Origin of the sequence: Rhizobium esperanzae, from assembly GCF_014197615.1 — a bacterium.
GTDB lineage: Bacteria > Pseudomonadota > Alphaproteobacteria > Rhizobiales > Rhizobiaceae > Rhizobium > Rhizobium esperanzae_A.
On record NZ_JACIFY010000015.1, the window covers coordinates 1 to 111550 of the forward strand.

Consider the following 111550-nt stretch of genomic DNA (forward strand, 5'->3'; position numbering starts at 1 on the left):
TCTCGCAGTTGCGCTTCTCTTCGTTCGCCATGACCAGCTTACGGTGGGACTTCCACCCACAAGAGTGCGCCCATGCTGGGCGCACAATGCAAAAAAAGCCCGGCTCGAGAGCCGGGCTTTCCTGATTGACCGAAGTCAGATCAGATTAGAACGAACGCTGCAGGCGGAAGTAGCCCGTCGTGGAGTCGTCAGCATCTTCCGGATCGAGGTACTGAACCGAAGCCTTGGCGTAGAAGTTGTCGACGATCTGGTAATCAACCGTCAGACCGACCTTCCATGCATCGCCGTCAGCGAAGTCGCTGCCGCTAACGCCGTAGTTGCTGTAGTACTGAACACCAGGGGTGATCTTGAGCTTGTCGGTTGCCTTGATAGCGTATTCGGCAGCAACAGCCCATTCAGCGGCGTTGTAGTACGCGTTCGGGTTCGTGGAGTAGACAGCTGCGAGGCCGAGCGTGCCCGGACCGATGTCAACCGTACCCATTGCGCGAACAGCGCCTTCTTCGTTGTCGGTGTCGTAACCGGCAGTGATCTGGTAGCTGAAGGCACCAGCCTTGCCGCCGAGACCAACAGCAACACCCCAGTTGTTGGCGGTTTCGCCATCATAGAACGGGCTGTCTTCCAGTTCGTCGACGCTGATGCCAGCGTAGAAGTCGCCGGTTTCATACTGGTAACGGAGCGAGTTGTGCAGCGTAACCGGCGAGCCGATGTCGTCGGTTTCGCCAGAGAGACCATCGTCCCACCAGCTGTAGAACAGACCAGCGCGGAAGCCGGCGATGTCGAGGTAAGCGGAGTCGAGGGCGGCGCTCTGATCGCTAGCGTTGTCAGCATTGAACTGCATGACGATGACGCCGGTCAGCGGACCATACTCGGTGTCGCTCTTAGCCGTGAACTGAACCTGACCGCGGGTCTTGGCATCCCAATCCGAGTCGTTGCTGGCGGAGCCGTTGAGCGGCTGATCACCAATGTCGACCTGGAAACGGATGTAGCCTTCGATCTTGAGGCAGGTTTCGGTGCCCGGGATGTAGAAGTAGCCGGTGCCGTAAGCGTCGCAGACGCGAACATATTCAACCGGTTCCGGCTCGGCAGCAACGATAGCGTCAGCAGCGTGAGCACCGGAAACTACTGCGAGAGCAGCAGCGGAGCCGAGAAGCAGGCTCTTGATGTTCATAAATGACCTCCAATTCAAAGTTTCGATCGGGTTTGGGATCTTTCGCTGAGCAGCGTTCCCTGCCCCATCCCCGTGTTTCAAGAAGTGGACGATCAGCCGCCCTTGCTTCCGACGCTGAAAATACAAGACCGAAGCCGTCACGCAATCACCAACTTACTCGGATGGGTGATTTGAGACAGCCTTCCCGACATCCTGTTGCTGAAAGGACACAAGTCGGGCGACCGGCCTCGATTTCCTTTATGCTTTGTTAAGAAAACACTGATTTTGCCGCCGCTTAGCGGAGGCCAGCAAAGAATTGGACAGGCGTCTCGCAACACATTCGAGACACTTTTTTGACGAAGTCGGGCTCTTGCGGGGGATATCATCACTGCCGGAAGCGTAACCGGGCGATCACCGATCCGCTTTCGCCGGCTGCCGGGACTTGAAGGCAGGATGTGATTCCCGCAGGCGATTCTCTCGCTTCGACGCGGAAGAGATTCTTTTCATCGCGCGGCCATGAGGCATAGCCCGAATGGCACTCACGCGGCATAGCCCATTCAACGAAGACGATTCGCTGTCAGCGACGAAGAGCGGCACAGGTTGGAAAAATCGGGATGGCGGAGAAGATGGGATTCGAACCCACGATACGCTTTTGACGTATACTCCCTTAGCAGGGGAGCGCCTTCGACCACTCGGCCACCTCTCCGGTGCGGCCTAACTATGGTGACCGGTCTGTGAATGCAAGGGTTTTTTCAGTTTTCACCAGAAGAAATGCAACGGGGCGGCATTTCGGCAGGCCCGCGCAAACCGAGGGCATTTCCTGTCACGATCCGGGAATTTGATCGTGCTTCGTTCTCTTCGACGAGGAAGCCGGGCTTTCCGCCCGGCGCCTGGCAGGTTCGGCAAGCCCGGCACGGCATTGCCGCCGGCGGCAATGCGCTGCGTGTACCGGGTTTGAACTCAGCCGAGCAGGCTCTTGAGGTCGGCAGAGGGGTCGGCGAGAATCGCTCTGTCGGGGTTGATCCCCGATTCCAGCAGCTTCTTGCCGGTCACATAGGCCTTCGCGTCGTTGATCGCGTCGACGGCGATCAGCAGGCCTTGCCTGAAGTACCAGACCGAATGGGCGCCTTCGCGGGCGCCGGGGCGCAGCAGTGTTTCGTCATAACCGAGGTTGAAGCCGGCGATCTGCAGCTTGACATCATACTGGTCGGACCAGAACCACGGCTTCGGATCATATGGCGCGTTGCCGCCGGCGATCACGGCTGCCGCCGCTTCGGCCTGGTCGACGGCGTTCTGCACCGATTCGAGCCTGATGCGGCCACCCTGCCAGGGAAGGGCGGCGCAATCGCCAGCGGCAAAGATCGCCGGATCGGAAGTGCGGGCGAATTCATCGACGACGATGCCGTTGGCGACTTCGAGGCCAGCTTCCTTGGCAAGCTGATCGTTCGGCACGACGCCGATGCCGACGACGGCAAAGTCGATGTCGATCACCGATCCATCGGAAAGTGCGGCGCCGGTAACGCGACCATCCTTGCCGACCAGATGTTTGAGCCCCGTCTTTTCGCGGATCACCACGTCGTGGGTCTCATGGATGCCGCGCATGATATCGGCGGTTTCCTTCGCCGCGACGCGCTGCAGGATGCGGTCGGCCATCTCGATGACGGTGACCTCAAGGCCGCGGTGGCGGGCAACGGCCGCCGCCTCGAGACCGATATAACCGCCGCCGATGATGAGCACGCGGCGACCGGGGCGCATCTCGTCGGCGAGCAGATCGGCATCGCGCTTGTCGCGGGCGACATAGACGCCCTCGAGATCGCCGCCGATCGCCGCCGGCAGCCGGCGCGGGGTCGAGCCGGTGGCCAGAGCCAGCGTGCCGTAATCGAGAACGGAGCCGTCCTGCAGCAGAACCTGCTTGCTGTCCGGCTTGATCTGCTCGGCCCAGGTCGAAAGGCGAAGATCGACGTCATTGTCGACATACCATTGCTCGGCGCGAAACAGCAGGCGATCGAAGGCCATTTCGCCCAGCAGGTATTTCTTCGAAAGCGGCGGGCGCTGATAAGGAGCCACGTCTTCCGCACCGATAAGGGTGATCGGGCGCGTATCCTTCAACGCACGCAGCTTGGCCGCCAATGCAAAACCGGCCTGGCCCGCGCCGATGATCACCAGTCTATCCGTCACGATCTCACTCCCGAAACTGCGCCCGACAACTCCGTCCAGGCCTATCCCCTGCCTCAAACGCCGTCAACGGAAAGCGACTTTTCCATTCAGCCGATCTCGATCCAGCGGCGCTCATGGAAGGACTGTGCCATGGCATGCACCGACTTCTCTATCCTGAGACCGTCTTCAAATGTGACGATCGACGACGGCTCGCCGGAAATTGCCCGGATCAGCTCGCGGCATTCGATGATCTTCAGATCGTTGAAGCCGAGGCCGTGGCCGGGCGCCGGGATGAAGCGATCATAAGGCCGATGGGCCGGTGCCGCCAGTATCTTGCGGAAGCCCTGTTCGGAACCGCGCCCCTCGGCCTGATAGAGCTCGAATTCGTTCATGCGCTCCTGGTCATAGACGATCGAGCCCTTCGAGCCATAAATCTGCAGGGCGATGCGGCCCTTGCGGCCCCAGGCGGCGCGATTCGCCATCAATACGGCAGAGATGCCGCCGCCAAGCCGCATCAGCACATTGGCGCCATCGTGGTTTTCGACGGCACGGCGGCCACCCTCGCTAAGCGGGCGGTCGGCATAGGGCCTGACCATGTCTGTAATGACAGCCTCGACGTGGCCGAACAGATACCAGAGCAGCGACAGCGGATGCACGGCGAAATCGTCGAGCGCGCCATAACCGGCGGCAAGCTCGCTCTTCCAGTAAAAGAAGACATCGGGATCGGCCATGAAATCCTCGTCCATCTCGACGCGGATATGGTTGACCGTGCCGATGGCGCCTTCGCCAACAAGCGTTTTGATGTGCCGCATCACGGGATTCTGGATGTAGTTGTAACCGAGAGCGGCCACCTTGCCGGACCCCCTCGCCGTCTCCAGCATGCGCTCGGCATCGGCATAGGCCGGCGCCATCGGCTTTTCGCACCAGACATGTTTGCCGGCTTGAAGCGCTGCGATCGCCATTTCGGGGTGGAACTGATTGGGCGTGGTGACGGAAACGACGTCGACCTCCGGGTCGGCGATCAGCGCCCGCCAGTCGGCCGTCGCCTTCTCGAAGCCGAATTCACCGGCGCGCGCCTCCGCAAGCCCGGCATTGGCTTCGGCAAGATGCACCAGACGCGGACGCTCGACATCGCCGAACACAGTCTTTACCGCATTCCATGCCAGCGCATGGCACTTGCCCATATAGCCGGTGCCGATCAAACCGATGCCGAGTGGCTTCATTTTCGTCTCCTCCAGGAACTGCGGCCGGATTTTTGGAATATTTGGATCATTTTGACAAGAGACCCATAGGCGGGCATTTTCACGTTCTTCCCGGCAAGCTGTTTAAAAGCCTTGAATTACAGGCGATTAAAAACAATTAGGCGCACCGTTTGAAATCGTCTATGCTCGACAATATGGAATATTTGTTTCATCTCGTGAGCCGCAAGCATGGATAATGATCCCCAGAGGCAGGCGCGTGTGCCGCGCGATTTCGAAAGCCTGCGCAGCACCATCATCGAGCGCAAGGCGAACATGCCGAAGCGGCTGGCGCAGGTCGCCGCTTTCGCGCTCGGCAATCCCGACGAGATCGCCTTCGGCACGACGGCAAGCATTGCGGCTGCCTCCGACGTCCAGCCCTCGACGCTGGTGCGCCTGGCGCATCATCTGGGTTACGAAGGTTTCTCCGACCTGCAGAGCATTTTCCGCGAAAGGCTGCGCGACCGGACGCTGAGCTATGAAGAACGGCTCGTCACGCTGGAGCAGGCAAGCGGCGACGACGAGGACGCCAACCTGCTCTCCGGCTTCATTGCGGCGGCCAGCCAGTCGATCAACCGGCTGGCGGCAACGGTGCAGAGCGATACATTCACGAAAGCGGTCAATATTCTTGCCGGCGCCGAGACGATCTATCTGATCGCCAAACGGCGCTCCTACCCGCTGACGGCACACATGACCTACGCCTTTTCCAAGCTCAACATCCGCCATCAGATCGTCGCCTCGCCGAACGGCGTCGACCCGGAGATGGTGCAGTTCGCAACACCCAGGGACGCGGCGATCGCCGCGAGCTTTTCGCCCTACGCGGCCGACAGCCTCAGCCAAAGCCAGGAGCTTGCCGACCGCGGCGTCCCCGTCATCGCCATCACCGATTCGGCTTTCTCGCCGCTCGCCGCCTGCGCCACGCACTGGTTCGAAGTGGCAGAGGCCGATTTCGCCGGCTTCCGCTCGCTGTCGGCCTCGATGGCGCTGACCATGGCTCTGCCGGTCGCCATCGCCGAGCGGCGCAGAAAGCGTCAGCATTCAAAAGCTGGAAAAGCCAAAATGGAATAAACATTCCGAATTGACAAAATATCGGAACCGATGTTTCATTATTGAAAATTCGCAGGCACTGGAAGCCGCGCAAAATCTAGCGGGAGGACATCATGGTACAATCGAATCCGGGATCACAGCCGGAGCCGGCGCTTGATGTAATCACCATCGGCCGTTCCTCGGTCGATCTTTACGGTCAGCAGATCGGTTCGCGGCTGGAGGATATCGGCTCCTTTGCCAAATCCGTCGGCGGCTGCCCGGCCAATATCGCCATCGGCACGGCGCGACTCGGCCTCAAATCCGGTCTCATCACCCGCGTCGGCGACGAGCAGATGGGACGTTTCATCCGCGAGCAGTCGGCGCGCGAAGGCGTGGCGACGCAAGGCATTGTCACCGACAAGGAACGGCTGACGGCACTGGTGCTGCTGGCGGTCGAGGCCGAGGGCGTGTCGCCGATGATCTTCTACCGGTCGGATTGCGCCGACATGGCGCTCGATGAAGGCGATATCGACGAGGATTTCATCAAGTCGTCGCGCGCCGTTCTCGTTTCCGGCACGCATTTCTCGCGACCGAACACCGAGGCCGCGCAGCGCAAGGCGATCCGCCTCGCCAAGGCGAATGGCCGCAAGGTGATCTTCGACATCGACTACCGGCCGAATCTCTGGGGCCTTGCCGGCCATGCGGAAGGCTTCGAGCGCTACGTGAAGTCCGACCTGGTTTCCTCGAAGATGAAGGAGACGCTGCCGGATTGCGATCTCATCGTCGGTACCGAAGAGGAAATCCTGATTGCATCCGGCGCCGACGACGTGCTCGGCGCACTGAAGGAGATTCGCCGCCTGTCGCCGGCGACGATCGTGCTCAAGCGCGGCGCCATGGGCTGCATCGTCTATGACGGCCCGATCGCCGACGACCTCGAAGCCGGCATCATCGGCCAGGGTTTCCCGATCGAAGTCTTCAATGTGCTCGGCGCCGGCGATGCCTTCATGTCCGGGTTCCTGCGCGGCTTCCTGCGCGACGAGCCGCTGAAGACCTGCGCCACCTGGGCCAATGCCTGCGGCGCCTTTGCCGTCTCCCGCCTGCTCTGCTCGCCGGAATATCCGACCTGGGCGGAACTCGACTTCTTCCTGAAAAACGGCAGCAAGCATCGGGCATTGCGCAAGGACGAGGCGATCAATCATATCCATTGGGCATCGACGCGCCGCGGCGAAGTCCCGCTTCTGATGGCGCTGGCGATCGACCACCGTTCGCAACTCGTCAGCGTTGCCGATGAACTCGGCGTCGGCCACGACAAGATCGTCGCCTTCAAGCGCCTGGCGGTTGCCGCAGCGGCGCGGGTTTCGAACGGCCGCGACGGCTACGGCATGCTGATCGACGAACGTTTCGGCCGCGACGCCTTCTTCGATGCGGCAACGAAGAATTTCTCCTGGATCGGCCGGCCGGTAGAGCTGCCGGGCTCGAAGCCGCTGCGCTTCGAATTCAGCCAGGATATCGGCTCGCAGCTTGTGGAATGGCCGCTCGGCCATTGCATCAAGTGCCTGTGCTTCTATCATCCCGACGATCCCGCCGAATTGAAGAGGGAACAGCAGGAGAAGCTGCGCACGCTGTTCGAGGCGTCCCGCAAGGTCGGCCGCGAGCTGCTGGTCGAGATCATCGCCGGCAAGAACGGGCCGCTCACCGACGACACGATTGCGACGGCGCTGGAAGAGCTCTACGCGCTCGGCATCAAGCCGGACTGGTGGAAGCTCGAGCCGCAGGCATCGACGGAAGCCTGGAAGAAGATCGATGCGGTGATCGCCAAGAATGATCCATGGTGCCGCGGTATCGTGCTGCTCGGCCTCGAGGCGCCCGCCGACGAGCTGATCTCCTGCTTCGAGGCGACGCTGGCGGCGCCCTCCGTGAAAGGCTTTGCCGTCGGCCGGACGATCTTTGCCGACCCGGCGCGGGCCTGGCTTTCGGGGACAATGAACGACGAGGAGGCGATCGCCGACATGGCCGGCCGCTTCCGGCAATTGACGGAAGCCTGGCTGAAGACGCGTGGGCTTCAGTAGGTTATAGATTAGACCCCTCCCCAACCCCTCCCCACAAGGGGAGGGACTTAAGTTGAGGCATCGCTTTACGCCACAAACGAGCTGTCTTGCGGACGCAAGGTTGCGGTGAAATGCGGCGAGCCCCACGAGTGAGCCCCTCCCCTTGTGGGCAGGGGTTGGGGAGGGGAAACCAACGAGAGCGAAGATTGCGGGAGGCCCCGATGGGCAAGACGATACGGTTGACGATGGCGCAGGCTGTCGCGCATTTTCTCAAAAAGCAGATGACTGTTGTCGACGGCAAGAAAGTGCCGATCTTCGGCGGCGTCTGGGCGATCTTCGGTCATGGCAACGTCGCCGGTATCGGCGAAGCGCTCTATCAGGTGCGCGGGGAACTGACGACCTATCGCGCCCACAATGAACAGGGCATGGCGCATGCCGCCATCGCCTATGCCAAGGCGAATTTCCGCACACGCTTCATGGCCTGCACGACCTCGATCGGCCCCGGCGCGCTGAACATGGTGACGGCGGCCGGCGTGGCACACGTCAATCGCATTCCCGTTCTCTTCCTGCCGGGCGACGTCTTCGCCAACCGCGCGCCGGATCCGGTGCTGCAGCAGATCGAGGATTTCGGCGACGGCACGGTTTCCGCCAATGACGCCTTCCGTTCGGTTTCGCGCTATTTCGACCGCATCACCCGGCCCGAACAGATCATTTCGGCCCTGAAGCGCGCCATGCAGGTGCTGACCGATCCGCTGGATTGCGGCCCGGTGACCTTGTCGCTCTGCCAGGACGTCCAGGCCGAAGCCTATGATTATCCGGAAAGCCTGTTCGACGAAAAAGTCTGGGCGACCCGCCGGCCGCAGCCGGATGCAGACGAGCTGGCAAACGCCATCGCGCTGATCAAGGCATCTCAAAAGCCGGTGATCGTTGCCGGCGGCGGCGTGCTTTATTCGCAGGCGACGAAGGAGCTTGCCGCCTTTGCCGAAGCCCATGCCATCCCGGTCGTCGTCACCCAGGCCGGCAAGTCGTCGATTAACGAGACTCATCCGCTGGCGCTCGGCTCGGTCGGCGTCACCGGCACGTCGGCGGCGAATGCGATCGCCGAAGAGACGGATCTCGTCATCGCCGTCGGCACCCGCTGCCAGGATTTCACCACCGGCTCCTGGGCGCTGTTCAAGAACGACAGCCTGAAGATGATCGGCCTCAATATCGCCGCCTATGACGCGGTCAAGCATGACAGCTATCCCGTGATTGCCGATGCCCGCGAAGGGCTGAAGGCGCTTTCGGCAGGGCTTTCCGGCTGGAAGGCGCCGGCGGCGCTGACCGCAAAAGCCGCAGCCGAGAAAAAGATCTGGATGGAGGCCGCCGCCAAGGCGATGGCGTCTACCAATGCCGCCCTGCCCTCCGACGCACAAGTGATCGGCGCGGTCGCGCGCACGATCGGCGGCGACAATACGACGGTTCTTTGCGCTGCGGGCGGCCTTCCCGGCGAATTGCACAAGCTCTGGCCGGCAACGACGCCCGGCAGCTATCACATGGAATACGGCTTTTCCTGCATGGGCTACGAAATCGCCGGCGGGCTCGGCGCCAAGATGGCGCATCCCGAACGCGATGTCGTCGTCATGGTCGGCGACGGTTCCTACATGATGATGAATTCCGAGATCGCCACGTCGGTCATGCTTGGCCTCAAGCTCAACATCGTCATGCTCGACAATCGCGGCTATGGCTGCATCAACCGGTTGCAGATGGGAACCGGCGGTGCCAACTTCAACAATCTGCTCAAGGACTCCTATCACGAGGTGATGCCGGAGATCGATTTCCGCGCGCATGCCGAGGCCATGGGCGCGATCGCCGTCAAGGTCGGCTCGATCGCCGAGTTGGAGCAGGCGATCGTGGATTCGAAGAAGAACGACCGTACCTCGGTCTTCGTCATCGACACCGATCCGCTCATCACCACGGAAGCCGGCGGCCACTGGTGGGATGTCGCCGTGCCCGAGGTCAGCCCGCGCGGTGAGGTCAACGCGGCGCGCAAGGGCTACCTAGAAGCACGCGCCGCCCAGCGCATCGGCTAATCCGGTGCCATTTTTTTCGGGAAGAGCGTCCCGGCTCTTCCGCAATACTTTCAAGGAGAATGTGATGAAGGCCAAACTCGGCATGTCGCCCATCGCCTGGTGGAACGACGATCTTCCGGAACTTAGCGACGATGTGTCCCTCGAGGAATGCCTGCGGCAGTCGCGCAGCGCCGGTTTCACCGGCATGGAACAAGGCCGCCGTTTCCCCAGCAATCCCGAAGAGATGCTGCCTATCCTGCGCGCCGCCGACGTGACGCTGTGCGGTGGCTGGTTCTCCGGCACGCTCGTCAATGAGGAGCTTGCGGCCAACAAGGACCGCATCGCGCCGATGATCGAGCTGTTCAAGGCGGTCAATGCGCCCTGCATCGTCTATGGCGAAGTCGGCCGCTCCATCCAGGGCGATCGCTCCAAGCCGCTCGCCACCAAGCCGCGCCTTTCCGACGACGAGATGAAGGCCTATGGGCGCCGCGTCACCGAGTTCGGCGAATGGTGCGCCGAGCAGGGCATGCCGCTCTCCTATCACCATCATATGGCGGCCGTCGTCGAAACCGAGCCGGAACTCGACGCCTTCATGCGCTCTTCGGGTGCAGGCATTCCGCTGCTGCTCGATGCCGGACATCTCGCCTTTGCCGGCGGCGATGTGCTGCGCGCCATCGGGAACCACCACGCCCGCATCAATCACGTCCACGTCAAGGATATCCGTAAGTCCGTGGTCGACGGGCTCGACCGCAGCCGTCAGTCCTTCCTCGACGCGGTGGCGCTCGGCGCCTTCACGGTGCCGGGCGACGGCTCGCTCGATTTCGCCGCCATCGTCCAGCGGCTCGCCGATTACGGTTATGAAGGCTGGTTCGTCGTCGAGGCCGAACAGGATCCGCGCAAGGCGCCGCCGCAGAAAATGGCCGAGATCGGCCATGCGGAATTGATGCGCGTGATGACGGCGGCAGGCTATACCGTGGAAACGGAAGGCTTCCCGAAGGGGTAAACGAACAAAACCCCTCCCCAACCCCTCCTCACAAGGGGAAGGACTTAACTTGAGGCACCGCCCCGCACTAGACAGCGGCCACCCTGCAAGAAGGAACGCCGCAGTACGGGCGAGACAGCACGGCAGGTTAGCCCCTCCCCCCTTGTGGGGAGGGGTTGGGGAGGGGAATTTTCCAAGTAAAGAAGGAAAACACCAATGCCAAACCTCAAGGTGAAACCATCCGGCACGCATGGCCGTGTGACGCATGTGACCCCGGAGAATGCCGGCTGGACCTATGTCGGCTTCGATCTGCATCGGGTCAAACCCGGCGAGACGGTTTCGGGAGAGACCGGCGACCGGGAAGTCTGCCTCGTTTGGGTGACCGGCAAGGGCAAGGCATCGGCCGGATCCCGGGATTTCGGCACACTCGGCGAGCGCATGAACCCGTTCGACGGTGCGCCGCATGCGCTCTACATCCCGATGAGCTCGACTTGGTCGGTGACGGCGGAGACCGATCTCGAGCTCGCCGTCTGCTCGGCGCCCGGTGGCGGCACCTATGAGGCGAAGGCGATTCCGCCCGGCACGCATCCGCAGCTGACGCGCGGCAAGGGCACGAATGTGCGCTATGTCAACAATATCATGCCTGAGGACGACAGCTCGGCGCATTCGCTGCTGGTCGTCGAGGTGATCACCCCGGGCGGCCATACATCCTCCTATCCGCCGCACAAGCACGACCAGGACGACCTGCCGAACGAGAGCTTCCTGGAAGAGACCTATTATCACCGCCTCAACCCGCCGCAGGGCTTCGGTTTCCAGCGCGTCTACACCGACGATCGTTCGCTCGACGAGGCAATGGCGATCGAGGACGGCGACGTGACGCTGGTGCCGAAGGGCTACCACCCCTGTGCGGCCTGCCATGGCTACGATCTTTATTACCTCAACGTCATGGCCGGACCGAAGCGGATCTGGAAATTCCACAATGCCGCCGAGCACGAGTGGCTGATCAAGGCGTAACGGTCTCGTTCGATCGCTAAATAATCTGACAGCGCCAAGCCGCCGCTGATGGTTCACTGCCTCCATCCAAACACGGATGGAGGATCACCATGTACAGCTCGAAAATCACAATCCCGACCCGGACTATTCGCTCTTCGCGTCATATCGATTCCGGCCTGCTTCTTGCCGTCATCACGGCAGCGCGCTGGCTGGCGCGCAAGATGAACGAACGACGCAACTGCAATGCGCTGATGGAACTCTCCGACGCGCAGCTGAAGGATATCGGCCTTTCCAGGGGGCAGACAGAAAGCGACGTTCACGTCTATAGTCGCAGCTGAAATACAGGCATCAGTTGTGATATTATGCCCGGGCCGTCTCGTGGCGGCCTCTGACCCGGAACATACGATGTCGCAGTTTTCAACAGCACCGCTCCTGAAAACGAAGATGGTCACCATTCGTGATATCGTCTGCAACGGCGAGTGCCGCCATAAGAGCGACGAGGAATGCGCTCACAGGACAAGCCTCGTCTATCCCTATCGCGGCGTCTTCATGCGGCATGTCGGCCGCAATGACACGGTGGCCGAAGCCAATCAGGTGCTGTTCTTCAATGCCGGCCAAGGGTATCGCATCAGCCATCCGATCGAGGGCGGCGATGCCTGTATCGATCTGGCAATCGACGAAGCCATGCTCGAAGAGCTGGCGCCGAAAGAACAGGTGCAGCCGGGCCCGGCCTTTTCCTTCCGTCGCCAGCGTCGGCGAATCGATCCTCGTGCGCAGGCGCTGGTCGCGCTGCTGCGGCACGGCCTCAGCCGCAATGTCGCTGAAACACTGGAGGCGGAAACACTGGCGCTGACGCTGGTGCGCCGCTCGCTCGGCGAGCGCACATCGCATGCGGCAGGTGCCAGCGCCGGCCGGCAGAAACTCGTCGACAGGGCAAAGCTGGTGCTTGCCTCCGATCTCGCCCGGCGCTGGACGCTCGGGGAGATCGCCGCAGAAGTGGGCGTCTCGCCGGTTTATCTCACCCAGGTTTTCCAACAGGTCGAGGCCACGCCGCTCTACCGCTATCAGTTGCGGCTGCGGCTTGCCCGCGCCCTCGACCTGCTCGGCCAATATGAGGATCTGACGGCGCTCGGCCTCGATCTTGGCTTTTCCAGCCACAGCCATTTCAGCGCTTCGTTCAAACAGGCCTTCGGACAGAGCCCTGGCGAATTCCAGCGCGCGGCGCAATTGCGACGCCGGTGAGGTCGATCGCTAAAGATTTCGACAGCGGCAATGCGGCCTTCGATGATCTTATGAGCCTGTCCCGATCCCGGGACGATCAATCGGAGGATCATCCAATGAAGAAGACGACCTGCGCTGCCTGCGACTGTGAACTCGGTGCGGAAACCATCACCGTCAAGCTCGGCGGCAAGACCGTCGAAGTCTGCTGCCAGGAATGCGCCGAGGCGCTGAACGAGGCGGAGGCCGCAACCTCGGCCGCTCAGAGCGGCAAGCAATAGACGGCCATCGACAGAAGCCGCGCCAGCGAGGCGCGGCTTCCGCCCTCAAGCAGGCAGTAGCCCGTAACGCCAGCCGCGGCGTCTGGCGTTCTGCGACAGTACCAGCAAGGCAAGGACGACCATGCCGGCCTCGGCAAAGACCGGCACCATCCAGATCCCCTGCTCGCCGAACACGAAGGGTAGCAGGAAGGTGAGCGGCAGGGTGAGCAGATAGGGCCGCGACAGGCCAAAGATCGCCGCGCGCGGCGCATCGCCGATCGACTGGAAATAGGACGAGAGAATCAGCATCTGCCCGAAGAGGAAATAGGCGCCGATCGTCCAGGGCAGAATTCGCCTGACCTCGGCCGTTATGGCGGGGTCGGCGACGAAGACCGCGCCGAGACGACCGGCCATGAGTTCGACGGCGATCTCCACCAGCGTGCAATAGACGAGCGCTGCAAGCATGGCGATCTGGAGGCTGCGGCCGACGCGAAGCTTGAAGCCGGCGCCGTGATTGTTGCCGGCGATCGTCTGCAGGGCAATGCTGAGGCCGAGCAGCGGCAGATAGGTGAAGGTCATGATCCGGGTGATGATGCCATAGGCTGCCACCGTCGCGGTATGATCATGCGTGCTCCAGAGCGAGACGTTGATCAGAATGGCGGCCGATGCCAGCGATATGCCGATGAAGCCGAGGCTCATCGGCGCGCCGAAAACGACGATGCCGCGCCATTCGGCAAGGGCGGCTCCCCGGGACGGCCTGAGTGCCGCCGGCCGGCGCCGGCGGTAGACCAGCACCGCTGTCAGGCAGACGAATTGCGATGCGATGGAACCGGCCGCCGAGCCGAGCACACCCCAATGCATCGCGGCCATGAACAGCCAGTTGGCGAGGATGTTCAGCAGTGAGGCCGACAGCGTCACCAGCGTCATGAACCCGATCTTGCCTTCGCAGCGCAGTCCGTCGAGATGCAGCGACAGGAAGAAGCTCACCGGTGCAAAGGCGATCATCGCGCCCATGAACACCATCGCGCCATCGGCCACCGCGGCGTTGCCTGCAGCACCGGCATCGATGATCTGCCGGCCGACGGTCCAGTAGAGCATGTTGAGGGTCAGGGTGACGGCCAGCGCCAGCGTATGGGCGCCGGCAAACAGCCTGGCCGCGCCCTGGCGATCACCGGCGCCAAGCCGGCGGGCAAGGATGCTCGCCATGCCGTTCGAAACGAGCGACTGCAGGGCGATCAACAGCATCAGCCCTGGGAAAATCAGGCTGACGGCCGAAAGCGCATCGGGGCCGACATAGGCGCCGAGGAAATAGGCGTCGACGACGGTGAAGAGGCCGTTGACGGTGGTGATCGCGATGATCGGCGCCGCCGTTTTTATGAAGACGCCCGGCAGCCAGCCGGTGAGAAAGACGTTGCCTTTGGAAAGATCGGTCATGGAGAATCCGTGCGATATCGAGCGATGTCCGATCCGGCTTGAAATCATGCGGATACGGATTTTCGCGAAGAAATGGAAAAAATTAGAGATCGAGCACGAGATGCGGCACGCCGTTCGAGGTCTTCCTCGGCGACACGCCATCGGCGTCGATCTGCGCGCTCACACGCCGGCGAAAGGCCGAAAAGCTGTCGAAGGTGACGACATCCACCGGCTCGTCGAAATGAATGGTGATCCGCTGGAGATCGCCGCCCGGCAGGGCCGAAAGCGTGAGAATTTCACCGGTGAACGGCTGATTGAGATAACGGCCGCGAATATGGGCTCCGACGAAGAGCTGCGTCTTCGGGCCTGTATTCGGCTTTGCCGCAAGGGCCGCAAGCGTATTCCAGTCGCGCGCGCCGTACTGGCGGGCAATCAGTTCCAGGGCCCCACTGTGGGTCAGCGCGGTGCCGCGATCGTTCATCGCCTGGCGCAGGCGCTTGGCCTGGGCCTTCAATTCGTCAATGGCAGGATAGGTCGTCGTCATGGAGTAAAGCCTTCGCAAGGCATGCTCTTCGACTGTGGATGGGAGCTCGCATTGCCGTCAGTCAGCATGCACAAGAGGCCGTGACCATGATCGCGAGGGCTTCACCATGGATTTTCATCCGCGAGCGGCCGGTGCCTCGAACCGGCCTTTGTATGCGCGAACCTCGCCGACATGTCAAGAATGGCGCAGGTGCGGGGGATAATGAGCAGATTTGGGGCAAATCTGCACGAAATCGGTGCGATTTTCCTGCAAGCGTGAGCGAAGCGGTCAATCCTATCGATGTTGTTAAGCTGCCATCAGCATTCTTCAGCTAATGTCCTGTCGTGGAATAAGCGGAGGCTAAAAGGGCCTTTCAGATGCACCTCGACACAGAACACCCCAAGCCGGAACGCGCTTACAGGGAATTCAATCTCGATAGGCCGGGCAACATCATCTTCGTCGGCCACCATCTCAGCACCGGAACGCAGGTGCGCTGCCTGATCCGCACGATTACACTCGCCGGCGCACTGCTTGAAGTCAGCCCGAACCTGGATATGCCGAGCCATTTCTTCCTCGAAATCCTCGGCATCCATGACGAGATCGGCGCAACCATGGTCAAGCGCGAAGGCGAATTGGTGACGATCAGCTTCAACATGCTGCTCAATCCGGAATTCCTGCACCACGTGCTGCGACTGAGCTTCGAAACCTGAGGCCCTTTTCCATCCGTGAGTTGTCGGCGTGCAGCGCACCCGACAGGAAAAACGCGGGGCTGTTCAATCCGCGTTCCTCGGTTGCGAAGACCGCCTCAGGCAGCGAGATGCCGCTCGATCTCATCGACCGGCATATTGGTGTAGTCCTTTGCCAATTCCGCTGATATCGCCGCCTGCGTGTCGGCGCTGAGTACCGGGCGTATTGCGCCGAGCGCCTTCGGCGGCGCAACGAGGATAATACCGGGGGCGTCCTTTTCATGCGCCAGTTCGTCCAGCCTTTCCGCCACATGTTTCAGAAATTGGGCTTCGGCCTGATCGTGCCAATCCGTCTCTTCGACGGCGCTGCGGCTGAAGCCGTCGGCGGTATGGCTGCGGCCGGGTTTGTCGGCGCCGAGTTCGCGATCGGGCTCATTCGGCTGCGTCAGTGTTTCCAGCACCTTCAGGTTCATCAGCGTGGCATCGCCGGCATTCCGCATGATCAGAGCCTTGGCTCCGTTGCAGACCACCACCCATGATTTCCAAGGGATCTTGACGTCGGTCATATCAACTCCTCGCTGTCGTCGTTCGAAGCGCGCTGCTTCATCGATGAAGGCACAACGCCCGGCCATTGAAAGAGTTCGGGAAAATTGCGGCAAAATCGATCGGCCCGCGACCCGGCCGGCACTTTCTCTCTGTTCTCTGCAGCCGCGGTAGTTGTGCTTGCCGTGCTGCAGGCCCCTATCGCCACCGCCTTTCTCCGTGGTGCCATTCTGGGACTGGCGGCCTATGGCACATAAGACACCGGCCGCTCGTCACCAACCTTGTCGACATGGTCTGCGGCACCTTGCTGACGGCGCTGACCGCCGCCTGCGGATATCTCACCGCCAGAATCTCCGGCCGAAACGAGACTTCGGAATGAAGGACCGCGTCCCGATAATGAACATCGGGGCGTCCCGCTTGGGAACAAAGTTTGAACTCGTTAAAATTGTAATTTTATCATTGACGAATGTGCAAAACATTCATGTGACCTTGGTTGGGATTAATGTCCGCTTGATCGTGATCGAGACCGCCGCTCATCATCAAGACCTGCTTGCTTGTGATTAAAACCCCAAATGCGTCCTGACGGAGAATGTGAATGTCTATGCTCCGCGCCACACACCTTGCCACGGTCAAGTCCGCTGTCTACGACATGCGCTGGGAAGAATTCAGCGTCAAGCGCCCAGCCCGCATCGTCGCCGTGCGCCCGTGCCTCACCGGCGTCTCCATGCGAAGCTGCGAGATCATCGATATCTCGCAGGGCGGCGCCACGTTCATCGTGTCCACCACCGCCGGTCTGCCGAAACATTATTATCTCAACATTCTCGGCCTCGCCTATCGGATCGGCTGCGCCGAGGTCTACCGCCACAAGGAACGCATCGGGGTGCGGTTCATCAACATCATGGACCCAGAGGTTCTGCGCCGCGTCGTCCGCACCGACTTCCTCGTCGGTAATATGGAAGCGATCGCTGCCCGGCGCGCACCGATCTTCCGCGCGTAAACAGCGCGGCAACAGGCTGCCGCACAATTCCTTAAATCGGAGCCGGCGTCTTTGCGTCTGAAAGGACGCGCGGCGCCGTCGCTGCGGAAATAATCTTGCTTGCGTTGGTCGTGCCCGGGCCTATTGTTTCGCCAATTGTCACGATATCCGGGAAACCGCCGTCGCATGTCCGCCTTTTCGCGCTTCACCCCGCTTGCCAGCGCCCTGCCCTCCACAGTTCCCTTCGTCGGTCCCGAGGCCATCGAGCGCCAGCGCGGACTTGCCGTCTTGGCGCGCATCGGCGCCAATGAAAACGGCTTCGGGCCCGCCCCTTCGGTGTTTGCGGCGATGCGCGAAGAGGCCGGCAATATCTGGAAATACAATGACCCGGAGAATTTCGCGCTGAGGCAAGCACTTGGCGCTCATCTCGGTGTGGCCGCCGCCAATATTGCCATCGGCGGCGGTATCGACGAGCTGCTCGGCCAGATCGTCCGGCTGGTGATCGAGCCCGGCGCGCCCGTCGTCACCTCGCTCGGCGCCTATCCGACCTTCAACTTCCATGTCGCCGGTTTCGGCGGCCGCCTGGTGAGCGTCCCCTACGTCAACGACCGCGAGGATCTCGACGGCCTGCTCGATGCGGTCAAGCGGGAAAACGCGCCGCTGGTCTATTTCGCCAATCCCGACAATCCGATGGGAAGCTGGTGGGATGCCGAGAGGATCGTCGCTTTCGCCCGGGCGCTGCCCGAGACAACGCTGCTGGTGCTCGACGAGGCCTATAGCGAAACCGGGCCGGCGGGATCGCTGCCGTCGATCGCCTCGCTGATCGAGCTGCCGAACGTCGTTCGCACCCGCACCTTCTCCAAAGCCTACGGACTTGCCGGCGCACGCATCGGCTACGTGATCTCGACAGCAGGCACGGCGCAGGCCTTCGACAAGATCCGCAACCATTTCGGCATGAACCGGCTGGCGACGGCGGCAGCGCTCGCCGCTCTCAAGGACCAGGCCTATCTCGCCGAGGTGGTCGGGAAGATCCACGCGGCGCGGGAACGGATCGGCGGCATCGCCCGGGCGAACGGTCTTGAGCCCCTGCCCTCGGCGACGAATTTCGTGGCGATCGATGCCGGCCATGACGGCGTTTACGCGCGCGCGATCGTCGACGGGCTGATGGAACGCGGCGTCTTCATCCGCATGCCCGGTGTGGCGCCGCTCAATCGCTGCATCCGCGTCAGCGTCGGGCCGGAGGCGGATATGGCGCTTCTCGGGGACGCGCTGCCGCAGGTGCTGAAACAGATCGGCCGGTGAACGAAAAAACGAAAGAGCCGCGGCCGGTGGAGGATCCGGTCGCGGTTCTCTTCTCCCGGCGTTGGACGCATCCAAAGCGCCCCGCCAGTCCCCCTCTTTTCGAGGTTGTTGTTCTATCGATATTCTCAGTTGGAAACGGTCTCAGTGAACCGTCATCCATTCGCGGGCGGCGCGCAGCGCCGCGACGATCTGCATCTTGTCCATGGCGGCGGCCACGTCGGCGCGAAGCTCGGCGGCGCGGTCGTTGCCCTTGATTGCGGCGATGTTCAGCCATTTGTGAGCTGCGACCAGATCGACGTCGCAGCCGCGGCCGGTTGCATACATCAGACCCATTTCACAGAAGACATCGGCGCTGTTGTCGCCACCCATGGTGGCCGTTTCAGCATAGTGCATTTCAAAGCGTGCCATCGGTTTTATCCCTGTTAGCCTGTTTATGACTTACCCTGTTTTACCTCCGGGCCTTGCCGTCTATCGCGGCTTGCGGCCCTTGCGGTCCGGCGGGTTTGCCCCGCTCGTTTGATGGGTTCACTATGCCAAACGGCTTTCAAAAAACGCCTAAAATGCATGATTAATTTGCGACAAACAAAGTGCAAATGCTTGGTAAATTTGGATTTTTGTTAAACATCAGATGCCTTGCGAATTAAGGACTTTCGCGCGAATTTTACGAAAGATTCAGATTTGAAAATAAAGGGATCGTTCATCATGAAATCAGCAGGCGATATGGCTGCACGCTCGCCAGACGGCTTTTTTCTGCCGTTTCTCCCGGATTCAGAGAAGCCCCCACACATATTTACCTTTACGTTCGCGTCAGCTATTTTCGCCGCCATCAGGGGCATCATGGAGGAAAAGATGATCCGCAACTTCGTTCTCGCCGCAGCCATAACAGTGATCGCCGGTATCGCGCATGCCGAGGAGCCGATCGTCGGCAACTGGAAGACGGCCGCCGGCGATACGGCGGTGATCGCATCCTGCGGCGGCAGTTATTGCGTGACGCTGAAGACCGGCAAATATGCCGGCCGGAAGATCGGCACGCTTGCCGGAACCGACGGCAGCTATGCCGGCGAGATTACCGATCCGGCCGCCGAGAAGACCTATAGCGGCTCCGGCAAGATTTCCGGCAATTCGCTGCGGATGCAGGGCTGCGTGATGAAAGTCCTCTGCAAGTCGCAGACCTGGACGCGGCTCTGAAGCCAAAAATACGCCTCCGCAATACGCAGATCAAAGGCATGCCGACGCCGGCATGTCTCGAACTTCTTTGCGACCCTGCTCGTCGAAACAATCCAAATGGTCGCGAACGGGCTGGAATAGCCCACAGAAACACAGATGCCGCCCGTTCCCGAGCCGTTAGCCGGCTGACTTCCATGAACGGTGGATGAACCGGTATCTCAGCACTCATTCAGCCGGCCCGTGGCAAAACTCTTCTCACGATAGAGTTGCGTATCGGGGGCAAGGCAATGGACATGTATATTCTGGCAAGACGCTTCAGCATCATCACGCTGTTTGCGGCGATCTTCGCCTTCACCTTTTCGGCGGTCGTGGTGCACAATGGCGGCGGCCGTGCGCAGTCGCATTTCGGGGCGAGCTATACCTGCTTGGAGAGAAACGGCACATTCTGCACGCCATCGGTGCAGTGACTGCATCCGACACCGAAGAGGAAAATAATCGGATTCTGCCGGCGCGCGTCGTTTGCTTGTCAAAAACAACTCTCTATAATGCGTCATGAACAAACGAATCTCCCCTTTACCGCCCCTCGACATATCCTCACCACCCCCTTTTCAGCCGCAGAGCTTTGATGATCCGGCCGAGGCGGTGGAAGCGCTGACGGCGCTTTATGAGCGCAATACGGCTTTCCTGATCAAGAGCTTTACCGAGCTTGCGCAAGGTGCTCCGATCTCCTCGCGCTACCGTGCTTTCTATCCGCAGGTCAGCATCGAGACGACAAGCTTCGGCCACGTCGATTCGCGCCTTTCCTACGGCCATGTCACGGCACCGGGCATCTATACGACGACAGTCACCCGGCCGAAGCTCTTCAAGCATTACTTGAAAGAGCAGCTGGCGCTCCTGGTGAAGAGCCACAATGTTCCGGTCATCGTCTCGGAATCGACGACGCCGATCCCCCTGCACTTCGCCTTCGGCGAGGGTGCGCATGTGGAAGCGTCCACCAACGCCTTCATCGACATTCCGATGCGCGATATCTTCGATACGCCCGATCTCAACACCACCGACGACGAGATCGCCAATGGCGAATATATCCCGCCGCCGGGCGAGCCCTCGCCGCTGGCGCCGTTCACCGCGCAGCGCATCGATTATTCGCTCGCCCGCCTGTCGCATTATACGGCGACACATGCCGAGCATTTCCAGAATTTCGTGCTGTTTACGAACTACCAGTTCTATATCGACGAATTCTGCAGCTGGGCGCGCAAGCTGATGGCGGAGGGCGGCGACGGTTACACCGCCTTCGTCGAGCCCGGCAATATCGTCACCCTGCCCGGCTCGAGCGCGCCGGAAACGGATGCGACACTTGCCCGTCTGCCGCAGATGCCGGCCTACCATTTGAAGAAGAAGGGCCATGCCGGGATCACTATGATCAATATCGGCGTCGGCCCCTCCAACGCCAAGACGATCACCGACCACGTCGCCGTGCTGCGCCCGCATGCCTGGCTGATGCTCGGCCACTGCGCTGGCCTTCGCAACAGCCAGCGGCTCGGCGATTATGTTCTCGCCCATGCCTATATGCGCGAAGACCACGTTCTCGACGACGACCTGCCGGTCTGGGTGCCGATTCCCGCGCTCGCCGAAGTGCAGGTGGCCCTGGAAGCGGCCGTCGCCGAAATCACCGGTTACGAGGGTTTCGAGCTGAAGCGCATCATGCGCACCGGCACCGTCGGCACGATCGACAATCGCAACTGGGAACTGCGCGACCAGCGCGGGCCGGTGAAGCGGCTTTCCCAGGCGCGCGCGATCGCGCTCGACATGGAATCGGCAACGATCGCCGCCAACGGCTTCCGCTTCCGCGTGCCCTACGGCACCCTGCTCTGCGTCTCCGACAAGCCGCTGCACGGCGAGTTGAAGCTGCCGGGCATGGCGACGGCCTTCTATCGCACGCAGGTCAACCAGCATCTGCAGATCGGCATCCGCGCCGTGCAGAAGCTCGCTGCCATGCCGAAGGAAGCACTGCATTCGCGCAAGCTGCGCAGCTTCTTCGAGACGGCCTTCCAATAAGCCGTTTCCTTACCTGCCGGTCACGACAGGTGCCGCGCTCTGCGCGAGCATCTGCGGCCTGCCGGCGGCAATGTTCAGCCCTGCAATCAGCAGGGTGAAGGCGACAAAGACGAAGGCGGTGCGCAGCAAAACCTTCCATCCGTCGCTTTCTTCGAAATCCGGCTGACGCTTCTCATGACGGCGGGCCCAGATCTGGTTTGCCAGCGCGATTTCAAGAATACTCATTGCTATTCTCCTCGACAGGTTTCGACGAAGCCTTGTCGAGTGCTGCCGTGCGATTTCGACAGGTGATCAGCACAAAAGATTTTTCCCGACGCTGTCGAAATGCGCGAGGATCGTTCGTCCAAGGGTATGGAAAACGGCAAAGGAGGCTGCCCGCGATGAAATATCTCTGCCAGGTCTGGTTCGATGGCGCGATACTCGACGCCATGACCAAAGAGGAAAAGGCCGAACTCGATACGAACTCCCTGAATTATGACAAGGATCTCGTCGACAGCGGACATATGATCGTCGCCCAGGCGCTGCAGCCGCCGAAATCGGCAGTGACGGTCCGGGTGCGGAGCGGCGAGATGTCGGTGACGGACGGTCCCTTTGCCGAGACGAAGGAGGCGCTCGGCGGTTTTATCCTGATCGAGGCCAAGGACCTCAATGAGGCGATCCGCGTTGCCGCCGGCATCCCGCTTGCCAAACTCGGCGCGATCGAGGTGCGGCCTGTCCACGAATTCGGCGCTAAATGAGGAGAGACCGATGAAATTTCTATGCCAGATCTGGTTCGACACGGAAAAGAGCAAGCTGGTCCCTCAGAGCGAATGGGATGCGCTCACTGAGGAGTGTATCGTCAGCGACAATCGCTGGCGCGAGAGCGGTCACCTTCTGGTGGCGCTCGCTCTGCATGATCCGTCAACGGCGATCACCGTCCGCCTGCGCAATGGCGAAGCCTCTGCGACCGATGGCCCCTTTGCCGAAATCAAAGAGCACCTCGGCGGTTTTGTGCTTGTAGAAGCCGAGACTATCGAGGAGGCGGAGACGATCGTGTCGAGTTTTCCGATCCTCAAATATTCCTCGATCGAAGTGCGCCCGACTTACGCCATCCAGGATGGGAAATAGCCATGCGCTACCTCTGCCTGATTTATAACAGCGCCGACACAGACGGGACGCTGGCGCCTGACGAAACCGACGAACTCATCAAGGCGCATTTCGCCTTCGATGAGGAACTGCGCCGCGAAGGCATCATGATCCATGCCGATGCGCTGGAGATGCCTGACCAGGCGACAGTGCTGCGCGTTCGCAACAACACGCTGTCGGCCACCGATGGTCCCTATGTCGAGACGAAGGAGCATCTGGCCGGCTTCTACGTAATCGAGGCGCCCGACATGACCAAGGCAAAGGAGATCGCCGCGCGGATCCCTTCGGTGCGTTTCGGCGCCGTCGAACTCAGGCCGGTCAGGATGCTGACCTTGCCGGATTGAGGTATGCCCTTGGAACGCGTCATCGACGAAATCTACCGAACGCAGTCGCGCCGGGTGCTGGCAACATTGATCCGCCTGCTCGGCGATTTCGACCGGGCTGAGGAAGCGCTCCACGATGCTTTTGCCGCCGCCGCCCGGACATGGCCGGCGGACGGTATCCCCGGCAACCCCTTTGCCTGGCTTGTTTCCACCGGGCGTTTCAAGGCGATCGACACGATCCGGCGGCGGGCGCGCTTCGATGCCTCGCAGCACCACATTGAAGACAGCCTCTACACGCCCGATGCAACAGAGATCGGCGAGATGGAAGCGATCGAGGACGACATGCTGCGGCTGATCTTCACCTGCTGCCATCCGGTCATTCCCGCCGATGCGCAGATGGCGATGGCGCTGCGGGAAATCTGCGGCTTGACCACCGAAGAGATTGCCCATGCCTTCCTCATTCCGGCGCCGACCGTGGCGCAGCGGATCGTGCGCGCCAAGGGCAGGATCCGGGCGGCGAAGGTCCCTTACGAGGTGCCTGCCCGCGAAGCGCTGCCTCAACGGCTCGACCAGGTGCTGCACGTCATCTATCTCGTCTTCAATGAAGGTTATTCCGCCTCTTCGGGTGAAGATGTGGTCCGCGCCGACCTGACCGCGGAGGCGATCCGGCTGGCACGGCTGCTTCTCAAGCTGCTGCCGCATCCCGACGTCTGTGGCCTGCTGGCGCTGATGCTGCTGCAGGATTCCCGCCGTTCCGCCCGCAGTCGTGAGCAGGGATCACTGGTGCTGCTTGCCGATCAGGACCGCTCGCTCTGGGATCATGCGAAGATTGCGGAAGGCCTGGCCCTGCTTTCCCAAGCGATGCGCCCGGGAGAGATCGGCACCTATACGCTGCAGGCAGCGATCGCCGCCGAGCATGCAAGGGCGCCGACGGCCGAAGAAACCGATTGGCGGCGGATCGCCTTTTACTACGAGCTGCTTCTGGCGGCACAGCCCTCGCCGATCGTCGAACTCAATCGCGCCGTGGCGGTCGCGATGGCGGACGGGCCGGCCAAGGGGCTGGATCTGGTCGATGCCATTTTCAGCCGCGGAGAGCTGCTGGCCTATCACCTTGCCCATTCGGCGCGGGCCGATTTCCTGCGCCGTCTCGGCCGGAGCGAGGAGGCGATTGCGGCCTATGAGAAAGCGCTGTCGCTCTGCCGGCAGGAGCCGGAGCAGGCTTTTCTCAGAAAGCGGATTTCAGAGCTTGCCGCGACGCCCGAGCGGCAATGAGATTGCCGTGCCGGTCAGCGCCGAGACGATGATCAGCAGATGCGCGTTGACGCTTGCCTGCGCCAGTGCGGCAAGTGCTGCCCGCTCGCTCGAGGCTCCGAGCGCAATGGCGCCGGCGGTGATGCCGGCAGGATAGGTGCCGACGCCGCCCGGCGCGTGCATCGGCAGCACCGAGGAGAGTTCGCCGCCGAGCGCGCCGCCGAAGCTCGCCGTCATCGGCAGCACCCCCATCAGGCCGAGCGCCCATGCGAGCACGATCACCTTCACCAGCCAGTTGACGATGGTCATCGCCCAGGCGCGTGCAAAGGCAACGGCATCAAGCGGCAGACCGTTTTCGATCTCGGTGACGAATTTCTGCACCTTCGCAGGCAACAGCCTGGCAGCGACACGCAGCAATGGCTTGCGCGCAGCGAAAACTGCGACCGGCAACAGCAGGAAGACAGCCCAAAGCGACCATGCGACGAGCCCATCGGCGGCGGCGAGCGCAAAGCCGATGCCGGCAGCGGCCAGCAGGGCGTGCAGGTCGAGCAGCCGCATGACGAACAGCGCCGAGGTTCCGCGCGTCAGCGGAATGCCGAATTCGGTGCGCATCAGCAGGGGAAAGCTGGTCTCGCCGGTGCGGAAGGGCAGCATGATATTCAGGAGATTGTGGATCTGCGTGACGCGAAAAAGGGTGGCGAACCGGCCCGCCGTTTCCTGCGGAAAATAATCGTAGATGCGCCAGGTGCGCAGGAAATAGGTGCTCGTCAGAGCCACTAGCGCGCCGATCACCGGGCCCGCGCCGACATCGGCCCATTGGCTGATGATGACGGGCCAACCCCAGAACCATTGGATGAAGAGCGCATAGGCTGCGACAATTACGACCGTCAGCGCCGTCATGCGGTTGCGCATAAACCAGGACTGCTGGCTTTCAACGATCGAACTCTTCATGTAGTAGGCATTCCTCACTTGGCGTCGGCACAGGCCTCGTTTCCGTCGCCAGGCGTTTTAGGAGAAATGAGGGTTGCGCACAACGGCGGAGTTGACGGCGATGGCGGCGAGATCGCTTTAAGGCCATCGAACCCCGCGGCGGACCGGTAGATCACGGCGCCTCGCCGGCTTGACTTGGAGATCGATGTTGGAGCGCATTACCAGAAGCATTACGATCGCGAGCCTTTTTCTGGCAGTCTATTTCCTGCTGAACATCGCGCTCCGGATCGCGCTGCCGCATACGCTCGATCTCGACGAGGCGGAGCAATCCTTCTACTCGCAATATCTGCTGGCCGGCTACGGCTCGCAGCCGCCCTTCTACAACTGGATCCAATATGCCATCGTCTCGGTGACCGGGATCACGATGTGGGCGCTCTCGGTTCCGAAGAACATCATTCTCTTCGGCTGCTATCTGTTCTATGGGCTGGCTGCCCGCGAGGTATTGAAGAACCGTCTGCTCGCCCCCATCGCCATGCTGAGCCTGATTACCTTGCCGCAGGTGGGGCTGATGGCGCAGCGCGAGTTGACCCATACCGTTGCCCTGCTGTTTGCAACCTCGCTCTTCCTCTTCGGTTTTTTCCGCACACTTCGCCAGCCGACAGTCGGGAGCTATCTCGTCATCGGCATCGCCACCGGCATCGGCCTGATCTCCAAATATAATTTCGCCATCCTGCCGTTTGCCGCCTTCATTGCCGTGCTGCCCGACTGGAAGGGGCGCAGCCGCCTGTTCGACTGGCGTCTGCTGCCGGCGATCGCGATCGCCATTCTGATCGTTTTGCCGCACGCGCTCTGGTTGCCAGACAATCTTGCCAGCGCTTCGGGCCCGACACTGGAGCGGATGACCGCCGAGCACGAGGCCGCCGCCGGCCTCCCCCGCATCGGACAGGGACTGTTGTCTCTCGCCATCGCCGTACTCGGCTTCGTCGCATTGCCGATCGTTATTATTGCGGCAGCCTTCCGACGGGATTTCGTTCGTGCGCTTACCTCGACCAGTCCGATGATCCGGGTGATCGAGCGGATGATGATCGTCAGCCTGATCGCCTTCGCCGGTATCGTTGTCTTCGCCGGCGCGAGCGATATCCACGAACGCTGGCTCGATCCCTGCCTGCTTGTCCTGTTGATCTATCTGTTCCTGAAGCTGGAGGCCGCAGGCTTCGATCTTTCCGCCGGCCTTGCGCGCTTCCGGCTCGTGGTGCCGGTCTTCATGGTCGTCATCCTGGCGATCCTTCTGCTGCGGATCGTTGCCATTCAATATATCGGCACCTATACGCGAACGAACGTGCCCTTCTCCGGCTACGCGGCCGAACTGACCGCGACCCGCAAGCCGGTTCTGATCGTGGCGGGAACCAAGTTCGTGGCCGGCAACATGAAGCTGGAATTCCCCGACGTTCCCGTCGTGATCCCGTTCTTCCCCGGTTCCGGGGTTCCCGAATATGCGACTGCCAAGGGGCCGGTGCTCGTTATCTGGCGTGGCGAAACCGCCGACGACCCGACGATTTCCCCGAGCTTCGCGAGTGATCTCGTGAGATCGGGCATCCATCTGCAGGAGTTGAACACGCTGACGTTGCCCTATCTCTTCAGCAACGGCAAAAAGAGCTTCTCCATCGGTTATTCCTGGGTGGAGGGAGGCGCAAAGTAGCATTCCCTCAGCTCAACCGATTGCGGGGAAACCGGCATTGCCCGCTGGCAACGGGCGGACACTTCATGTACTAGCGTTCCGCAAGCGCGGCGGCGGCAGTAAGATTGCTCGGCCGCCCGGCCTTTTGGAGATGAAATTGCAGACAACGGTAGAGCCCATTCGCGGTACGAATGATCCGGTACAATCGCTCGAGCTGTCGCTGGTCGTGCCCATTTTCAACGAAGAGGAAAGCGTCGGTCCGCTCGTCGAGCGTGTCGTGGCTGCGATGGCTGCCTATCCCGATCACTGGGAGCTGATACTCGTCGACGACGGCAGCACGGATGCGACGCTCGTCAACGCCCGCAAATTCGTCGGGCGCGAGGGGCTGACGCTCAGGATCGTCGAGCTGCAGCGCAACTTCGGCCAGACCGCCGCCATGCAGGCGGGTATCGACACCGCCCGCGGCCGGCTGATCGCGACGATGGACGGCGACCTGCAGAACGACCCGAAGGACATTCCTTCGATGGTCGCCGAACTGGAACGGCGTGAACTCGATCTCCTGGTCGGCTGGCGCAAGAACCGCAAGGACGGCCTGTTCCTGCGCAAGATCCCTTCCTGGTGCGCCAACTACCTGATCGGCCGCATCACCGGCGTCAAACTGCATGATTACGGCTGCAGCCTGAAGATCTACCGTGCCTCGATCATCAAGCAGGTGAAGCTGATGGGCGAAATGCACCGCTTCATCCCGGCCTGGGTCGCCGGTGTCGTCCCGAGCTCGCGCATCGGCGAGATGGCCGTCACCCACCATGCTCGCGAGCACGGCGTTTCGAAATACGGCATTTCGCGCACCTTCCGCGTCATCCTCGACCTGCTGTCGGTGATGTTCTTCATGCGCTACAAGGCGCGGCCCGGGCATTTCTTCGGCTCGCTCGGTCTTGGCCTCGGTGCTGTCGCCATGCTGATCCTCCTCTATCTCGGCTTCGACAAGTTCATCATGGGCAATGACATCGGCACACGCCCGATGCTGATGGTCGGCGTCGTACTGCTGCTTTCCTCTGTGCAGATGATCACCACCGGCATCCTGGCGGAAATGATCGCGCGCACCTATTACCGCGACGACGCCTCTCCGAATTATATCGTGCGGCAGATCTTCGACGATCAAAGCCAAGCCTAAGCCGGCGGCATGATGCTGGAGCGCGCGACGAGGACGATCAAAACCGCGGGCCTGCTGCTTGCGGCCTATTTCGTGCTCAACATCGTGCTGCGCATCGCGCTTCCGCATTCGCTGGAGCTCGACGAGGCCGAGCAATCCTTCTTCTCGCAATATCTGCTGGCGGGCTACGGCCCGCAGCCGCCCTTCTACAACTGGATGCAATATGCCGTCGTTTCGCTGACGGGCATGTCGATCGGCGCGCTGATCGTGCCGAAGAACATTCTGCTGTTCCTGTCCTATCTCTTTTATGGCCTTGCCGGGCGGCGCGCGCTGAAGGACCAGGCACTGGCCGCTATCGCCATGCTGTCGCTGATCACCCTGCCCCAGGTCTCCTTTATGGCCCAGCAGGACCTGACCCACACGACGGCGCTGCTCTTTGCCAGCGCGCTGTTCCTCTACGGCTTCTTCCGCACGCTCGATCGGCCCGATATGGCGAGTTACCTGCTTCTCGGGCTTGCGACCGGCTTCGGGCTGATCTCGAAGTATAATTTCGCGCTGATGCCCGTCGCTGCCTTGATCGCCATCCTGCCCGATACCGAATGGCGGCGCAGGGCGATCGACTGGCGCATCCTGGTGGCGATCGCCGTCGCGCTCGTCATCGTCCTGCCGCACGCGATCTGGCTGCGGAACAATCTCGCCTTCGCCTCCTCCGATACTCTGGTCAAGATGGCCGCCGGCAACGAACCCGCCGGCATCGTGCGGATCGGCAAAGGCCTTCTCGCTTTTGTCGTCGCCATCATCGCCTTTGCGGCGCTGCCGGTCGCAATCTTCGCGGCCACCTTCCGCCGGGACTTCATCCGGGCCCTTTCGGCCGGAAACCGCTGGACCGGGATGATGGAGCGGATGATGCTCGCAAGCCTCATCGGCATCGCTCTCATCGTCCTCTTCACCGGCTCCACCACGGTGCGTGAGCGCTGGCTGGACCCGTTCCTGCTGGTGCTGCCGATCTATTTCCTGGCGAAAATGCAGGCTGCCGGCATCGACCTTTCCGCCGGGCTGCGCCGCCTGCGGCCGGTTTTGCCGGTGCTGATGGCCTGCGTGCTGATCGCACTCGGCCTGCGTGTCGTCGGCGCCGGGCTGATCGGCGTCTATGCCAGGCCGAACGTGCCGATGGCGGCGCTTTTCCGCGAGATGACGCGACAGGGGCAACCGGCGCTGGTGATCGCCTCCGACACCTATGTCGCCGGCAATGTGCGGCTGCAATTTCCCGATGTGCCGGTAGTGATCCCGGATTTTCCGGCGCCGGGCATTCCGGCCTTCGCCGAGGCCAAGGGGCCGGTGCTGATCGTCTGGCGCGGCAAGAAGACGGCGACGGCGGCGGATGCGGTGATGCCGGAGCGGTTCTCATCGGCGCTGACGGCGGCCGATATCGCGCCGCAGGAGATCGGCTCGTTGTCGCTTCCCTATTACTTCGGCCGCCAGGGCGACAATTTCGCGCTCGGTTACGCCTCGGTTCAGCCGGGGCCGAGATAGATGAGCGAGACCAACAATCGCGACATCAGGTGGATCTTTGCCCTGCTCGCCGCCTATTTCCTGTTTCAGGTCGGCGTGCGGCTCGCGACCTCTCATTCGCTCGATCTCGATGAAGCCGAACAGGCCTTCCGCTCGCAATGGCTTGCCGCCGGCTACGGCCCGCAGCCGCCCTTCTACAACTGGCTGCAATATACCGTCTTTCAGTTTACCGGCGTCTCGCTTGCTGCGCTTTCTCTCGTGAAGAACCTTCTGCTGTTCGGTTCCTACCTGCTCTACGGCCTGACCGCGCGCCTCATCCTGCGTGACAAGGCGCTGGTGGCGATATCAACGCTCGGCCTGCTGACGATCCCGCAGATGGCTTTCGAGATGCAGCGCGACCTGACGCACACGGTCGCGGTGTTCTTCTCGGCCAGCATCTTCTTCTACGGCTTCATCCGCAGCCTGAAGCAACCGAGCCTTGCCTCCTATCTCATCGCCGGCATCGGCATCGGTTTCGGCCTGCTGGCCAAATATAATTTCGCGATCCTGCCTGCAGCAGCCCTGATTGCCGCGCTTTCGGATGCGCGCTTGCGGCCGCGGATCTTCGATTGGCGACTGGTGCTGACGGCGGCGGTGGCATTCGTCATCACCCTGCCGCATCTCTTCTGGCTGAAGGACAATCTCGATTTCGCCACCGCCCGCACGCTGGAGAAGATGACCGCGAGCGGCCACGCGAGCTATCCCGCGCAGGTGGCCATGGGTGTGAGCTCGCTCGCGCTCGCCACCATCAGCTTTGCCGGATTGACCGTGGCGGTATTCGCCATCGTGTTCGGCAGGAGCCTGCGACCGGCGCTGACGGCGGGTTCGCAATGGACGCGGTTGCTCGAACGGATGATGCTCATCTTCCTGGCCGGCATTCTGTTGCTGATCGTCTTCGGCGGCGCTGCCGGCATCAAGGATCGATGGCTGGTGCCGATGCTCTTCATCCTGCCGCTCTATTTCGGCCTGAAGATCGAAGCCGCGGGCGCCGCGACAGATCGGCCGTTTCGGCGTTTCCTGGCCATTGTCGCCATCATCATGATCGGCGTGCCGGCCGCCCTCTACGGCAGCGTCGCGTCTGCACGTTTCACCGGCCACTATGAACGATTGAACAGGCCCTATGCCACGATGCTGGAGACCTTGCGCGAACAGGCCGAGCCGGCGGCGATCCTTGCCGGCGACAGCCTGCTTGCCGGCAATCTCAGGCAGGATATTCCCGGCGTGCCGGTCCTCTCCGTGGATTATCCCGGCTTCCACCCCGATCTTACCGGCAAGCGACCGCTTCTCCTCGCGTGGCTGATACCGCCGAAGGGCGGAAGCGAAGCGCTGCCGCCCGACATGGCTGAATGGCTGCAGGCCAATCTCGGCGCCTCCGCACCCGAGGCATTGGTGATCGACGTGCCCTATTTCTATCAGCATGGCGATGACCGCTATCGCTTTGGCTATGCCTGGGTCAATCGGCATCCCTGATGCATAACGGGGACGCATTGCCCTTCGGTAGAGTTGCCGCGGCGTACCGACGGTATTGCAAAAGTATTGTATTTTGCCACATAATAAGGGGTAAGGAGTCATGACATGGCACGCGCAAAGACTTTTTCCCTTGGCGACACCTATGACGGGATCCTCTCGGATCTTGTCCGCAATGGCCGGTTCGGCACGGAGACCGAGGCGGTGCGGGCGGGCATCCGCATGCTCGCCGACCATGAGCTGAAAATGCAGTTGCTGCGCAGAGACATTCAGGCGGCCGACTCCGAGATTGAAGCCGGCCTCGGTAAGGAATACGCCACCGGAGCGGATATCCTCAAAGACGTCATGAACGAAAGCTAAGGCCATTAAACCGAAGCGTCTGATTATCGCTCCATCCGCCATCGAAGAGCCGAGACTAATCAGGATTTCAACTCGTTCCAGGCGAGATCCAGCGCCAGTCTGGTAATCCTTGCCATCTCATCCACCTCCGCATGGCTGATGACAAGCGGCGGTGAGGCCAGCATGCGGTCGCCGGTGGCGCGCAGCACGAGGCCGTTTGCCAGCGCATGATTGCGCACCAGCGCGCCGATCCGATCGGGCTTGTCAAAACGGGTACGCGTGCTCTTGTCCGCAGCAAGCTGCAGGCCGCCCATCAGGCCGATGCTGACGGCCTCGCCGACCAGATCATGGTCGGCGAGCGCTGCCCATGCCTTGCCGAAATAGGGGCCGATGTCGTCGCGCACCCGTTCGACCAGCCTTTCCTCCTCGATGATGCGCAGGTTTTCGAGTGCTGCGGCGGCGCAGACCGGATGGCCGGAATAGGTGAAGCCGTGATTGAACTCACCGACCTCGTTGATCAGCACATCGGCGATGCGGTCGCTGACCAGCACGCCGCCGATCGGCAGGTAGCCGGAGGACAGCCCCTTGGCGATCGGCGCGAGAGCCGGCTCGACGCCGAAATGCTGATGGCCGAACCAGGCGCCCAGCCGGCCGAAACCGCAGATCACCTCATCGGTCACCAGCAGGATATTGCGCGCCTTGCAGATACGGTCGATCTCCGGCCAGTAGGTTTCAGGCGGAATGATCACGCCGGCAGCCCCCTGCACCGGCTCGGCGACGAAGGCTGCGACATTCTCCTCGCCCAGTTCGTCGATCTTCGCTTCCAGCTCGCGGGCGACCTTGAGGCCGAATTCGGCAGGTGAGAGATCGCCGCCCTCGCCATACCAGTAGGGCTGGCCGATATGGACGATGCCTGATATCGGCAGATCGCCCTGTTCATGCATGTATTTCATGCCGCCGAGGCTGGCGCCAGCGACGGTCGAGCCGTGATAGCCGTTCTTCCTCGATATCACGATCTTCTTCGACGGCTTGCCGACGGCGCTCCAGTAGACACGCGCCATGCGGAACCAGGTGTCGTTCGCCTCCGAGCCGGAACCGGTGAAGAAGATATGGTTGAAACGTTCTCCCGCGTGCGAGGTCACCTTCTCGGCCAGCAGCGTCGCCGGCGTCGAGCTCGTGCCGAAGAAGGTGTTGTAATAGGGCAGTTCGTTCATCTGCCTGGCGACGGCGTCCGCGATCTCCCGGCGGCCGTAACCGATATTGACGCACCAGAGGCCGGCGAAGCCATCGAGATATTTCCTGCCGCGATTGTCGAAGATGTGGCAGCCCTCGCCGCGCTGGATGATGCGCGCGCCTTCGGCATTCAGCTTCTTCATGTCGGCGAAGGGATGCAGGTGATGCGCGGCGTCGATCGCCGCAAGGTTCGAGGGTGGGTAAGTATCGGGCATGGCTGGTGAAAGACCTTCGCGGATTGAAAGGCTGCTGTCGATGAGATAGGAGCTTGGCCTTGTCCCGGAGGATTTTCAAGGCCATGGCGAGCGACAGGATGGACGGCAAGGCCTGGGGTGGCGACCCCCGTTTCGAAATCCTGATCGTCGGTATGAACGGCGATCTGCGCGGCAAACAGCTGCCGCCGGGCGCAGAAGGCAAGGTCTGGGCCGGAGACATCCGCCTGCCGACCTCGACGCAATCGCTCGACATCTGGGGCGACGACAATGACGACATCACCGGCCTGTCGCTGACGATCGGCGATCCCGACGGCAAGGTCATCCCCGACCGGCGCAGCCTGGCGCCGATGCCCTGGGCACCCGAGGGCTCGATGCAGGTGCTCGCCACCATGCATGAATTCGACGGCAGCCCCAGCTTCATGGACCCGCGCGCCATCCTCGCTTCAGTATTGGAACGCTATGCGGCGCGGGGATTGACGCCTGTGGTGGCGACCGAGCTGGAATTCTACGTGATGTCGGGCAACTGGCGTGAGACCGGTCGCCCCTCCCCGCCGGAAAGCCTCACCTATCGCGGCGAGCCGAACGGTTACCAACTTTACGACATGAGCGCCGTCGACGCGCTCGACGACTATCTCGGGACGCTGAGGGCCTATGCGAAAACGCAGGGGCTGCCGGCGGAAGCGACGACGGCGGAGTTCGGTCCAGGCCAGTTCGAGGTCAACCTCATGCACCGCGCCGATGCGCTGGCGGCCGCCGACGATTGCCTCTACCTCAAGCGTGTCGCCGAACAGGCGGCGCGCCGGCACGGGCTGAAATCGACCTGCATGGCCAAGCCCTATTCCGAGCATGCCGGCTCCGGCCTGCATGTGCATGCGAGCGTCATCGACCGGCAAGGCCGCAACATCCTCGATGCCAAGGGCGGCGAGCCGAAACGGCTCAAATCGGTTGCTGCCGGGCTGCTCAACAGCATGCGCGAGGCGCAGCTGATCTTCGCCCCCTTCGCCAATTCCTACCGCCGCTTCCAGCCGGGCTCGTTTGCGCCCGTCGACCTCACCTGGGGCAGCGACCATCGCGGCACGGCGATCCGCATACCCGACAAGGACGGGCCGGCCGCCCGGATCGAGCATCGCGTGGCCGGCGCCGACGCCAATCCCTATCTGCTGCTCGCGGCAATCCTCGGCGGCATGCTCGCCGGCCTCGACCAAGAACTCGACCCCGGCGAGGAGACGACGCCCTCGCATACGGCTGCGAACACCACGCGGTTGACGCATGATTTCCTGAGCGCCGTCGAGACCTTCCGCACCTCGCCCTTCATCGCCGATATTTTCGGCGCGCGTTATCAGGCGCTCTATGGCGACACAAAGCGCAAGGAAGCGCTTGCGCATCTGCGCACCGTCTCGGATTTCGACTATCGCACCTATCTGCCGCGGTTCTGAAACTTCACGCGGCGGGCTCGCGGCGTTCGGCCGCATCCACCTGCGCGGCGAGACCCTGTTTGACGAGAACCTTCAACTCGCCCGGATGCAGCCGGATCGAGACGTCGCGTTCGAGCGGCAGCAATTCGCCGTCCATGACGCAATTGGCCTTGGAGCGCAATTTCGGGAAATGCAGCTGCACCTCGGCCGGATGCATCACCATGACGTCGGCATTCTCACGCACCTTGCCGCGCAGCATGTCGACGGCAAGGCGAGCGACACCGAGGGGTTTCAGCGGATTTGCAGTGTAGAAGCCGAGTTCGCCGCTTCTCAGATTGTCGGCGTAGAGCAGCGCATTCTCGCCGAAGGGATTGTTGGAGACGGAGATTGCCGACACCCTGCGGCGCTCGCGCATGCCGGCCGCCTGGAACTCGACCTCGAATTCCGGCGGATTGAAGATGACGCCCAAGGCCGCTTTCGTGCTCGCCCGGATCTTGCCCAGCCGGGAGCGATAGCTATAGGCGTTGCGGTAGCGCACCATCCGGGCATGCAGACCGGCGGAAAACTGGTGAATGAAGGGCCGGCCGTTGGCGCTGGCAATATCGACATTGTCAATCTCGCCTGATGCAAGCACATCGAGCGCCTGCCAGATATCGAGCGGCACGCGCAACGAGCGGGCAAAGAGGTTCATCGTGCCGGCGGGCACGACGCCGAGCGCAATGCCGTTTTTCCAGGCGATCGATGCGGCCGCCGAAATCGTGCCGTCGCCGCCGCCGGCAACGATGCCGTCGATATCGTCGCGCCTGGCCGCCCGCTCCATGGCGGGAATGATTTCCTTGCCGGAGAAAACGATGGCGTCGAAATCGTGCCCGGCGTCGCGGAATGCTTCCTCCGCCCTCTTTTCGTAGGCCAGCATGTCGGTGGTCCTGAAGGTACCGCCATCGCGATTGAAAAAGCCTACAAGCTTCATAAGGGCTCCCGTCCCTGGCGCGGAAACAATCCTGCCTTTGCTGCTGAGATGGTTGCGGTATCGGCGATTTCAAGCGCAGACGCTTTTCGTAAGAAGCAGCTGAAATGCAAATATTGCAACTGACATATGCACATAGCAGGACGCTGCACTGCAGAAAACGCACTCGACGCCGGCCGATGCGTCCGGGATAGATAAGGAATATCGGAGATACGTACCTCCGCCTCCCGCCATTCGAATGATCGGCCCGCAGCCGCGCTTGCGCCAGCGGTCATCGCCAAGCCAAAACCGCATCGAGGACCGCTCGTGAGTGAGATCACCGTCAATGATTCCATCGGCAGCCAGGATGAAGGGCTGCCCTCGGCAACGACCGTGGCGCTGGTCCAGCTGGCGCTCGCCTGCGGCGGCTTCGGCATCGGCACCGGTGAATTCGCGATCATGGGGCTCTTGCCCAATGTCGCCGCCACCTTCTCGGTCACGACGCCGCAGGCCGGCTACGTCATCAGCGCCTATGCGCTCGGCGTCGTCATCGGCGCGCCCGTCATCGCCGTGCTCGCGGCGAAAATGGCGCGTCGGACGCTGCTGCTGACACTGATGCTGATCTTTGCCGCCGGCAATATATTAAGCGCAATGGCGCCGACCTTCGAAAGTTTCACGCTGCTGCGTTTCGTCAGCGGCCTGCCGCACGGCGCCTATTTCGGCGTCGCAGCACTTGTCGCCGCCTCGATGGTGCCGGTGCATCGCCGCGCCCGAGCGGTCGGCCGCGTCATGCTCGGCCTGACGGTTGCCACACTTCTCGGCACGCCCTTGACGACATTCTTCGGCCAGTCGCTCGACTGGCAGGTGGCGTTTTTCTCGGTCGGCGTGCTCGGCCTGCTGACGGTGGCGCTGATCTGGTTCTACGTTCCCAAGGACCGGGTTTCCGAAGAGGCGAGCTTCTCACGCGAACTCGGCGCCTTCCGCCGGCCGCAAGTGTGGCTGACGCTCGGCATCGCCGCCGTCGGTTACGGCGGCATGTTTGCGATGTTCAGCTATATCGCCTCGACGACGACACAAGTGGCGATGCTGCCGGAAACGGCCGTTCCGATCATGCTGGTGCTCTTCGGCGTCGGCATGAATGCCGGCAATTTCATCGGCTCGTGGCTCGCCGACAAATCGCTGCTCGGCACGATCGGCGGCTCGCTCGTCTATAATATCGTCGTGCTGACCACCTTCTCGCTGACCGCCGCCAATCCCTATATGCTCGGCCTCTCGGTGTTCCTCGTCGGCTGCGGTTTTGCCGCCGGCCCGGCGCTGCAGACGCGGCTGATGGATGTCGCCGCCGATGCGCAGACGCTGGCCGCCGCCTCCAACCATTCCGCCTTCAACATTGCCAATGCGATCGGCGCCTGGCTCGGCGGCCTCGTCATCGCCTGGGGTTTTGGTTTTGCGGCAACCGGTTATGTCGGCGCGGGTCTCTCCTTCCTCGGCCTCTTCGTCTTTGCAGCCTCGGTGCGTCTGGAGCGCCGCAGCCGGAGCGCGCAGGCGGCCTAAGCCTCTTCAGCCGCATCGCGGGGGTGCGACATTCTGGCGTTAAGCATTTACCCCGCTTGACTTTTTTCGCGTTCGGGACCACCTAGCATCTTACGCGGACGGCACTTGTCTTCCGCGGATTTCAACGGAGCCATCTTAACGATGCCAAGCGACAGTAGCAGTCGATTGCCTTTGCCGTACGCGGCCCTCGTGCGCTGACCGACTCCTGTCGGCTCGCCCGGTCGGGACGCTACGGCGGATCGACGGAAAGGCGAGCCTCATATGAACATCAATCGCTTCCCACTCCGGGCAGGCCATGCCGCCCGTGCCTTCATCAACAACAGCCGCGGCGCAACGATCGCCGAACGCGTCGACGCGTTGAACGCGCTGACCATCCAGGACGCCGGCCGCGTTCTGATCGGCATGCCGCTCGACTATGCCGTCAATATTCTCGACCGGCCGGAGCTTCGCAACGCCGCACAGATCCTGGCACTGATCAGCGCCGAGGATGCCGCACGGCTGCTGCACGGCATGTCCAACGACCGTGTCGCCGACGTGCTGCTCGAACTCGACGGCGACACCCGCGCCCGGCTGTTTTCCAGCCTCGACGAGCCGGTGCGCATCGCGATCCAGCACCTGATGGGTTATCCGCCGCGCACGGCCGGCGGCATCATGACGACGGAGTTCGTCAGCGTGCCCGACAGCTGGACCGTCGCCCAGACGCTCGACCATGTGCGCCAGGTCGAACGCTCGCGCGAGACCGTCTATGCGATCTATGTGCTCGAAGAGGCAAGCCATGCGCTGATGCATGTGGTGACGCTGCGCCGCCTGATCACCGGCGAGCCTGATGCCTCGATCCTCTCGGTGGCGCAGAAGGGCACGCCGGTCTCTGCCGACCCGCTGATGAAGCAGGAGGATGTCGCCCGGCTGATCCGCAAGCACGACCTGCTCGCTTTGCCGGTCACCGACGAACATGGGCAGGTGCTCGGCATCGTCACCGTCGACGACGTGATCGACACGATGATATCGGACACGACGGAAGCGGCCCAGAGGTTCGGCGGCATGGAGGCGCTCGGCCAGCCCTACATGAAGATCGGCTTTGGCGGCATGATCCGCAAGCGCGCCGGCTGGCTCGCCGCCCTCTTTCTCGGCGAGATGCTGACGGCAAGCGCCATGCAGCATTTCGAAGGCGAGCTGGAAAAGGCTGTGGTGCTGACACTGTTCATCCCGCTGATCATGAGCTCGGGCGGCAATTCCGGTTCGCAGGCGACCTCGCTGATCATCCGGGCCCTGGCGCTCGGCGAGCTGAAGCTTTCGGACTGGTGGAAGGTGCTGTTGCGCGAATTGCCGACCGGCATCGTGCTCGGCGCGATCCTCGGCCTCGTCGGCTTCGTCCGCATCGTCTTCTGGCAGTCGGCCGGGCTCTATGATTACGGCCCGCATTGGCAGATGGTCGCCATCACGGTGTTCGCCGCCCTGATAGGGATCGTCACCTTCGGCTCGATCTGCGGCTCGATGCTGCCCTTCCTGCTGCAGAAGCTCCGGCTCGATCCGGCCAGCGCTTCCGCCCCCTTCGTCGCCACGCTGGTCGACGTCACCGGGCTCGTCATCTACTTCTCGGTGGCGCTGCTCATCCTCAGCGGGACACTGCTGTAGAGCCTAAGCCCCCTCCCCAACCCATCCGGGGTCGAGCCACGGGTCTCGACCCCGGATGGGTTGGGGAGGGGTTTTTACCAGCCGAGAAAAACTATTGGGAAATTATCTTCCCTCGGGCAGCTTCAGCGGCCCGTGCGTCTTGATGCTGCGGATGGCGAAGTTGGAGCGGATGTCGCTGACGTTCGGCAGGGTCAGCAGCGTTTCCGTCAGAAGCCGCTCGTAGGCGGCGAGATCCTCCACCACCACTTCGGCAAGGAAATCGGCCGTGCCCGAAATCAGGAAGCAGGAGACGATCTCGGGGATGGCGAGCAGCGCCTTGTGCTGCGCCTCGGAATTCTCGCGGCTGTGATGGGCGACCTTGAATTCGACGAAGACGGTCAGCCCGAGCCCGACCTCCTTGCGGTCGATATCGGCCGTGTAGCCGCGGATTATGCCGGAGCGTTCAAGATTGCGGATGCGGCGCAGGCAGGGTGACGGCGACAGGTTCACCTTCTCGGCAATCTCGACATTGGTGGCCCGCGCATCCTCCTGCAGGCACTTCAGGATAGCGATATCGAATTTATCGAGGTTTGGCATTTTCGCGATCCCTGCTGGCATCAATTGGCAGAAGATTGCGCTTAGCACGATTTTCGAGCCAGAGATAGCAAGGACATGCCCCGCCCTCCGGCGCTAATCTCTTCCTTAACCGGAAGGGTTCCGGATAAGGAAAGGGACAGGACGATGACCACCATTGCATTGACGAACGACAAGTCGCCATCGCAGGCACTGGGCTATGCCGGCGGCACTGTTACCGTACTGATCTGGGCGACGTGGTTTCTTGTCACCCGCCACAGCGCCGCAACGCCGCTCGGCTCGATCGACATCGGGCTGATCCGCTTCGGAATTCCGGCGCTGGTGCTGGCGCCGGTCTGGCTGAAGACCGGATTGCTGCCGAAGTCCCTGCCCGTGCATCTGCTGGCGATCATGGTATCCGGCTCAGGCGCCGTCTTCTTCCTGCTGACCACGCTGGCCATTCATTCGACGCCGGCTGCCTCTTCAGGCATTCTGCTCGGCGGCTCGATGCCACTCGCCGCGGCGCTGATCGGCATTACGCTGTTTGGCGAAAGACCTGACGGCACCCGCATTGCCGGACTCGTCGCCATCGTCGCCGGCGTTTTGATCCTACTGACACACAGCCTTGCGGACGCCTCGCTGCCATGGACGAGCTTCGTGCTGCTGCCGGCCGGCGCCGTTTTATGGGCGAGCTATACGCATGCCTTCCGCCGCTCCGGTCTGAGCGCCGTGCAGGCAAGCGCGCTGATCGCCGTCTGGTCTTTCCTGATCATGGCCGCGCTTGCACTGATCTTCGGCATCTCGCTGCCGCAGGCTCCGCTCCAGGAAATCGGTCTGCAGGCACTGAGCCAGGGCGTTCTTTCCGGCCTCGTCGCCATGGTGGCCTACGGCACCGCCGTCAGAAGACTCGGCGGGACACAGGCCGCCGCCTTCACGGCGCTGACGCCGGTGCTGGCAACGCTTGGCGGCGGCTTCCTGCTGGGCGAAGCGATCGGCATGACCGAAATCAGCGCCGCCGTAATCACCGGCATCGGCGTCGCGCTGTCCACGGGTATCGCCGCACAACGTCGCTGACGCTCCGCACGACCGACAGACATTCAAAAGCCGCCGGCAGCAATCGCTGCGGCGGCTTTTTCAATGAGGCCGATCAGTCGCTCAAGCCTGGATGACGACGACCCTGGCGCCGACCTCGACGCGGCTATAGAGGTCGATCACGTCGTGGTTCATCATGCGGATACAGCCGCTCGACATGGCAAGACCGATCGATTGCGGCTGGTTGGTGCCGTGAATGCGGAAATGCGTGTCGCCGCCGCCGCGATAGAGATACATGGCGCGCGCGCCGAGCGGGTTGTTCGGGCCGCCCGGCATGCCGCCGGCAAGCTTGCGATAGCGCTCTTCGCGACGCTGCATGTTTTCGGTGGGCGTCCAGCTCGGCCACTCTGCCTTGCGGCCGATATAGGCGTCGCCGGCAAAAGCCAGCCCCTCGCGGCCGACGCCCACTCCATAACGCACTGCCCTGCCGTCGCCGAGAATATAGTAGGCACGACGCGCCGGGGTATCGACCACCACTGTTCCGGCAGCGTGGGTGGTTTCATAGGCCACTTCCTGGCGGCGGAGCTCCGGCTTGATCTTGTCGATCGGCACCTGCTTCAGCGGAAATTTCTCATCCGGAAGTGCGGCGTAATTCGTCTGGCTATTCAGGCCGGTCGAAGAGCAGCCGGCGACAAAAAGCGGCAGAGCGATCAGGAAGCCCCGGCGGGAGATCGTCATGAATGTGTCCTTAGTGCGTCAATATGATGTCGCAAGCTAAGGAGATTATGGTTAATGAACGGCTAACGGCGGCCCGCAATAAGCGATCACGCAGCCGTCAGCACGTGAAAATTGTCGGCGGCGAACGACCATCCGCCTCACATATTCGGATAGACCGGTCCCTCACCGCCCTGCGGCGGTACCCAGTTGATGTTCTGGTTGGGATCCTTGATGTCGCAGGTCTTGCAGTGCACGCAGTTCTGGGCGTTGATGACGAAGGTGTCCTGCCCGTCCTTCTCCACCCATTCATAGACGCCGGCCGGACAGTAGCGCGTCGACGGGCCGGCATAGATGTCGTGCTCGGAACGCTTCTGCAGGCCCATATCCTTGACCTTCAGATGCACCGGCTGGTCTTCCTCGTGATTGGTGTTCGACAGGAACACCGAGGACAGACGGTCGAAGGTCAGCACGCCATCCGGCTTCGGATAGGCGATCGGCTTGTGGTTGGCGGCCGGCTCGAGGCTCTGCGCATCGGTCTTGCCGTGACCAAGCGTGCCGAAGACCGAAAAGCCGAACAGCGTATTCGTCCACATGTCGAGACCGCCGAGCGCCACGCCGATCGCCGTGCCGAACTTCGACCACAGCGGCTTGACGTTCCTCACCCGCTTCAGATCCTTGCCGATGTCGCCCTTGCGCCATTCGTTTTCGATCTCGGCCACCTCGTCATGGCTGCGGCCCGAACCGATCGCCGCCGCCACCTTCTCGGCCGCCAGCATGCCCGACAGCACCGCATTGTGGCTGCCCTTGATGCGCGGCACGTTGACGAGACCGGCCGAACAGCCGATCAGCGCCCCGCCGGGGAAGGAAAGCTTCGGCACCGACTGGTAGCCGCCCTCGGTGATGGCACGCGCCCCATAAGAGAGCCGCTTGCCGCCCTCGAAGGTGCCGCGGATCGCCGGATGCGTCTTGAAGCGCTGGAACTCCTCGAAGGGATAGAGATAGGGATTCTTGTAATTCAAATGGACGACGAAGCCGACGGCCACCAGATTGTCTTCGAGGTGATAGAGGAAGGAGCCGCCGCCGGTCTTCATGCCGAGCGGCCAGCCGAAGGAGTGCTGCACCAGGCCCTGCCGGTGGTTCTCCGGCTTGACCTGCCAGAGTTCCTTGATGCCGATGCCGAACTTCTGCGGCTCACGATCCTTCTGCAGATCGAACTTGGCGATCAGCTGCTTGGCGAGCGAACCGCGCACGCCCTCGCCGATCAGCACATATTTGCCGAGCAGTTCCATGCCGCGGGTATAGTTCGGGCCGGGCTCGCCATTTCTCTCGATGCCCATGTCGCCGGTGGCGACGCCGATCACCGCGCCCGCCTCATTGTAGAGCACTTCCGCTGCGGCAAAGCCCGGATAGATCTCGACGCCGAGTTCTTCGGCCTTGGTTGCCAGCCAGCGACAGACGTTTCCGAGCGAGACGATGTAATTGCCGTGATTGTTCATCAGCGGCGGCATCAGCATGTTCGGCAGGCGGATCGAACCGGCGGGGCCGAGCACCAGGAAGTGGTCTGCCGTCACCTCGGTCTTGAAGGGATGATCGGCATCCTCACGCCAGCCGGGCAGCAGCCGGTCGATGCCGATCGGATCGACGACGGCGCCCGACAGGATATGCGCGCCCACTTCCGAGCCCTTCTCCAGCACGACGACCGAAAGCTCCGGATTGACCTGCTTTAGCCGGATCGCGGCGGAAAGACCGGCCGGCCCCGCACCGACGATCACAACGTCGAATTCCATGCTCTCGCGTTCGGGCAGCTCAGTCGTCTCGGTCATTCACTCGTCTCCGCTTGGCGGCACGCGGCCGTCATCTCCTCATAGGCACTTTCTTGTCAAAACGAGAAAGCATTGTCGAGCCGGGATACGACAAGCAATCTTCAATTCGCACAATAGATATGCTTCGGGAGGCCGAATAATATGACGCTTACGTCAACCGCAATCGTCAAGGCGGTCACGCTCCCTTTCCTTTCCCGCCACTTGCGCCTTATACATCGCCTAGAGAAATCGGAGGACAATCATGGATCTCGGCATCGACGGCAAACGGGCGCTCGTCCTCGCCTCCTCGCGTGGGCTCGGTCTCGGCATCGCCGTGGCACTGGCGCGCGAAGGCGCAAACGTGCTGCTCTGCGGGCGCAGCGGCGAGCAGCTGGAGGCCAATTGCAAGGCGATCAACAGCGAAGGCAAAGGCCGGGCCGACTGGATCTGGGCCGATCTCGGGGATGAACGTTTCGTCGAGACGGTAACGAGCGCGGTGAAGGAGAAATTCGGCGGGCTCGATATCCTCGTCAACAATACCGGCGGGCCGACGCCCGGCACGACCGAGGACATGACGGCTGAAAAACTCGAGACCTATTTCCTCTCCATGGTCGCCCGCGTGATTACGCTGACCAATGCGCTGCTGCCCGGCATGAAGGCACAGGGCTGGGGCCGCATCCTGACGGTCGCCTCCTCAGGCGTCATCGAACCGATCGCCAATCTGGCGTTGTCGAATACGCTGCGCCCGGCGCTTGCCGGCTGGAGCAAGACGCTGGCCTCCGAAGTGGCGGGCTTCGGCGTTACCACCAACCTGCTCTTGCCGGGCAGCATCCTGACCGGGCGGCTCGACGATCTCGACGGGGCGGCGGCCAAGCGGACGGGCAAGAGCCTCGAAGAGATCCGGACCGACAAGGAAGCGCGCATTCCCGTCGGTCGCTACGGCAGGGTGGAAGAATTTGCCGCAACGGCTGCCTTCCTCTGCAGCCAGCCGGCCAGCTACATCACCGGCTCGCTGATCCGCTGCGACGGCGGCGCGGCGCGATCCGTCTGACGGCGCTCCAACAGTTTTCAATCCTCGCATCGGCCCGCAAATCGATTCCGCTTTTCGGGCCGATGCGTTAGCCGGCATGAGCCGCGACGGCCGCCCAACTCGCGGCACTCTCAACCATCGATCCGACATGGGCCGGATCGTCCGCGATTTCGGCGAGCTCGGACAGACGATGGTAGCCCGTCATGATCGCAATGCGCCGCCGATCGAGCTTGCGTCCGGTCAGCATTTCATAGGCCGATACGATGCGGGCGGTCAGATCCGGCGAGATGAAATTCGAGTAGATGAACTCCTGGTGCAACGGGCCAAAGCCCGAATCGGTGAAATCGTAAATGCCGTTGAGCCTCCTCCGCGCATGGTCGAAGGCCATGTTCCAGCCATGGCCGTCGAAGAAGCCGTAGGTCTTGCCGTGTGGATCGGGCGGCAAGGCTTCGAAATCGGCAATGACGGCCTCGGCAAAGCTGCGGATCTCGGGCGGCAGCAGCGGCAAAGCCCTTGTTCGCACCGCCTCCGGCGATTGCCAGGGCTGGATCGGCCCGGCACCGGCCGACCGTAAACGATCGGCATCGAGCACATGCAGCTCGGCGTAAAAACGCGCCAGATCATCTGCAAGGTGCTGACGATCGCCTTCGCCAAGCGCCTGGTAATCTTCGACGATCAGATGTTCGCCATCGAGCTTGGCATGGCTGGAGAAGATCGGCGGCCCGTCGTGAATGTGCATGTCGGGAACCGCCATCGACAGCGACGGCCGAATGATGTCGAGCAAGGCGGCTTCCTTGACAAGCGCTCGTTCCGCGGCTGGATGGCGGGGGAACTTGAAGATCAGCGTGTCATCGACGTCGACGGCAAGGGAATCCCAGCTTTTCGCCGCCAGCTTGAAGACGGAGCCCGTCAGTTTCGGAAACACGCTTGTGATGAGAGAGCGAAATTCGCTGGGGTTCAACTCGGTCATGACGACCTGCCTTCTCTTTTTCCCTGTTTTCCCGGCGGCTTGCGGATGGATATCGGCCTGTCGCGAGCCGCCTGCCCCTCCGCCGTCAGGCGGCATCGGGTTACACTGGGTCTATATTAGTATAGTTTGAATATTACGGAATATTCATTACAAAAATTTAAGCCGTTATAACCACTTAGTGATCGCGACTCCGGAATTATGTCTTTTTTGCGCCGCAATATAAGCGGCTCTATCACGGCATAAAATTTCGCAACCTTGCCCCCGCAACCTTGCCCAAAAACCGGTCTCGCCCATGAAGAAATTTTGGATCACCGTCAGCATTATCGCCGTTGCCGCCGTCGGCGTCTGGCAATTCGGGAATCTGATCCCCTATGCCTCCCGCATTCCGTACCTCTCGCAGTTCATCAAGCAGCCGGCCGGCAGCAATGGCGGCAGGCAACAAGCGCAGGCCGATCAAGCGCAGAGCGGTGGGCAACAGGGCGGCGGGCGCAAACGCGGCGGCGGCGGCCCGACGGTCGTCAAAACAGTCGCGGCTGTCAAAACGACGCTGCCGATGGATGTGACCGCTTCCGGCTGGGCGGATGCGGATGACAATACGACCATTGCCGCACAGGAACAGGGCCTGATCGTCAGCATCAGTGCCAAGGACGGAGCGAGCGTCAAAGCCGGCGATCTGATCGCCAAGCTCGACGACCGAACGGCCAAGGCCGCCGTCGACAAGGACAATGCGATGATCGTGCGCGACACGGCAACCCTTTCGGAAGCCGAGACCGCATTGACCCGCGCGCAGGACCTCTTCAATCAGAAAGCTGGGACTCAGCAGAGCCTCGACCAGGCGGTCGCGGCCCGCGATACCGCCGCCGCCACCGTCGATGCCGACAAGGCGTCGCTTGCCTCCGATCAGATCATCCTCGAAAACACCGATATCCGTGCGCCTTTCGACGGCCGGCTCGGTGATATCGGGATCAGCAAGGGCGCCTTCCTCAATGCCGGCTCGGCGATCGTCACCATCGCCAAGTACGATCCGATCTATGTGAAATTCCATCTGCAGGAACGCTATCTCAGGGAGCTGAAGACCGCGCTCGCAGCCGGTCCGGTCGAGGTCAGCACGGTGCCGGCTTCCACCAAGGGGCAGGTCCGAAAAGGCGAGATCAGCTTCTACGACAATACGGTCGACACGGCCTCGGGCACCATCCTCGCCAAGGCGAAATTCGAGAATGCCTCCGGCGCGCTCTGGCCCGGCCAGTCGGTCAACATCGTCGTGCATTTCGACAATGACGAGCAGCAGGTGGTCGTGCCGACGGTTGCCGTCAGCCCCGGCCCGGACGGTTTCTTCGCCTTCGTCGCCAAGGACGGCAAATCGCATCTGACGCCGGTCACCGTTGCCCGCGCCAATGGCGGCTTCACCGCCATCGAATCGGGCCTGCAGGCCGGCGACCACGTCGTCGTCGAGGGCCAGGGTCAGCTCAGCGACCAGCAGGCGATCAACGAGCAGTTCGACGAAAAGACGCTTGATGTCGCCTCCGCCGAAGAGCCTCGGCAGCAGCAATCCGAGACGATCGCGGTGGGAGCGCAGCAATGATCCCCAATTTCTGTATTCAGCGCCCGGTCGCCACGACGCTGCTTGCCATCGGCGTCATTCTGGCCGGCCTTGCCGGTTACCAACTCGTGCCGGTGGCAGCCCTTCCCCAGGTCGATTTTCCGACAATCAACGTTTCGGCGCAGTTGAGCGGCGCCTCGCCGCAGACGATGGCGACGTCGGTCGCGACACCACTGATCAAGCAGTTCGAGACCATTCCCGGGATCAGCGAAATCAGCGCATCGAGCTCGCTCGGCAGCAGCAGCATCGTGCTGCAGTTCGATCTCAACCGCGATATCGACGCCGCTGCGGCCGACGTCCAGGCAGCGATCTCGCATGCGACCCGGCAATTGCCCGATAACCTGACGACGCCGCCGAGCTACCGCAAGACCAACCCGGCCGATGCGCCTGTGATGCTGCTCTCCGTGCAGAGCAACACCATGCCGCGCAGCAAGCTCGACGAGATTGCCGAGGATATCATCTCACCGTCGCTGTCGACGCTTCCCGGCGTCGCCCAGGTCAGTGTCTACGGTGCGCAGACCTATGCCGTGCGCGTCGAGGTCGACCCCAACAAGCTTTTGACCCGCGGTATCGGCATCGATACCGTCAACAAGGCGCTTTCTGCCGCCAACAGCCAGCAGCCTGTGGGCACGCTGCAGAACAATTCGCAGAGCATGACGATCACGGCGAACACGCAGCGTACCAATGCCGAACAATTCCGCTCGCTTGTTATCGCCAATCCGAACGGCGCGCCGATCCACCTTGGCGACGTCGCCGATGTGCAGGACAGCGTCGAGAACCAGTATACCGGCAGCTGGTATGACGGCCAGCGCGGCATCATCCTTGCCATCCAGCGTCAGCCGGATGCCAACACGGTCGATGTCGTCGATGCGATCAACGCCAAGCTGCCGCAGCTGCACGCGGAAATTCCGCCCTCGGTCAACACCGTCGTCATGAACGATGCCGCAAAGCCGATTCGCGCCGCCATTGCCGACGTCAAGTTCACGCTGTTTCTGACGATCGGCCTCGTCGTTCTCGTCATCTACCTCTTCACCGGCCATGCCACGGCCACGATCATTCCGGGACTTGCCGTTCCGCTGTCGCTGATCGCGACCTTCGGCATGATGTATGTGCTCGGCTACAGCATCGACAACATCTCGCTGCTTGGGCTGACGCTCGCGGTGGGGCTGGTGGTGGACGACGCGATCGTCATGCTCGAGAACATCCTGCGCCATGTCGAAGAAGGCATGCCGGTGCGGGAGGCGGCGATCAAGGGGGCCGGCGAAGTCAGCTACACCATCATTTCCATGTCGGTTTCGCTGATCGCGGTGTTCATCCCGATCCTCCTGATGGGCGGCGTCGTCGGCCGGGTCTTCAACGAATTCGGCATGGTGGTCGCCATCGCCATCATTTCGTCGGCCATCGTCTCGCTGACCGTGACGCCGATGCTCGGCTCGCGGCTGTCCAACAATCACAGCCGCCCGCCGCTCCTCATCCGCATTTTCGATGCCGGCTTCGAGCGGACGCTCAACGGCTACGACAGGGCTGTCGGCTGGTGCCTTCGCCATCGCGTCACGATCCTCGGCGTCTTCCTCGGCTCTGTCGCATTGACGGTCTATTTCTTCATGACGCTGCCGACGAGCTTTTTCCCGCAGGAAGATATCGGCCGCCTGACGGTCAGCACCCAGGCGCGGCAGGACATTTCCTATACCGCCATGGAGGCGCTGCAGAAACAGGCGGCGGCCGCCGTCAAGGCGAATCCGGCGGTCAATCACGTGATGTCGACGATCGGCGGCAACCCGAACAAACCGCAGAACAACGGCTCGATGTTCGTCGAGCTCAAGGACAAGAACGAGCGCCCGCCGCTTGACCAGACGCTGCGCGAGCTGCGCACGGCGATCAACAAGATCCCCGGATTGCAGGCCTTCGTGACGCCGAACCAGAGCCTGCGCTTCGGCGGCCGCCAGACCGCCAGCCAATATCAGCTGGTGGTGCAGGCGCTGAGCGCCGATCAGACCAACCTCTGGGCCGGCAAGATCCAGGCGGCGATGCGTGGCGACCGCGATCTGTTCACCGATGTGACCTCGGATGCCCAGAACAACGCCCTGCAGGCCAATATCGTCATCGATACCGAGCGGGCAGCCGCTTACGGCATCGACAACGATACGCTGCGCACGACGCTGCAGGAATCCTTCAGCGGATATGCGGCGGCGGAAATCCAGTCGACCGGCGACAGCTACGACGTCATCGTCGAATACGACACCAGCAAACCCTGGGACGACCAGAAACTGTCGGAGATCCGCGTCGCCTCCTCCAATGGCAGCCTGGTGCCGCTGTCGAACTTCGCGCACGTGCAACGCACCACCGGCCCGGTGACCATCAACCAGACCGGCCAGCTGGTGTCGACCACGGTTTCCTTCAACCTGCCGGAAGGCGTCTCGCTCAGCAATGCGACGGCGGCGATCGATCAGATCAAGAAGGACATCAGCGTTCCGGCAGACGTCTTCACCTCCTATGGCGGCACGGCGGAAATCTTCCAGCAGTCGCAGGGCAATACGCCCTATCTGATCCTGGCGGCCATTTTGACCATCTATGTCGTGCTCGGCGTGCTCTATGAAAGCTTCATCCATCCGCTCACCATCCTCTCCGGCCTTCCGGCGGCGGCCTTCGGTGCGCTGCTGGCGCTTAAGATCATGGGCTTCGACCTGTCGATCATCGCCCTTATCGGCCTCTTGATGCTGATCGGCATCGTCAAGAAGAACGCGATCATGATGATCGACGTGGCGGTGGAGACCATGCGCACGACGGGCGAAAAAGCGACGTCAGCGATCCACGAGGCCTGCGTGCGGCGCTTCCGGCCGATCATGATGACGACCTTCTGCGCCCTGCTCGGCGCCCTGCCGATCGCGCTCGGCACGGGAGCAAGCTCGGAACTGCGCCAGCCGCTCGGCATCGCCGTCGTCGGCGGCCTGATCGTCTCGCAGATGCTGACGTTGTTCATCACCCCGGTCATCTTCGTCGAGATGGACCGCTTCGGAAACTTCCTCGGCCGCCTGATCGGCGGAAAGAAGGTCGAGGAGGAGCCGGAAGTGCAGGTGCAGGAGGCAAGGGCAATGGCTGCCGAATGATGACGGCCCTCTGAGTTCGGCATAGCCGATCAGCCCCTGCGGCGCACTTCTTCTTTCCAACCGGGAGAAGAAGTGCGCCTCGATCACATCGAGTTCGCGCCTCTTGAATGTGTCACGCCTCTATGGCATCACCCGCCCTCCTTGATCCGGGCGTTCGCACGCCCTTGCGGAGCAGCGCTCCGTTTCCAACAACAATCGGCATGAAGAGGTGCGGGCATGGCTCAGGCGCTGGGTTTGGACTTCGGCACGACAAATACGGTTCTCGCCACGGCGGATGGGCGGGCGACGCGCTCGATGGCGTTTACGAGCACGGCAGGCACGGCCGACAGCATGCGCACGGCGCTCTCCTTCATGAAGGATGCGCAACTCGGCGCTTCGGCGCTGAAGGTAGAGGCGGGCCATGCAGCGATCCGGCAGTTCATCGACAATCCCGGCGACTGTCGTTTCCTGCAGTCGATCAAGACCTTTGCCGCAAGCGCCCTCTTCCAGGGCACGATCATCTTCGGCAAGCGGCAGAGCTTCGAAGACCTGATGGAAATCTTCATCCGGCGCCTTCGCCATTACGCAGGCGAGAGCTGGCCCGATGATACCAGCCGCATCATCACCGGCCGACCGGTGCATTTTGCCGGCGCCAGTCCGGACCCGGTACTGGCGGTGCAGCGCTACAACGAGGCGCTGACGCGCTTCGGCTTTCCGGAAATTCATTATGTCTACGAGCCGGTTGCCGCCGCCTTCTACTTCGCGCAGAACCTGAAGTCCGATGCGACCGTGCTCGTCGCCGACTTCGGCGGTGGTACGACGGACTATTCGCTGATCCGCTTCGAGACCAGGGCCGGCAAACTGACGGCAACGCCGATCGGCCATTCGGGCGTCGGTGTGGCCGGCGACCATTTCGATGCGCGCATGATCGACAACATCGTCGCACCGCAAATCGGCAAGGGCAGCCATTTCAAGAGCTTCGACAAGATCCTCGAGGTGCCGTCGAACTACTATGCGAGCTTCAGCCGCTGGAATCAGCTGTCGATTTTCAAGACCTCGCGGGAATTCGAGGATCTGAAGAAGCTGGTGCGCACGGCGCTGGAACCGGAGAAGCTGGAAATCTTCGTCGACCTGATCGACCACGACGAGGGCTATCCGCTCTATCAGGCGGTCTCGGCAACAAAGATGGCGCTTTCCTCCGCCGAGGAGGCTCCGTTCGATTTCGCCCCGCTCGGCCGCGCCGGCCATCGCATGATCAAGCGCAGCGATTTCGAAAGCTGGATCGTCGATGACCTCGCCCGTATCGAAGGCGCGCTCGACGACGTGCTGGAAAAGACCAACACCGATGCATCCGGCATCGACAAGGTGTTCCTGACCGGCGGCACCTCCTTCGTGCCGGCGGTGCGCCGCATTTTCACCGAACGCTTCGACAGCGACAAGATCGAGAGCGGCGGCGAATTGCTGTCGATCGCCCACGGCCTGGCGCTGATCGGCGAACGCGACGACATCGCGCAATGGACTGTGCAATAGCGCCGGCAAGGGTGGGCAATCGGTCGCCTGCCCTTTCCATGCCCCAGTCTCTCCGCTAAACCTGTCGGATGATCTCCGCCAACGACCTTTCCCCCGCCGAGCTCGCAGCGCTTCTGCATTTCCATGCAGATGCCGGCGTGGAATGGCTGCTGGAGGAAGAGGCGGTCGACCGCTTCGCCGAATTCGAAGCGATGAAGGCCGCCCGGCGCCCGCAGGCACAGCCGCAATCTTCCATCACCGCAGAGCGTTCCGGCCCCGGCGAAGGCCGGATAGCGCCGCGTCCGAATGCTGCAGCGCGCCCTGCCCCGGCCGCTGTCGCGGCTTCCGCTCCGCAACCGGCAATCCCGGATGGCGAGGCGGTGCAGCAGGCGCGTTTCGTCGCCGAAGCTGCGCGATCCCTGGCGGAACTCAAGACCGCGATCGAAGCCTTCAACGGCTGCAATCTCAAGCACAGCGCCCGCTCGACCATCTTTGCCAGCGGCGATGCGACAAGCGGGATCATGATGATCGGCTCGGCGCCGGGCGCCGAAGACGATCGCGAAGGTGTGCCCTTCTCGGGAAAATCCGGCCAGCTGTTCGACAAGATGCTGGCGGCGATCGGGCTGACGCGCTCGAGCGTGCTGCTGACGCAGGTCATCCCCTGGCGGCCGCCTGGCAATCGTCCGCCCTCGGCTGCGGAAATGGACATCTGCCGGCCCTTCATCGAACGGCAGATCGCGCTGGCAGAACCCAAGGCGATCCTGCTGCTCGGCAATTTTGCCGCCCGCTTCTTCTTCGGCGAAAACGACACGATCCACGGCCTGCGCGGCCGCTGGAAGGAGATTGCCGTTGCCGACTGTGTCATTCCTGCCATAGCCAGCCTGCATCCACAGGATCTGTTGACCGCGCCGGTCAACAAACGGCTGGCCTGGAATGACCTGCTCGCCTTTCAGGCGAAGCTTAAGTCCCTCTCTTTGCTTAGAAATTAGCCAAAATTGAATAATTTATGAATGTATCTATGCGCTGCACGCATAACTGCATCCCGCCATGACGCATTGCGGAATCAATGCTGCATCGCAATATGAGCTGTGTCTTGGGAGGAACCACAGGAACCAAGGCCATGAACAAGCGTTTTCGTCCTATCCATAGCGGGTTTGAAACCCTTCGCCTCGCCGGCGACCAAGTTCGTTCCACCCACGGCTACAGCCGTTTCGGCTTTGCCGCGAACGAACAGATGATCGCCCGCGGCACCGGCATCAACAGCCGCACAGCGCGCCCGGACGCGATTTTTTCGGACTTCCAGCAATATTGAGCGGCAGGTTTTGCCTGCCCCTTTGCGTCAAGAGTGCCCTTGAAATGACTGCAATTCTGATATCGCTTCTGCGCAATGTCGACACGTTCGAACATATCCGCTCCGCAATCTGCGCCGCGCGGGAGTATGAGCGCGAACGACTCGGGCCGATGGATGCCGGCGTTGCGGCAAGCGTTCCCTGATCAGCAGTCGTCAGATCAGCCCTTATCAGATCAGGCTGGCATTTCCTCGATCTGGGCTTTCGCCCATTCGAAAGCTTCGTCGACATAGGCGAATTTGACCGCCTGCCAGGCGCAGTATTCCTCGACAAAGTTCCGCGATATCCAGAGATGCGCCTTGCGCGGTTCGTCATCCCAGCCGACGCAACCGCGTTGCGCCGCCTTCGACAGAAGCCGTTGCAGATGGGTGCGTGACATCATGAAATCGGCCGCGAGCGCACGGGTTTCGACGCGGCCGACGGAATACCTCTCCTGCTCGAGGTTTTCTATGTCCATCCGGGCGATGAAGTTGTCGACGACGAGGCCGCCGGCTTCCGTCCAGAGGAACAGCGCCACCTGTTCCGGCGGCTCCCGCCAGGCGGCATCTTCCAGGCAATGGCGGGCAATGCGCGGCTGAACGAGCCGCATCAATGTCGGGTTTGCCTGGAAAAACGCTGCCCTTTGTCCCCCATCAAGCAGATCGAGCGCGCCGAGATTGGCGAGAATCCAGGCAAACATCGCCTGATGGCTGACATCGGCGGGCTCGAAATGCCGTGGCCGCCGCCGCTCGTCGCCGGGCGTGTGAACAATGAAGCGGTAGGTAAAGAGTTCTTCGATGAAGGCGAGCACCGTGTTGCGGCTAGCCACCTTATGGGCGGTGATGCGGCCGGTCAGCCGAACGGCGGTGAAACCCGACGTCGGGTCGCGCGGATCATATTCCAGATTGAGGGCATAGGCGGTCTGGGTCAGAAGCCAGCGCTGATGGGAAGCAAGCAATCGCGCCAGACGCGGACCGGCATCGAACATGCCGCGCATCTGCCCAGCCAAAAAGCGGATGCTCACCAGAAAGGAGCAGTTCCCCGCCAATTGCTCCGCCGTGAATGCCATTATGCTTTTCTTCACCCCCGCTCAAAGGCCGGCGTTCGGAGCAGCAATACCGAAGCCCTCCCGGTATCAGCGGCCATTCAGACATGCACAGCTTCGAATAAATGATACTCTCTCACCTTCAACAAACATATTCCGCGAAATGACGCTATCCCAAGAATTGACCATTCTTTTCGCTTTTTGTTTCATGAGCTTGCAGGCATCAGGCTTGCGGCGTCGTGGCCTTGCGCGCCTCTCTCTGCTCGATGCCCAGCTGATGCTCGCGATAGATGATGAAAATGCCGGCGGAGATGACGATGAGCGTGCCGATCAGCATGGTGACGCTCGGCACGTCGCCGAAGACGAAATAGGCGACGATGCTGCCGAGCAGGATCGAGGTATATTCGAACGGCGCGATGGTGGAGACGTCGGCATGGCGATAACTTTCCGTCAGCAGGATCTGCGCGACACCGCCGCAACAACCGGCCGCGATCAGATAAAGGGCCGATGGCAATGGCAGGATGAGCCAGCCGAAAGGCAGGGAGGCCAGCGAAAAGACCGAGGCGGTGAGAGAGAAGTAAAGCACGATCGTCGCCGTCTTCTCCTCCTCGACGAGACGGCGCACCTGGATCATCGCCATGCCGCCGAGAACGGCCGAGAGCAGCACTGAGAGCGCTCCGACGGCCTGTTCGGCCTCCATGCCGCCATCGCGAAACAGGGTGAGTTTCGGCCAGGAGACGATGGCGACGCCTACGATGCCGACCAGGACGGCGCTCCAGCGATAGATGCGCACGGTCTCGCCGAGAAAGACGGCGGCAAAGATGACGGCGACAAGCGGCAAGGCGTAGCCGAGCGCGATCGCCTCCGGCAGCGGCAGATGCAGGAGGCCGTAGAAACCGAAAGCCATCGACATGATGCCGATCGTGCCGCGCTTGAGATGGCCGACCGGATTGGCGGTGTAGAAGGCGGCGCGCAGCTGCCCGATATAGGCGAGATAGGCCATGATCGGAAAAAGCGCGAAGAAGGACCTGCAGAAGGTGATCTGACCCGGCGGGATGTCCGAGCCGGCCAGCTTGATGAAGGTCTGCATGGCCAGGAAGACCACGACCGACGAGACTTTCAGCGCAATGCCTCTCATCGGGTTTTTGAGAACCGCGTGCATGATCTGGCTCTTCTATCGACTTACCAGCAACGGGGAGACGCGTTCGACTCGGGAACGCAGAGGATGATGCCTCTATCGTAACGAAAGAAAATCCCGATTGGCGAAAAATCGCGCACAGCGCGGAAGAATCGCAAAATCGCTTTCAGCTGCGGGCTCAATCGTGCCGCATGGCCGCCGTCGCGTCGATTTTTTCCTCTCTTTTGCCATTCGCCCTAAAATGTTTACCTCTGAGCGCGTGGTGTTAACCAATTGAAAACCATAGGCACGCATCGTTTTTTGCTGATCTCGAAATTTTCTTTGCCGACAAACGATTGCCCGCCGTCCCCCTCCCAGGATCATTTGATGAAGCCGCTCAGCGCAGAAACCATTGCCCAGTCGCAGAACGCGACACCGCGCTCGATGCGCGTCGTCACCGACGGCATCAGCACCGACCTCGAGCGCTTCAGCGCCGACAACACCCATATCGTCAAGCAGATCAAGCTGCTGGCGATCAACGCGCTGATCGAGGCGGCAAGAGCCGGCGAGACCGGAAAGGGCTTTGCGGTCGTGGCCAACGAGGTGCAGCGGCTGGCGCAGATCGCAACCGACATCACCGGCAGGTTCGAAAGCAACGTGCTCGGCCGCATCGGCCTCAGCCGCGCCATGGCGGATTCGCTGGTCGAGGAGATGGAGGGCGTTCGCCTCACGGATCTGGCGCAGACGCTGGTGCAGCTCATCGTCCGCAATCTTTTCGAGCGCACGGCCGATGTGCGCTGGTGGGCGACGGACCCGGCACTCTGGCAGGCGCTCGAGAATCCGGATCGGGAAAGCATCGCTTTTGCGGCGGAGCGTCTCGGCGCCATCAACCGCTTCTACACCGTCTATCTCGATCTCGTCATGACCGATCTCTCGGGCAAGGTGATCGCCTCCGCCAATCCCAAGTTCCAGCGCAAGATCATGGGGACAAGCCTTGCCGGCGATCCGTGGTTCCGCGCAGCATCCGCCTGCTCCTCCGGCGACGCCTATATTGTCGACGAGGTCAAGGCGAGCCCGATCCATGACAACCGGCAAGCGCTCGTCTATGCCACAGGCGTCCGCGAACAAGGCAAGCTCGACGGCCGGCTGATCGGCACGCTCGGCGTCTATTTCGACTGGCAGAACCAGGGCCAGGCGATCGTCGAGAAAGAGGCCAACCTGCCGCCGCAACTGGCCGAAAGAACGACGGTCATGCTGCTCGACGGCAAGAGCCGGGTAATCGCCACCACCAATCCCGCCCTGCTGTTTTCCCATTTCGCGCTTGCCAACCCGTCCGGCCGGGCCAAAGGCAGCTATTACGACAATAACGGGTCGATCGTCGCCTTCGCACGCACCCTCGGCTACGAGGATTACGACGGCCTCGGCTGGTACGGCGTCGTCGTGCAGCAGACGGAAAACGACGCGACGATCAAGGCGGCGCTCAATCTGAAATAGCGTCTTTCGTGCGACAGCCGCATTCATCCGCTTCCGATACGATATTTTGCCCGCGAACTTGGTGTCCGCGGGCAATTTGCTTTAAGTTTAGTTCAGACTTTAATGTAATCATGCCCGGCAAATTATGGCAGAGTGCGCCCGCCTCTGTATTCCGCGGTTGTCAAATAACGGTCTTCAGGAAACACCATGCGAACAGATACCGGCCAGGTCATTCATCTGGCAGATTACCGTCCCAACGACTTCGTGCTGGAACGCGTGGACCTGACCTTCGAACTCGACCCGACTGAAACAAAGGTCGAGGCCCGGCTGATCTTTCATCGCCGCCCGGGCGCCGATCCCGCCGCACCGATCGTGCTCGACGGCGACGAGCTGACGCTGTCGGGCCTGCTGTTCGACCAGGTGGAGATGGATCCTTCGCGTTATGACGCGACACCGGAAAGCCTGACGGTGCGCGACCTGCCGGAAAGCGCACCCTTCGAGCTGACGATCACCACGATCATCAATCCCGAGGCTAATACCCAACTGATGGGCCTTTACCGCACCGGCGGCATCTACTGCACGCAATGCGAGGCCGAAGGCTTCCGCCGCATCACCTATTTCCCCGACCGGCCCGACGTGCTTGCGCCGTTCACGGTCAACATCATCGCCGACAAGGACGCCAATCCGCTGCTCTTGTCGAACGGTAATTTCCTCGGCGGCGCCGGCTACGGCCCCGGCAAGCATTTCGCCGCCTGGTTCGACCCGCATCCGAAGCCGAGCTATCTTTTCGCGCTGGTCGCCGGCGATCTCGGCGTCGTCGAAGACACCTTCACCACCATGTCCGGCCGCGAAGTCGTACTGAAGATCTATGTCGAGCACGGCAAGGAGCCGCGCGCCGCCTATGCGATGGATGCGCTGAAACGCTCGATGAAGTGGGACGAAGAGCGGTTCGGACGCGAATACGATCTCGACATCTTCATGATCGTCGCCGTCTCCGACTTCAATATGGGGGCGATGGAGAACAAGGGTCTCAACGTCTTCAACGACAGATACGTGCTTGCCGATCCCGAACTCGCGACCGATGCCGACTATGCCAATATCGAAGCGGTCATCGCGCATGAATATTTTCACAATTGGACCGGCAACCGCATCACCTGCCGCGACTGGTTCCAGCTGTGCCTCAAGGAAGGCCTGACGGTCTATCGCGACCAGGAATTTTCCTCCGACCAGCGCTCGCGCCCGGTCAAGCGCATCGCCGATGTCCGCCATCTGAAATCCGAGCAGTTTCCGGAGGATGGCGGCCCGCTCGCCCATCCGGTGCGGCCGACGACATATCGCGAGATCAACAATTTCTACACACGCACTGTCTACGAGAAGGGCAGCGAAGTCACGCGCATGATCGCGACGCTGCTCGGCAAGGACGACTTCAAGAAGGGCATGGACCTCTATTTCGATCGCCATGACGGCCAAGCCGTGACGATCGAGGATTTCGTCACATGCTTCAAGGATGCGAGCGGGCGCGATCTCACGCAATTCTCGCTCTGGTATCATCAGGCCGGCACGCCGCTGGTCACCGCATCGGGCAGCTATGATGCGGCCGCCGGCAGCTTCACCCTGTCACTCGAACAGATGATCCCGGCAACGCCCGGCCAGCCGACCAAAGAGCCGATGCATATTCCGCTCAGCCTGGCGCTCTTCGGCGAAAACGGCGGCAAGCTTGAGCCGAGTTCGGTCGAGGGCGCAGAATATGCCGGCGAGGTGCTGCATCTGACAGGCCGCACGCAGACGGCGGTGTTCCATGGCATCGGCTCGCGTCCGGTCGTTTCGATCAATCGCAGCTTCTCGGCGCCGATCAACCTGCATTTCGATCAGAGCCCGGCCGACCTCGCCCATCTTGCCCGCCATGAAACCGATCATTTCGCCCGCTGGCAGGCGCTGACCGACCTGGCGCTGCCGAACCTGCTGAAAGCCGCCCGCGACGCCCGCGAGGGCAAGCCTGTCGTCTGCGAGGCGACATTCGTCGAGACGCTGCTTGCGGCGGCGGCCGACGAGAGCCTCGAACCGGCCTTCCGCGCCCAGGCGCTGGCGCTGCCGAGCGAATCCGACATTGCCCGCGAACTCGGCGGCAACAACGATCCCGATGCCATCCATGCCGGCCGGCAGGCGATCCTGAAACAGATCGCCGAGGCCGGAAAGGATGTCTTTGCCGGCCTCTACGCCGCGATGACGACACCGGGCGATTTCAGCCCGGACGCGAAAAGCGCCGGCCTCAGGGCGCTGCGAAATACGGCGCTGACCTACCTCTCGCATGCCGAGCAGACGCCGGCCCGCGCCAAGGCCGCCTTCGATGCGGCCAACAACATGACCGATCTCAGCCATGCGCTGACGATCCTCGCCCATCGTTTTCCCGATAGCACGGAGACCAGCGAGGCGCTCGCCGCCTTCCGCGACCGCTTCGCCGAAAATGCGCTCGTCATCGACAAGTGGTTTGCGATCCAGGCCGGCATTCCCGGCGACAAAACCCTGGAGCGGGTCCGCGGGCTGATGCAGCATCCGCTGTTCAAGCGGACCAATCCGAACCGGATGCGGTCGCTCGTCGGGACCTTCGCCTTTGCCAATCCGACCGGCTTCGGCCGCGCCGACGGCGAAGGCTATCGCTTCCTTGCCGATCAGATCCTCGATATCGACGGGCGCAACCCGCAGCTTGCCGCCCGCATACTCACCTCGATGCGCTCCTGGCGCTCGCTGGAACCGGTGCGGGCCGATCACGCCCGCTCGGCGCTGACCGAGATCGAACAGGCTCCCGGCCTTTCGACCGACGTGCGCGACATCGTTGAGCGCACGCTTAAAGGGTAGTTTGCTTCGGCCGGCCGTCGCGAAAAATTCGGCGGCCGGTTGCCGAGCAGATCGAATCGCTCGAAAAACACGAAATTATAAATAGTTAACGGATTTTTACCTTTGCCTCTGGACAAGGCGAATCACCCATGATTCTCTAGGTCAGGTTCGAGCGAGCGGCGCGCGAATCACACGAGGGACAAGGCAAAGAGATGATGGACGTGCGGCGGGCAACCGTGGCCGGTGGACGGCTGCGTGTCGATTTTGACGGGTTGAAAGCCTGGCGAGACAGCCTTTCCGGTCATGCGACATCGGAGCCGCTTCTCCGTCATCTGCCGAAGGCCGAACTGCTCTTGAAGCGCGCCATTCCGGCGCTGATCGTCGCCTTCCTCTTCGTCGTCGCCGCGTCGCATTTCTTCGGCATGGTCAGCGAATATTCCCGCCTGGAAGCCTCGGCCCGCCATGCCACCGCGCTTTCGGCGGCGACCGCCTCTGCCGTGTTTGCCGATGCCTCCGAGATCTTCGACAGCGGCGATGCCGCCGAAGCGCAGGCCCGGCTCGCCCGGTTCCTGCCGCAGGACCGGCTGGATAACGGCGCCTTCGTGATGCTCGTGCAGGCAAGCGGCAAGGTCTTTGCCGCGACGACCGCCGGGCTTTCGCATGTCGGCAGCAATGTCGGCGATTTCTTCCCCGAGGTCTCGGCGATCCGGCGTTTCGGCGATCGCGCCGACGTCATCGAAACAACGATCGGCGGTGTGCCGCATTACGCCGAAATCACGCTGATGGGCAATGCCGGCGGTTATATCGTCGCCGCCACCTCGCTCGACGAGATCAGCCAGCTCTGGCGCGAGCAGATGGCGCTCAACGTCACCCTGTTTGCCGGCATCTCCTCGATCCTGCTGGTCATCCTCTATGCCTATTATACCCAGGTCAAACGCGCCCGCGACGCCGACGACATTTTCCTGGAATCGAACCTGCGCGTCGAGACGGCGCTGTCACGCGGCCGCTGCGGCCTTTGGGACTTCGATTTCGACAACCGAGAATTCTTCTGGTCGCGCTCGATGTACGATATGCTCGGCCTGCCGGGCTCCGACAAGGCGATGGGCTTCGGCGAAGCCGCGCGGCTGATGCATCCCGATGACGGCGGGCTCTACGAGATCGCGCGCGCCATCGCCAAGGGCCATTCCGGCCAGGTCGATCAGATCTTCCGGATGCGCCACGCCGGCGGCCACTATGTCTGGATGCGCGCCCGCGCCCAGGTGATCCGCAGCAATTCCGGCCGCATGCACCTGATCGGCATTGCCATGGACGTGACCGAACAGCATCGGCTGGCTCAGCGCTATGCGGAAGCCGACCAGCGGCTCGCCGACGCCATCGAATGCACCTCGGAAGCCTTTGTGCTCTGGGACAAGAACGATCGGCTCGTCATGTGCAACACGCATTTCCAGCAGGCCTACGGTCTGCCGGACAGCGTGCTGGTGCCCGGCACCGAGCGCGCGGTCGTCAATGCCGCCGCGGCCCGCCCGGTCATCGAACGGCGGATCGCCGATGCCGACGGCCCCGGCTATTCGCGCACGACGGAAGTGCAGCTTGCCGACGAGCGCTGGCTGCAGATCAATGAGCGGCGCACCCGCGACGGCGGCAGGGTGTCGGTCGGAACCGACATCACGCTGATGAAACGCCATCAGGAGCGGCTGCGCGAATCCGAACGCCGGCTGATGGCAACGATCGGCGACCTCTCCGCCTCGCGCCAGACGCTGGAGATTCAGAAATCCGAACTTTCGACGGCGAATGCCAATTACCAGGCGGAGAAGGAACGCGCCGAGGCCGCCAACAAGGCGAAATCGGAATTCCTCGCCAATATGTCGCATGAGCTGCGCACGCCGCTCAACGCCATTCTCGGCTTCTCGGAAATCCTGCAGAACCAGATGTTCGGGCCGCTCGGCTCACTGAAATACGACGAATATGCCCGCGACATCCATGACAGCGGCAAACATCTGCTCAACGTCATCAACGACATTCTCGACATGTCGAAGATCGAAGCCGGCCACCTCAGACTGCACTGCGAGCGTATCGACCTCGTGCCGCTGATCGAGGAAAGCCTGCGTTTCACGGCCATGCCGGCGGCTGAAAAGAACATCGTCATCGACCAGCGGATCTCATCCGGCCTGACGCTGATGGCCGATCGCCGGGCGATGAAGCAGGTACTTCTCAACCTGCTCTCCAATGCGGTGAAGTTCACCGACAATGGCGGCCGCATCGCGGTGCGCACCCGCCGCGTCGACGGCGCCGTCTTCGTCACCATCGCCGATACCGGCATCGGCATTCCACGCTCGGCACTGTCGAAAATCGGCCAGCCCTTCGAGCAGGTGCAGAGCCAGTATGCCAAGAGCAAGGGCGGCTCCGGCCTCGGCCTCGCCATCTCCCGCTCGCTGACCGCGCTGCATGGCGGCCGCATGAAGATCCGCTCGCGCGAAGCTGTGGGCACGGTGATCTCGCTGCGTATTCCCGACGACGTGTAGAGCGCGTCGCGGTTCGACCATGCGTCAGACCTTCACCACATTCAAGAATATCTTCCTGACCGCTTTCGAAAGCCGCTTCACTTCGCCTTCCAGCGTCCTGATGTCAGGGCAGTCGCCGGCGCGGCAGACGAGTTCGACGAGGCCGGCGGGTGCGTCCTTCGGATCGAACTGGCCGTCGATGCAGAGGCGGATCAGCTGCGAAAGACCGGTATAAAGGGCGAAGGCGTCGAGGCAAATGTCGAGATCGGCCGGCGCCATCAGCCTGTCGCCGAGCGCCTTCAAGGCTTCGCCGGTGCTCATCCCGTTTACCGCGATGCCGGCGCCCCTGGTGGGCGCAATCAGCGCCATGTACTGAGCGATGAATTCGAGGTCGATGACGCCGCCGGGGATCAGCTTCAAATCCCATGGTCCGGAGGGCGGCTTTTCCGTCTCGATCAGTTCGCGCATTTCGGCGACGTCATGCGCCACCTTGGCGATATCGCGATCGGCCGACAGCACCTCCCGGACGATATGTTCGGTCTCGGCAATCAGGCTGTCATCGCCTGAGATCAGCCGGGCGCGGCTGAGCGCCATATGCTCCCAGGTCCAGGCCTCCTGGCGCTGGTATTTGCCGAAGGCGTTGATGCGGGTGGCGACCGGCCCCTTGTTGCCGGAGGGGCGCAGCCGCATGTCGACCTCATAAAGCACACCTTCGGCGGTCGGCGCCGACAAAGCGGCGATCAGCCTCTGGGTGATGCGGGTGAAATAACGCGTCGCGTCGAGCGGTTTTGCCCCATCGGATTCGGAGGCTGCGTCGTCATAATCATAGAGCAGGATCAGATCGATGTCGGACCCGGCCGTCAGCTCGAAGCTGCCGAGCTTGCCCATGCCGGCAACCGCGATTCGCCCGCCTGGATAGTCGCCGTGGGCGGCCCGCATCTCGCTCACCACGGCATCGAGCGCGGCAGCGATGATAAGGTCGGCGAGATGGGTGAAGGCGCGGGCGGCCATCTGGCCGTTGATTGCTCCCGTCAGCAGGCGGATGCCGATCAGGAAACGCTGCTCGGCGGCGAAGATGCGCAGCCGGTCGAGCACTTCCTCATAATGGCGCGCCTGGACAAGTGAGCCCTTCAGCCGTTCGCCGAGATAATCGCGGGTCGGCAGCTCGGCCATCAGGCCGGGATCGAGCATGCCGTCGAAGACATGCGGCCTGGCGGCGATCACCTCGGCAAGCCGGGGTGCTGAGGACATGATGTTGACGATCAGCGACAGCAATGCAGGATTGCTGCCGAGCAGCGAAAAGAGCTGGATGCCGGCGGGAAGGCCCGAGATGAAGCTGTCGAAACGCAGCAGTGCCTCGTCGGCGCGCTTGCTTTCCCCGAAGACGCGCAAAAGCTCCGGCGCGAGCTCCGTCAGCCTTTCGCGCGCCTCGACCGATTGCGTTGCACGATAGCGGCCATAATGCCAGGTGCGGATGATGCGGGAAATGTCGGACGGCCGGGTGAAACCCAGTCTCTTCAGCGTCTCCAGCGTATCCGGATCGTCGCCCTGGCCGGTGAAGACCAGGTTTCCGGTGTCGGTGGAAAGCTTGCTCTCCTGTTCGAAGAGATGCGCATAACGCCGCTCCACCGTCTTCAGCACGCCGACCAGCCGCTCGGCGAAGCTTGGCGTATCGGTAAAGCCCATCATGAAGGCGATGCGCTTCAGATCGGCATCGGTCTCCGGCAACAGGTGGGTCTGCTCGTCGTGCACCATCTGGATGCGATGCTCGACATCGCGCAGGAACCAGTAGGACTCCGTCAGTTCGTCACGGGTCTCGGCGTCGATCCATTTCGCCTTGGTGAGTTCACCGAGCGTCTCCTCCGTCGCCCGCCCGCGCAGGGCCGGCATGCGGCCGCCGGCGATCAGTTGCTGCGTCTGGACGAAGAATTCGATCTCGCGGATGCCGCCGCGGCCGAGCTTGACGTTATGGCCTTTGACCGCGATGGCGCCATGGCCCTTATGCGCATGGATCTGCCGCTTGATCGAATGAATATCCGATATTGCCGCATAATCGAGATATTTGCGGAAGACGAAAGGCGAAAGCCCTCGCAGGAAAGCGCCGCCCGCTGCCAAGTCGCCGGCAACGGCGCGCGCCTTGATGAAGGCGGCCCGCTCCCAATTCTGGCCCCTGCCCTCATAATAGATCATCGCCGCATCGACCGGGATCGCCAGCGGCGTCGAGCCGGGATCGGGACGCAGTCTGAGATCGGTGCGGAAGACGTAGCCGTCGGCGGTGCGCTCCTGCAGGATACGCACCAGCCGGCGCATCATCCGGGGGAAGATTTCGATCGCGTCATCGGGATCGGGCACGATGCCGGCCTCTTCGTCGAAGAAGACGACGAGATCGATATCGGAGGAATAGTTGAGTTCGCAGGCGCCGAGTTTGCCCATGCCGAGCACGATCAGCCCCGAGCCGTCGCTGGGAGCCGCTGGATCCCGCAGCTTGAGCTTTCCTCCCTCATGCGCCGACAGCAGCAGATGGTCGATCGCAGCCGCAACCGAAGCTTCGGCAAGCTCGCTCAGCCAGGCCGTCGTCGCCCGCCCGTCGAAGATGCGCGCGAGATCCGCGAGCGCGACGAGTAAGGCGACCTTGCGCTTGATGATGCGCAGCTTGGTCATCACCGCCGATTCCGCCGGTGCGGCGCCGTCGCCATCCGGCCGCCAGCAGCCGCGCGCTTCGGCGACCAGCGCCTCGATCTGCGGTTCCAGCGGCTGCGCGATGGCGCCGGCGAGGACGGCCGGATCGCGATTGACGATTTCGCGCAGATAGGGCGACAGCGTCAGCGCCGCCGCGATGAAATCGCGCAGCGGACCTTCCGTCTTCAGCATCACAGCCACCGACGGCTCGCTTTTGCCGGCCTCCTGAAGGTCGGCCAGCGCCAGCTTCAGCTCCGCCTGGCTCAGCGGCCGCAGCAGTCCTTCGGCCACATCCTTCAGGCCATGCGTCGATTTCGTCAGCATGCGCTCTCCCTGGCTTTCGGCGGAAGGAGCGACCACGTCGAATCGCAGTTCGCGTCCTCGATCGACATTAAACTAGGATCTTGGCGCAAAACCGCCAATACGCGATTCAGCCGATCGTATTTCCGCGGAAGACAATCAGGCAGCCTTGGCCGGAAAAATCATGCTGACCGTCAGTCCGCGCTGTTCGGGCTTGTCGGGATCGGTGTCGGAGAGCTCCAGCCGGCCGTTGTGCAGTTCCATGACGGCCTCGACCAGGGAAAGACCGAGCCCCGTGCCGGGCTTCGAACGGCTTTCGTCGAGGCGCACGAAGCGCTTCACCACGTCGTCGCGCCGTTCGGCCGGCACCCCCGGCCCATGGTCGGCCACCGACAGGCAGATACCGTCCGGGCGGCGGGCAAGCTTCAGCGACACGATGCCCGCCCCTTCCGTATCGGAGGAATATTTGATCGCATTGTCGAGCAGGTTGAAGATCGCCTGGCCGATCAGCTCGCGATTGCCCTGCACCTCGACACCGGGCTCGACGCTGGCGCTGAGGCCAAGCCCGGCTTCCTCGGCCGCCGGCTCGTAAAGCTCGGCGCTGTCGGAGACGATCGCCGAAAGCTCGACCGGCGACATCTCGGCGGCGACCGATCCTGCCTCGACGCGGGAGATCATCAGCAGCGCGTTGAAGGTGCGGATCAGCTGGTCGGATTCGGAAATGATGCCTTCGAGCGCCGTGCGCCGCGTCTCGCCATCGCCGAGATCAAGCGCATCGGCCGCCTTGTTGCGCAGCCGCGTCAGCGGCGTCTTGAGATCGTGGGCGATATTGTCGGAGACCTGCCGCAGGCCTTCGTTCAACTTTTCGATGCGCTCCAGCATGGTATTCAACGACATCGACAGGCGGTCGAATTCGTCGCCGGAGCCACCCACCGGCAGGCGCTGCGACAGGTCGCCGGCCATGATCTTCTTGCTCGCATCCGACATGCGGTCGATGCGTTTCAGCGCATTGCGGCCGATGGCGAACCAGATGATGATGGCGCCAAGCCCCATGATCGCCAAGGCGACCATCAGCGCCTGGCGCACCAGCAGGCGGAAACGCTCGGGATCGCCGAGGTCGCGGCCGATCAGGATCCGCAAGCCGTTGTCGAGCACGAAGATATTGGCGATCGCCTTGTGGCGGCGCTCGACGCCGCTGTCGGTATAACGCTGGTAGCTGAAGGGCGCCGAGGCCCAGCCGATTTCCTCGAAAACGCCGGGCTGCACCGAGGCGACGTTGCCGGCGAGAATATCGCCCGAGGGGCCGGCGATAACGTAGAGATTGGCGCCCGGCTGACGGGCGCGCCGCTCCATCGTGCGCAGCAGAAGGTTCATGCCGCCGCTATCATAGGCGCGCTGCACCTGCTCCACCTCCTGCTTGACGGCGTCGCGGATCTGGCCGGTGAGCAGCCGTTCCGACATCGCCGTCACATAGAAGACGAGCGTTGCGGCACAGATGGCGAAAAGCAGGATATAGAGTGCCGAAAGGCGGACTGCGGTGGACTTGAAGAGAACCCGGAAGCGGCTCATCCGTCGTCCTTGATCATGTACCCCGCGCCCCGAATGGTCTTCAGGAGCGGCTGGCTGTAATCCTTCTCGATCTTCGAGCGCAGGCGCGAAACATGGACATCGATGACGTTGGTCTGCGGGTCGAAGTGATAATCCCAGACGTTTTCGAGCAGCATGGTGCGGGTCACCACCTGGCCGGCATTCTTCATCAGATATTCGAGCAGGCGGAATTCGCGCGGCTGCAGCAGGATCTCCTTGCCGCCGCGGCGCACCTCATGCGAGAGCCGGTCGAGTTCGAGATCGGCGACACGATAGACGACATCCTGGTCCGGCGTGCCCTTGCGGCGGCCGAGCACCTCGACGCGGGCCAGCAACTCGCTGAAGGCATAGGGCTTCGGCAGGTAGTCGTCGCCGCCGGCGCGAAGGCCGGTGACGCGGTCATCGACCTGGCCGAGGGCGGAGAGGATGAGAACGGGGGTATGGATGGCCTTGCGGCGCAGCTCACTGATGACGGAGAGCCCGTCCCGGCGCGGCAGCATGCGGTCGATGACGATGACGTCGTAGGTGTTTTCCGACCCCATGAACAGGCCGGCCTCGCCGTCGCTGGCGTGATCGGCGACGATGCCCGCCTCGCGAAAGGCTTTCGTGAGGTAGACGGCGGCTTCGAGATCATCTTCGATGATGAGAATCTTCATGCGGCCGACATTACCCACCGGCTGCGTTTCGGCAAGGCTCAAAGCATCTTCCTGCGGGCCGGCGCTCATCGCGATCATCCTTGAAAGGTCAGAAGAATCGAGCCGCGCGGAGTTTCCTCCGCACGGCTCCTGTTTTCTCGAAGGTCAGCCCTGGCTGTTGATCGGAAGGGCGACGAAGCGGCTTCCTTCGCTGGACTGGATCTGGAACAGCGCACGGGTGCGGCCGTCCTTCTTGGCCTGGTTCAGCACCTTGACGATATCGGCGGCGGTGGAGACTTCCTGGTTGTTGACCGAGGTGATCTTCTCGCCTTCCTTGATGCCCTTGTCGGCAGCGTCGGAATCCGGGTCGATGCCGGTGATCGCCAGGCCCTTGCCGTCGTCGGAGGGACCGACCGTCAGGCCGAGATCGGCAAGCGCCTTTTCGGACGCCGGCGTCTCGGGCTGCTGCGGCTGGTTGTTGTTGTCGTCGGCATTCGCATCCTTCTGGTCGGCCGGCAGCGTGCCGAGTTCGACGGTGAGCGACTGGGCCTTGCCGGCGCGCCAGACCGAAAGCTCGGCCTTGCTGCCCGGCTGCATCGCGCCGATGCGGCGGCTGAGATCACGGGCATCCTTGATCGTTTCACCGTTCAGCGCCGTGACGACATCGCCGGCCTTCATGCCGGCCTTGTCACCCGGCGATCCGGCCTGCGGGGCGACGACGAGGGCGCCGCTTGGCTCGGACAAGCCGATGGATTCGGCGATGTCCTTGGTCACCGGCTGGATCTGGACACCCAGCCAGCCGCGCGAAACCTGGCCGTCCTTCATCAGATCGGCGACGACATCCTTGGCGGTGGAGGCCGGAATGGCGAAGGCGATGCCGACGCTGCCGCCGGACGGCGAGAAGATCGCGGTGTTGATGCCGACGACTTCGCCGCTGAGGTTGAAGGTCGGGCCACCGGAGTTGCCGCGGTTCACTGCGGCATCCACCTGCAGGTAATCGTCATAGGGACCGGAGCCGATATCGCGGCCGCGAGCCGAGACGATGCCGGCTGTGACCGTTCCGCCGAGACCGAAGGGGTTGCCGACGGCGACGACCCAGTCGCCGACGCGGACATTGTTGTCATCGGCCCAGTTGACGTAGGTGAACTTCTTGCCCTTGCCGTCGACCTTCAGGACAGCCAGATCGGTGCGCGGATCCTTGCCGATCAGCTTGGCATCGAGCTCGGTGCCGTCATTCATGACGGCGACGAAGGCCTGGCCATCGGAAACGACGTGGTTGTTGGTGACGATGTAGCCGTCTTCGGAGATGAAGAAGCCGGAGCCTTGAGCGACCGGGCGCAGACGGCCCTTGCCGCCGGGGCCATTCGGGCCGCCCGGGCTACCGGGGCCGTTCTGGCCGAAGCGGCGCTGATGGCCCTGCTGGTCATTCGGCTCCTGGCCGAACTGCTTGAAGAAGCGCTTCAGCGGATGATCGTCGGGGAGATCGTCGAAGCCGCGGCCATTAAAGTCGAAGGAGAAGCCGTCATTATTGTCGGAGACGGGATTGACGCGGTTTTCGACGCGAACCGAAACAACGGCCGGGGAAACGGCATCGACGACATTGGCGAAGCTCGGGACGGCAGGCGCCTGAACCTTCACGGCTTCAGCATAAGACTTGGTGATTTCGAGCGGTACGCCGGTTGCAAGCACAGCGGCTGCGATACCGGCAACGGTAGAAGCCTTGAGCACCGTGGCGAGGGACGGACGTCCGTTGAAATTCTTAAGCATTGGAGCACCTTCTCTTGTTCTTAGTTCTCAGAACCGGCGGCGCCGGATCAGTCGATGAATGAAGATATAGGACGCCGCACCTTACTGCGAACTGTCCGGCCAATGAAAAGTTGGTAATGTTTGCTTCCCTCGGATACGCGCAGCAGACTTCACCGGGCACGGCCCGGCCGAATGAGCAAATTGCCGCTCAATCGATTATTTTTTCAGAAGCTCGCTCAGTTTCGCCTGCTCGTCGGCCGTCAGCTTGCTGCCGGTCGGCTTGCCTGACCGCCTGCGTGCAAAGAGGAGCAGCGACAGCCCGCCGGCAAGCGCCAGCAGCGCCGGGGCGCCCCAGAGCAGCACGGTCTTCATGCCGACACGCGGCTTCAGGAGCACGAACTCGCCGTAGCGCGAGACGATATAGTTCAAGACCTGATCGTCGCTGTCGCCGTCGGTGATGCGCTCACGCACCAGCAGGCGCAGATCCTTGGCCAGATCGGCGTTGGAATCGTCGATCGACTGATTCTGGCAGACCATGCAGCGCAGTTCGGCCGAAAGGGCGCGGGCGCGGGCCTCCAGCGCCGGGTCGGCCAGCACCTCGTCGGGATTGACGGCGAAGGCGGGTGCGGCCATCAGCATCAATGCGAAAACCAGGAAGAGACGCCGCATCATTCCGCCGGCTCCAACACTGTCTGCGCGGGTTTTGCCTTCCTTCGCGGCGCGCCGACGCGCAGGCGGCGGTCGCTGAGCGAGACGAGGCCGCCGAAGGCCATGAGCACTGCTCCGCCCCAGATGCAGAGAATGAACGGCTTCCACCAGATGCGCACGACGATGCCGCCGTCCTTGGTGGCGTCGCCGAGCGAGACGTAGAGCTGGCTCAATCCGAAGGTCAGGATGCCGGCTTCCGTCGTCGGCATCTGGCGGGCGGTATAGAGGCGTTTGGCCGACCAGGTATCGGCGACGGTGACACCGGCGCGCCGGACGGTGAAGTGGCCGCGCTCCTCGGTGTAGTTCGGCCCCCTGCCCGCCTGCATGCCGTCGAAATTGAGGCTGTAGCCGCCGGCATCGGCGGTCTCGCCGGGCTTCATCTCGATGACGTGCTCGGTCTGGAAGGTCGTGACCGCGACGATGCCGAGCACGGTGACGCCGAGCCCGGCATGGGCGAGTGCCGTGCCGAAGGCCGAACGCGGCAGGCCGGTCAGGCGGCGCCAGGCGACGGAGCCCGCCACCTTGCCGATACCGGCGCGATACCAGAGATCGGCAATGGCGCCGAGAATCAGGAACAGCCCGGCGGCCAGCCCGAGCACCGACAGCACCGGACCGCCATGTTCGATATAGAAGAAGGCCACCGCGGCAAGAAAGGCCAGGCCTGCAACCACATAGAGCCGCTGCAGGGCGCCGAGCAGATCGCCGCGCTTCCAGGCGAGCAGCGGCCCGAAAGGCACGATGACGATCAGCGGCGCCATCAGCAGGCCGAAGGTCAGATTGAAGAAGGGCGGCCCGACGGAAATCTTGTCGCCGGTGATCGTTTCCAGCAGCAGCGGATAGAGCGTGCCTGTGAGAACCGTGCCGCAGGCGACCGTCAGGATCAGATTGTTGACGACGAGCGCCCCCTCACGCGAAATCGGCGCAAACAGCCCGCCGGCCGAAAGCCGCGGCGCGCGAAAGCCGAAGAGCGACAGCGCCCCGCCGATGAAGATCAACAGGATGCAGAGAATGAAGACGCCGCGGCTCGGATCGCTGGCAAAGGCATGCACCGAGGTCAGCACGCCGGAGCGTACGAGGAAGGTGCCCATCAGCGACAGCGAGAAGGTGAGGATGGCGAGCAGCACCGTCCAGATCTTCAGCGCCTCGCGCTTTTCCATGACGAGGGCCGAATGCAGCAACGCAGTGCCGGCCAGCCACGGCATGAAAGAGGCATTTTCCACCGGATCCCAGAACCACCAGCCGCCCCAGCCGAGCTCGTAATAGGCCCAGTAGGAGCCCATGGCGATGCCGAGCGTCAGAAAGGTCCAGGCGGCCAGCGTCCACGGCCTGACCCAGCGGGCCCAGGCGGCGTCGATGCGGCCTTCCAGGAGCGCGGCGACGGCAAAGGAGAAGCAGACGGAGAAGCCGACATAACCGAGATAAAGCAGCGGCGGGTGGATGGCCAGGCCGATGTCCTGGAGGACGGGGTTGAGATCGCGGCCCTCGGCCGGCGCCGGATCGAGCCGCAGGAAGGGATTGGAGGTCAGCAGGATGAACAGCGTGAAGGCGACCGAAATCCAGGCCTGCACGGCCAGTACATTGGCCTTCAGCGTCTCCGGCAGATTGCGGCCGAAGACGGCGACCAGGGCGCTGAACAGCGTCAGGATCAGCAGCCAGAGCATCATCGATCCCTCGTGATTGCCCCAGACGCCGGAATATTTGTAGATCAGCGGCACCAGCGAATGCGAATTCTCCCAGACGTTTTCGACCGAGAAGTCCGAGACGACATGGGCATAGGTCAAGACGCCGAAGGAGAAGGCGACGAGCGCAAACATCGCCAGCGAGCCGATCGTCGCCACATCCATCATCGCCCGGTCGTGGCGGCGGGCTCCCATCACCGGCACGATGGAAAGAATGAGCGCCGTTGCGAGCGCCAGCACCAGTGCGTAATGGCCGATCTCGATGATCATTGCGTCGCCTTCGCTTCCTGTCCCTGGCCTTCTGCCCCTTGGCCTTCCTTCCACAGCCCCTGCTGCTTCAGCCTGTCGGCGACATCCTTCGGCATGTAGGTCTCGTCATGCTTGGCAAGCACGGTGTCGGCGATGAAGACGTTCGTGCCTGGTGTAAACATGCCTTCGGTGACAACCCCCTGCCCCTCGCGGAAGAGATCGGGAAGAATGCCGGTATATTGAACCTTCACGGCATTGGGACTGCCGTCGGTGACGGCAAATTCCACCGTCGAGCCGGTGCCGCGCACGACGCTGCCCTCGCCGACCAGCCCGCCGAGCCGGATGCGGGTATCCGGCGCCACCGGCGTCTTTGCCAGATCGGCCGGCATGTAGAAATAGGCGACCGACTGGCTGAAGGCGAACATGACCAGCAGCACGGCGGCGGCGATGAAGCCCATGCCGCCCGCTATCACCGCCAGCCGCTTCTGCTTGCGCGTCATTGTGCCGATCCTTCCGTGGTCAGCCCGAGCTCGCTGGCAAGCGCCAGCAATTGCTTGCGCTGCTCGCTCTCTGCCGGAAAAGCAGCAAGCCCGCGCTTCAGCGCGCCGGCTGCGCGATCCTTATCGTTCAATACGGCGTAAGAGCGGACGAGCCGCATCCAGCCTTCGAAATTGTTCGGATCCGCACTGAGCTTGGCATCGAGGCTCTCGACCATGCCGCGGATCATCTGCTGCCGGTCGCCAGTGCCCATATTCTCCGCCGCCGCCACATCTTGCTGGCTGGGGTTACCAAGAGCCCCCGGGTTGCCAAGGGCACTCGGATTGCCGGGAACTGCCGGAACGGCACTCGGAGCAGCCGGAGCGCCGCCGTTCATGGCGATATGGTCGTTGACCAAGGGCAGCCAGGGCGCATCGGCCGGCGATTGTTTCGCCAGCGCCTCGAATGCCTGGCGCGCCTCATCGGAGCGTCCCGCCTGCTCCATGCTGAGGGCGATATAAAAGCGGGCGCGCGGATTGTCGGGTTCCAGCGTCAGCGATTGTTCCAGCACCTGACGCACCTCCTCGGTCACGACGCCGTCGGAGACCGCCATCAGCGTTTCGGCGAGGCCGTCGAGCCGGACCGGGCTCGGGCCGAGAAGCCGGATGGCACTGCGGTAGGCCACCTGCGCGTCGTTGACGCGCATGGTGCGGAGATAGATCGGCGCCAGCACGTCCCAGCCCTTGCCGTCATCGGGCTTCTCAGCCAGATGGCGTTCCGCTTTGGCGATCAGCACCGCCACATCGTTGCCGGGATTATCAAGCCGCGCTTGCAGCGGCTGCGACGGCAGGTCCGGCCTGCCCGTCGTCAAATAAAGACAGAGCCCGAGAACCGGCAGAAGCAGGAGCACGAAGGCTTCGGTGAAACGGTGATGCCGCGCGGCTTTCGGCGCCTGCCCCGGTTCACCAGCGGAGACGGCGATCAGCCGCCGGCCGATTTCGGCCCTGGCATAATCGGCCTCTTCCGGCGTGATCAGTCCACCATCGAGATCGCGGTCGAGTTCGCGCAACTGGTCGCGATAGACCGCCGCCTCGCCCGCACGGCTATTTTCCGCCGCCTTCGCTCCACGCAGAAGGGGGTAAAGCAGGATGGCGGCGACGAGCGCCGTCAGAGCGGCAACGAGAATCCAGAACAGCATATCGGCCCAAATACGTGAAGCGGGCCGTCATTCCAACTGCCAAAGCCGGAATGACGAAGATTTGAGGCTATTCGCCGCAATTTACCGGGTTCAGCCGAGCGGCGACCAGCTGCCATCGGCGTTGCGGCAGGCAGTCCCGCGCACCACGGTGTCCTTGCCGTCGACAGTCAGCGTATGGGTATATTGCCGGCAGTTCTGCGAACCGACCTGATAGGGCGCGGCGGCGACCACCTTGCCGGTGACGTCCTTGCCGGTCCACTGCATCGGCTGGCCGACGGCGGCACCTTCCAGCGCCCGATATTCTGCCTCGAGCGCCCGCTGCTTGTCGCTATCGCTCAAGGTCACGCCGCTGCGGCCGACAAGGCCACCCTGCAGCGCGGTCAGAAAGGCGGCCGAGGCCGAGGGCTTGCTCGAAAAAATGCCGCCCGAAGCGGCACCCTTCGTCGTCGTGCAGCCGGATAGCGCGACGGCGACGAGCAGAGCGGAAGCGATCATGCCTTGCGAGCGTAAAATCATTGCGTCGAACCACGATCAGGGGTCAAATTCAGCCGATCGAAGTGCAGCGTCCCCGTGTCAGCATTAAGGCAAAGCATGCTATGCATTTGCCACTATCTTTGTGACATCAAGCAGTTGCTCATGCAACATCCTTTGTGATGCCGGGCAGAATAAGCTTTGCCTTGAGCCCGCCCCATTCGCCACGGGACAGTTCGAGCCGTCCTTGATACTCACCGGAAATCTCGGTGACGATCGAAAGGCCGAGCCCGGTGCCGGGCTTGCTTTCGTCGAGCCGGCGGCCGCGCTTCAGCGCCTCACGGATCTGATCGGGCTCGAGACCCGGGCCGTCGTCCTCGACGGCGAGCTCCACCCAGTGGCGCCGCGCACTCGCTTCGGCTCCCTTGACGTCGTCGCCGGCCTCGACGGCCGAAAGCCGGACCTTGCTTTTGGCAAAGCGCGCCGCGTTCTCCAAAAGATTGCCAACAGTCTCCTCGAGATCCTGCTGCTCCATGGCGACGGCCAGATGCGGCGGCGAGACAACGAGATCGAATTCGGTATCGACGTTCAGCCGGCGCATGACGCGCACCAGCCGCTCGAGCGCCGGTTCGGCATCGGTGCGGGCGAGCACGGATTCGCGCTGCGCGGCGATGCGGGCCCGGTTGAGATAGGACTGCACCTGCCCCTGCATCGATTCCGCCTGGCTGCGCACCAGCTCGCCATGGGATTTTTCCAGCACCCGCGCCTCGTTGAGCAGCACGGCAATCGGCGTCTTCAGCGAATGGGCGAGATTGCCGACCTGCATGCGGGCGCGCTCGACGATGCGGCGGTTGCTGTCGATCAGCGCGTTGACCTCGTTGGCGAGCGGCAGGATTTCGCGCGGGAAATCGCCTTTCAGCTGCTCGCTCTCGCCGGCGCGGATGCGCTCCAATGCGGCACGCGCCTTGTCGAGCGGCTTCAGGCCGTAGAGAATCGCCAGCGCATTGACGATCAGGCTGCCGACGCCGAAACCGGCGAGCGCCAGATAAAGGCTGTGGGAAAAGGTGCGGACATCATCCTCGACGACATCGACATTGCCGGTGACGCGGACGCGCGCCGCGCGGCCGTCGGTATCGAGCACCACTTCGGTTTCGGCCACCTGCACGCGGTTGCCGGAGGCATCCGTCACCTGGTAGTAGCGTTCGTAATTCTTGTCGAAGGGCGCCTCGACGACGGAGGGAACCGGAATAAGCGCCGAGCCGAGCGATGGCGACACCAGCGGCGCCGTCGTATAGGTGCCGAGCGGCTCCACCACCCAATACCAGCCGGTTTTCGGCTGGGCAAAGCGCAGGTCGCCGAGCTGCGGGCTGCCGCTGAGCGCCCCCTGATCGCCGATCGTCACCGAGTTGATGACGTTGTAGAGCTGCGCCCGCAGCAGATCCTGGAAACCGCGTTCGGCGCTCTTGCGGTAGAGGGTGGAGATCAAAAGACCGATCACGACAAGCGCTACCGTCGACCAGACAGTCGTCAGCAACAGAACGCGGGCGGTGAGCGACTTAATTCGCATGTTTCGGCGCTTGGATGCGGTAGCCGAGACCGCGCACCGTTTCGATCAGATCGACGCCCATTTTCTTGCGCAGGCGGCCGACAAAGACCTCGATCGTGTTGGAATCACGGTCGAAATCCTGGTCGTACATGTGCTCGACCAGTTCGGTGCGCGAGACGACCTCACCCATGTGATGCATGAGATAGGCGAGCAGGCGGTATTCGTGCGAGGTCAGCTTCAGCGTCGTGCCGTTGACCGTCGCCTTCGAGGATTTGGTATCGAGCCGCACCGGCCCGCAAATGATCTCGGACGAGGAATGGCCGGCCGCGCGCCGGATCAGCGCCCGGATACGCGCCAGCACTTCTTCGACATGGAAGGGCTTGGTGACGTAGTCGTCGGCGCCTGCGTCGATGCCGGCGACCTTGTCGCTCCAGCGGTCGCGCGCCGTCAGGATCAGCACCGGCACGCCGCGGCCGGCGCCGCGCCATTTCTCGAGCACGGTGACACCGTCCATCTCCGGCAGGCCGATATCGAGGATGATGGCGTCATAGGGTTCGGTATCGCCGAGGAAGTGCCCCTCCTCGCCGTCGAAAGCCTGGTCGACGACATAACCCGCCTCTTTCAGCGTGTCGGCCAATTGCCGGTTCAGATTGACGTCGTCTTCGACTACCAGAATGCGCATCGGTCCGCCTTTGCCCGCTTCAAATCGATCATGTCCTGAATAGACCGATTCCGCTTACATCGGAACCTTTACCGTCACTTTACGTGGACGCTGGCCGTTGCCCGACACCAGAACGGTGATGATACAGGTATCGCCCACCGGTTGCACGGACAGGAGCTGGCCGCCCGTCTGCTCAACCACCTGGGCTGCGGCGGCGCTGCAATCGGCTGCCACGCGCAGGACGAGGTTGCCCGCGCCGTCCGGTGAGGGCGCCGATACCACCAGTCCGGCGGCCAATGCTGCGACGCTCAGAGGAAGGGCCATGTGCTATGCTTTCAAGGTAATGCCAACGTGCTGCGACTATGTACTCACGCGACCTGAATGGCAAATGAATGCGCTGTAATGCAGGGCATTTAGAACCATTCTCGACTGCTTGCGGCAGCCGGCGCCGGCTGCTGAAAACCGCCGCCGCGGCCAGCTTCAGCGGCCTTCCCGGCAGCGAAAAAATCGCCTTCGGCCTTGGGAGAAACACGGTCCCCGCAAAGGCAGGAAGGGGCCGAGCCGACCCCAAAGTGGTGATCTGCGAAGCAGCCGCATCGTGTTATTTGCCGCGCCCTCAATTGCCGGCATCGGCCCGGTTTTCACGCGCCGGATCGTCCTGAAATTGTACCATTCCATCTTTCCGTCCCTCGGGGACACGCACAGGCCGCGAATGCGATCGCAGCTTTGACCGGCCGATTGAAACTGTTATGTCCGTGGCTTCCGCATTCAGGCCATTTCAGCACCAATGCCAAATTCTTTCCGCTTCCGCTCGGCGCAGACAGTCACCGTGCTTGCCGTCACCCAGCTGATCGGCTGGGGCACGACCTTCGACATGCTCGGCGTCATGGGCCGCATCGTGGCGCCCGCTCTCGGCCTGGCGAATGAGTTGGCGTTTGCCGGCCTGACGATCATGATGATGGTCAGCGCCATCCTTGGTCCGGCGACCGGCCGCTGGCTCTCCCGCTACGGTGCCGCCCGGGTGCTTTCGGCCGCCTCGCTGACCTTTGCGCTCGGCCTCTGCCTGCTTGCCGCCGCAGACGGCATCCTGCTCTATGCCAGCGCCTGGGTTATCATCGGCATCGGCGGCGCATTCGGCCTTTCGGCACCGGCCTATACCGCCGTCGTCGAGCGCGAGGGGGAAAACGGCAAACGCGTCATCGCCATTCTCATGCTGTTCACCGGCCTGTCGAGCGCCATCTTCTGGCCGATCCTCAGCCTGCTCAACGGGACGATCGGCTGGCGCCTGACCTTTCTCGTCTGCGCGGCGCTGCAATTCTTCGTCTGCCTGCCGCTGCATCTTTTCGCCCTGCCGAAACCGATCGCAACGCATGCCGCAGGCGGCGCGGCCGACATTGCCCCGGTGCCGCTCACCAGGGCGGCGCGGCGCAGGGCCTTCCTGCTGATTGCCGCGGCGACGACGATCTCGACCTTCATTACCTTCGGCATCTCGCCATCGCTGCTCGAAATCTTCCGTCAGTCCGGTGCCTCGCCGGCGCTAGCGCTGCAGCTCGGCTCGGCACGCGGCGTGCTCGGTATCTCGGCGCGCTTCCTCGACATGCTGCTCGGCCGGCGCGGCAACCCCATGCTCAGTGCGGCCATGGGCATCGGCCTGATGATGTTCAGTTTCCTGATCATGCTGGTCGCCAGCCCATCCGCACCGCTGCTCGTCACCTTCGTCCTGCTTTACGGCTTCGGCGCCGGCGTCATGACCGTCGCCCGCGCGCTTCTGCCGCTGGCGCTGTTTTCGCCGGGCGAATACGGCCTGCAAGCGGCGCGGCTGTCGCTGCCGCAAAACCTTGCCAACGCCATTGCCCCGGTCATCTTCACCGCCATTCTCGACCGCGCCGGCACCGGGCCGGCACTCTTTGCCTGCGCCGCTCTTGCGGCCCTGGCGCTGATCTTGGTGCTGATATTGATGGCGATGGTGCGCGGCGCCCACGCATCGCAGCCGAGCCCGGTCGTCTCTTGAACCCGGCCCGTCACGTCAGTCATTCTTAATCTGTCTTGATTATCATCGACATCAGCACGAGCGCGGCTTTCCGCCCATACATCGCGACTGCTGCAGCGAGCTCACAATGAGCGCGGCGCCGCTTTAACGAATCTTTTGAATCGCTTGCCGCTGCTTTTTCGAAAGTTGAGTCCGGCGGCTCAGAAGTTGAGCAAGCGTCGGGGCGATCCGAACTCCGGAAAGTCAATCATCCATTTGAAATTCAATGGAATATGGCATCCGAAGGTGCAGGAAAATTCAGAGCGGCCGCCTCACCGCCGTGTGGCTGTCGTAATCGGCAGCGATGCGCTTTTCCCGGAGCGGCCGCACGCGCTCGATCGACAGCTGATAATCCGGATGGGCCTTGTAGGCGGCGAGAGCCGCCTCGTCGTCGAATTCGCCGTAGACGACGAGATCGATCTCGGTGCCCAGCTGATCGGTCTTCACATTGGTGCCGATTTCCAGCAGCCGCGCATGCGGAATGGCGGTCAGGATCGAAAGCCCGGCCCTCACCTCCTGCAGATGTTCTTCCTGCACGGTGAAGAAGACGATATGGCGGATCACGCGGCTGCTCCTGTCAGATTCAGAGATCATCCGCGCGATAACACGCTCGCCCCGAGCCTTCAACCGCGCGAGCGCCCTTGCCCGGCATCGGGACGTATCGCCGCATCGAAGACCATGGCGTAGGCTGCGAGTTTTTCCGCCCGGTCGGTGCCGTTGACGATGCGGCGTGCATTCACCCAGTCCGCAGTCGTCGCGTTCAGGTGATCGGCGAGTTTGTGGCCGGTAAAACTGCCCTGCAGCATACCCTCGATCAGGATCGTTACCGCCGTATCCATTTCCATTGCCCGGTCGGGATCGGCAACGAGGTCGATGCCGGTCAGCACACTCATCGCCTCATAGTTCCGCTTGTGGGTGAGTTGCACGAGGCCGCGCCCGAGCCAGCTGCGGCCATCCTCGTCCGGCCGCCAGTAGGGCGTTTTCACCCAGGAAAGCCGGCCTGCGGCAAAGGCCGTCTCCAGGATCTCGACCGCGCGTGCATCGCTTTCCGCCAGCGTCTCGCGAACCGGCTGCATCGTATAGGCGGTCTCGTGGTAAGCGGTTGCGAGGATATAGGCGAGCCATCGCCGGTCGGCATGGGAAAACCGCTTTTCCCAGGCATCGAGAATCGCCGTGGCGCCCACTACCTGAGGATGCGTCATTTCTCCTTTGAAGAGCTCGCCCCGCACCGCCTCGAAAAAGAAACCTCGGTCCATGTGGACAACCATTCCGCGCCGCCTCCCAATGACATGGTTAAACCCGAGTTAATCGATTAAAATTAATTTAATCGTTTAAAGTGTTTAAGCCACTGATTTACACGCCTTTTGTCTTGTGCAATGCATCTTCTTGCCCTGAAGCCTTGAGGAGACTTCCGATGCAGACGCCCGCTACCCCGCAAACCACCATTCCCCAGCACCTCGTCGACCAGATGGAAAACGAGTGGCGCCAGATTCGCCTTGAACGGGAAAATCCGCGCCCGGCCCAGCAGCCTCAACAGCAACGCTGATATACGCAAAACGGTCCCGATGTAAGATCGAGCGCCGTCCCGCGCCCGATCAATGCCCCGGCCAATCGATCTGGCCGGGATTCTTGATAGCTGCGATACAACATCCTGGCGGCTTCACCACCCCTCACCGCATCACGGCATCGAGCCGTTTCGCCAGCACTTGCAGCGATCGGGCGAAGACCGCTGTGTCATCCAGCGCCCGCGACAGCACCAGCGCGCCCTGAATGCCGGCAACGCCCTCTTCGGCAAGCGTCTGCGCCTCCTCTTCCGGACAGCCTGCCCGCGTCAACGCCGAACGCAGGGCGCCGACCCAGCGGATGAAATAGTCGCCGATTGCTGTCGAAAATCGTTCCCGGGTCTCATCAAGGGCAAAAGCGCCGACGAGGCAGATGCGGCGGCCGGAGCGAAAATAATCACTCACATCAGTCCACATCGTCGCGATCGCCTGACGAGGATCGCCCGTTCTCAGCGGCTGATAGATCGTTTGCTCGAACCAAGAATCGACATCGGCGAGCACGGCGGCCGCCATCTCCTCCTTGCCGCCGGGAAAGAAGTGATAAAGGCTGCCCTTGCCGATGCCGGTGCGTTCGGTGATGCGGCTGAGCGACGTGCCCTCATAGCCGAACTCGCGGAAGATTTCCGCCAGCAGCGGCACGATGTCGGCGCGTTCATAGACGGTTTTCACCGGCAGCTTCCTTGCCTGGCTTGCGTCAGAGGCCGAGCTCGCTCAGGCCGGGATGATCATCCGGCCGGCGGCCGAGCGGCCAGTGATATCGACGTTCGGATTCCCGGATCGGCAGGTCGTTGATGCAGGCGAAGCGGCGCTGCATCAAGCCGGCGGCATCGAACTCCCAATTCTCATTGCCATAGGAACGGAACCAGTTGCCGCTGTCATCGTGCCATTCATAGGCGAAGCGCACGGCGATGCGATCATCGGTGAAGGCCCAGATTTCCTTGATCAATCGATAGTCCAACTCCTTCGCCCATTTGCGGCTGAGAAAGGCGACGATTTCGGCCCGGCCGTTGACGAATTCGGCGCGGTTGCGCCAGCGGCTGTCCGGCGTATAGACGAGCGAAACGCGCTCGGGATCGCGGCTGTTCCAGCCGTCCTCGGCAAGGCGGACTTTGCGGGTGGCGGTCTCAAGGGTGAAGGGCGGGACGAGGCTGGACATAGGCGCTCCTGTACTGAACGGTTATGACTGTACTGATCGGTACAATTTTTGCAAGATGCCGAAGCAGCGTCTTGCCTCGGAGGCCGAATTGCGCTCCTTCACCCGCGGGAACGGTGGGGCAGCTCGGGGCTCTCCTTGCTCCACCGCAGCGGCAGGGCATCCGGGCGAAACACGATCTGTTCGGGCGTGAAACGCCACAGCCGTTCGGCCCGTTCAAAGGTGTCGACCTCAGGCGAATCCGGCAGCACCTCGGCCCGTCCCGTCATCTGCAGCATGTCGCCGGTTTCAAAGTCGATGAAAACAAGCCCGGCCTTCGGATTGACGATGAAATTGCCGAGGGTGTTGAAGAAGCGATTGCCGGCAAAATCGGGAATGGTCAGCACACCGTCGGCGCTGAGACGCACGAAGCCGGCATAACCGCCGCGATGGGAGACATCCGCCTGCCGCTCGCCACCGTCGCGATCGACATAGGAGGCGACGAAGAAGGTATCGACGCCCTCGATCATCCGCCGCATGCGATCGTCGAGTTGACCGGAATAGAAGGGCGTCATCGCTGTCGGCATTTGGGGATCGCGGGCAAAGACGGACGAGCGAGGCTGGATATATTGGGGGCAATTGCCGAAGCTCTGACTGACGCGCACCCGGAAAGCACCGGCATCCGTCCTGCGGATCACGCCGTTCAGCCGGTTGCGCCGCCGGGTCTCGAGTTGGATGCCAAGCATCGCGATCGCGTCGCCATCCCCCATGCCGGCATCGGCCGGATCGGCCGCATCACGCGACAGGTCGACATCAAGGAACTCCGGCGCCGGCGACGACATGAAGCCCGGTCGCCCGGCCCGAACCGTCGCCCAGACATCGCCTTTGGCATCGACGGCGCCGAGCACCAGGAAAGGCAGCATCGGAAAGAAAGCGCGATGCTGCTCCGGCATGGCCTTGCGGACGAAATTCCGTCCCGGCCCGTCCATGCGCTCGACGACGCCGACGCTGCGCTGCATGGCGAGTTCACCCTCATGCCAGGGCGAATTCACGTCCTGTCTCGTCTGCTCCAGCATCGCAGACCCTCCTTGCGAACAATTTTGAGAAGCCGGGACGGCGACCCCGCCCCGACGAGTTTTATGCGGCAAGGCCGATCTTGGTCTTGCGGAAGCCGACGAAGCCCGGCAGCGCCTCGATGCGCGCAAGCCAGGCACGGATGCCTGGATAGGCCGAGGTGTCGACATTGCCCTCCGGGGCGTTGGCGATGTAGCTGTAGAGGGCGACATCTGATATCACCGGTTTGTCGCCGAGCAGGAAATGACGGCCGGTGAGTTCCGCCTCGATCAGCGTGAGAATGCGGTGCGCCCGGGCGATCACCTCGTCGGTGCGGAAATCGGCGCCGAAGACGGTGACCAAGCGGGCCGCACACGGCCCGTAGGCGATCTCGCCCGCGGCAACCGAGAGCCATTTCTGTATGCGCGCCGCAGCCAATGCCTCTTCCGGCAGCCAGTCGGTGCGGCCATACTTGCGGGCGAGATAGACGAGGATGGCGGAGGAATCGGCAATGACTGTGCCGTCGTCGTCGAGGACCGGCACCTGGCCGAATGGATTGAGCTTGAGAAACTCCGGCGCCTTGTGGGCACCTGCCGCCATGTCGACCTCGACCAGTTCATAGGGCACGCCAAGCAGCGACAGGAACAGGTGAGCCCGGTGCGAATGGCCGGAAAGCGGGTGATAATAGAGCTTCATGATGGTTTCCTTCGGTCTTCCCGGTTGGGGGGATTGGCGATGGCCGCTTCGAACCATCTGCGGCGTAATTTATTGCCTTCCATAGGGAAGCAGTAGAATGCATATTCGGAAGGAATATTCTCAATTTATGGAAGGATAGCATGGACCGCCTCGATGCCATGACCGTGCTTCTGGCCGTGGTCGAACAGGGCAGCCTGTCGGCCGCCGCACGGCATCTGCGCTCGCCGCTCGCAACCGTCAGCCGCAAGGTTTCGGAACTGGAAGCCCATCTGGGCGCCCGGCTGCTGCAAAGGACCAACCGGAAGGTGGCGCTGACGGAGGCCGGCCGCTCTTATGTCGAGGCGGCGCGGGAAATTCTCGATCGGGTGGAAGAGGCGGAACGGGCGGCGGCCGGCGAATACAGCGCGCCGAAGGGCGAGTTGACGATGACAGCACCGATCGTCTTCGGGCGGCTGCATGTCTTGGCTGTCGTGGTGGATTTCCTGAAGGCCTATCCCGATATCAATCTGCGGCTGATGCTTGGCGACCGGCTGTCGAACCTCGTCGAGGATCATATCGATGTGGCGCTGCGGATCGGCAACCTGCCGGACAGCAATCTCATCGCCATCAGGCTCGGCGCGATCCGCCGGACGGTCTATGCCAGCCCGGATTACCTGACGCGGCACGCCGCGCCGCGACATCCGGCCGATCTCAGCGCGCACGACTGCGTCACCTTCGAGGGCATGGCCTCGAAGGTGAGCTGGATTTTCGCCGAGGGCAAACGCGATCTCACCGTGCCGATCCGTTCACGGCTTGCCGTCAACACCGCCGAGGCTGCTGTCGATGCGGCGGTCGCCGGCCTCGGCATCACCCGGGTTCTTTCCTACCAGGCCGCCCGCGCCGAGACGGCAGGCCTGCTGGTACCGCTGCTTGCCGATTTCGAATCGCCGCCGGCGCCGGTGCATCTCGTCTACCCCGCGCAGGGATTGGTGCCGCTGAAATTGCGAGCGCTGCTCGATTTCGCCACGCCGCGCCTGCGCGCGACGCTGAATGGATCCAGAGCATAGTGCCGAAAAGCGTCAGGCGAGCTTGCCCTCTTCCGCCTTGTAGAAATATTGGCTGGCGACCAGCCAGCCCTTCAGCGGCCGCAGCGGCGGAATGCAGGTGGCGAGCATGAACGGGCCGGTGACCAGAAGATGCACCCAGATCGGCGCCGAAAAGGCCACCTCCAGCCAGACGCCGAGCAGCACGCTCGGGATACAAGCAAAGCAGATGACGAAGAAAGCCGGTCCGTCGGCCGGATCGGCGAAGGAATAATCGAGGCCGCAAGCCTCGCATTCCCGCCGCAACGTCAGGAAGCCCTTGAACATATGGCCCTGGCCGCAGCGCGGGCAGCGCCCCCTGACGCCGGTCTGCAGCGGAGGAAGCGGGGGAAATTCGGTCTCCATGATGATCTCGCCTTATTTTGCGTGGACATCGAGTCGATCAATGCCCAACATTGAATGCATACAATATAGCTACATTGCCTAGACATTGCCAGTCAACTCGTCAGAATGCCGCACACGTCCCGCAGCCGGCGGGCTGACCGCTGATTCCCACGCAGCATCAAGAGCCGGACAGGCCCCGACACTTAAGCTGATAGAGAGAAACATGGTGACGGCGTTCAAAAGTCGCCGCACAAGGCGCTGGGCGCGACGGATGTGGCTGACGGTTCAGCAGTGAGGCTCGAACATCAGAAGAACGAGGCGGCCATCTCAGGCGGGCCTTCCAGGGCGTGGGCCATGAATTCCAGAGCGCCCTGCAGCTTCTCCCGGGTGATCGGGCCACCGAGGCAGATCCGCACGGCCTCGGGTGCTGCGCCCTCGACCGTGAAGGCGTCGCTTGCGACGACGCCGATGCCGGAGGAGCGCATGTGGCTGCCGAAGGTGGAGCGGGTCCAGCCATTGGCGAGCGGCAGCCAGATGTTGAAGCTGATCGGATCGGCACGGTAGCTGCCGGCCGGCAGCATGGCGGCGACCATCTGCTGACGGGCGGCGGTTTCAGTGCGGATGAAGCGCAGGATCGCATCGGCGGTGCCGTCCTCGATCCAGCGGGTGGCGAGCGCCACGGTCAGCGGCGAGGCCATGACATTGTTGGCGCGCATGGCGCTGACGAAGGGCCACACCGCCTTGCTGTCGGGCGCCACGACATAGGCAAGGCGCAGGCCCGCGCCGATGCATTTCGCCAGTCCGCCGATGTGCCAGGTCAGATCGGGCGCCGTTGCCGCAAGCGGCGGCGGGCCGTCCGGCGGAATGAAGCCATAGGCATCATCCTCGACGATCGGCAGGTGATATTTGCGGGCAACGGCCGCGATCTCCTCGCGGCGTTTGGCCGGGATGGTCAGCGTCGTCGGGTTCTGCAGCGTCGGATTGAGATAGAGCGCCTTCGGCTTCAATCTCTCGCAGGCCGCGGCAAAGGCGTCCGGCAGGATACCGTCCCCGTCCATCGGCAGACCGGCCAGATTGAGCCGCAACTGGGCGGCGATCGAGCGCATGCCGGGATAGGTGATGATTTCCGAAAGCACGGTTTCACCCGGTTTTGCCAGCAGGCCGAAGATCGCCAGCAGGGCCGGATGGGCGCCCGGTGTCACGAAAATCCGCTCCTGCGAGGGCTTGAGCCCGCGACGGTTGAGCCAGGCGGCGGCAGCCGCCTTGTCCATGCCGGAGCCGCCGAAACCCTGATAACGCAGAAGCGGAATGAGGCTCGCCGCCACCACCGACATGCCCTCGCGCATGCGAGCGGTCAGGTCCGGATCGTCGGGTTCCGGCGGCATGTTCATCGAAAAATCGACGACGGAGACGCGGCGCGGATCGGGCGCGGCGTCGGCGCTGAAACCCTGGCGCTCCTTGTCCGCGCCACCGGTGACGAAGGTGCCGCGGCCGACGTGCGAATCGACAAGCCCGCGCTTCTGCGCCTCGACATAGCCTCTCGCCACCGTCGTGAAGTCGACATTCAGCCGCTTGGCGAGTTCGCGTTGCGGCGGCAGCCGGTCTCCAGCCACCAGATGGCCGCTGCGCAGATCCATTTCGATCACGTCGGCGATCGCCATATAACGGGGGCTGCTGCTGCGGCTGAGATCGGGATGCCAGTCTTTCATGTCGTAATCCGCGTCAGTCTGATTGCTGATGAGATTGACTGTATATTGTTGCGTGGCGCCGCTGTCACCCCCCGCAAATTGGTAAAGTTCCGCCGCGTCACGGAGGCGATTGCGGCAAATTCCCGCGCTGCAGTCTTGCCGCCGCCCATCCATCTTCTTACTTATTCTAGGTGGAAGGCGCGGGCTTCCAGCCTGTCGCGCCGATCGGGATGAAAGCATGAATATCGATCCAATCCTGCGGTCAGTCGTGGCCGTTCGTTCCTCCATTCCGGAAGATGCTTTCACGGCGGAGACGCTCGGCACCGTCCGGGAAGGCAGCGGCGTGGTCATTCGCGACAATGGGCTGGTGCTGACCATCGGCTATCTCATCACCGAGGCCGAAGAAGTCTGGCTGACCACCCAGGACGGACGCGTCGTTCCGGCGCACGCGCTCGCCTATGATCAGGAAAGCGGCTTCGGCCTGGTGCAGGCGCTGGGTGCGCTGAATGCGCCGGCAGTGGATCTCGGCGACGCGGCAAGCGCCAAGGCCGGTGATCCTGTCGTGCTTGCCGACGGCATCGGCGAATTCGTCGAGGCCAACATCGTCGCCCGGCAGGAATTTGCCGGCTACTGGGAATATCTGCTCGATGAGGCGATTTTCACGGCGCCGGCCCATCCTTCCTGGGGTGGTGCAGCGCTGATCGGTTCGGACGGCAAACTCCTCGGCATCGGGTCGCTTCGCCTGCAAATGAGCCAGGGCGACGAAGTCGCCGATATCAACATGGTCGTGCCGATCGACCTTTTGACGCCGATCCTCGACGATCTGTTGAACCGCGGCCAGGTCAACAAGCCGCCGCGGCCCTGGCTCGGCGCATTCTCCGCCGAGAGCAATGGCGGCGTGGTGGTCATGAGCGTTGCCGAAGGCGGTCCGGCCGCTGAGGCGGGCCTGCGGCAGGGCGATATCATCTCGGAGATCCGCGACGAAGAGGTCGACGGCCTGGCCGATTTCTACCGCAAGATCTGGAGCAGCGGCCCGGCCGGCGCCGAAATTCCGATGCGCATCCTCAGGAACGGCCGGGAAGCCTGGCTGCGCATCAAATCCGCCGACCGCAACAGCTTTCTCAAGAAGCCGCAGTTGCAGTAAGGCCGCACCACCATTCGGCCTTTGCCTGCATGGAATTCTATCGGCGGAGATCTCCCGCGATCCAGTCGATCACCGCCTTCACCCGTTTCGGCACGAACTGCCGCGATGGATGCACGGCATGGATCGGCAGGCTGTGCTTGCCCCAGTCGGCAAGCACCTCGGTCAGCCGTCCGGCGGCGAGGTCTTCCTCCACCAGAACCTCAGGCGCGTAGACGATGCCGGCGCCCTCCAGCGCAGCAACGCGCATGGCTTCGCCATTGTCGATACCGATATTGCTGCTGATCTTTGCCGCCAGCATCCGCCCATCCTGACCTTCGAAATGCCATTGATCGCGTGGGACGAGGTTGAGGCTCAGGATGCAGCGATGCTGCTCCAATTGCTCTGGGTGGGTCGGCACGCCGTTCCTGTCGAGATAACCGGGAGAGGCGCAGCAGACGAAGCGATAAGTGCCGATCTTTCTGGCGATCAAGGAAGACGGGCGCAGATGCGCCACCCGAATGGCAAGGTCATAACCTTCCGAAATCATATCGACGTTCCGGTCGGTAAGACTGAGTTCCAGGCTGACAGCGGGATGCTGATTGGCAAAGCGTGCGATGGACGATGCCAGCCGCTTTACCCCGAGAGTGGTTGGGCCGCTGATGCGGAGGTGGCCGGATATTTCGTGGTTCTGCGGGCCGGCGATATCATTCAACTGCTCCAGTTCATCGATGACCCTGCTTGCTCTCTCCAGAAACCTGACGCCGGTCTCGGTGAGCCTCTGGGTTCGGGTGGTGCGCTCGATCAGCTTGACGCCATAGTCCGTCTCCAAGGCCTGAATTCGCCGGCCAACCATGGCGGGCGACAGGTTGAGCCGCGTTGCAGCCTTGGCGAAACTGCCTGATGTCGCGACGGCGACGAAGGTCTTGAGATTGGTGAGATCGTTCATTCGATACTTTTATGCAATTATGTCTAACCATTCAATGCGATTAAAGATGGGATCTCGGTCGGCTATATCGGAGACATTCAATCTCACGAAGGAGACGACCACATGAAAACCGCCATTATCGGAACTGGAAACATGGGTGCCGGCCTGGCCCGTCGGCTGGCCGGAAAACGCGATCTCATCCTCGCATCCCGCAACGATGCCGCGGCAAAGTCGCTGGCAGAGGAGATCGGTGCTTCGAGCGCGCCGATCACGAGCGCCGTGGCGCAAGCCGACATTGTGGTGCTGGCGCTGCCTTATGCTTCGGCACTCGAGTTTGCCGGCGCCGCTGAACTGGACGGCAAGATTGTCATAGACATCACCAACCCGCTCAAACCTGATTTCTCGGGCCTGCTGTTCGGCCATGATACGTCGGCCGCCGAAGAGATCCAGCGCAAAGCCGGAGGCGCTAAGGTTGTGAAGGCGTTCAACACGATCTTTGCCGAGCTTTTTGCCGCCTCTCCCGATCAGACCGCCACTCTTCCGGTCTTCCTGGCCGGTGACGAAGATGCCGTCGAAACGGCCGCAGCGCTGGTCAAAGACGCCGGCTTCACTGTCGAGAAGACGGGATCGCTGGATGCCGCTCGTCTGCTCGAGCCCTTGGGCATGCTCAACATCCGCCTCGGTTACGGCTTGGGCCGCGGTACGGGCATCGCTCCGAAATGGGCTGCCGTGAACGCCTGATGTGAGGACTGGCCTCGCTCATGCGGGGCCAGCCATTCGTGCTGGCCGGAAGGGCCGGCGGGCTGTTGTCGCGCGGGCCAACCGCCCCGCGGCGGGTCTCTTCGTTGACTTCGAAGAGCGGTTGAAAGATGGTGATGCCGCACTACCCCGGATCCGGCGTGTCATAGGAGTTGGCGGTCCATGTTCGATCATATCTCGCTCGGCGTAAAAGACCTCGAAAGAGCCCGTCGTTTCTATGATGCAGCGCTGGCGCCGCTCGGATATGAGCGGCTGTCCAATTCGGACAAGATGATCGGCTACGGCCCCGAAAAGGTCGGCCTCTGGGTGATGCAGGTCGAACAGCCTGTTCTTGCCGACATGCGATCCGGACTGCATTTCTGCTTCGTCGCCCCGAACGAGGCGGCGGTCGACGCCTTTTACGCGGCGGCAATCGCCTCCGGCGGCACGGATAATGGCGAACCAGGCATCCGGCCGGATTACGGGCAATTCTATTACGCCGCCTTCATCATCGACCCGGACGGCTACCGCCTCGAAGCCTATTTCCACAAAGGCGAGCTTTAACAGGCCATCAGCGGCAAGCCGACTTGCCGCAGACCGGCCCTATCCAGCCCCTATCCGGCCAATGTCAGTAAGCCGATCCCGAGGGGTCGTTCAGATTGTGCCGCTCGGATCCCGCAAGCGGCGGATTGAAGACGCTGACAAGAATCAGATCCTGGTCGCGTCCGCCGCGCAGCAGATGTTTGTCATGCTTGTCGAGCACATAGATATCGCCCTGGCGGATCGGAAAGACAGTGCCCGCCATATCCTCCACCTCCCCCTCGCCGGCAATGCAATAGCAGGCTTCAAGATGCTGGCGGTATTCGAGAAGTGAGACGGTGTTGGCGCGCACGATCGTATGGCAAACGGTAAAGCCCATCCCGTCCTTTTCCGTCAGCAAACGATGGCTCGTTCCATTGCCCCATTCCACGAAATGGTCCGTGGATTCGACGTCCTTCAGGCTGCGCACGTACATACCGCTCTCCTTCTGTAAAAAATTTTGACATACTGCAGTTATGGAGATCTGCTTCACACAGTCATAGTCTCTTGATTTTCCTGCTTGGACAAATGATGATTCCTCATCAAACAGGTAAGGAAAACTTACAGATGACACTCCCTTTCGGCGCATTGAGAGCATTCGAAGCAGCAGCGCGTCTCTCGAGCTTCTCGCGCGCCGGCGACGAGTTGCGCGTGACCCATGCGGCGATCAGTCATCAGATCCGTCATTTGGAAGAATGGTTCGGGCGCGCCTTATTCTTGCGTGAAAAACGCGGCGTGCGGCTGGCACCCGAGGCCAAGCGGTTTGCCGAGATCCTATCGAACAGTTTCGAGCGAATTTCTGCCGAAGCGGAATTGCTGAAGCTGAGCACCAGATCCGAGATCACCGTCGCCTGCATCCCCTCCATCGCGACGCGATGGCTCATACCGTCACTCGGCGATTTCCTCGCCGGGCATCCGGATGTCACGATAAGGGTGGTCTACGCCATGGCCGAGCAGCGCCTGCGTGAAACCGGTTGCGACATACTGATCACGCTTGGCGCCGACACTTCCGAAGGCGTCGTTTGCCAGCCGCTTTTCTCCCGTGCCGCTCAACCTGTTGCCAGCCCGCGCTACCTCGAACGAAAGGGCAGCCTCCGCCACGCAACACAGATCGCAACGGCAGACCTGCTGCATGACGAGACCACCGCGCATTGGGCGCAGTGGCTCGACAAGGCCGGCGCGCCGTTCACCCAAACGCTGAAGGGACCGGTGTTTCAAGACTTCAATTTGCTCGCAACCGCCGTCATTGCCGGTCATGGCGTGGCACTTTGTCCGGTCGAGTTATGCCGCCGAGAAATCGAAAACGGCGACCTTGTCGTCCTCTCGGACATCGCGATTCTCGAACACGAGAATTACTTTCTGATCCGCAAAGCGTCGCCCCAAAAATCAATTTCCGCCTTCAGCACGTGGTTCAAATCCGTCATTGAATAGACGTCAGGCTGGGATCGGGCCGCCGCTCTTGAAATCGAGACGCGGCCCTTGCGCGGGAGCCTCCATCGGCGCCAAGAATCCCGTTGCGTTGCCTCGGCGAAAGGCGCATGGTTTCGGCGTCGGCAGCCATTACACGGGCGCTGCCGACTGAGGGTTTGAATGCCCTCGCCCCGACGAAAGGAGGACCGATGTCTTCCACTTCCAAAAGGTCGTATCTGACATCCTGTGATCTCGACATGCTTCAGGGCGTGCTCGATGCCGCTGGCTACGACGCCAAAATCACGGCCGACGACGAAGAGGTCTTCAACGTCGCAGCCGTGCTGCTGATCAGACTGTTCCAGGAGGGCGTCACCTCACCGGCCATGCTCTCACAGGCACTCGACTATTATTTCGGCAAACCGAAGAAGCCACCGAAACCGGTCACACCCGTTTGCAATCGCTATGCTATACAGGGATTGCCCCGCGAGCGCCGCGCCTCGGGTTCGTTCAGGGGCGGGTAAAGCGCTATCGCCTTCAATTTCGATCCAGAGGGAGATTCATCCATGGCAAAGGGACAACTGAGAAGCAACCGCGAGGTCCGGAAGCCGAAGAAGGACAAGCAGGCGGCGAAGGGGGATAATACATTCGCCAATCAGATGAAGACCGCGACCCAGAGCGCACCGCACGGCAGTGCTCCGAAGAAATAGGCTTGCATCGCCCGCCGCCTCTCGCCTTCGCCGGCGCAGAGCAGCGCAAATCGAGATCGATTTGCGCTGGAGATGATGTGCGGTTAAAAGCGGCGGCGCGTCCTGCCGGACGCGCGAGGAATGACCCGTGTTTTCGAATAGGCCGGAAGGTACCCACTTAGCATGACTCTTGCTCAAACAATTGGCCGCGTCGACGCTTCGTCGCCGGCCGCTGCCCTTCGCGGCGTTCTCTAGTGATCGAATCCGCACGCCGCTACGAGAGCGAGGAAATTCAGGTCGCCACTTTCGACGCGCCTGGTGAAAACCCGGAAAAACCAGCAGGACAAACCGCCCCTTTCGCCGAGAAGGCCTGGTTGAAGATCCTTGCCGGATATCGCCAGCCGAGGGCTGCACGCAGCGCCTTCGAGCTTGCCGTCACGGCCATCCCCTTTGCGCTGTTCTGGGCTGCGGCATGGGCGTCCGTTCACTATAGCTTCTGGCCCGGCCTGATCCTCGTCATCCCCGCCGCCGCCTTCCTGCTGCGACTGTTCATGATCCAGCATGATTGCGGCCACGGCTCGTTTTTCGCCCGTCGCCGCCTCGACGACTGGGTGGGACGCACGATCGGCATTCTGACGCTGACGCCCTACGATTATTGGCGCCGGGCGCATGCCGAACACCATGCCTCGGCCGGAAACCTCGACGAGCGCGGCGTCGGCGACATCGAGACGCTGACGATCGCCGAATATAACGCGCTGTCGCGCTGGGGCCGGCTCGGTTACCGGCTCTACCGGCACCCGGCCGTGATGTTCGGGATCGGGCCGGCATGGCTGTTCATCATCAAGCAGCGCCTGCCTTTCGGCATGATGCGCTCCGGCGCCCTGCCCTGGGTCTCGACCATGGCGACCAACCTTGCCATCGCACTCGCCGCAGCATTGCTGATCTGGGCGGTCGGGATCGTCCCCTTCCTGCTGGTCCATCTGCCGATCGTGCTGCTTGCCGGTGCGGCCGGCGTCTGGCTGTTCTACGTCCAGCATCAGTTCGAGGAAACGCATTGGTCGAAGAAGCCGGACTGGCAGTTCCAGCATGCGGCCCTGCACGGCGCCTCGCATTACGACCTGCCGCCGGTGCTGCGCTGGATCACCGGCAATATCGGCATCCACCACGTGCACCACCTGTCAAGCCGGGTGCCCTATTACCGGCTGCCCGAAGTGCTGCGGGACCACCCCGAACTTGCCGATCTCGGCCGCATCACGCTCATGGACAGCCTGCGCTGCGTCAAGCTGGTGCTGTGGGACGAACAGACGAAGCGGCTGGTGTCGTTTCGCGAGGCGGCCCGGCTCGCAGCCGCGGGATAAGGGGCGACTTCAGCGGTAGCCCGTCACATCGGCCGGTTTGCCGGGCTCCTGCACTTCCACCATGTAGCGCCAGCAATCCGGCCGTGAACCATCGATGTCGTCGAAACCATAGACCTTGGCGAGGCCACCGCTCGACAGCGACTGACCGTTCCAGCGGGCGCGGTCGGGATCGGCTGATATGGCCGCAACCGCGCGGCCAATGAAGCGCGGCGTTTCGGAAATGGCGAAATGCGGCTGCACCCTAGTCGCGTCGCGCCAGTTCTCCTCGCTGACACCATAGGCATCCAGCATCATTTCGGAGCGCAGCCAGCCGGGCGTGATCGCAACGGCCGTGGCGCCGTGTTTTGCCAGATCCTGGGCATGCGCCCAGGCCATGCGGGTCACGCCCGTCTTGACCAGGTCGTAGAAGGGCGACAGCCGGTAATGCGTGGCATTATAATCCGCCGTGCCGTCGGTCATTTCCACCAGCAGCCCGCCCGGCCGCTCGATCATCAGCGGCAGCGCATAATGGGCGGTGATCAGATGGGTGTCGATGCCGAGCCGCAGCATGCGCAGACCCTTGTCCAGCGAGTGCTCCCAGACGGATTTGTCCCATTCGAACAGTTTTTCGCAGCCCCAGATGTCGTTGACGAGAATATCGAGCCGGCCGGCCTCGCTGCGAATACGGGCAACCAGCGCCTCGACCTCCGGCGCGATGAGATGATCCACCGGCACGGCAATGCCTCTTCCGCCTGCCGCGGTCACCAGTTCGGCCGTCTCCTCGATCGTCTCCGGCCGCATATATTCAGATTGCCGGGTGCGCGTCGTGCGACCCGTGACATAGACCGTGGCGCCGGCAGCGCCCAGTTCCACCGCGATGCCGCGACCGGCACCACGTGTCGCGCCCGCCACCAAAGCCACTTTCTCCCGCAACTGTGCTGTCACGTCTCCATCCTCCGGGCTAGAACAAAATTCAGTCGGATTGGCCGATATGTCGATATTGTTTATAAACGAATGATCGTTTATAAATGCAGCGATTGCAAGAGGAATGTCATGCCGCGCCACCGCACATTGTCCGATGACCAGCTCCTCGCCATGGTGCTGGCGGTGATCCATTCCAAAGGCCCCGATGCGGCAACCTTTGCGGCGGTCGCCAAAGCGAGCGGCCTTTCCGGCTCGACGCTGGTGCAGCGTTTTGCGACGAAGGCGGCGATGCTGCGGGCCGCCCTGCTCTATGCCTGGGACCGGCTGGATGCGGAGACGGCGCGGCTTGCCGAGAACGTGCCGAAAACTCCGGAAGGCGCCGTCGCGCTGCTCGTCGGCCTGTCGCAGGATTACGGAGACAATGCCGCTGCCTATGGCGAGGGATTGCTGGTGCTTCGCGAGGATTTCCGCGATCCGGTGCTGCGGGCCCGCGGTGCGGCCTGGGGAACCGCGTTGACGACTGATATCGCCCGATGTTTTGCATCAGCAAGCGCGCCGGAGACCATCGCCCGGCTGATGCTGTCGCAATGGCAGGGCTCGCTCACCTGGTGGGGATTTGGCCCAGATGGACCGGTGGACGCCTATGTGGAGACGGAATTGCGACGCTTCCTCGCCGCCGTGACATCCTGATCCCGGCCCGGACATTTCGCCTAATAGGCAGCGACCAGCATCGCCTTGATAAAATAGAGCAAAGCAACGGTCACGCCGATCGTCGCCAATGTGAGCAGCAGTCCGATCAGGGTGACGAGACCGTCCCGCTCCATCAGGGCGACGGCCAGGACCACCAGCGAGAACACCGGCAGAATATTGCCGAACGGGATCGGCAGCGCGATCACGACCGCGAGCAGGAAGACAGGAATGCCCAGCAGCGCCTGCACCTTCGGGCCTGTAAACAGCTCCAGCCGGCCGGCGCGCACGACCTTCTCCACCCGGGCGATCACCGGAACCGCGTGCCCCACCACGAGATCGAGTGCGGCAAACGAAACCTGGCGATTGCGGAGGACGGCGGGCAGCCACACTGTGCGGCCGCCCGCGACGATCTGCAGGGAGACCATCGCCAGCGCCGTGCCGAACACCATCCCGAACGGGCCGGGAATCGGGGTCAGCGCCGGGATTGCCAGGAAAAGGATGGTGAAGGCGATGCTGGCCGGGCCCATCGCCTCCAGCGCCTCGCCGATCGAGAGGCCACCCTTCACCCGGGCAAGTTCCAGCATCTCCCGAAGCCGCGCGGTGGCCACACCGCGTGGCGCGCGTCTATTTCCGTCCTGATCAGACATCATACGGTCCATTCCAGCCCGCTGCCGTTACGCAGCCGCGCCCGCCCCGCTCAAGACGCCGATGATGGCTGCGCATTGCGGATCCTTGCCATCGAGAAGCTCGACCGGCGAGGTGTGGCCGATCGCGATACTGACGACCGTGGCCGCCGCCCAGCCGTAGTCCCCGGCCGCACGCTTGATGAGCTGCGGCCCCTGGGATGCGAGGCAAGCCTGGGACTGGCTGACGATTTCCACGGGAAGCCGGGCGCGCTCAACCTGTTCCTGTATCTGGGCCTGCAGCGGATCGACGACGAGCAGGGCAAAAATCCAGCCGATGAAATTCGAGATCATATCTGTTTCCTTCCTTTGTTAACGTGTCCGTATGCAGCGCCCGCTCAGGCGGGCTGCTGCGGACCCCGCGTCTTGAGGAGGCTCCAGACCACGCCGGCGGCGATGATCGCGAAGGTGATGCCGAGCGAGAGCGCGGCCGGGAATTTTTCAAGACCCAGGAGATCGGCCAGGAAGATCTTCGAGCCGATGAAGATCAGCACGATGGCGAGCGCCGGCTTGAGGTAGCGGAAGCGATGGATCATCGCCGCGAGCGCAAAATACAGGGCGCGCAGGCCGAGGATCGCGAAGATGTTCGAGGTATAGACGATAAAGGGATCCGTGGTGATGGCGAAGATTGCGGGAACAGAATCGACGGCGAAAATGACGTCGGCCACTTCGACCATGACGAGCGCCATGAACAGCGGGGTGATGAACCAGGTCATCCGACCCGTCTTCGGGTTTGCCTTTCTGACGAAGAACCGCTCGCCGTGATGTTCCTCGGTGACGTTGAAGCGGCTGCGCATGAAGCGGACGAGCACGTTCTTCGAGACATCGGGCTCAGCCTCCTTGACGACCAGCATCTTGATACCGGTCACGATCAGGAACGCGGCGAAGATATAGAGGAGCCAGGCGAATTCGGCGACCAGCGTCGCGCCGACACCGATCATGATCGCACGCAGCACGATGACGCCGAGGATACCCCAGAAGAGCACACGATGCTGGTAGAGGCGCGGCACGGCAAAGAACGAGAAGATCAGGGCGATGACGAAGACATTGTCGAGCGCCAGCGTCTTTTCGACGACGAAGCCCGTCATATAGGCAAGGCCGGCCTCAGAACCGAGATACCACCATACCCAGCCACCGAAGGTCAGGCCGAGGGCGATATAGAGGGCAGAAAGCTTGATGCTTTCGCCGACGCCGATTTCCTTGTTCTGCTTATGAAGAATACCGAGGTCGAAGGATAGAATGGCGATGACGAGGACGAAAAAGCTCGACCACATCCAGAGCGGCGTTCCCAGCCACTCGGCGAACAAAAAAGAGAAATCCAAGGATAGTCCCCTGTCGGCACTGGTTGTCGGAGAAGAGGTCCGACATCGCAAGAGTGCCGAAGCTCTCGCCAGAGGGGCCCGGACCAGCGGGTCGAACAGCAGGTAGGGTCTCACTTTTCAATAGTCAAGCGGCGCCACTGCCAATTTTATCGGCGCCAGGGGCCGGATCAGGCTTCCTCCTCGTTCTTCTCCTCGCCGACGGTCAGCGGCCAGTCGACGACGTAATCCTCGAGGTCGTCGATATCGATCTCGGTTTCGTTGATCGTGCGGCCGCGGGCGGAAATGCCGGCGGCATGAACGGTTTCCGGATCGCCGGAGACGAGCGGGTGCCACCAGTAGAGATCGCGGCCCTCATTGACCAGCCGGTAGCCGCAGGTCGGCGGCAGCCAGGCGATATCGGGCACATTCTCCTTCGTCAGCTGCACGCAGTCCGGCACGAAATCCCAGCGGTTCTGATAGCTGGAACAGCGACAGCTTTCGCCGTCGAGCAGCTTGCAGCTGACCGAGGTGAAATAGATATCGCCGCTATCCCATTCCTCGATCTTGTTGAGACAACAGAGGCCGCAGCCGTCGCAGAGGCTTTCCCATTCGGCAACGGTCATTTCGGCAAGCGTCTTGCGCTTCCAGAAGGGCAGATCGATCATCGTTCGTTTCTTGCAACAGCGGCCCGCAAATTCACGTGACCGTCATGCATCTCTCTTGTTATCGGCCACAAAATCAATCAATTCTTCAGCATGCTCCTGATATCGGAGAGCTTTGCGGCCATATGCAGGCTTGCGTTCCATCGCGTTGCGACGGACGGACATGAGGCAAGCGCGATCAGGCGGGAATACAGGACGTGCAGGATCCGGACAACCAAAAAAACGGGCCAAAAAACGAGCCAGAAAACGGACCGGAAAAAGCGGTGAGCGACGCGGCCGGCAAACGGCCGGCGAAGAACCGTCACATTCTCCTGCGCATCGATTCCTGGATCGATTCGACCGTCTGGAACGCGGGCTTTCGCGCCGCCGAGATCTGGGAAGACATCACCATCTTCTTCCGCCGCTTCCGGGTGCGCGGCTGGAAGCGGATGGTCTTCGAACTCGCCGGCGAAGGGCTGACGCTCGGGGCGGCCGGCTCGGTGCTGATGCTGCTGCTTGCCCAGCCGGCCTTCGAGGCGACCAAGGAGGACTGGCGCAACCGCGGCGATTTCGCCGTCACCTTCACCGACCGCTACGGCAACGTCATCGGCCATCGCGGCGTCATCCACCAGAATTCCGTGCCGATCGATGAACTGCCGGATTCCCTGATCAAGTCGGTGCTGGCCACCGAAGACCGGCGTTTCTTCGACCATTTCGGCATCGACGCCATCGGCCTCTTCCGCGCCATGGTCACCAACGCCCAGGCGGGCGAAGTCGTGCAGGGCGGCTCGACGCTGACCCAGCAGCTGGCCAAGAACCTGTTCCTGTCCAACGAGCGCTCGATCGACCGTAAAGTGACCGAGGCCTTCCTGGCGCTTTGGCTCGAGGCCAACCTTTCCAAGAAGGAAATCCTCTCCACCTATCTCGACCGCGCCTATATGGGCGGCGGCACTTTTGGCGCGGCGGCGGCGGCGCAATTCTATTTCGGCAAGAACATCACCGATGTGAATCTTGCCGAATCCGCCATGCTGGCCGGCCTGTTCAAGGCGCCGGCGAAATATGCGCCGCACGTCAACCTGCCGGCGGCGCGTGCGCGCGCCAACGAAGTGCTGACCAATCTCGTGCAGAGCGGGCTGATGACCGAGGGCCAGGTGATCGCCGCCCGGCGCAACCCGGCGACCGTCGTCGACCGCAACGAGGTGGAATCGCCGGATTTCTTCCTCGACTGGGCCTTCGACGAGGTGCAGCGGCTTTCGCCGCGTTTCCACCAGCATTCGCTGATCGTGCGCACGACGATCGACATGGGCATCCAGCAGGCGGCCGAGGATTCGGTTGAAACGTCGCTGCGCGAATATGGCGAAGCCTATCATGCCAAGCAGGGCGCCATGGTGATGATCGAGAATGGCGGCGCCGTGCGGGCCATGGTCGGCGGGCGGGATTACGGCGAGAGCCAGTTCAACCGCGCCACCAAGGCGCTGCGCCAGCCGGGCTCCTCCTTCAAGGTCTACACCTATTCGGTGGCGATGGAGAGCGGGATGACGCCGCAGACGACGATCGTCGACGCGCCGATCTCCTGGGGCAACTGGAGCCCGCATAATTATGCGAACCGCTATGCCGGCCGCATCACGCTGGAGACCGCGATCGCCCAGTCGATCAATACCGTGCCGGTGCGGCTCGCCAAGGAAAAACTCGGCATCCAGCCGATCCGGGCGATGGCGAAGAACCTCGGCGTCGAAACGCCGATCCGCGACGACGTCACCATCCCGATCGGTACATCCGAAGTCACGGTGCTCGACCAGGCGACCGCCTATGCCACTTTCCCGGCCGGCGGCTACCAGTCGCGCCGCCACGGCATCACTCAGATCCTCGATTACGACGGCGACGTGCTCTACGATTTCGACCGCGACGAGCCGGCCGCCAAACGTGTGCTGTCCGAACAGGCCGACGCCTATATGAATCAGATGCTGTCGCGCGTTCCCTATGTCGGCACGGCGCGCAAGGCTGCCCTCGACAACGGCATCGTGACCGCCGGCAAGACCGGCACGACCCAGGCCTATCGCGACGCCTGGTTCGTCGGCTTCACCGGCAACTACACCTGCGCCGTCTGGTTCGGCAATGACGACTATACCTCGACCAACGAGATGACCGGCGGCTCGCTGCCGGCAATGACCTTCAAGCGCGCCATGGACTACGCCCATCAGGGCGTGACGCTGCGCGCCATCCCCGGCATCCAGAACCCCCTGCCCTCGGAAAAGGATCTCGCCAAAACCGCCGCCGCCAAGCCGCAGGACGGATTGCCGCAGCTCATCCGGCCACGCATGCTCTCGGTGCAATCGACCGACATCCTCAAGAAGCTCGGTGAGAAGCTGAAGAATGCCCCGCCGCTGGCGCCGGCGAAGGTGGCGAGCGCGGAATAGGCGGTCCCAATATTTCCGGTAGATGCCCCTCATCCGCCTGCCGGTGGCACCAACCTGACATCCGTGTTGCCCAGGGCATAATGTCATGGCGCGGCATTCCACCCTGCCAGAATCAGTGGTAACCCTTTCATCTGATATGGTTTCCAAGGTCATGACGTGTTTCGCTTTCCCCTTTTCATCCTGATCACGCTGATCGTCGCCTTCGGCGGCGGCATCATGATTTCGCTGTATGCGCTGGATGCGACGCAGGGGTTCGGGGCGATCAAGCTCGGCGCCTGGGAGGCTTTTCCAGCGCTGCAGACGGTCGACGCCGACCCTTACGCCAAGTCGCACCGGGCGCGCGCCGGCAAGCTGCTTTATGGCAGCGCCGAGGGCCTGACCTTTACGGCGAGCGTCGACGACGATGGGGCGCGGCTGAATGCCGGCTGCCGCTACCGCATCAGCGGGCAGACGCCGCCTGCCCGGCTGTGGACCCTCTTTACCGCCGACAATGGCGGTAATCCGGCGGCGGTGAAGAGCGGGCTTCCCTCGGCGCTGAATTCCTGGACGGTGCTGCGCCAGCCCGACAGCAGCTTCTCGATCGACATCTCCGCCGCCGCGCAGCCGGGCAACTGGCTGGCCTTGCCGCAGGCCGGCACCTTCCGGCTGGTGCTGACCCTGTTCGACACACCGACGGCCGGCAGCTCCGGGGTGATCGACCTCGCCATGCCGAAGCTGACCAAGACCGGATGCGGCAATGCTTAGGATCTTCTTCGCCATCCTGACCGGGCTTTTCGGCGCAGCGCTGCTCCACCTCGTCATCATCCTGTCGCTGCCGCATTTCACCGGCAGGGATGCGGCGACCCGTGTGGAGGCGGAGGGCGACCTCAACAATTTCTATCTGCTCGGCGACCAGTATGACGAGGCCGGTCTTGCCAACGGCGACCCCTTCCTGCGCACTGCCGTCTGCTCCTTCGACGTCGAGGATGCGCCGGTGCATTTCACCGCCAAGGGCAACGTGCCCTTCTGGTCGATCGCGATTTACGACAGCGCCTCCAACGAGGTCTTCAGCATGAACGACAGGACGTCGGTCGGCGGCGCGCTCGACGTGCTGGCCGGAGGTCCGATCCAGCTGACCGACCTGCGCAAGAACCTGCCGCAGGAATTGCAGCAGGCGATCCTGGTGGAAATGGCCCGGCCGGACGGTTATGCCGTGCTGCGAACGCTGGCGCCACAGTCAAGCTTCGACGAGGCGGCGCGGAACTTCCTGACGGGAGCCGGCTGCGAGCAATTCATCGCCCGCTGAGGTTGCGCCCGCGATTACTTCTTGTTGACGCGCGGCGCGGACGCCCGACGCCGTTTCGGGCTCTCGACCAAGCGCTCGTAGCGGACGCCGGTGAACCACAGGATCTTGGCTTCGCGGGGCTCCTTGTCCGGGCGACGCGGCGCCCGCGGCAGCCGATCCGCCAATGCGACTACTATTGCCATGCTCGTCTCCATGCACTGCCCGAGACGGATGAACTTGCGATGGATTTCACCCTGCCCGCCAATGTGCGGGCCGGCGCGTCCTGCAGTGCCGGGATTGCCGGACCGAGGGCATTCGCGCCTTTCCCACGGCACCAGATTGAAATACCGTGATCAGGAGTTTCAACGATCCAGTTACTCAAATCGCGTCGTTCCTATCCGAATTGAGACAGATGACAGTTAACAGTTTACTAATGTTCGGCAGATGCCAAATACAGTTCACGTCACTTCCCCAGTAACGCGCGAAGAGTTGATTTGGTTTCATCCCGCCCCCGCAAAGCGCTAGACGCGGGCCAGCGCATAAAATTATAGATAAATCATATAGTTGCGGGAGACCCGAGCGAATTAGCTGCAGCGAAATGGCTGGTGTTGCAGAAATACTTCATGAAAATATTTAATTGCGACCAACTCGAATGCGCGTATGGTTGCTCTCATCGATCGCCGTTTCCGGGCGCCGATCGACAGCGGATTTTCCACCGATTGCGGATTTTCCACGCTCTTGCCGGAATGCGGAGGACACGGCTGTGTCTTTGCTGGTGAATTCATCTTTTTCGCCCGAGGATCTCGACGTGCTGCGCAGTGCGCTCGATGCCTGGTGCGCGGAACAGCACGTCGACATCAAGAGCGCCGAGGCCCAGTTTGCGGTATCCGCAGCACTCGATCTTTACCAGGCCGGTCACGACAGCCGCGAAACGCTGCTGCACGCCTTGCACGATCGCAAGGCCGCCTGAGCTTTTCCACCGTCACATCAGCGATAAGCAATCGCAGCAGCGCCGCGCTCCAACAGGCAATTTTATATTGCCGCTTATCAACTCGCGACACGCTCCGCGTGTATATTTCTGGTGCATTTTAATAAAATCTTCAGTATGCATTAACCCTACCGGTGTAGGATTTGTTCATAACCGACGTGGTCCGGCATGCGTCCCGCCAACGCATATCGGCCCGTGGTTCCCCTTGGTGCGGCGTTTTCGGGGTGTTCGTGTGCGTGACCGGTTTCGAGACCTAGAAGGCCCCTTGGCCGTCAGGAAAAAGGACGTGGTATTGATGGCGACCGTCAGCAGTTTCGAGAACCTGTCTCATCCGACACGGTCCGAACTGCGCCAATTCGCCGAGCTTTTCATGCCGCTGTTCCAGGCCTCCTCCGACGAGGCCAAGCGCCAGGCGGTCGCAGCACTCTCCCAATGCGAGAACATGCCGGCGGCGGTGGCGCTGTTCATCGGCAACCAGCCGATCGAGATTGCCGCCCCTTTTCTTGCCGCCTCCAAGGCAATTGCCGACGATACGCTGATTACCATCGCGCGCATGCAGGGTGCAGCGCATGTCAAGGCGATCGTCAGCCGCGATTCGCTTTCACCGAAGGTCATCGATGCGCTGGTGTCGCTGCGCCAGACCCAGCCGCGGCCGGCGGCCGCCTCGGCGCCGATTACAGAATCGCAGACGGTGCCGCTTGCACCGGCGCCGGCCGAGACCAACGAGGCAGATGCGCTGGAAGAACAGCGGATTGCCAATGAAGAGGCGTTGCGCGAACGCATCCTCGGCCTGGCCGGCCATCTCGGCCATAATGAGGAGGACAGGCTCGGCCTGCGCACGCTCACCGACATCCAGGAGGCTTTGCTGGTGCGCTTCGCCCGCTCGCGTGAGGCGATGCATTTTTCGACCGCGCTTGCCGATGCGCTGTCGGCCAGCCGCTGGCTTGCCGAGCGCATCATGCTCGATCTTTCCGGCCAGCAGCTCGCCACCACGCTGACGAGCCTCGGCATGGGCTTTCTCGACGCCGTCTTCGTGCTGGAGAAATTCTATCCGCATCTGGCCGAACAGCAGCACAACGTCACACGCGGCTGGATGGTGCTCGATGCGCTCGACCCGGAAGAATGCCACGAACGTGTGGACGCCTGGCGACGCGCCGATCGCTACACCTACAAGCCCGATGTGGCTGATGTGCCGGCCGCCCAGGAAACGCCAAACCACCGTTTCATCCATCAGGCGTCGGCGCCACGCGACCTGCGCGTCCTCGGACGGCGGTCTCGCTAATTAGCCGTCCCGCGCAAGCGGGATGATGTCGCCCAGTTCTTCCGCCTCCAGCTCGACGATCCACAGATCCGGGTCGAAGCGGCGTTCACGCTCCAGCATGGCACGCACGGCTTCCGGATCGCTGCGCAACAGGCGAATTTCGAACAGGCGATCGCCGGTCTCACCCTCGCCGAAGGCGGTCTGCGGCGCCGGCGCATAGAGCGTTTCCGAGCCGTCGCGGAAATGCTGGCGGATGAAGATCGCACCCGCCTCCTCGGCCCCCTTCTTCTCGACGGCGGCGAAATCGCCGCTGGCGAAGACGCGGCGCAGCAGGGCGGAAACGAAGATGTCGGCGCGTAATCTCATCGGCGCGGTATAAACCGGCGGACAGCCGGCGGCAATGAGGGGCAACCTTGCCCCGGCAACATCCTAAATCGCGCCGATTTCCCTGAGTTTCTTCAGCACCGCCTGGTTCGGCTCGCCGTTTTCGGGCAGGTTGTAGTGCTTCTGAAAATGGCGAATGGCCGCGCGGGTCTGCTCGCCGGCGACGCCGTCGACGCCGACATTGGCATAGGCCATGTTGGAAAGACCCTTCTGGATCTTCAGCACCAGGTCGACATTGGTGATCTCGCTCGATGGAAGCTGCTTTGCGGCCGGAGGAGCGGTTTTGACGGTCTTTTCGGCGCTGCGGATCGCCGCTGCCACCGGGTCTTCCGCCGCCGCCTTCGAGCTCACATCCTCGGGCGGTTTTTCGGCGGGCACGGTCGAAGGGCCCGATGCATCGATCTTCAGCGCCGCCAGCACCTCCGGCGTCGGATCGCCGGTCTGGGCCATGCCGACGGTTTCTTCGAAGAAGAGGATGGCCGCACTGGTACGGGGGCCGATGATGCCGTCGGGTATGCCGTTATAGAGGCCGCGGCGCACCAGCTGCTGCTGGATATCCATGACAAGCTGACTGGGCTGCTGATTGGGCGCGGCAGGCGCCGGCGTTGCATTGGTGGTGGCGGCATCCTCCGGCCGTTCGATCCGGAAGGTGGTGACGTCGCCCTGCGGCTCCTCGGCCGGGCGGCGGGCGCCGAGCACATTGGAGGACTGCGGATCGCGGGTGCGGAAAATCGGATGCGGATGCAGGCCCGGCTGGTACCAGAGCGCATTGGCGGCGACGAAGGAGAAGATGACGACGAAGGTGATCGTGCCGCCGGCAACCGACGGATTGCGGCCGATGACACCGCCGAGCACGGATGCGCCCTGCAGGCTGAGGCCGCCCAGGGCGGCGGCGCCCGAGATCAGAAGGCCCGGCTGCTGCCGGCCCTTTCTTCCCTTAGGCGATTTTCGCTTGCGCGCGGCCATCGAAACGCCCCTCTTCCAATTCTGTACCTGTGTTGACCGCGCCCTTCAGCCGCGGCGGAAACTCGACAGTCGCGCCATGACCGGCGTCTTCGGCGCGCTTGGCGCCGGAGCCGTCCATCGCGATCTCGATGGTGATGATCGTGCCTTCGCCCGGCTGGCTGGCCATGGCGAAATGGCCGCCATGCAGCGCCACCAGCCCCTTGACCAGGGATAGGCCGAGGCCGGTGCCTTCGAAACGGCGGGTGTAATCGTTCTGGATCTGGACGAAGGGCTGGCCGAGCAAGGCCAGCTTGTCGGCCGCAATACCGATGCCGGTATCGCTGACCGTCAGCTTCAGGATGCCGTCGCGCGCCGCCGCATCGACCGAGACGACGCCGCCGGCCTCGGTGAACTTGATGGCATTGCCGACGAGATTGATAAGGATCTGCTGGATGGCACGCTGATCGGCGACCACTTCGCCGAGGCCGCGCTGGATACGGCTGGTCAGCGTCAGACCCTTGGTCTTGGCCTGCAATGCCAGCATCGATTCGCAGGACTTGACCGAGCTCGCTATATCGAAGGCATCGAGCATCAGCTCGTAGCGGCCGGCTTCGATCTTGCTCATGTCGAGCATGGTGTTGACGACCGACAGCAGATGCGCGCCGGAATCGCGCACCAGGCCGACATATTCGCGCTGGCGGTCGTTTTCGAATTTGCCGAAATATTCGCCGATCAGGATATCGGAAAAACCGAGAATGGCGTTCAGCGGCGTGCGCAGCTCGTGGCTGACGGCCGCGAGAAAGCGCGATTTGGCGTCGTTTGCCGATTCGGCATCGGCCGCGCGGTTGTGGGCTTCGTCGCGCAGCTGCTGCTCGACGGAGACATCGCGCAGCTGGGCAATGACGGCGGCAAGTTCGCCGTCGGCATCGCGCCGGGCGGTCATGTCCATTCTGAGATAGGCGAACTGGCGCTGATCGCGCGAGACCGAGGGCCGGTCGAGGCGCAGATCGACGCTCGCTGCCTCCTCGCCGCGGCGCAGGCTGTCGAGTGCCTGCAGGAAAAGGATGCGGTCGGAGACATGCACCTGTTCGAGGAAGCCCCTGCCCTTGGGATCGCGCATCCAGGCGAGGAAATCGCGCCGGTCGCGGCCGCCGACGGTCGCCACACTGCCGTGTGGGTCGAGAAAGAAGACGAGGCCGGGAGTGGCGGCAAGGAAGAAATCCTCGGCCGACTGCGTGGCGATCCCGGCGGACGAACCCTGACGGGCGAGCGCGATGCTGCCGACGGCGGAAAAGAGAAAGGCGGCGCAGACCATGGCGACACCGGCCGGCAGGGCGACGGCCGGACTGGTGACCGCCGACAGGCCGACAGGAGCGATAATAAGAGCGGCCGACGAGAACAGCACGAGGCGACGCAGAATCGCGAGCTCGCGTTGGCGCACGGCTTCGCCGCCACCCGTCCGGGAGAGCCAGCTTGTCGCCGCCCGGTCTACGAGGGCCGACACCCAGCCGCCAATGTCACTCAATACACGCACGCAATACCCGCCCAAAAGGCTGTCTATCGATCCGGACAATAGGCCCCGGCGACTTAAAGAAAGGATAAGGCAAAAGCGCTGTTCACCGCTCGAAACCGCCGGAATTCCCGTTTTGAAGCATCTGGAAGGCTCTTTGCCTTTTGTGGTTAATAGCAGGTAAGCGACGGATTTTCCTCATATTTCAGCATTGCGTTAACTCCTGTGGCAAGGCGAGCCGGCAAAAGCCCTGCAATTGCAAGCAGGTGCTGCCCTGATGCTTAACGGCGATCGCTCGCATTCGACTGAAATGTCCCTCAAATGCCGGTCGCTAAAATTTGAACTAAATTTGCCGCAAATGCGCGTGAGTTTCGAAAAGCGGCATTCGCAACTTGGCGGTAGGGTGAAAACACACCGGACAACCGGCCTGATTCGGCGACAAGAACCGGACGGGAAAACAGGATGGGCAATGACAATGTGGTTTCTGATCAAAGGATCCTTCTGGTTTGGCCTTGTGCTCGTGCTTCTGTCCGTCTTCAGCACGGAGAGTTCCGACACGCTGGCGGGCGGCCCGCACCTGCAGCTTTCCGACGCGTTCACGGCGGCAAGCGGCGCTTATGACTATCTGACGGGCATGTGCTCGGAAAAACCCGAGGTCTGCACCAAGGGCGCCGAAACCATCACTGCGCTCGGCTACCGGGCCCGTGAAGGCGCCCGCGTCGCTTACGAACTTCTCGACAGCCAGTTCAAGGACGAGGCGACGACGACGGCAAAACCTGCCGCATCGCAGGCGCCGGTCGCCCTCAACATGCCGTCGCTGGCGGCACCCGCCCTTCAGGAGAAGGCGCGCGAGGCAAAGGCAGCGCTGAACCAGCCGATGCCGTACCGTCCGCCGGTCGATGACGAAGCCCAGACCGTGGTCACCGGCGCGATCCCGCTGCCGACACCGAAGCCGGCGATCTGACGAAATTTCTGGCGGGCACCCGCCCGTCACCGTGCCATTTTTTCCAGCTTGCATCGGTGGTCCGCATGACGCGGAAATGCCCCATGCCTGACGTGCCTGCCCTGTTTAATTTCAGCATGTTGCTGCGCCGTGAGGATGCCCATCCCTCACGGCGTTTCTTTCTCTATCGATGCAATCCCGGCAAAACCGCTGTGCGCTTTGCCTGACAAACCGCGTCACACTTTTCCCGAAATTGCTTTAACGGTTCAAATCCGCGGGTCTTTCACCTATATGCACTGGTAAGATTGAAAGGCTTTCCCATGGCATCCCTCGACCAGATCATCGACGACTTCACCTTCCTGGACGATTGGGAAGACCGCTACCGCTATGTCATCGAACTCGGCAAGGCGCTGCCGGAACTCGCCGAGGAGAAGCGCACCTCCGAAAACAAGGTGATGGGCTGCGCCAGCCAGGTCTGGCTGGTGACCCATGCGACCGGCAATCCCGATAACCCGGTCATGGAGTTCGAGGGTGATTCGGACGCCCATATCGTGCGCGGCCTTGTCGCCATCGTGCTTGCCACCTACTCCGGCAAGACGGCAGCGGAGATCGCCGGTCTCGATGCCTTCGAGATTTTCTCGAAGATCGGCCTGGTGGAGAACCTGTCGTCGCAGCGGTCGAACGGGCTGCGGTCGATGGTCAACAGGATCCGGGAAGAAGCCAGGGTTCGCGCCGCGGCCTGAAGGCGACCGCAGCCGATCGACTTTGAGAGGCGGGCCAATCGATTCGGAAAGCGCTCCTGCCGAATCGAGTATATTACCACCTGCTCATAGTATAGCAGCCATTCGAAGCCCGCCGGCAAAGCATAAGATGGGGATCGCTCACATTATCCCGAGCACCTGCTCGAATCATTTCCGGCGGCGCGAAATACTGGGTGATTATTGTCATCGCCTTGAAACGGCACACAAAAAAGCCGGACACAAGGCCCGGCTTTTGACGTCGATGCTTTCGAAAGCTCAGCCGCGGCCGCGCTTGCGGCGCTGGCCAAGGCCCATCTCCTTTGCCAGGCGCGAACGCGCTTCGGCATAAGCGGGCGCGACCATCGGGTAATCGGTCGGCAGGTCCCACTTCTCGCGGTATTCTTCCGGCGAGAGGCTGTGATGCGTCATCAGGTGACGCTTGAGGGACTTGAAGTTGCCGCCGCATTCCAAACACGTGATCTGCTCGTCCTGTACGGACTTGCGGACAGAAACTGCAGGCTTCTGCTTTTCGACGACAGCCGCAGCAGGCTGCGGTACGGACGTGTTGCTCAGTGCCGAATGCACGTCGGAAATCAGATTAGCCAGGTCGCTGACCGGGACAACATGGTTGCTGACATAAGCCGCGACGATGTCGGCCGTCAGTTCCACAAGCAGCTCCGGCGCATTGCCGGTCGCCATATCCGTCATATTTTTTCTCCTGTTAGCATGCTCAAACGGCCTTTGACTGACACGCCAAAGACCCGCCTCGTAGAAGCGAACAGCAAAAGCACGGGAAGCGACCTTCTGTTTCGAAAAACGCGAAATCCACCCCTAGATTCCGAAGAGCGAGACCTGTTCTTATACTGCCTGACTGCAAACCACTACGTCATGCCCCAGGCGATGGCCTCAGTTAGACATGAAAAATCAAAACTGAGGGACTTGGAAGCAGTACGATTGTAATTCACAATCAGAACTCTACTTGCATTTTCAAATAGCATCGTTTGGCCAAAAGGCCAATTATTATTTGTCGTTTTTCTTGAGAAAAAATGACGGATGAAGAATTAAGGCACGCTTGGGCAAGCTTTACTCACAGCTTCCTGTGCATAAGTTTTGCATAAATCTGGTAAAGCAGCGAAACGGCATAGGCTCAGCGCTTGCCGAGATCGTCGCGCACCGAGACGGCGCCGAGCCGATATCCCGAAAGGTGGGCGGCTCTCGCCAGCAGATGGGCGGAAACCGGCGCCGTCAGCAACAGGAAGACGAAGCCGGCAACGGCGCGGGCGAGAATCGCCAGGTCCTCGGAATAGAGGCCGGCGGCCAGCAGCAGCAGGCCGGAGCCGACCGTTCCCACCTTCGAGGCCGCGTGCATGCGGGTATAGAGATCGGGCAGCCTGACCAGGCCGATCGCCGCCGAAAGCGCAAAGAGCGCGCCGGCGATCAGCAGCAGAGCGGTGACGGCAGCAAGGATATAATCCATCATCGCTTCTTCCCTCCCCCATGACGCTTTTTTGCATTGGCCTTTGCCGGAGAGCTGATCTTTGCCGAAGATGTGGACGCCGGCGATTGGATGTTGCCGCGCGACAGCACGAATCGGGCGAAGGCGACGGTCGCCAGGAAGCCGACGAGGCCGAGCGAGATGGCGATATCGATGTAGAGCGAAAAGCCTGTCTTGACCGCGATGACGGCGATGAGACCGATTGATATGCCGGTCAGCATATCGAGGGCAAGGATCCGGTCCGGCAAGGTCGGGCCGGCAACGACGCGCCAGACAGTCAGAATCAGCGCCACGCCGAGGATGACGAGGGCGGCCGAGGATGCGACAGCGACGATGTCGGCAGGTGTGATCACCGGAAGGCCTCCATGATCTTGCGCTCGAAACCATTGGCGATATCGCGCTTGGCAGTCTCGGGATCGGAACAATCGAGCGCGTGGACATAGAGCGTGCGGCGATCTCTGGAGACGTCGACCGAAAGCGTGCCGGGCGTCAGGGTAATCAGGTTTGCGAGCAAGGTGATCTCGAAATCGCTCGTCACCGTCAGAGGAAAAGCAAAAATACCGGGTTTCAACTTCATATCGGGCGAAAGGACGGTGAGCGTGACCTTCCAGGCCGACAGCGACAATTCCTTCAGGAACAGCGCAGCAAGCGAAAGCACCAGGCAGACACGGCGGATATATCCTTTGCCGCCGAAGGGCTCGCGGATGATGATGATCGCCACGGCGGCGAGCAGGAAACCGAAAACGAGATTATGCAGCGAGGCGCTGCCGGTCAGAGAAACCCAGGCAATGGCCAGCAGCAGGTTGAAGAGAAAGGCGATCATCGTACGCCTCCAGGAAAGACCGAATGAAGATAGGCCTGCGGGTCGGCAAGGCCGGCGGCAGCCGCTTGCGACAGCGCCAGCAGCCGTTCCGGCAGGATGCCGAAGCCGATGACCAGAGCTGTCAGTGCGGCAAGCGGCAGGCCGGTGCGCCATCCGGCTTTCGACGGCGTCCGTACGACCGGCGCCGGGCGCCAATAGGCGAACAGGAAAAGGCGGCCGAAGGCGATCGTCGTCAGAAAACCGCCGGCAAGGATTGCTGCCGCCAGCCACCCGGCACCGAGATCGAGCGCGGCCTTGACGAGAATGACTTTCGGCCAGAAGCCGGAAAAGGGCGGCAGGCCGCAGGCGGCCAGGAAGAGCACGAGGGAGAGCGCGGTAAAGCCGCCGCTTTGCCGATAGAGGCCGCCGAGATCTGACAGCGCAAAGCCGCCGCCACGCCGGGCGATCTCGCCGGCTGTGAGATAAAGCGCCGTCATCAGCACCATGGAATGGAGCGCATAGAAGACCGCGCCGCTGATGCCGCCGCCGGAGCCCCCGAGGGCGACGCCGGCAAGCATATTGCCGATGCCTGAAATGACGATATAGCCGAACAGTCTGCGGATATCGTTTTCCGCAAGCGCGCCGAGAGCGCCGACGATAATGGTCGCGGCGGCGGCGAGCGCGATCACCAGGCTGAGCTCTTCGCCTTCCACCGGCAGCAGCATGACCATCACCCGGATCAGTGCGTAGATGCCGACCTTGGTGAGCAGGCCGGCAAACAGCGCCGAGACGACGATGCGCGGCGTATGATAGGCGGCGGGCAGCCAGAAATTAACGGGGAAGGCGGCGGCCTTCATGGCGGAGGCAAGCAGGAAAAGGCTCGCCAGCGTCATCAGCGGCGCCGTGCCGCGCAAATCCCCCGCCCTTGCGGCGATATCGGCCATGTTGAGCGTGCCGAAGGCGGCATAGAGGATGCCGACGCCGATCAGGAACAGCGTCGTGGCGATCAGGTTCAGCACCGCATATTTCAGCGCGCCGTCGATCTGTTCGCGTTCGGAGCCGAGGATGATCAGCCCGAAGGAGGAAATCAGCAGCACCTCGAACCAGACGTAGAGATTGAAGACATCGCCGGTGAGAAAGGCGCCGCTGACGCCGGCCATCAGCAGCACGAGCAGCGGGAAGAAGCCGTAACGGCGGCCACTTTCACCGATATCGGCCAGCGCATAGATGCCGCCGGCGAGTGCCGCAAGGGCCGAGGTGAAAGCCAGCAGCGCACCGAGGAGATCGACGGTGAAGGCGATGCCGAAAGGCGGCAGCCAGCGCCCCATCACCATGGTGAGTGGTCCTTCGGCGGCGACCTTGGCAAGCAACGCCGCATCGATCAGCACCAGGCCCGCAAGGCCCGCTATGGCAAGCCCGGCCTGCAGGCGGGGATAGGCGCGCAGCATCAGCAGGACGGCGCCGAGCGCGATGCAATGGACGACCGGCAGGACAGCGAGCCAATGACCGATCGGCACCGGGGCGGTGATCAGGGCGGCGGAGAGGTCGACGGTTGGGGCGGCCATCAGGGGCGGCCTCCGGTCACGCAGAGGGCGTGCCGTGGGATACCCCCCTCTGCCCTGCCGGGCATCTCCCCCACAAGGGGGGAGATCGGCTGTGGGCGCCCTCTTGCCCCAATCGAACGCCTGAAATGGCCGAAGCCGCTTGGCGCAGGATCAAGATTTCGCGAAGCCGATGCGTCTTGCCGATCTCCCCCCATGTGGGGGAGATGCCCGGCAGGGCAGAGGGGGGTAACCACCAGCACCGACATCCGCATCAATACCCCAATGGCGGCAGCGGCCGGTCGTCGGGCTCGGCGGCACGCATCTGGCTGGTGTCGTCGGTGCCGAGATCCTGATAGGCGCGGTAGGTCAGCACCAGCAGGAAGGCAAAAAAGGAGAAGGAGATGACGATCGCCGTCAGGATGAGGGCTTGCGGCAGCGGGTTGGCCGCGCCGGCGGGCAGGCTGTCGAGACCCGCCGGGATGATCGGCGGCACTTCGCGCGTCAACCGGCCCGATGTAAAGAGCAGCAGGTTGACCGAATTGCCGAGGATGGCAATGCCGAGCATGATGCGGATCGTGAATTTCGACAGCAGGAGATAGATGGCGGCGGCAAAAAACAGGCCGACGAGGATCGAAAGAAGCGGCTCCATCATTCCATCTCCTTTTCTTCCAGTGCCAGGGCGATCGAGGTGATGGCCCCGAAGACGACGAGATAAACGCCGACATCGAAGAGCATGACGCTCGACAGCGGCACTTCGAGACCGAAGAGATCCGGATAGATCCACAGGCCGGTCATGAAGGGAACGGCAAAAAACAGGGAAAGAAGACCTGATACCGTCGACAGCAGCAGGCCGAAGCCGGCAATCGACAGCGGATGGAAGAACAGCGCCCGGCGAACGGCGGCGACGCCGAGAGCAATGCCGTAGATCGCCAGTCCCGAGGCGGCGATCAGCCCGCCGATGAAGCCGCCGCCCGGCTCGTTGTGGCCGCGCAACAGCACGAAAACCGAAAAAAGCAGCATCAGCGTGGTGAGGAACGGCGCGATGGTGCGGAAGATCAGGGTGTTCATCGGCCCTCCGCCTCCAGCGTGGGATCATTGGCGGCAAGCTTGCGCTCGCTGCCGGCGCGGATGCGGATCAGGGCCAGGATGGCAAGGCCGGTGACCGCGACAACGGCGATTTCGCCTAGCGTGTCGGTGCCGCGGAAATCGACGATAATGACGTTGACGACATTGGCGCCGTGGGCGATCGATTTCGAATAGGCGTTGAAGAAGAGCGTCAGCGCATCGTTGAACGGCGCCTGTGTTGCCCGCATCAGCAGAAGCGTGAAACCGAGGCCGCAGGCCAATGCAAGCGCGCCGTCGAAGAGCCTGTGTGCGAGCGGGCGCCGATCGCCCGGCGAGAGGCGGAGCCTGGTCATGACCAGGGCGAGGATGACCACCGACAGGGTTTCGACCATGAACTGCGTGAAAGCCAGGTCCGGTGCGCCGAACAGCAGGAAGATGATGGCGACGGCAAAGCCC

The 111550-nt window shown here is 62.4% G+C and carries 111 protein-coding genes, 1 tRNA gene and 2 pseudogenes (1 of these 114 cut by a window edge); 57 read left to right on the plus strand and 57 right to left on the minus strand.

The window, feature by feature from the left end:
* Positions 1–145 precede the first annotated feature (145 nt).
* The 4 genes from GGD57_RS19520 to GGD57_RS19535 form a co-directional block, all read right to left on the minus strand.
* Positions 146–1168 (minus strand): porin, encoded by a 1023-nt coding sequence (locus tag GGD57_RS19520; RefSeq protein ID WP_184471948.1) that lies wholly within the window; start codon positions 1166–1168, stop codon positions 146–148.
* A gap of 594 nt (positions 1169–1762) precedes the next feature.
* Positions 1763–1853 (minus strand) — tRNA-Ser (locus GGD57_RS19525).
* A gap of 254 nt (positions 1854–2107) precedes the next feature.
* Entirely contained in the window at positions 2108–3325 is a 1218-nt protein-coding gene (locus GGD57_RS19530) for an FAD-dependent oxidoreductase (RefSeq protein WP_184471949.1), read from the minus strand.
* A gap of 86 nt (positions 3326–3411) precedes the next feature.
* A complete protein-coding gene (locus GGD57_RS19535) occupies positions 3412–4527 on the minus strand; it encodes a Gfo/Idh/MocA family protein (protein ID WP_097611259.1) in 1116 nt (371 codons plus the stop codon).
* Positions 4528–4734: 207 nt separating this feature from the next.
* On the opposite strand from GGD57_RS19535, the gene GGD57_RS19540 reads away from it, so the two are divergent.
* The 8 genes from GGD57_RS19540 (at position 4735) to GGD57_RS19575 (ending at position 13141) form a co-directional block, all read left to right on the plus strand.
* A complete protein-coding gene (locus tag GGD57_RS19540; protein ID WP_184471950.1) occupies positions 4735–5610 on the plus strand; it encodes a MurR/RpiR family transcriptional regulator in 876 nt (291 codons plus the stop codon).
* 92 nt (positions 5611–5702) lie between these two features.
* Positions 5703–7637, plus strand: a complete 1935-nt coding sequence (locus GGD57_RS19545) for a bifunctional 5-dehydro-2-deoxygluconokinase/5-dehydro-2-deoxyphosphogluconate aldolase (RefSeq protein ID WP_184471951.1) — start codon at positions 5703–5705, stop codon at positions 7635–7637.
* 200 nt (positions 7638–7837) lie between these two features.
* Positions 7838–9688 (plus strand): 3D-(3,5/4)-trihydroxycyclohexane-1,2-dione acylhydrolase (decyclizing), encoded by a 1851-nt coding sequence (iolD, locus tag GGD57_RS19550; protein WP_184471952.1) that lies wholly within the window; start codon positions 7838–7840, stop codon positions 9686–9688.
* 64 nt (positions 9689–9752) lie between these two features.
* Positions 9753–10670, plus strand: a complete 918-nt coding sequence (gene iolE / locus GGD57_RS19555) for a myo-inosose-2 dehydratase (protein WP_184471953.1) — start codon at positions 9753–9755, stop codon at positions 10668–10670.
* A gap of 195 nt (positions 10671–10865) precedes the next feature.
* Positions 10866–11663, plus strand: a complete 798-nt coding sequence (iolB, locus tag GGD57_RS19560; protein ID WP_184471954.1) for a 5-deoxy-glucuronate isomerase — start codon at positions 10866–10868, stop codon at positions 11661–11663.
* A gap of 89 nt (positions 11664–11752) precedes the next feature.
* Positions 11753–11980: a DUF1127 domain-containing protein gene (locus GGD57_RS19565; protein WP_184471955.1), complete on the plus strand. Its 228-nt coding sequence runs from the start codon at positions 11753–11755 to the stop codon at positions 11978–11980.
* A 67-nt stretch (positions 11981–12047) separates the two neighbouring features.
* Positions 12048–12884: a helix-turn-helix transcriptional regulator gene (locus GGD57_RS19570; RefSeq protein WP_184471956.1), complete on the plus strand. Its 837-nt coding sequence runs from the start codon at positions 12048–12050 to the stop codon at positions 12882–12884.
* 95 nt (positions 12885–12979) lie between these two features.
* A complete protein-coding gene (locus GGD57_RS19575; protein ID WP_184471957.1) occupies positions 12980–13141 on the plus strand; it encodes a hypothetical protein in 162 nt (53 codons plus the stop codon).
* 45 nt (positions 13142–13186) lie between these two features.
* Here GGD57_RS19575 and GGD57_RS19580 read toward each other — a convergent pair whose 3' ends face one another.
* Positions 13187–14554, minus strand: a complete 1368-nt coding sequence (locus tag GGD57_RS19580; protein WP_184471958.1) for an MATE family efflux transporter — start codon at positions 14552–14554, stop codon at positions 13187–13189.
* 82 nt (positions 14555–14636) lie between these two features.
* On the minus strand, positions 14637–15077 hold the full coding sequence (locus GGD57_RS19585) for a glyoxalase superfamily protein (RefSeq protein WP_184471959.1): 441 nt from the start codon (positions 15075–15077) through the stop codon (positions 14637–14639).
* A 356-nt stretch (positions 15078–15433) separates the two neighbouring features.
* Between GGD57_RS19585 and GGD57_RS19590 the strand changes: the two genes are divergently transcribed.
* Entirely contained in the window at positions 15434–15766 is a 333-nt protein-coding gene (locus tag GGD57_RS19590) for a hypothetical protein (RefSeq protein WP_184471960.1), read from the plus strand.
* 95 nt (positions 15767–15861) lie between these two features.
* On the opposite strand, the gene GGD57_RS19595 is transcribed toward GGD57_RS19590, so the two are convergent.
* The gene (locus GGD57_RS19595; RefSeq protein ID WP_184471961.1) at positions 15862–16308 is read right to left on the minus strand and encodes a host attachment protein; all 447 of its coding nucleotides are present in this window, start codon (positions 16306–16308) and stop codon (positions 15862–15864) included.
* Between the two features lie 114 nt (positions 16309–16422).
* On the opposite strand from GGD57_RS19595, the pseudogene GGD57_RS29485 reads away from it, so the two are divergent.
* The 3 genes and pseudogenes from GGD57_RS29485 to GGD57_RS19610 form a co-directional block, all read left to right on the plus strand.
* Positions 16423–16664, plus strand: a pseudogene (locus GGD57_RS29485) (DUF2177 family protein); the annotation flags it as partial.
* Between the two features lie 216 nt (positions 16665–16880).
* Entirely contained in the window at positions 16881–17282 is a 402-nt protein-coding gene (locus tag GGD57_RS19605) for a PilZ domain-containing protein (RefSeq protein ID WP_184471962.1), read from the plus strand.
* A 165-nt stretch (positions 17283–17447) separates the two neighbouring features.
* Positions 17448–18563 (plus strand): pyridoxal phosphate-dependent aminotransferase, encoded by a 1116-nt coding sequence (locus GGD57_RS19610; RefSeq protein ID WP_184471963.1) that lies wholly within the window; start codon positions 17448–17450, stop codon positions 18561–18563.
* Between the two features lie 141 nt (positions 18564–18704).
* On the opposite strand, the gene GGD57_RS19615 is transcribed toward GGD57_RS19610, so the two are convergent.
* Positions 18705–18971, minus strand: a complete 267-nt coding sequence (locus tag GGD57_RS19615) for a sel1 repeat family protein (protein ID WP_184471964.1) — start codon at positions 18969–18971, stop codon at positions 18705–18707.
* 441 nt (positions 18972–19412) lie between these two features.
* On the opposite strand from GGD57_RS19615, the gene GGD57_RS19620 reads away from it, so the two are divergent.
* From GGD57_RS19620 to amn, 3 genes are all read left to right on the plus strand, one after another.
* Positions 19413–19751, plus strand: a complete 339-nt coding sequence (locus tag GGD57_RS19620; RefSeq protein WP_184471965.1) for a DUF2147 domain-containing protein — start codon at positions 19413–19415, stop codon at positions 19749–19751.
* 266 nt (positions 19752–20017) lie between these two features.
* On the plus strand, positions 20018–20197 hold the full coding sequence (locus GGD57_RS19625; protein WP_184471966.1) for a hypothetical protein: 180 nt from the start codon (positions 20018–20020) through the stop codon (positions 20195–20197).
* Positions 20198–20282: 85 nt separating this feature from the next.
* Entirely contained in the window at positions 20283–21785 is a 1503-nt protein-coding gene (amn, locus tag GGD57_RS19630) for an AMP nucleosidase (protein ID WP_184471967.1), read from the plus strand.
* 9 nt (positions 21786–21794) lie between these two features.
* Here amn and GGD57_RS19635 read toward each other — a convergent pair whose 3' ends face one another.
* Positions 21795–22010 carry a hypothetical protein gene (locus GGD57_RS19635; RefSeq protein WP_184471968.1) on the minus strand — a complete coding sequence of 72 codons (216 nt, stop codon included), beginning with the start codon at positions 22008–22010 and terminating at the stop codon, positions 21795–21797.
* Positions 22011–22165: 155 nt separating this feature from the next.
* On the opposite strand from GGD57_RS19635, the gene GGD57_RS19640 reads away from it, so the two are divergent.
* Genes GGD57_RS19640 through GGD57_RS19655 form a run of 4 tightly spaced genes read left to right on the plus strand, consistent with a single transcriptional unit; the run spans position 22166 to position 24505 of the window.
* Positions 22166–22522, plus strand: coding sequence for a YciI family protein (locus GGD57_RS19640; RefSeq protein ID WP_184471969.1), 357 nt, complete (start codon positions 22166–22168; stop codon positions 22520–22522).
* 10 nt (positions 22523–22532) lie between these two features.
* Positions 22533–22892: a YciI family protein gene (locus tag GGD57_RS19645; protein WP_184471970.1), complete on the plus strand. Its 360-nt coding sequence runs from the start codon at positions 22533–22535 to the stop codon at positions 22890–22892.
* 2 nt (positions 22893–22894) lie between these two features.
* Entirely contained in the window at positions 22895–23254 is a 360-nt protein-coding gene (locus GGD57_RS19650) for a YciI family protein (protein ID WP_184471971.1), read from the plus strand.
* A 9-nt stretch (positions 23255–23263) separates the two neighbouring features.
* A complete protein-coding gene (locus GGD57_RS19655; protein ID WP_184472099.1) occupies positions 23264–24505 on the plus strand; it encodes an RNA polymerase sigma factor in 1242 nt (413 codons plus the stop codon).
* Here GGD57_RS19655 and GGD57_RS19660 read toward each other — a convergent pair.
* Positions 24473–25435, minus strand: a complete 963-nt coding sequence (locus GGD57_RS19660; RefSeq protein WP_184471972.1) for a lysylphosphatidylglycerol synthase domain-containing protein — start codon at positions 25433–25435, stop codon at positions 24473–24475. The genes GGD57_RS19655 and GGD57_RS19660 overlap by 33 nt on opposite strands.
* Positions 25436–25619: 184 nt before the next feature.
* On the opposite strand from GGD57_RS19660, the gene GGD57_RS19665 reads away from it, so the two are divergent.
* From GGD57_RS19665 to GGD57_RS19685, 5 genes are all read left to right on the plus strand, one after another.
* The gene (locus GGD57_RS19665) at positions 25620–27113 is read left to right on the plus strand and encodes an ArnT family glycosyltransferase (protein WP_184471973.1); all 1494 of its coding nucleotides are present in this window, start codon (positions 25620–25622) and stop codon (positions 27111–27113) included.
* 136 nt (positions 27114–27249) lie between these two features.
* Positions 27250–28266: a glycosyltransferase family 2 protein gene (locus tag GGD57_RS19670; RefSeq protein WP_184471974.1), complete on the plus strand. Its 1017-nt coding sequence runs from the start codon at positions 27250–27252 to the stop codon at positions 28264–28266.
* Positions 28267–28278: 12 nt separating this feature from the next.
* Positions 28279–29778 carry a glycosyltransferase family 39 protein gene (locus tag GGD57_RS19675; RefSeq protein WP_184472100.1) on the plus strand — a complete coding sequence of 500 codons (1500 nt, stop codon included), beginning with the start codon at positions 28279–28281 and terminating at the stop codon, positions 29776–29778.
* The gene (locus GGD57_RS19680; protein WP_184471975.1) at positions 29779–31266 is read left to right on the plus strand and encodes an ArnT family glycosyltransferase; all 1488 of its coding nucleotides are present in this window, start codon (positions 29779–29781) and stop codon (positions 31264–31266) included.
* Positions 31267–31371: 105 nt separating this feature from the next.
* The gene (locus GGD57_RS19685) at positions 31372–31623 is read left to right on the plus strand and encodes a ribbon-helix-helix domain-containing protein (RefSeq protein WP_184471976.1); all 252 of its coding nucleotides are present in this window, start codon (positions 31372–31374) and stop codon (positions 31621–31623) included.
* Positions 31624–31682: 59 nt separating this feature from the next.
* Here the strand turns inward: GGD57_RS19685 and GGD57_RS19690 are convergent, their stop codons facing one another.
* The gene (locus tag GGD57_RS19690) at positions 31683–33050 is read right to left on the minus strand and encodes an aspartate aminotransferase family protein (protein WP_184471977.1); all 1368 of its coding nucleotides are present in this window, start codon (positions 33048–33050) and stop codon (positions 31683–31685) included.
* An 83-nt stretch (positions 33051–33133) separates the two neighbouring features.
* Here GGD57_RS19690 and GGD57_RS19695 point away from each other — a divergent pair, with 83 nt between their 5' ends.
* A complete protein-coding gene (locus GGD57_RS19695) occupies positions 33134–34486 on the plus strand; it encodes a glutamine synthetase family protein (protein ID WP_184472101.1) in 1353 nt (450 codons plus the stop codon).
* 4 nt (positions 34487–34490) lie between these two features.
* On the opposite strand, the gene GGD57_RS19700 is transcribed toward GGD57_RS19695, so the two are convergent.
* Positions 34491–35435 carry a diacylglycerol/lipid kinase family protein gene (locus tag GGD57_RS19700; RefSeq protein WP_085736683.1) on the minus strand — a complete coding sequence of 315 codons (945 nt, stop codon included), beginning with the start codon at positions 35433–35435 and terminating at the stop codon, positions 34491–34493.
* Positions 35436–35738: 303 nt separating this feature from the next.
* Here GGD57_RS19700 and GGD57_RS19705 point away from each other — a divergent pair, with 303 nt between their 5' ends.
* On the plus strand, positions 35739–36965 hold the full coding sequence (locus tag GGD57_RS19705; protein WP_184471978.1) for an MFS transporter: 1227 nt from the start codon (positions 35739–35741) through the stop codon (positions 36963–36965).
* Between the two features lie 261 nt (positions 36966–37226).
* Positions 37227–38600 carry a magnesium transporter gene (gene mgtE / locus GGD57_RS19710; RefSeq protein WP_184471979.1) on the plus strand — a complete coding sequence of 458 codons (1374 nt, stop codon included), beginning with the start codon at positions 37227–37229 and terminating at the stop codon, positions 38598–38600.
* A gap of 102 nt (positions 38601–38702) precedes the next feature.
* On the opposite strand, the gene GGD57_RS19715 is transcribed toward mgtE, so the two are convergent.
* On the minus strand, positions 38703–39176 hold the full coding sequence (locus tag GGD57_RS19715; protein ID WP_184471980.1) for an Lrp/AsnC family transcriptional regulator: 474 nt from the start codon (positions 39174–39176) through the stop codon (positions 38703–38705).
* Positions 39177–39320: 144 nt separating this feature from the next.
* On the opposite strand from GGD57_RS19715, the gene GGD57_RS19720 reads away from it, so the two are divergent.
* Positions 39321–40226 (plus strand): DMT family transporter, encoded by a 906-nt coding sequence (locus GGD57_RS19720; protein ID WP_184471981.1) that lies wholly within the window; start codon positions 39321–39323, stop codon positions 40224–40226.
* An 81-nt stretch (positions 40227–40307) separates the two neighbouring features.
* Here GGD57_RS19720 and GGD57_RS19725 read toward each other — a convergent pair whose 3' ends face one another.
* Together GGD57_RS19725 and GGD57_RS19730 are read right to left on the minus strand one after the other, a co-directional pair.
* Entirely contained in the window at positions 40308–40922 is a 615-nt protein-coding gene (locus GGD57_RS19725) for a L,D-transpeptidase (protein ID WP_184471982.1), read from the minus strand.
* A gap of 137 nt (positions 40923–41059) precedes the next feature.
* Entirely contained in the window at positions 41060–42724 is a 1665-nt protein-coding gene (locus GGD57_RS19730; RefSeq protein WP_184471983.1) for an electron transfer flavoprotein-ubiquinone oxidoreductase, read from the minus strand.
* A 241-nt stretch (positions 42725–42965) separates the two neighbouring features.
* On the opposite strand from GGD57_RS19730, the gene GGD57_RS19735 reads away from it, so the two are divergent.
* Positions 42966–43754: an SDR family oxidoreductase gene (locus GGD57_RS19735; RefSeq protein WP_184471984.1), complete on the plus strand. Its 789-nt coding sequence runs from the start codon at positions 42966–42968 to the stop codon at positions 43752–43754.
* A 67-nt stretch (positions 43755–43821) separates the two neighbouring features.
* On the opposite strand, the gene GGD57_RS19740 is transcribed toward GGD57_RS19735, so the two are convergent.
* The gene (locus GGD57_RS19740; protein ID WP_184471985.1) at positions 43822–44703 is read right to left on the minus strand and encodes a phosphotransferase family protein; all 882 of its coding nucleotides are present in this window, start codon (positions 44701–44703) and stop codon (positions 43822–43824) included.
* Positions 44704–44995: 292 nt separating this feature from the next.
* Between GGD57_RS19740 and GGD57_RS19745 the strand changes: the two genes are divergently transcribed.
* The 6 genes from GGD57_RS19745 (at position 44996) to GGD57_RS19770 (ending at position 52392) form a co-directional block, all read left to right on the plus strand.
* Complete coding sequence (locus tag GGD57_RS19745; protein WP_184471986.1) at positions 44996–46285, plus strand: efflux RND transporter periplasmic adaptor subunit; 1290 nt, start codon at positions 44996–44998, stop codon at positions 46283–46285.
* Complete coding sequence (locus GGD57_RS19750) at positions 46282–49410, plus strand: efflux RND transporter permease subunit (RefSeq protein ID WP_184471987.1); 3129 nt, start codon at positions 46282–46284, stop codon at positions 49408–49410. Before GGD57_RS19745 ends, GGD57_RS19750 begins: the two co-directional genes overlap by 4 nt.
* Positions 49411–49626: 216 nt before the next feature.
* Entirely contained in the window at positions 49627–50919 is a 1293-nt protein-coding gene (locus GGD57_RS19755; protein WP_184471988.1) for an Hsp70 family protein, read from the plus strand.
* Between the two features lie 68 nt (positions 50920–50987).
* Positions 50988–51887, plus strand: a complete 900-nt coding sequence (locus tag GGD57_RS19760; protein ID WP_184471989.1) for a uracil-DNA glycosylase — start codon at positions 50988–50990, stop codon at positions 51885–51887.
* A gap of 131 nt (positions 51888–52018) precedes the next feature.
* Positions 52019–52210, plus strand: a complete 192-nt coding sequence (locus GGD57_RS19765) for a hypothetical protein (protein ID WP_010069253.1) — start codon at positions 52019–52021, stop codon at positions 52208–52210.
* Positions 52211–52254: 44 nt separating this feature from the next.
* Complete coding sequence (locus GGD57_RS19770) at positions 52255–52392, plus strand: hypothetical protein (RefSeq protein ID WP_184471990.1); 138 nt, start codon at positions 52255–52257, stop codon at positions 52390–52392.
* Positions 52393–52422: 30 nt separating this feature from the next.
* Here the strand turns inward: GGD57_RS19770 and GGD57_RS19775 are convergent, their stop codons facing one another.
* Positions 52423–53295 carry a hypothetical protein gene (locus GGD57_RS19775; RefSeq protein WP_184471991.1) on the minus strand — a complete coding sequence of 291 codons (873 nt, stop codon included), beginning with the start codon at positions 53293–53295 and terminating at the stop codon, positions 52423–52425.
* Between the two features lie 199 nt (positions 53296–53494).
* Positions 53495–54433, minus strand: a complete 939-nt coding sequence (locus tag GGD57_RS19780) for a DMT family transporter (protein ID WP_184471992.1) — start codon at positions 54431–54433, stop codon at positions 53495–53497.
* A gap of 342 nt (positions 54434–54775) precedes the next feature.
* Between GGD57_RS19780 and GGD57_RS29395 the strand changes: the two genes are divergently transcribed.
* From GGD57_RS29395 to GGD57_RS19800, 3 genes are all read left to right on the plus strand, one after another.
* Complete coding sequence (locus tag GGD57_RS29395) at positions 54776–55882, plus strand: methyl-accepting chemotaxis protein (protein WP_184471994.1); 1107 nt, start codon at positions 54776–54778, stop codon at positions 55880–55882.
* A 186-nt stretch (positions 55883–56068) separates the two neighbouring features.
* On the plus strand, positions 56069–58717 hold the full coding sequence (gene pepN, locus GGD57_RS19795; protein ID WP_184471995.1) for an aminopeptidase N: 2649 nt from the start codon (positions 56069–56071) through the stop codon (positions 58715–58717).
* A 191-nt stretch (positions 58718–58908) separates the two neighbouring features.
* Positions 58909–61218 carry a PAS domain-containing sensor histidine kinase gene (locus GGD57_RS19800; protein WP_184471996.1) on the plus strand — a complete coding sequence of 770 codons (2310 nt, stop codon included), beginning with the start codon at positions 58909–58911 and terminating at the stop codon, positions 61216–61218.
* Between the two features lie 24 nt (positions 61219–61242).
* Here the strand turns inward: GGD57_RS19800 and GGD57_RS19805 are convergent, their stop codons facing one another.
* The 12 genes from GGD57_RS19805 to GGD57_RS19860 all read right to left on the minus strand — a co-directional run bounded on the left by GGD57_RS19805 (position 61243) and on the right by GGD57_RS19860 (position 75457).
* Positions 61243–64200 carry a bifunctional [glutamine synthetase] adenylyltransferase/[glutamine synthetase]-adenylyl-L-tyrosine phosphorylase gene (locus GGD57_RS19805; RefSeq protein ID WP_184471997.1) on the minus strand — a complete coding sequence of 986 codons (2958 nt, stop codon included), beginning with the start codon at positions 64198–64200 and terminating at the stop codon, positions 61243–61245.
* A gap of 135 nt (positions 64201–64335) precedes the next feature.
* Positions 64336–65745, minus strand: a complete 1410-nt coding sequence (locus tag GGD57_RS19810; RefSeq protein WP_184471998.1) for a sensor histidine kinase — start codon at positions 65743–65745, stop codon at positions 64336–64338.
* Entirely contained in the window at positions 65742–66497 is a 756-nt protein-coding gene (locus GGD57_RS19815) for a response regulator transcription factor (protein ID WP_432443383.1), read from the minus strand. The genes GGD57_RS19810 and GGD57_RS19815 overlap by 4 nt, the downstream gene beginning before the upstream one ends.
* 66 nt (positions 66498–66563) lie before the next feature.
* Complete coding sequence (locus GGD57_RS19820) at positions 66564–68165, minus strand: Do family serine endopeptidase (RefSeq protein WP_184472000.1); 1602 nt, start codon at positions 68163–68165, stop codon at positions 66564–66566.
* Positions 68166–68360: 195 nt separating this feature from the next.
* The gene (locus GGD57_RS19825; RefSeq protein WP_184472001.1) at positions 68361–68816 is read right to left on the minus strand and encodes a cytochrome c-type biogenesis protein; all 456 of its coding nucleotides are present in this window, start codon (positions 68814–68816) and stop codon (positions 68361–68363) included.
* Entirely contained in the window at positions 68813–70801 is a 1989-nt protein-coding gene (locus GGD57_RS19830) for a heme lyase CcmF/NrfE family subunit (protein ID WP_184472002.1), read from the minus strand. Before GGD57_RS19830 ends, GGD57_RS19825 begins: the two co-directional genes overlap by 4 nt.
* Positions 70798–71280, minus strand: a complete 483-nt coding sequence (gene ccmE / locus GGD57_RS19835; protein ID WP_184472003.1) for a cytochrome c maturation protein CcmE — start codon at positions 71278–71280, stop codon at positions 70798–70800. Before ccmE ends, GGD57_RS19830 begins: the two co-directional genes overlap by 4 nt.
* Positions 71277–72455 (minus strand): c-type cytochrome biogenesis protein CcmI, encoded by a 1179-nt coding sequence (gene ccmI / locus GGD57_RS19840; protein WP_184472004.1) that lies wholly within the window; start codon positions 72453–72455, stop codon positions 71277–71279. Before ccmI ends, ccmE begins: the two co-directional genes overlap by 4 nt.
* A 90-nt stretch (positions 72456–72545) precedes the next feature.
* The gene (locus GGD57_RS19845) at positions 72546–72971 is read right to left on the minus strand and encodes a hypothetical protein (RefSeq protein WP_184472005.1); all 426 of its coding nucleotides are present in this window, start codon (positions 72969–72971) and stop codon (positions 72546–72548) included.
* A 118-nt stretch (positions 72972–73089) separates the two neighbouring features.
* Complete coding sequence (locus GGD57_RS19850) at positions 73090–74493, minus strand: sensor histidine kinase (protein WP_003569355.1); 1404 nt, start codon at positions 74491–74493, stop codon at positions 73090–73092.
* Positions 74483–75154: a response regulator transcription factor gene (locus GGD57_RS19855; RefSeq protein ID WP_018241306.1), complete on the minus strand. Its 672-nt coding sequence runs from the start codon at positions 75152–75154 to the stop codon at positions 74483–74485. The genes GGD57_RS19850 and GGD57_RS19855 overlap by 11 nt, the downstream gene beginning before the upstream one ends.
* Positions 75155–75208: 54 nt before the next feature.
* Complete coding sequence (locus GGD57_RS19860; protein ID WP_010066013.1) at positions 75209–75457, minus strand: hypothetical protein; 249 nt, start codon at positions 75455–75457, stop codon at positions 75209–75211.
* 463 nt (positions 75458–75920) lie between these two features.
* Between GGD57_RS19860 and GGD57_RS19865 the strand changes: the two genes are divergently transcribed.
* Positions 75921–77144 carry an MFS transporter gene (locus GGD57_RS19865; RefSeq protein WP_184472006.1) on the plus strand — a complete coding sequence of 408 codons (1224 nt, stop codon included), beginning with the start codon at positions 75921–75923 and terminating at the stop codon, positions 77142–77144.
* Between the two features lie 276 nt (positions 77145–77420).
* Here the strand turns inward: GGD57_RS19865 and GGD57_RS19870 are convergent, their stop codons facing one another.
* Both GGD57_RS19870 and GGD57_RS19875 read right to left on the minus strand, forming a co-directional pair.
* Complete coding sequence (locus tag GGD57_RS19870; protein ID WP_184472007.1) at positions 77421–77726, minus strand: Dabb family protein; 306 nt, start codon at positions 77724–77726, stop codon at positions 77421–77423.
* 27 nt (positions 77727–77753) lie between these two features.
* Positions 77754–78430, minus strand: a pseudogene (locus tag GGD57_RS19875) (hypothetical protein); the annotation flags it as partial.
* A 146-nt stretch (positions 78431–78576) separates the two neighbouring features.
* Here GGD57_RS19875 and GGD57_RS29400 point away from each other — a divergent pair.
* Positions 78577–78708 carry a hypothetical protein gene (locus GGD57_RS29400; RefSeq protein ID WP_003587702.1) on the plus strand — a complete coding sequence of 44 codons (132 nt, stop codon included), beginning with the start codon at positions 78577–78579 and terminating at the stop codon, positions 78706–78708.
* Between the two features lie 124 nt (positions 78709–78832).
* On the opposite strand, the gene GGD57_RS19880 is transcribed toward GGD57_RS29400, so the two are convergent.
* The 4 genes from GGD57_RS19880 to GGD57_RS19895 form a co-directional block, all read right to left on the minus strand.
* Positions 78833–79393 carry a TetR family transcriptional regulator gene (locus tag GGD57_RS19880; protein WP_184472008.1) on the minus strand — a complete coding sequence of 187 codons (561 nt, stop codon included), beginning with the start codon at positions 79391–79393 and terminating at the stop codon, positions 78833–78835.
* A gap of 25 nt (positions 79394–79418) precedes the next feature.
* A complete protein-coding gene (locus GGD57_RS19885) occupies positions 79419–79880 on the minus strand; it encodes a DUF1348 family protein (RefSeq protein ID WP_184472009.1) in 462 nt (153 codons plus the stop codon).
* A 98-nt stretch (positions 79881–79978) separates the two neighbouring features.
* The gene (locus GGD57_RS19890) at positions 79979–80932 is read right to left on the minus strand and encodes a pyridoxamine 5'-phosphate oxidase family protein (protein WP_184472010.1); all 954 of its coding nucleotides are present in this window, start codon (positions 80930–80932) and stop codon (positions 79979–79981) included.
* Between the two features lie 61 nt (positions 80933–80993).
* Positions 80994–81605, minus strand: a complete 612-nt coding sequence (locus GGD57_RS19895) for a glutathione S-transferase family protein (RefSeq protein ID WP_184472011.1) — start codon at positions 81603–81605, stop codon at positions 80994–80996.
* Positions 81606–81745: 140 nt separating this feature from the next.
* Here GGD57_RS19895 and GGD57_RS19900 point away from each other — a divergent pair, with 140 nt between their 5' ends.
* Complete coding sequence (locus tag GGD57_RS19900) at positions 81746–82651, plus strand: LysR family transcriptional regulator (protein ID WP_184472012.1); 906 nt, start codon at positions 81746–81748, stop codon at positions 82649–82651.
* Positions 82652–82663: 12 nt separating this feature from the next.
* Here the strand turns inward: GGD57_RS19900 and GGD57_RS19905 are convergent, their stop codons facing one another.
* Both GGD57_RS19905 and GGD57_RS19910 read right to left on the minus strand, forming a co-directional pair.
* Positions 82664–83032 carry a DUF983 domain-containing protein gene (locus GGD57_RS19905; RefSeq protein ID WP_184472013.1) on the minus strand — a complete coding sequence of 123 codons (369 nt, stop codon included), beginning with the start codon at positions 83030–83032 and terminating at the stop codon, positions 82664–82666.
* A 284-nt stretch (positions 83033–83316) separates the two neighbouring features.
* Entirely contained in the window at positions 83317–84720 is a 1404-nt protein-coding gene (locus GGD57_RS19910; RefSeq protein WP_184472014.1) for a PLP-dependent aminotransferase family protein, read from the minus strand.
* Positions 84721–84937: 217 nt separating this feature from the next.
* Here GGD57_RS19910 and GGD57_RS19915 point away from each other — a divergent pair, with 217 nt between their 5' ends.
* A complete protein-coding gene (locus tag GGD57_RS19915; protein WP_184472015.1) occupies positions 84938–85843 on the plus strand; it encodes a S1C family serine protease in 906 nt (301 codons plus the stop codon).
* 37 nt (positions 85844–85880) lie between these two features.
* Here GGD57_RS19915 and GGD57_RS19920 read toward each other — a convergent pair whose 3' ends face one another.
* Positions 85881–86768 (minus strand): LysR family transcriptional regulator, encoded by an 888-nt coding sequence (locus tag GGD57_RS19920; RefSeq protein ID WP_184472016.1) that lies wholly within the window; start codon positions 86766–86768, stop codon positions 85881–85883.
* A gap of 102 nt (positions 86769–86870) precedes the next feature.
* On the opposite strand from GGD57_RS19920, the gene GGD57_RS19925 reads away from it, so the two are divergent.
* Positions 86871–87488, plus strand: a complete 618-nt coding sequence (locus GGD57_RS19925; RefSeq protein WP_184472017.1) for an NADPH-dependent F420 reductase — start codon at positions 86871–86873, stop codon at positions 87486–87488.
* A gap of 180 nt (positions 87489–87668) precedes the next feature.
* Positions 87669–88049 carry a VOC family protein gene (locus tag GGD57_RS19930; RefSeq protein ID WP_184472018.1) on the plus strand — a complete coding sequence of 127 codons (381 nt, stop codon included), beginning with the start codon at positions 87669–87671 and terminating at the stop codon, positions 88047–88049.
* Positions 88050–88113: 64 nt separating this feature from the next.
* On the opposite strand, the gene GGD57_RS19935 is transcribed toward GGD57_RS19930, so the two are convergent.
* Entirely contained in the window at positions 88114–88500 is a 387-nt protein-coding gene (locus GGD57_RS19935; RefSeq protein ID WP_010066194.1) for an ectoine synthase, read from the minus strand.
* A 131-nt stretch (positions 88501–88631) separates the two neighbouring features.
* Here GGD57_RS19935 and GGD57_RS19940 point away from each other — a divergent pair, with 131 nt between their 5' ends.
* The 4 genes from GGD57_RS19940 (at position 88632) to GGD57_RS19955 (ending at position 91518) form a co-directional block, all read left to right on the plus strand.
* Positions 88632–89495 (plus strand): LysR substrate-binding domain-containing protein, encoded by an 864-nt coding sequence (locus GGD57_RS19940; protein WP_184472019.1) that lies wholly within the window; start codon positions 88632–88634, stop codon positions 89493–89495.
* A gap of 107 nt (positions 89496–89602) precedes the next feature.
* Complete coding sequence (locus GGD57_RS19945; RefSeq protein WP_184472020.1) at positions 89603–89995, plus strand: hypothetical protein; 393 nt, start codon at positions 89603–89605, stop codon at positions 89993–89995.
* Between the two features lie 42 nt (positions 89996–90037).
* Complete coding sequence (locus tag GGD57_RS19950) at positions 90038–90181, plus strand: hypothetical protein (protein WP_164517669.1); 144 nt, start codon at positions 90038–90040, stop codon at positions 90179–90181.
* Between the two features lie 233 nt (positions 90182–90414).
* The gene (locus GGD57_RS19955; RefSeq protein ID WP_184472021.1) at positions 90415–91518 is read left to right on the plus strand and encodes a fatty acid desaturase; all 1104 of its coding nucleotides are present in this window, start codon (positions 90415–90417) and stop codon (positions 91516–91518) included.
* 9 nt (positions 91519–91527) lie between these two features.
* Here the strand turns inward: GGD57_RS19955 and GGD57_RS19960 are convergent, their stop codons facing one another.
* On the minus strand, positions 91528–92442 hold the full coding sequence (locus tag GGD57_RS19960) for an SDR family oxidoreductase (RefSeq protein ID WP_184472022.1): 915 nt from the start codon (positions 92440–92442) through the stop codon (positions 91528–91530).
* Positions 92443–92550: 108 nt separating this feature from the next.
* Here GGD57_RS19960 and GGD57_RS19965 point away from each other — a divergent pair, with 108 nt between their 5' ends.
* Positions 92551–93111, plus strand: a complete 561-nt coding sequence (locus GGD57_RS19965; RefSeq protein ID WP_184472023.1) for a TetR family transcriptional regulator — start codon at positions 92551–92553, stop codon at positions 93109–93111.
* A gap of 20 nt (positions 93112–93131) precedes the next feature.
* Here the strand turns inward: GGD57_RS19965 and GGD57_RS19970 are convergent, their stop codons facing one another.
* The 4 genes from GGD57_RS19970 to GGD57_RS19985 form a co-directional block, all read right to left on the minus strand.
* Positions 93132–93758, minus strand: a complete 627-nt coding sequence (locus GGD57_RS19970) for an exopolysaccharide biosynthesis protein (RefSeq protein WP_184472102.1) — start codon at positions 93756–93758, stop codon at positions 93132–93134.
* A 27-nt stretch (positions 93759–93785) separates the two neighbouring features.
* On the minus strand, positions 93786–94088 hold the full coding sequence (locus tag GGD57_RS19975; protein WP_184472024.1) for a hypothetical protein: 303 nt from the start codon (positions 94086–94088) through the stop codon (positions 93786–93788).
* A gap of 44 nt (positions 94089–94132) precedes the next feature.
* Positions 94133–95116: a TerC family protein gene (locus GGD57_RS19980; RefSeq protein ID WP_184472025.1), complete on the minus strand. Its 984-nt coding sequence runs from the start codon at positions 95114–95116 to the stop codon at positions 94133–94135.
* A 167-nt stretch (positions 95117–95283) separates the two neighbouring features.
* Positions 95284–95760, minus strand: a complete 477-nt coding sequence (locus tag GGD57_RS19985; protein ID WP_184472026.1) for a YcgN family cysteine cluster protein — start codon at positions 95758–95760, stop codon at positions 95284–95286.
* A gap of 194 nt (positions 95761–95954) precedes the next feature.
* Here GGD57_RS19985 and GGD57_RS19990 point away from each other — a divergent pair, with 194 nt between their 5' ends.
* The 3 genes from GGD57_RS19990 (at position 95955) to GGD57_RS20000 (ending at position 99438) form a co-directional block, all read left to right on the plus strand.
* On the plus strand, positions 95955–98153 hold the full coding sequence (locus GGD57_RS19990; RefSeq protein WP_184472027.1) for a PBP1A family penicillin-binding protein: 2199 nt from the start codon (positions 95955–95957) through the stop codon (positions 98151–98153).
* A gap of 156 nt (positions 98154–98309) precedes the next feature.
* Entirely contained in the window at positions 98310–98897 is a 588-nt protein-coding gene (locus GGD57_RS19995; RefSeq protein ID WP_184472028.1) for a DUF1214 domain-containing protein, read from the plus strand.
* Positions 98890–99438 (plus strand): DUF1254 domain-containing protein, encoded by a 549-nt coding sequence (locus GGD57_RS20000; RefSeq protein WP_184472029.1) that lies wholly within the window; start codon positions 98890–98892, stop codon positions 99436–99438. Before GGD57_RS19995 ends, GGD57_RS20000 begins: the two co-directional genes overlap by 8 nt.
* A gap of 14 nt (positions 99439–99452) precedes the next feature.
* Here GGD57_RS20000 and GGD57_RS20005 read toward each other — a convergent pair whose 3' ends face one another.
* Positions 99453–99620: a hypothetical protein gene (locus GGD57_RS20005; RefSeq protein WP_164517668.1), complete on the minus strand. Its 168-nt coding sequence runs from the start codon at positions 99618–99620 to the stop codon at positions 99453–99455.
* A 560-nt stretch (positions 99621–100180) separates the two neighbouring features.
* On the opposite strand from GGD57_RS20005, the gene GGD57_RS20010 reads away from it, so the two are divergent.
* Both GGD57_RS20010 and GGD57_RS20015 read left to right on the plus strand, forming a co-directional pair.
* Entirely contained in the window at positions 100181–100387 is a 207-nt protein-coding gene (locus GGD57_RS20010) for a hypothetical protein (RefSeq protein ID WP_184472030.1), read from the plus strand.
* 250 nt (positions 100388–100637) lie between these two features.
* Entirely contained in the window at positions 100638–101687 is a 1050-nt protein-coding gene (locus tag GGD57_RS20015; RefSeq protein WP_184472031.1) for a DUF2336 domain-containing protein, read from the plus strand.
* Here GGD57_RS20015 and GGD57_RS20020 read toward each other — a convergent pair whose 3' ends face one another.
* From GGD57_RS20020 to GGD57_RS20030, 3 genes are all read right to left on the minus strand, one after another.
* Positions 101688–102032 carry a DUF1491 family protein gene (locus tag GGD57_RS20020; RefSeq protein WP_184472032.1) on the minus strand — a complete coding sequence of 115 codons (345 nt, stop codon included), beginning with the start codon at positions 102030–102032 and terminating at the stop codon, positions 101688–101690.
* A 63-nt stretch (positions 102033–102095) separates the two neighbouring features.
* Positions 102096–103016: a peptidoglycan-binding domain-containing protein gene (locus GGD57_RS20025; RefSeq protein WP_184472033.1), complete on the minus strand. Its 921-nt coding sequence runs from the start codon at positions 103014–103016 to the stop codon at positions 102096–102098.
* The gene (locus GGD57_RS20030) at positions 102988–104529 is read right to left on the minus strand and encodes an ATP-binding protein (protein WP_184472034.1); all 1542 of its coding nucleotides are present in this window, start codon (positions 104527–104529) and stop codon (positions 102988–102990) included. Before GGD57_RS20030 ends, GGD57_RS20025 begins: the two co-directional genes overlap by 29 nt.
* 451 nt (positions 104530–104980) lie before the next feature.
* Between GGD57_RS20030 and GGD57_RS20035 the strand changes: the two genes are divergently transcribed.
* From GGD57_RS20035 to GGD57_RS20040, 3 genes are all read left to right on the plus strand, one after another.
* Entirely contained in the window at positions 104981–105469 is a 489-nt protein-coding gene (locus tag GGD57_RS20035; protein WP_184472103.1) for a DUF5330 domain-containing protein, read from the plus strand.
* A gap of 83 nt (positions 105470–105552) precedes the next feature.
* A complete protein-coding gene (locus GGD57_RS29405; protein ID WP_281423762.1) occupies positions 105553–105675 on the plus strand; it encodes a hypothetical protein in 123 nt (40 codons plus the stop codon).
* Between the two features lie 93 nt (positions 105676–105768).
* Positions 105769–106191, plus strand: coding sequence for a SufE family protein (locus GGD57_RS20040; protein ID WP_126911150.1), 423 nt, complete (start codon positions 105769–105771; stop codon positions 106189–106191).
* A gap of 273 nt (positions 106192–106464) precedes the next feature.
* On the opposite strand, the gene GGD57_RS20045 is transcribed toward GGD57_RS20040, so the two are convergent.
* The 8 genes from GGD57_RS20045 to GGD57_RS20080 all read right to left on the minus strand — a co-directional run.
* Entirely contained in the window at positions 106465–106896 is a 432-nt protein-coding gene (locus GGD57_RS20045; protein ID WP_011424588.1) for a MucR family transcriptional regulator, read from the minus strand.
* A gap of 439 nt (positions 106897–107335) precedes the next feature.
* On the minus strand, positions 107336–107668 hold the full coding sequence (gene mnhG / locus GGD57_RS20050; protein WP_184472035.1) for a monovalent cation/H(+) antiporter subunit G: 333 nt from the start codon (positions 107666–107668) through the stop codon (positions 107336–107338).
* On the minus strand, positions 107665–108036 hold the full coding sequence (locus tag GGD57_RS20055) for a cation:proton antiporter (protein ID WP_184472036.1): 372 nt from the start codon (positions 108034–108036) through the stop codon (positions 107665–107667). Before GGD57_RS20055 ends, mnhG begins: the two co-directional genes overlap by 4 nt.
* Positions 108033–108506 (minus strand): Na+/H+ antiporter subunit E, encoded by a 474-nt coding sequence (locus tag GGD57_RS20060; RefSeq protein ID WP_184472037.1) that lies wholly within the window; start codon positions 108504–108506, stop codon positions 108033–108035. The genes GGD57_RS20055 and GGD57_RS20060 overlap by 4 nt, the downstream gene beginning before the upstream one ends.
* Positions 108503–110050, minus strand: a complete 1548-nt coding sequence (locus tag GGD57_RS20065) for a Na+/H+ antiporter subunit D (RefSeq protein ID WP_184472038.1) — start codon at positions 110048–110050, stop codon at positions 108503–108505. Before GGD57_RS20065 ends, GGD57_RS20060 begins: the two co-directional genes overlap by 4 nt.
* 250 nt (positions 110051–110300) lie before the next feature.
* The gene (locus GGD57_RS20070; RefSeq protein ID WP_184472104.1) at positions 110301–110678 is read right to left on the minus strand and encodes a Na+/H+ antiporter subunit C; all 378 of its coding nucleotides are present in this window, start codon (positions 110676–110678) and stop codon (positions 110301–110303) included.
* The gene (locus tag GGD57_RS20075; protein ID WP_184472039.1) at positions 110678–111097 is read right to left on the minus strand and encodes a Na(+)/H(+) antiporter subunit B; all 420 of its coding nucleotides are present in this window, start codon (positions 111095–111097) and stop codon (positions 110678–110680) included. Before GGD57_RS20075 ends, GGD57_RS20070 begins: the two co-directional genes overlap by 1 nt.
* Positions 111094–111550: the 3' portion of a putative monovalent cation/H+ antiporter subunit A gene (locus tag GGD57_RS20080; RefSeq protein ID WP_184472040.1), read on the minus strand. It continues 1910 nt past the right edge of the window; only the last 457 of its 2367 coding nucleotides appear in the window; its start codon lies beyond the right edge, outside the window — the gene reads right to left on this strand; its stop codon occupies positions 111094–111096. Before GGD57_RS20080 ends, GGD57_RS20075 begins: the two co-directional genes overlap by 4 nt.

Excerpts from the sequence above, each read along its gene's own strand:
- GGD57_RS19520 (WP_184471948.1), bottom strand. The coding sequence starts at position 1,168 with ATGAACATCAAGAGCCTGCTTCTCGGCTCCGCTGCTGCTCTCGCAGTA.
- GGD57_RS19535 (WP_097611259.1), bottom strand. The coding sequence starts at position 4,527 with ATGAAGCCACTCGGCATCGGTTTGATCGGCACCGGCTATATGGGCAAG.
- GGD57_RS19540 (WP_184471950.1), top strand. The coding sequence starts at position 4,735 with ATGGATAATGATCCCCAGAGGCAGGCGCGTGTGCCGCGCGATTTCGAA.
- GGD57_RS19545 (WP_184471951.1), top strand. The coding sequence starts at position 5,703 with ATGGTACAATCGAATCCGGGATCACAGCCGGAGCCGGCGCTTGATGTA.
- iolD (WP_184471952.1), top strand. The coding sequence starts at position 7,838 with ATGGGCAAGACGATACGGTTGACGATGGCGCAGGCTGTCGCGCATTTT.
- iolE (WP_184471953.1), top strand. The coding sequence starts at position 9,753 with ATGAAGGCCAAACTCGGCATGTCGCCCATCGCCTGGTGGAACGACGAT.
- iolB (WP_184471954.1), top strand. The coding sequence starts at position 10,866 with ATGCCAAACCTCAAGGTGAAACCATCCGGCACGCATGGCCGTGTGACG.
- GGD57_RS19565 (WP_184471955.1), top strand. The coding sequence starts at position 11,753 with ATGTACAGCTCGAAAATCACAATCCCGACCCGGACTATTCGCTCTTCG.
- GGD57_RS19570 (WP_184471956.1), top strand. The coding sequence starts at position 12,048 with ATGTCGCAGTTTTCAACAGCACCGCTCCTGAAAACGAAGATGGTCACC.
- GGD57_RS19575 (WP_184471957.1), top strand. The coding sequence starts at position 12,980 with ATGAAGAAGACGACCTGCGCTGCCTGCGACTGTGAACTCGGTGCGGAA.
- GGD57_RS19580 (WP_184471958.1), bottom strand. The coding sequence starts at position 14,554 with ATGACCGATCTTTCCAAAGGCAACGTCTTTCTCACCGGCTGGCTGCCG.
- GGD57_RS19585 (WP_184471959.1), bottom strand. The coding sequence starts at position 15,077 with ATGACGACGACCTATCCTGCCATTGACGAATTGAAGGCCCAGGCCAAG.
- GGD57_RS19590 (WP_184471960.1), top strand. The coding sequence starts at position 15,434 with ATGCACCTCGACACAGAACACCCCAAGCCGGAACGCGCTTACAGGGAA.
- GGD57_RS19595 (WP_184471961.1), bottom strand. The coding sequence starts at position 16,308 with ATGACCGACGTCAAGATCCCTTGGAAATCATGGGTGGTGGTCTGCAAC.
- GGD57_RS19605 (WP_184471962.1), top strand. The coding sequence starts at position 16,881 with ATGTCTATGCTCCGCGCCACACACCTTGCCACGGTCAAGTCCGCTGTC.
- GGD57_RS19610 (WP_184471963.1), top strand. The coding sequence starts at position 17,448 with ATGTCCGCCTTTTCGCGCTTCACCCCGCTTGCCAGCGCCCTGCCCTCC.
- GGD57_RS19615 (WP_184471964.1), bottom strand. The coding sequence starts at position 18,971 with ATGGCACGCTTTGAAATGCACTATGCTGAAACGGCCACCATGGGTGGC.
- GGD57_RS19620 (WP_184471965.1), top strand. The coding sequence starts at position 19,413 with ATGATCCGCAACTTCGTTCTCGCCGCAGCCATAACAGTGATCGCCGGT.
- GGD57_RS19625 (WP_184471966.1), top strand. The coding sequence starts at position 20,018 with ATGGACATGTATATTCTGGCAAGACGCTTCAGCATCATCACGCTGTTT.
- amn (WP_184471967.1), top strand. The coding sequence starts at position 20,283 with ATGAACAAACGAATCTCCCCTTTACCGCCCCTCGACATATCCTCACCA.
- GGD57_RS19635 (WP_184471968.1), bottom strand. The coding sequence starts at position 22,010 with ATGAGTATTCTTGAAATCGCGCTGGCAAACCAGATCTGGGCCCGCCGT.
- GGD57_RS19640 (WP_184471969.1), top strand. The coding sequence starts at position 22,166 with ATGAAATATCTCTGCCAGGTCTGGTTCGATGGCGCGATACTCGACGCC.
- GGD57_RS19645 (WP_184471970.1), top strand. The coding sequence starts at position 22,533 with ATGAAATTTCTATGCCAGATCTGGTTCGACACGGAAAAGAGCAAGCTG.
- GGD57_RS19650 (WP_184471971.1), top strand. The coding sequence starts at position 22,895 with ATGCGCTACCTCTGCCTGATTTATAACAGCGCCGACACAGACGGGACG.
- GGD57_RS19660 (WP_184471972.1), bottom strand. The coding sequence starts at position 25,435 with ATGAAGAGTTCGATCGTTGAAAGCCAGCAGTCCTGGTTTATGCGCAAC.
- GGD57_RS19665 (WP_184471973.1), top strand. The coding sequence starts at position 25,620 with ATGTTGGAGCGCATTACCAGAAGCATTACGATCGCGAGCCTTTTTCTG.
- GGD57_RS19675 (WP_184472100.1), top strand. The coding sequence starts at position 28,279 with ATGCTGGAGCGCGCGACGAGGACGATCAAAACCGCGGGCCTGCTGCTT.
- GGD57_RS19680 (WP_184471975.1), top strand. The coding sequence starts at position 29,779 with ATGAGCGAGACCAACAATCGCGACATCAGGTGGATCTTTGCCCTGCTC.
- GGD57_RS19685 (WP_184471976.1), top strand. The coding sequence starts at position 31,372 with ATGGCACGCGCAAAGACTTTTTCCCTTGGCGACACCTATGACGGGATC.
- GGD57_RS19690 (WP_184471977.1), bottom strand. The coding sequence starts at position 33,050 with ATGCCCGATACTTACCCACCCTCGAACCTTGCGGCGATCGACGCCGCG.
- GGD57_RS19695 (WP_184472101.1), top strand. The coding sequence starts at position 33,134 with ATGGCGAGCGACAGGATGGACGGCAAGGCCTGGGGTGGCGACCCCCGT.
- GGD57_RS19700 (WP_085736683.1), bottom strand. The coding sequence starts at position 35,435 with ATGAAGCTTGTAGGCTTTTTCAATCGCGATGGCGGTACCTTCAGGACC.
- mgtE (WP_184471979.1), top strand. The coding sequence starts at position 37,227 with ATGAACATCAATCGCTTCCCACTCCGGGCAGGCCATGCCGCCCGTGCC.
- GGD57_RS19715 (WP_184471980.1), bottom strand. The coding sequence starts at position 39,176 with ATGCCAAACCTCGATAAATTCGATATCGCTATCCTGAAGTGCCTGCAG.
- GGD57_RS19720 (WP_184471981.1), top strand. The coding sequence starts at position 39,321 with ATGACCACCATTGCATTGACGAACGACAAGTCGCCATCGCAGGCACTG.
- GGD57_RS19725 (WP_184471982.1), bottom strand. The coding sequence starts at position 40,922 with ATGACGATCTCCCGCCGGGGCTTCCTGATCGCTCTGCCGCTTTTTGTC.
- GGD57_RS19730 (WP_184471983.1), bottom strand. The coding sequence starts at position 42,724 with ATGACCGAGACGACTGAGCTGCCCGAACGCGAGAGCATGGAATTCGAC.
- GGD57_RS19735 (WP_184471984.1), top strand. The coding sequence starts at position 42,966 with ATGGATCTCGGCATCGACGGCAAACGGGCGCTCGTCCTCGCCTCCTCG.
- GGD57_RS19740 (WP_184471985.1), bottom strand. The coding sequence starts at position 44,703 with ATGACCGAGTTGAACCCCAGCGAATTTCGCTCTCTCATCACAAGCGTG.
- GGD57_RS19745 (WP_184471986.1), top strand. The coding sequence starts at position 44,996 with ATGAAGAAATTTTGGATCACCGTCAGCATTATCGCCGTTGCCGCCGTC.
- GGD57_RS19750 (WP_184471987.1), top strand. The coding sequence starts at position 46,282 with ATGATCCCCAATTTCTGTATTCAGCGCCCGGTCGCCACGACGCTGCTT.
- GGD57_RS19755 (WP_184471988.1), top strand. The coding sequence starts at position 49,627 with ATGGCTCAGGCGCTGGGTTTGGACTTCGGCACGACAAATACGGTTCTC.
- GGD57_RS19760 (WP_184471989.1), top strand. The coding sequence starts at position 50,988 with ATGATCTCCGCCAACGACCTTTCCCCCGCCGAGCTCGCAGCGCTTCTG.
- GGD57_RS19765 (WP_010069253.1), top strand. The coding sequence starts at position 52,019 with ATGAACAAGCGTTTTCGTCCTATCCATAGCGGGTTTGAAACCCTTCGC.
- GGD57_RS19770 (WP_184471990.1), top strand. The coding sequence starts at position 52,255 with ATGACTGCAATTCTGATATCGCTTCTGCGCAATGTCGACACGTTCGAA.
- GGD57_RS19775 (WP_184471991.1), bottom strand. The coding sequence starts at position 53,295 with ATGGCATTCACGGCGGAGCAATTGGCGGGGAACTGCTCCTTTCTGGTG.
- GGD57_RS19780 (WP_184471992.1), bottom strand. The coding sequence starts at position 54,433 with ATGCACGCGGTTCTCAAAAACCCGATGAGAGGCATTGCGCTGAAAGTC.
- GGD57_RS29395 (WP_184471994.1), top strand. The coding sequence starts at position 54,776 with ATGAAGCCGCTCAGCGCAGAAACCATTGCCCAGTCGCAGAACGCGACA.
- pepN (WP_184471995.1), top strand. The coding sequence starts at position 56,069 with ATGCGAACAGATACCGGCCAGGTCATTCATCTGGCAGATTACCGTCCC.
- GGD57_RS19800 (WP_184471996.1), top strand. The coding sequence starts at position 58,909 with ATGATGGACGTGCGGCGGGCAACCGTGGCCGGTGGACGGCTGCGTGTC.
- GGD57_RS19805 (WP_184471997.1), bottom strand. The coding sequence starts at position 64,200 with ATGCTGACGAAATCGACGCATGGCCTGAAGGATGTGGCCGAAGGACTG.
- GGD57_RS19810 (WP_184471998.1), bottom strand. The coding sequence starts at position 65,745 with ATGAGCCGCTTCCGGGTTCTCTTCAAGTCCACCGCAGTCCGCCTTTCG.
- GGD57_RS19815 (WP_432443383.1), bottom strand. The coding sequence starts at position 66,497 with ATGATCGCGATGAGCGCCGGCCCGCAGGAAGATGCTTTGAGCCTTGCC.
- GGD57_RS19820 (WP_184472000.1), bottom strand. The coding sequence starts at position 68,165 with ATGCTTAAGAATTTCAACGGACGTCCGTCCCTCGCCACGGTGCTCAAG.
- GGD57_RS19825 (WP_184472001.1), bottom strand. The coding sequence starts at position 68,816 with ATGATGCGGCGTCTCTTCCTGGTTTTCGCATTGATGCTGATGGCCGCA.
- GGD57_RS19830 (WP_184472002.1), bottom strand. The coding sequence starts at position 70,801 with ATGATCATCGAGATCGGCCATTACGCACTGGTGCTGGCGCTCGCAACG.
- ccmE (WP_184472003.1), bottom strand. The coding sequence starts at position 71,280 with ATGACGCGCAAGCAGAAGCGGCTGGCGGTGATAGCGGGCGGCATGGGC.
- ccmI (WP_184472004.1), bottom strand. The coding sequence starts at position 72,455 with ATGCTGTTCTGGATTCTCGTTGCCGCTCTGACGGCGCTCGTCGCCGCC.
- GGD57_RS19845 (WP_184472005.1), bottom strand. The coding sequence starts at position 72,971 with ATGATTTTACGCTCGCAAGGCATGATCGCTTCCGCTCTGCTCGTCGCC.
- GGD57_RS19850 (WP_003569355.1), bottom strand. The coding sequence starts at position 74,493 with ATGCGAATTAAGTCGCTCACCGCCCGCGTTCTGTTGCTGACGACTGTC.
- GGD57_RS19855 (WP_018241306.1), bottom strand. The coding sequence starts at position 75,154 with ATGCGCATTCTGGTAGTCGAAGACGACGTCAATCTGAACCGGCAATTG.
- GGD57_RS19860 (WP_010066013.1), bottom strand. The coding sequence starts at position 75,457 with ATGGCCCTTCCTCTGAGCGTCGCAGCATTGGCCGCCGGACTGGTGGTA.
- GGD57_RS19865 (WP_184472006.1), top strand. The coding sequence starts at position 75,921 with ATGCCAAATTCTTTCCGCTTCCGCTCGGCGCAGACAGTCACCGTGCTT.
- GGD57_RS29400 (WP_003587702.1), top strand. The coding sequence starts at position 78,577 with ATGCAGACGCCCGCTACCCCGCAAACCACCATTCCCCAGCACCTCGTC.
- GGD57_RS19885 (WP_184472009.1), bottom strand. The coding sequence starts at position 79,880 with ATGTCCAGCCTCGTCCCGCCCTTCACCCTTGAGACCGCCACCCGCAAA.
- GGD57_RS19890 (WP_184472010.1), bottom strand. The coding sequence starts at position 80,932 with ATGCTGGAGCAGACGAGACAGGACGTGAATTCGCCCTGGCATGAGGGT.
- GGD57_RS19895 (WP_184472011.1), bottom strand. The coding sequence starts at position 81,605 with ATGAAGCTCTATTATCACCCGCTTTCCGGCCATTCGCACCGGGCTCAC.
- GGD57_RS19900 (WP_184472012.1), top strand. The coding sequence starts at position 81,746 with ATGGACCGCCTCGATGCCATGACCGTGCTTCTGGCCGTGGTCGAACAG.
- GGD57_RS19905 (WP_184472013.1), bottom strand. The coding sequence starts at position 83,032 with ATGGAGACCGAATTTCCCCCGCTTCCTCCGCTGCAGACCGGCGTCAGG.
- GGD57_RS19910 (WP_184472014.1), bottom strand. The coding sequence starts at position 84,720 with ATGAAAGACTGGCATCCCGATCTCAGCCGCAGCAGCAGCCCCCGTTAT.
- GGD57_RS19915 (WP_184472015.1), top strand. The coding sequence starts at position 84,938 with ATGAATATCGATCCAATCCTGCGGTCAGTCGTGGCCGTTCGTTCCTCC.
- GGD57_RS19920 (WP_184472016.1), bottom strand. The coding sequence starts at position 86,768 with ATGAACGATCTCACCAATCTCAAGACCTTCGTCGCCGTCGCGACATCA.
- GGD57_RS19925 (WP_184472017.1), top strand. The coding sequence starts at position 86,871 with ATGAAAACCGCCATTATCGGAACTGGAAACATGGGTGCCGGCCTGGCC.
- GGD57_RS19930 (WP_184472018.1), top strand. The coding sequence starts at position 87,669 with ATGTTCGATCATATCTCGCTCGGCGTAAAAGACCTCGAAAGAGCCCGT.
- GGD57_RS19935 (WP_010066194.1), bottom strand. The coding sequence starts at position 88,500 with ATGTACGTGCGCAGCCTGAAGGACGTCGAATCCACGGACCATTTCGTG.
- GGD57_RS19940 (WP_184472019.1), top strand. The coding sequence starts at position 88,632 with ATGACACTCCCTTTCGGCGCATTGAGAGCATTCGAAGCAGCAGCGCGT.
- GGD57_RS19945 (WP_184472020.1), top strand. The coding sequence starts at position 89,603 with ATGGTTTCGGCGTCGGCAGCCATTACACGGGCGCTGCCGACTGAGGGT.
- GGD57_RS19950 (WP_164517669.1), top strand. The coding sequence starts at position 90,038 with ATGGCAAAGGGACAACTGAGAAGCAACCGCGAGGTCCGGAAGCCGAAG.
- GGD57_RS19965 (WP_184472023.1), top strand. The coding sequence starts at position 92,551 with ATGCCGCGCCACCGCACATTGTCCGATGACCAGCTCCTCGCCATGGTG.
- GGD57_RS19970 (WP_184472102.1), bottom strand. The coding sequence starts at position 93,758 with ATGTCTGATCAGGACGGAAATAGACGCGCGCCACGCGGTGTGGCCACC.
- GGD57_RS19975 (WP_184472024.1), bottom strand. The coding sequence starts at position 94,088 with ATGATCTCGAATTTCATCGGCTGGATTTTTGCCCTGCTCGTCGTCGAT.
- GGD57_RS19985 (WP_184472026.1), bottom strand. The coding sequence starts at position 95,760 with ATGATCGATCTGCCCTTCTGGAAGCGCAAGACGCTTGCCGAAATGACC.
- GGD57_RS20000 (WP_184472029.1), top strand. The coding sequence starts at position 98,890 with ATGCTTAGGATCTTCTTCGCCATCCTGACCGGGCTTTTCGGCGCAGCG.
- GGD57_RS20005 (WP_164517668.1), bottom strand. The coding sequence starts at position 99,620 with ATGGCAATAGTAGTCGCATTGGCGGATCGGCTGCCGCGGGCGCCGCGT.
- GGD57_RS20020 (WP_184472032.1), bottom strand. The coding sequence starts at position 102,032 with ATGAGATTACGCGCCGACATCTTCGTTTCCGCCCTGCTGCGCCGCGTC.
- GGD57_RS20025 (WP_184472033.1), bottom strand. The coding sequence starts at position 103,016 with ATGGCCGCGCGCAAGCGAAAATCGCCTAAGGGAAGAAAGGGCCGGCAG.
- GGD57_RS20035 (WP_184472103.1), top strand. The coding sequence starts at position 104,981 with ATGTGGTTTCTGATCAAAGGATCCTTCTGGTTTGGCCTTGTGCTCGTG.
- GGD57_RS29405 (WP_281423762.1), top strand. The coding sequence starts at position 105,553 with ATGCCTGACGTGCCTGCCCTGTTTAATTTCAGCATGTTGCTGCGCCGT.
- GGD57_RS20040 (WP_126911150.1), top strand. The coding sequence starts at position 105,769 with ATGGCATCCCTCGACCAGATCATCGACGACTTCACCTTCCTGGACGAT.
- GGD57_RS20045 (WP_011424588.1), bottom strand. The coding sequence starts at position 106,896 with ATGACGGATATGGCGACCGGCAATGCGCCGGAGCTGCTTGTGGAACTG.
- mnhG (WP_184472035.1), bottom strand. The coding sequence starts at position 107,668 with ATGATGGATTATATCCTTGCTGCCGTCACCGCTCTGCTGCTGATCGCC.
- GGD57_RS20060 (WP_184472037.1), bottom strand. The coding sequence starts at position 108,506 with ATGATCGCCTTTCTCTTCAACCTGCTGCTGGCCATTGCCTGGGTTTCT.
- GGD57_RS20065 (WP_184472038.1), bottom strand. The coding sequence starts at position 110,050 with ATGGCCGCCCCAACCGTCGACCTCTCCGCCGCCCTGATCACCGCCCCG.
- GGD57_RS20070 (WP_184472104.1), bottom strand. The coding sequence starts at position 110,678 with ATGGAGCCGCTTCTTTCGATCCTCGTCGGCCTGTTTTTTGCCGCCGCC.
- GGD57_RS20075 (WP_184472039.1), bottom strand. The coding sequence starts at position 111,097 with ATGAACACCCTGATCTTCCGCACCATCGCGCCGTTCCTCACCACGCTG.